This is a genomic window from Pararhizobium sp., from assembly GCF_965279435.1.
GTDB lineage: Bacteria > Pseudomonadota > Alphaproteobacteria > Rhizobiales > Rhizobiaceae > Pararhizobium.
In genome coordinates this window covers 1,262,703-1,378,045 of the sequence record NZ_CBDIHY010000003.1, presented here as the reverse complement: position 1 = coordinate 1,378,045, position 115,343 = coordinate 1,262,703, and the positions used below count along the sequence as shown (strand labels likewise).

Sequence of the window (115,343 nt, the reverse complement as noted above, 5' to 3'; positions counted from 1 at the left end):
TCGGCCAGCTGGCCCATGATTTCCAGATGGCCTGCGGCACGCGCAAACTCATTCTGACCCGCGCCATGCGCAAGGGCGCCACACCGACCGTCGCCTCCCGCTGGCTGCAGCGGCTTCTCGCGGTCGGTGGCAAGCCGTTTGCGGCAACGCTGCGCTACAATGGACGGGATTATCAGCAATGGGCTGGCATGCTGGATCAGGGCGTCACCCAGCCACTGGCCAAAAGGCCGGAACCGAAACCTTCGGCGGAACACCAGCCACGCAGCTATTCCTTCAGCGAAGTGAGCCGGCTACGGCGTGATCCCTACGCCGTCTATGCGCGGCGTATCCTGCGCCTGCAGCCGATCGATCCCTTCAATCGTGATCCAGGTGCCGCCGAACGCGGCACGCTGTATCACAAGATCGTGGAACGTTTTGTGCGCGCCAAGCTGGATGCGGCATCGCCGGAAGCACAAGTGGAAATGAGCCGGATTCTCAATGAGGCCTTCGATGAACAGGCCCTGCCCGCCCATATCGATATCGTCTGGCGGCCGCGTTTTGCCGCTGTCGGCAAGGCCTTTATCGACTGGGAAATCAGCCGACAGGGCGATATCCGTAAAAGCTTCACCGAGCTCTACGCCTCGATGGAGCTTGGCGTGTCAGACATCAAGCTGACCGGCATTGCCGACCGGATCGACATTTTGGGCGATGGCAGCGCCGTAATTGTCGATTACAAGACCGGATCGAACCCCTCGATCAACGAGGCCCGCGCTTTACTTGACCCACAGCTCGCACTAGAGGCGGCAGCGCTCAAGGCCGGCGCATTCCAGAAGGCCGGGGCGAAACACCCGCAATCGCTGCTGTATGTCCGCCTCAAACCCGGCGAACGGTTTGCCGTCCAGGAGGTCAACAATGAGCATGCCAAGGCGCGCGCCAATGTCGAGACCAAGTCGGCCGAGCAATTGGCCGAGGATTCGCTGAAGGAACTGACCGGACTTCTCGCGGCCCTGATGAGCGGCAAATACGGCTTTGCCTCCCGGTTGATCGTGCAGAAGGAGCGCGATTACGGCGGAGAATACGACCATCTGGCCCGGGTTGCCGAATGGGCGACAGCGGAAGGTGAGGATGACAGCAATGACGGATGACGATTTCGGCCCGCGCGAGCCGACGCCGCAGGCCTGGCTGGACTGGACATCGGCCAAGCAGGCACTCGCCTCCGACCCCGCCCGCTCCGCCTGGGTTTCCGCCAATGCCGGTTCCGGCAAGACGCATGTCCTAACCCAGCGCGTTATCCGGCTCCTGCTGTCCGGTTGCCGGCCCTCGGCAATCCTCTGCCTGACCTATACCAAGGCGGCGGCATCGGAAATGTCCAACCGCGTGTTCGAGCGGCTGGCAGAATGGGTGACGCTGGATGATGCCGCCCTGGATGACCGGATCACCGCGATCGAGGGTGAACGGCCGGATCTGCTGAAACGCCAGGAAGCCCGCCGCCTGTTTGCGCGTGCACTGGAAACGCCCGGCGGGTTGAAGATCCAGACCATCCACGCCTTCTGCGAAGCGCTGCTGCACCAGTTTCCTCTGGAAGCGAATGTTGCCGGGCATTTCTCGGTGCTGGACGACCGCGCCTCTGCCACGCTTCTGGCTGATGCCCGGCGGGCATTGCTGACCGCCACTGCAAGCGAGGATGACCCAGAGCTGACCGAAGCCTTTGCAACGGTGCTCGATCTTGCCGACGATACCGGGCTTGAGAAACTGCTCTCGGCGATAGTTGCGCAACGCACGCCGATCCAGGTGTTTCTTGATGAAGCCGGCAGCAAAGGCGGTATCGATCCAGCCCTTCGCCTGGCTTTGGGGCTCAACTCCGACGAAACGACGCAAACGGCATTAGCCGGATTCTGGCCTCTGAAGGGGCTGAACGGCGCGGCGCTCGAACGTTATGTCGGCATGGCACTTTCCGCCGGTGGCGCCAAGGTTACGGAGTTTGCCGATGGCCTGCGCGCCGTCGCCAAGCTCGCCGATCCGCTGCAACGCTACAATGCGCTGAATGGATTGTTCTTCACCCAGGCTGGCAAGCCGAAAGCCGATTCCGCCTTCCTATCCAAGGGCATGCGCGACAAGGCGCCGGATCTGGAAGACCTTGTCAACGCGGCCCGCGACCACATTATCGCCGCCACCGACCGGCTCAACCTGATTTCGATGTTTGAGGCCACCAAGGCAGCACTGGTGCTCGCCGACCGGCTGAACAACGACTACGAAGACATCAAGAAGAGCCGAAGCCAGCTGGATTTCGATGACCTGATCAACCGCACTGCGACCCTTTTGTCGCGTGGCGATGTCAGCCGCTGGATCCACTACAAGCTTGACCAGGGCATCGACCATATCCTTGTTGACGAGGCGCAGGATACCAGCCCGGTGCAATGGACGATCATCCAGTCGCTCGCCGAGGATTTCTTTTCCGGCGAAACCGCACGCGGCGGCAACCGGACGATGTTTGCCGTCGGCGACGAAAAGCAGTCGATCTATTCCTTCCAGGGCGCCCGGCCCGAGCGGTTTTCCAACGAGAGCATCGAGACCGAACGGCGGGTTCGTGATGGCGGCAAGGCCTTCAGCCCGATCCGGCTGCAGCTGTCTTTCCGCTCGACTGAAGACGTGCTCTCGGCCGTCGATACCGTATTTGAAAATCCGGTTCATGCCCGTGGCCTCAGCGCCCGCAATGATGCGGTCGTGCACGCGTCCAACCGCATCGGCCACCCCGGTCTCGTGGAAGTCTGGGATGCGATCGCGCCGGCTGACAGCATTCAGGAGGACGACTGGACGGCCGCCTTCGACGCGACGCCCGAAGATGCGCCGGCCAATATCCTGGCGCAGTGTATTGCCGCTATCCTTGCCGACTGGATTGGCCGCGAAACCGTGATCGAAAAAGGCGTCAAACGGCCGATGCAGCCGGGCGATGTCATCGTTCTCGTGCGCAAGCGCGACGCCTTCGTCAACGCTCTGACCCGTGCCTTGAAGACCAGACAGAACATTCCCGTTGCCGGCGCCGACCGGCTGGTGCTGACCAACCACATTGCCGTGCAGGACCTGATGGCGCTCGGCCGTTTCGTGCTTCTGCCACAGGACGACCTGTCGCTGGCGGCGGTGTTGAAGAGCCCGCTGTTCAACCTTGGCGAAGACGATATCGCAGTGCTGGCGGTGGGAAGGCCGCCATCCGTCAGCGTCTGGAACAATCTTCTCGATTTCGGCGCTGACAAGACGAGCCGTTATCATCCCGCCCTGCAGAAGCTGCAGCGCTACAGATCGCTATCGCGCACCCTGCCGGTGCATGATTTCTACGCGCAGATCCTTGGCCAGGACGGCGGACGGGCGGCCTATCTCGGACGGCTCGGCACCGAGGTCAGCGATATTCTCGACGAATTCCTGACCTTTGCGCTCGATCATGAAAAGAACGGCCTTCCCGGCCTGCAGGCCTTCATTTCCGGCTTGGAGATGGAAGCACCAACGGTCAAGCGCGAGCAGGACAAGGAGCGCAACGAGGTCCGCATCATGACGGTTCACGCGGCGAAGGGCCTGGAAGCGCCGGTGGTTTTCCTGGTCGACGGCGGCGGCAAGGCCTTTAACTCACAGCATGTCTCCGGTCTCAGGATGATCAAGCAGGACGATCGCCCGGGTGCAATGCCGCTGCCCGTCTGGCGCCCGCCTGGCGCTGCATCCACCATCCTGGTCGATGCAGATACCGACCGGTTGAAAACGGCTGCCGAGGAAGAATACCGCCGGCTGCTTTATGTCGGCATGACGCGCGCGGCTGACCGGCTGATCGTTTGCGGCTATCGGGGCAAGCGCGGCAATCTTGAGAGCTGGCATGCCATGGTCACCACCAGCCTCTCTACCGATGAGCGTGGCCGCAGCGCACCAATGACATTTGCCGCCGGAGATCAGGAATGGACCGGCTATCGTTGGCAGGTTTCCGCGTCCGGCCGCGATCTGCAGACGCAGGAACGGAGCGAGGAGACGGCGGAAGTACAACGCATGGGTCTGCCGCCGGCACTGTTGCAGCCTTTGCCGCCGCAAAAACATCTGCCCCGGCCTCTCAGCCCTTCCGGCGCGGGTGCCGTGATCGATGAAGAGGAGAGTGGTGCCATCATGGGCTCTGCCCTGTTCTCGCAGAAGCCCGGCGCCGATACGTCGCTGCTGCGCGGTGCGATCCTGCACCGGTTCCTGCAGGTGCTGCCATCGGTCGTACCCGAAGAACGACGGGCGGCGGCTGAGCGGTATCTGCTTCGCTCCGTTCCGCGCTGGTCTGCCGCACAACGTCAGGCATTGACTGAATCTGTGCTGAGGGTGATCGAGCATCCAGATCTGGCCGCATTATTTTCAGACGGCAGCCGGGCGGAAGTATCCGTCATGGGCACGCTCAAGCTTGGCGCCAGGGACTTTGCGGTGTCGGGCCGGATCGACAGGCTAGCCATATCGGGAAACACCGTCATCATTGCCGATTTCAAGACCAATCGCGAAATCCCTGCCTCCGCAGAAGCAGTCCCCTTTGTCTACCGGGCGCAACTGGCCATCTACCGCGCCCTGCTGCAGCCGCTTTACCCGGATCACGTTATCCTATGCGCTTTGATCTATACCGGGGGTCCCACCGTTCTTACCCTGCCGCAGGCGATGCTGGACAGCAGTCTTGTGGAGCTCGCGACAAAGTGAGATAGGAATGGGATTGAAAAGCTGACGCTCAACCATCACATGATGGGTAACCGTTCGAAGAACGCCGATTTCGAAACCAAGGAGCAGCCTATGGCTACCGTAAAAGTCGATACTTCCAATTTTCAGGACGAAGTCCTGAACTCCGTCGAGCCTGTCATCGTCGATTTCTGGGCCGAATGGTGCGGCCCGTGCAAGATGATCGCTCCGAGCCTGGAAGAAATTTCCGTTGAAATGGCCGGTAAGGTCAAGGTTGCCAAGGTCAACATCGACGAGAACCCGGAAATCGCCGCCCAATATGGCGTGCGCTCGATCCCGACCCTTGCCATGTTCAAGTCCGGCGAAGTTGCCGACATCAAGGTCGGTGCTGCACCGAAGACGGCCCTGACCTCCTGGATTGCCAACGCTGCTGCGTAAGTGACGTTCAGACTGAATCAAAAAGCCCGGGAAACCGGGCTTTTTTCGTTTCTACAAGATCACTCAATGCCGGGTGCAGGTTCCAGCAATGGAACATGTGGGGCGGCGGTTTTCGGCATCAGGCCGATCAGACGCGGGTCGTCGTGAACCTCGACCATCAGCTTGTAAGGCTTGAAGCCGGAACGCTGATAGAAGCCGACGGCCGCCGGGTGATCGAATGTACAGGTGTGCAGCCAGAACCGCTCGATCGGCTGCGCCCAGGCCTTGGCGATCGCTTGGTTCATCAGCAAGCGGCCGGTTCCCTTGCCGATCGCATCCTTGACGATGCCGAAATAAACCACTTCGCATTCACCGGGAATGCGGAAATCGAGCTCAAGCAAGCCGATATCGCGGTCACCGTCGCGCAACGCATAGGTTTCCATCGATGGATTGGAGAGTATGCCGCGCACTTCGTCATCGCCGACGCCCAGCATCGATCCCCACAGCCAGTCCTCGCCGACATCGCGAAACAGACGCCGGTAGATATCGAGGTTTTGCGGGCTAAGACGAACGAGCGCAAACGGCAGGCCCGGCAATCCGGTCGTTTCCGCCGGCCGCTGCCGCATTTCCAGGAACGTCACCACGTTGGCAACCTTGCCGGCCGGAACAGGGGAATAGCCATCTGGCAGTTCGGGATGATTATCGGACATTGATTTTCTCTGCTCCGGAGTTCGGATGGGCGCGCTGCGGTGCTTTATTTCGGCGGCGTGCCGTTGTCGGAAAGAACATCGCCGACAAGATACAGCGAGCCGCCGATCAGGATACGTGGCGCCACCGGATCATCGTCGAACATTGCCATGATAGCGCCAAGCGCTTCGGCGACCGTCGCCATCGCGCCGGCCTCGAAGCCTGCCGAAGCAGCATCGGCGGCCAGCGCCACCGCATCTATCCCGGCGTCAGAGCCCCGGATCGGCACGGTAAACACCTGTTCGGCCAGCCCCTTGAAGGCCTGGAAATACCCGACCGGATCCTTGGTATTGATCATGCCGATGATCATGAACAGCGGTCGCGGGTCGCGCTCTTCCAGATTGGCCATAGTTTCGGCAATGACCTGACCGGCGCCCGGATTGTGTCCGCCATCGACCCAGATTTCCGAGCCCTCGGGCGCCAGACGCGCCAGATTACCTTCTGTCAACCGCTGGAGACGACCCGGCCACTCGACGGTGACCAACCCTTTGTCAATGACGGCATCGGATATATCGAAACCGGCGGCTTTTACCGCGCGGATGGCAGCAGCGGCGTTGGCGTATTGATGGCGGCCGGGCAGGCGCGGCACCGGCAGGTCGGCAAGGCCGAATTCATCCTGATAGACCAGACGGCCAAATTCCTCGTGCGCCATAAAGTCCTGTCCATAGACCGAAAGCGGGCATTTCAGCCGCTCGGCAATGGAGATCAGCACATCGCGCGCCGTATCTTCTTCCTGATGGCCGATCACCACCGGGCAACCGCGCTTCATGATCCCGGCCTTCTCCGCAGCAATCAGTTCGACGCGATCACCGAGATAGGCCTGGTGGTCGAGCGAGATCGGCATGATCACCGAAACGGCGGGGGTCTTGATAACATTGGTCGCATCGAACCGGCCACCGAGACCAACTTCGATGATGACGACGTCGGCCGGATGCTCGGCAAACAGCACGAAGGTGACGGCCGTTAGTATCTCAAAAACAGTGATCTTCTGCCCGGCATTGGCCGCGCCAACGCGGCGAACAGCGTCGGCCAGAACGGCATCGCTGACCAGCGCGCCGCGCTCGCCTTTTTTGCCGATGCGATAACGCTCGTGCCAATTGACCAGATGGGGAGATGTGTGGACGTGGACGGCGAGACCGGCAGCCTCAAGGATGGCGCGGGAAAAGGCCGTTACCGAGCCCTTGCCATTGGTGCCGGCGACATGGATCACCGGCGGCAGCTTGTCCTGCGGGTTGCCGAGCACATCGAGAAGCCGGGTGATCCGGTCCAGCGACAAATCGAAGCCCTTCGGGTGAAGCGCCAGCAGCTTGTCGATTTCCTGCCCAGCCTCGGACACCTGCACCGTGGTCATCACCGCTCCCTCCAACTGCCGCTGGAGCGCCGGGCGCTCATGCAAGCGCGCTCAAGACGCGCCAATCCCAAATGATCTCATCGCTTACGGGCGACCGGGGCAATCCCGAGCGCCTTCTTATTTGACGCTCAGGCGCTGGCAGCCATCGGAACCGCAGCGATAGCAGTGCTGCCATTCAGCTTGGCTGCATCAACCGGCTTCTTCATCAGGATCTTCAGCACGCGAGCCAGCGTATCTGGAATATCGTGACGCTTGATGACCATGTCGATCATACCGTGTTCCATCAGGTATTCCGACGTCTGGAACCCTTCCGGCAGCTTTTCGCGAATGGTCTGCTCGATAACGCGCTTGCCGGCAAAGCAGATTTCGGCACCCGGCTCGGCCAGATGCAGATCACCCAGCATGGCATAGGACGCTGTCACGCCACCCGTGGTCGGGTTGGTCAGCACGACGATATAGGGAAGTCCTGCTTCCTTTAGCATCTGCACGGCAACAGTGGTGCGCGGCAGCTGCATCAGCGACAGGATGCCTTCCTGCATGCGGGCGCCGCCCGACGCCGGGAAAATCACCAGCGGGCATTTTTCTGCAATTGCCTTTTCGAACGCCTTGACGATCGCTTCACCGGCAGCCATGCCGAGCGAGCCGCCCATGAAGTTAAATTCATGCACGACTCCGACCAGCTTGACGCCACGGCAACGGCCGACACCGGCGACGATGGTGTCTTCAAGATCGGTCTTGATGCGGCTGTCACGCAGGCGATCAACATATTTCTTCGAATCGCGGAACTTCAGCGGGTCCTGCGCCACCTTCGGCTGCGGCAGGGCCTCGTAGACGCCGTCATCAAACAGATCCTTCAACCGCGCCTTGGCCGGCATCTTCATATGGAAGCCGGATGCGGGGATGACCCATTTATTTTCCTCAAGATCGCGGTGAAACACCATCTCGCCGGTTTCCGGGCATTTGATCCAGAGATTTTCCGGAACTTCCCGGCGACCGAGCATCGAGTTGATCTTCGGTCGAACGTAATTTGTGATCCAGTTCAAATCCAAACTCCTGAATAGTCAAAACCGGTCGTGGCCCAGAATATGGGCATTTATTCGGCCGCGACAAGTTTCGCGGAACGAACGCCGGCTGCGAGGCCGCGAACCAGCGTTTCCACGCCCGGCACCGTTGCCCCAGTTGATTTTCCGTCCTCGGTCAAGCTGGACGCCACCTGGTTGATGATGGCGGTGCCAACGACTACACCATCCGCCGATGCGCCGATGGCGCGGGCGTGCTCAGCCGTCTTGACGCCAAAGCCGACGCAGACCGGAAGTTTCGTATGGCCCTTGATCCGCTGTACGGCACCGCCAATTACAGTCGGATCCGGCAGAGCCGAGCCGGTGATACCGTTCATCGAGACATAATAGACGAAACCGGAGGTATTTTCGAGAACCTTCGGCAACCGCTTGTCATCGGTGGTTGGCGTCGCCAGGCGAATGAAGTTGATATCCTTCTTCAACGCCGGAATGCACAGTTCGTCATCCATTTCCGGCGGCAGGTCGACGACGATAAGGCCGTCGATACCGGCTGCCAGTGCATCATCGAGGAAACGCTCGACGCCATGGATATAGATCGGGTTGTAGTACCCCATCAAAACGATCGGTGTGTTCTGATCGTCTTCGCGGAAAAGGCGCGCAATCTCCAGGGTTTTGACCAAAGTCTGCCCGCCCTTCAGAGCGCGCTGACCGGCCAGCTGGATTGCCGGACCATCGGCCATCGGGTCGGAAAAGGGCATGCCGAGTTCGATGATATCGGAACCGGCCGAGGGCAGAGCCTTCATGATTGCCAGTGACGTGTCGAAATCCGGATCACCAGCCATGAAATAGGTGACAAGCGCCGGCCGGCCTTCGGCCGCCAGATCGGCAAATCGTTTGTCCATGCGTGCGGTCATGCTGTTACAGCCCCATTCCAAGCAGTTTGCCGACAGTGAAGATATCCTTGTCGCCACGGCCGGAGAGGTTCATCAGGATGATCTCGTCCTTGCCCATCTTCGGCGCCCGCTTGATCACCTCGGCGATCGCGTGGCTTGGCTCCAACGCCGGAATGATACCCTCGAGACGAGTCAGCACCTGGAAGGCTTCCAGCGCCTCATGGTCCATGATCGGCACATAGTCGACACGGCCGATATCGGCGAGCCAGGAATGTTCGGGGCCGATACCCGGATAATCGAGGCCGGCCGAAATCGAATGACCTTCCTTGATCTGTCCATCACTGTCCTGCAGCAGATAGGTGCGATTGCCATGCAGCACGCCCGGCGAGCCCGCCGTGATCGACGCACAATGCTCGTCGCCTTCCAAGCCCTTGCCGCCCGCTTCAACGCCGACGATCTTGACGGATTCGTCGTCAAGGAAGGGATGGAAGATGCCGATCGCATTCGAGCCGCCGCCGACGGCAGCAATGACCAGATCCGGCAGGCGGCCTTCGGCCTCCAGCATTTGCTGCTTGGCTTCGATGCCGATCACCGACTGGAAGTCGCGGACCATTTCCGGATAGGGATGCGGACCGGCAGCGGTGCCGATCAGGTAATAGGTGTCGTCAACATTGGTGACCCAGTCGCGCAGGGCCTCGTTCATCGCGTCCTTCAGCGTGCCGGAGCCGGCCGTTACCGGCTTGACCTCGGCACCGAGCAGCTTCATGCGGAAGACGTTCGGCGCCTGCCGCTCGACGTCGGTCGCGCCCATATAGACGACGCAGGGAAGACCGAAGCGGGCGGCAACGGTGGCAGAGGCCACGCCGTGCTGCCCGGCACCGGTTTCAGCAATGATGCGGGTCTTGCCCATACGCTTGGCCAGAAGAATCTGGCCAATACAGTTGTTGATCTTGTGCGAACCGGTATGGTTCAGCTCTTCGCGCTTGAAATAGATCTTGGCGCCGCCAAGATGCTCCGTCAGGCGTTCGGCAAAATAGAGCGGGCTCGGGCGGCCGATATAATGCGCGCCGAGATATTTCAGCTCAGCCTGGAATTCCGGATCGGTCTTCGCCTTGTCCCACTCAGCCTGCAGGTCGAGGATCAACGGCATCAGAGTTTCGGCAACGAAACGGCCGCCAAAAATGCCGAAACGGCCATCTTCATCGGGTCCGGTCTTGAACGAATTCAGGTGTGGCGTCTCGTTCACTTGCTTCTCCCTGCCGATGCTTCGGCCATATCCGCTTCCGCGCGGGCGATGGCATCGAAAAATTCTTCCATGCGGCCCAGATCCTTGATGCCCGGTGCGCTTTCCACACCGGAGGACGTATCGATGGCCTTGGCGCCTGTCAGAGCCAAGGCTTCATCGATGTTCTCCGCATTCAAACCACCGGAAAGCATGTAATCGACACTTTCGTCAAGCGCGTGCAAAAGCTTCCAGTCGAAAGACACGCCGTTGCCGCCCGGCAAATCCGAGCCTTTCGGCGGCTTGGCGTCGAACAGGAAGCGGTCGGCTATGCCTATATAGGGTTCGATGCGCCTGAGATCATCAGCCTCACGAATGGAAAGCGCCTTGATGACCGGCAATCCGTAGACCGCCTTGACGTTGAGGACACGCTCGGGGCTCTCATTGCCGTGAAGCTGGAGAATGTCGGGCGACAGCGCCGAGACGATCTCATCGAGATCATCATTATCGGCATCGACCGTGACGGCAACGATCTTCGCCTTGCCGCGAATGCGCTCGGCCAGCCGGCCGGCATCGTCAGGCTCTATATTGCGTGGGCTCTTCGGAAAGAAGATGAAACCCGTATAGCCCGCACCGAGCGCCACGGCCCGATCCACGGCCTCTTCAGTCTTCAACCCACAAATTTTGACTTCCGTTTTCATGCACAGCGAACTGACATGAAATGCCGTCGGAGTCGAGCTTAAAACCGACAATTGCGGGCTTTCGAGAACACCCAGGTGACACTGTTCTGCTAAATGATATCATATATCGATATATAGGATGTGCCCATGAGAACTTTGATCGACATTACTGAGCTTCAAGTTCAGGCGCTTGAAGAAATCGCAAGCAAGGAAAAGCTGTCACGGGCCGCTGTGATCCGAGCCGCGATTGACGATTACGTCCAGCGCCGGCGCCAAGTTGAAATCGACGATGCTTTCGGGCTCTGGGGCAAACGCGGAATGGATGGGCTATCATACCAGGAGAAAGTCCGCAGCGAATGGTAAAGGCGCTGTTCGATACCAACATCCTGATCGATTATCTCAACGGTATTCCACAGGCGCGCGATGAACTTGCTCTTTATGAAGAGAGTGCCATCAGCATCATTTCGTGGATGGAAGTCATGGCAGGTGCCAGCGAAGAGGCTCAAACGGGAACGCGCGCTTTTCTCAGTGGCTTTACCTTGATCGGGCTGACCGCGCCGATTTGCCGATCTGGCTGTGACGTTACGCCGGGAGCGGCACATTAAGCTGCCAGACGCGATCATCGAAGCCTCGGCACAGACTAGCGATATGTTGCTCATTACGCGCAATACCAAGGATTTCGCGGCCGGTTCCCCGTTCGTGCGCGTACCCTATATGCTGTAGACCGTTGCATGGCCCGTACGGCTCCCTATATCCCAAGCAGATATACGGAGAACACCATGCGTCTTCTGCTTGCCATCATCCTGCCCTGGCTTCAGTTTTTCACCATCGGCCGGCGATTGCTGGCATTGTCTGCCTGATCCTGCAGATTACGCTGATCGGTTGGATTCCCGCCGCGATCTGGTCGGTCTATGCGCTCAGCCAGTACAAGACAGACGAGAAGATCAGAGACGCGCTGGGCAACCAATACCGGCGCTAAGCGTCAACACTCTCAATCGAAGTCGATTGCGTGCAGCATGGTGCCATTGCGCTTCAGCCAGCGCTTGGCATCGTCCATCGCCGGGCAGAGTTCCTCGCACAGATCCCAGAAATCCGGGCCATGGTTCATCTCGCGCAGATGCGAAACCTCGTGGGCGGCGAGATAATCGATCACTTTTGGCGGCGCCATGACGATGCGCCAGGAAAAGCTCAAGGCGCCATCGGCGGCACAGGAGCCCCAACGGCTACGCGTATCCTTGAAACTCAAAGACTTCACCTTGCGGCCGACCATGCGTGCGTAGATCGACACCAGCCGTTCCAAGTCCTTGCGCGCTTCCTTCTTCAGAAAGTCCGCAATCCGGCGGCGCAGATGTTCCTCCGCACCGCTGACAAGCAGCACCGGTTCGTCGTCGATGATCACGGCCTCGGTCAGGCCGCGCAGCTTGCCGGTGCGCTCGATCCGGTGAGCGACGCCGCGCAGAAGAATAGTGCCGCCCTCGTCCAGCACGCTCTCGCCGGAAAACCGGGCAAGCTTGGTCATCAGCCATCCCTGATGACGATCGAGAAAGGCATTGATCTCGCGCTCGGGCAATCCGGCCGGAATGGTCATCTTCAGCGCACGGCCGCCCGGCTCGATGCGCAGCGTCATCCGCGTCGCGCGGGCATTCTGCCGAATGGTCAGCGGCATGACCTTGCCTGCAACATCAATCGTCCGCGTCACCGGTGGCGGCGGAGATTTGGGCTGACGCGGCTTTCGAAGCAGGGAGAACATGAGTGTCTTGATAACCGATTCGTTTGAAGGACGCATGATCCCGAACGCGCGGAACCCTGTTGAAAAGAAAAACCGGCATCTGGTGGGATGCCGGTTTTGTTTGTTTTACGGATCGGTGGATCAGTTGGCCGGAAAGCCCGGGACCGAGCCGGAACCGCCGGAATTACGATCGCGCATGAAACGGTCGAAATCTTCCTGGTCCTTGGCGCGGCGAAGTTCGCGGGCATATTCGTCGAACTGTTCGCGCATTTCATCGAGCTTGCGGCGTTCCTCGTCGAGGCGGGAGAGCTCAGCATCGCGCCAGTCGTCGAAGGCAACATTGCCGGTGCCGGAGTTCGGACGGCCATAACGCTGGCTCTTCCGCTTGAAAGACGAGCAAAAGCTGTCAACACTGTTGTTGGCATCCTTCTTGAAGCTTTTCAGCCTTTCGCCGAAAATAATATAGGCAAGCATGGCAAGTCCAAGCGGCCAGAAAATCACGAAACCGAGCACCATCATGGCAATGGTCGCTGGCGTCCAATCAGGACGGATCAATGCAGATTGGTTCATGTTCAGAAGTCCTCGCTAAAAGTGGGCCTCTCCTTCGGGCCCGCTTATTACGAGATGGGAAGAGGCCTGCCCCACTGCAAGACAAATGTCCGCAGATTCCGGCAAGCCTCTGATATCGATCGATGAAATCGATATGTTATCGCAATCAGGCGGTCTTGCCACCCTTGATCACCCGGCGCACCGGCTTGGCGCTGCGGGCATGCTCGCGGTGAAACGCTGCGATGCGCGGCGCGATTTCGCGGCGGAAACGCGACCCGTTGAAAACACCGTAATGGCCGACATCCGGCTGCATATAATGCAGGCGCATATTGTCGGGGATGTTGGTACAGATCGTCTGCGCGGCTTGCGTCTGGCCGACGCCGGAAATGTCGTCGTTCTCGCCTTCCACCGTCAACAGTGCCACCTTTCGGATCGCCGTCGTGTCCACCTTCTGGCCGCGATGCATCATTTCGCCCTTTGGAAGGGCATGCTTCATGAAGACGACATCGACGGTCTGCAGGTAGAATTCGGCGGTCAGATCCATCACCGCCATGTATTCATCATAGAAATCGCGGTGTTTTTCGGCGGCGTCGCCGTCGTTTTTGACCAGATGCTCGAAGAAATCCTTGGTCGCCGTCAAGTGGCGGTCGAGGTTCATAGACATGAAGCCGGACAGCTGCAGGAAGCCCGGGTAGACCGGACGCAAGAACCCGGCCTGCGGAAACGGCACCGGCATCACGACATTATCGCGAAACCAGCTGAGCGGCTTTTCCTTGGCAAGCTGGTTGACTGCGGTTGGATTGATGCGCGTATCGATCGGCCCACCCATTAGCGTCATAGAGGACGGCGACAGCGGATCGTCATTGGCTTCCATCAGCGCCACGGCCGCAAGCACCGGCACCGCCGGCTGACAGACAGCGATGACATGCGTATCGGGACCAAGGAAATGCAGGATCTGGATGACGTAGTCGATATAGTCATCAAGATCGAAAGTGCCTTCGGTCAACGGCACGGTGCGGGCGTCGATCCAGTCGGTGATGTAGATATCAGATTGCGGCAACAGCGCTTCGACGGTGCCGCGCAGCAGCGTGGCGTAATGGCCGGACATCGGCGCGACGATCAGAACCTTCGGATCGGAAGCCCTGCCCTTTGGCACGGCACGCTCGAAGTGGATGAGATTGCAGAAAGGTTCGCGCCAGACGATCCGTTCGCGCACCGCAACCGGCACGCCATCAATGATGGTTTCGGGCAGGCCGAATTCCGGCTTGGCGTAACGGCGCGTCGTGCGTTCAAAGACTTCGAGGCCGGCAGCGGCAGCCCTGCCCATATAGGTATGTGAAATCGGGTTGAGCGGATTGGCATAAGCCAGCCGCATGGCATCTGCCGCGGCGCGCCACGGCGCCATCATTGCGTGATTGAGTTCGTAGAGCTGGTAGAACATCGGCAGCGTTCTCCTTGTTACCGTAAACGACAACGCCGCTCCCACCGGACGCAACCTTGCATTCTTCTTGTTCGTGTCCGCAGGCATGGCGACACTAGCACTTTTCTTGTGCGACGCAATAAATATGCCGCAACGCCTCTGTAACAAGGCCTTCGCAAGCGTGTCACAGAGGGCTTGATAGTCAGTTAAGGCGCCGGCAGGCTGCTCGCAGAGAGATCGATGCAAGAATGAGGCTGAGCCGCGCGGCTACCGGGAGACCTTGACCACGGCCTTGATCAACCCGGCCTTTTCATGTGCCCAGCGCGGCAGGTCGGTGACGACCGCGTCCAGTGTCGTGCGATGCGTGATCAGCGATGCCACCGGGACATGGCCGGCGCGGATGGATGCAGCCACATGCTCGAAATCCTGCCGCGTCGCATTGCGGCTGCCGACCAGCATCATTTCCCGCTTGTGGAATTCGGGATCGGAAAAGCGGATATCGTCCTTCACGACGCTGACGAAAACCAGGCAACCGCCATGGGCGACGAACGAGAAGGATTTCTCCATCGACCCGCCAAATCCGGTGGCATCGAACACCACATCGAAACCGTCACCGCCCGTGGCCGATAGCACAGCCTCCAGAGCGCCGTCCCCCGCCCAGATACCGTCCGCGAAACCAAGCCGTTCGGCCGCCATCTGCAAACGCTCGGCGCTGGCATCGAGCAGCGTCACCTGATGCCCGGCAATGCGGGAGAAAAGTGCTGTTCCGAGACCGATGGGCCCGGCGCCGATGACCAGAGCCCTCGACCCGGCAGGCGCCAGCGAGCGGCGCACCGCATGGGCGCCGATGGCCAGGAACTCGACTGTTGCCGCTGCCTCCAGCGACAGATCGCCAGCCGGATAGAGATTGGTTTCGGGGACGAGGATCTCCTCGCAAAGCGCTCCGTCGGTGTGCACGCCCAGAACCTTGATGGCCGTGCAGCAGTTCGGTTTGTCCTTGCGGCAAGCGATGCAGGTTCCGCATGAGAGATAGGGATTGACGATGACCGGCGTGCCCGGTGCTAAGGATACTCCTTCGCCGGATTCGATCACCGTTGCCGAGATTTCGTGTCCCATGACCCGGGGATATTCGAGATAAGGGTGTTTACCCTCGAAAATATGATAATCGGTGCCGCAGATGCCGACATGGCTGATCGCCAACCGTGCCCAGCCTTTTTGCGGGGCCCCCGGCGCTGGTCTGTCGATAATTTCCAGGCGCCCGGGCTCCGGGCAGATAGCCGCTTTCATGGCAGGCAGTTCCTTGCAGTCTCAATTCGCAGATGGGTGGATAGCAACGGCATCCGGCCAGAATCAAACCGGCCGGATTCCTTGATGATCAGCGCGAACCGCGACGGCGCAGCTGGTCGAAATAGACGATGACTATGATCAGCACGCCGGTGATAATGCGCTGCACGAACGCATTGACGTTGAGCAGATTGGCGCCGTTGTTAATGGTCGCGAGGATGAAGGCGCCAAGCAGCGGTCCGTGCACCGAGCCAACCGCGCCAAACAGGCTGGTGCCGCCGATGACCGAGGAGGCGATCGCCTGCAATTCCCAGCCTTCCGCCTGGGTGGCGTTGCCGATGCCGATGCGCGAGGCGAGCAGCAGGCCGACGAAGGCGGCGCAGGTCGAAGACAGGATATAGGCAAGATAGATCGTCCGGTTGACATTGACGCCGGAGAGACGTGCGGCTTCGCTGTTGGAACCGACCGCAAAGAGGTAGCGGCCCCAGCGGCTCAGATGCAGAAAGATATACGCCGGTATCGCCACTACGATGACCATCCAGAACAAGCTGGGAATACCCAGGAAGTCGGCGCGCGAAAAATTGGTGAAGGACTCGTCGCTGATCGAGATGGTCGAACCATTGGTGACCAGAAGGCCGATGCCGCGCAGTGATGTCAGCGTCGCCAGGGTGATGATGAAGGCCGGAAGCCCCATGCGAACGATGCCGAAGGCATGAAAAGCGCCGATCGCCACGCCGACCAATAGGGTGATGCCCATGGCCGGCCAGAGCGGCACGCCATGCTGCAAAAGCCAGGCGACGGTGACGCTGGAGAAACCAACCACGGCACCGACGGATAGATCGATGCCGGCGGTGATGATGACGAATGTCTGGCCCACCGCAAGGATCGCCGTCATCGACCCCTGACGCAGCAGATTGCTGATATTGTTGGAGGTCCAGAAACTCGTCGTCGAGATGCCGAGGAGCAGCCAGAGGAACAGCAACAGCCCAAGCAAGGTCAGGCCGAACAGGATGTTCATGCCTTTCTTCGGCACCGGTGCGGTTTCCGTTGTGGTCTCTACGCTCATGATTTTCCTCCGCGCATTTTCTTACTCAGTCTTTTCATGATGCTAGACGCCGATCGCCTGGGTCAGCACTTCTTCATGAGACGCACTACGATAGGTGTGGCTGGCGACAAGTTTTCCCTGCCGGAACACATGCAGCCGGTCCGAAAGCTCGTAGACCTCCGGCAGATAGGAGGAGATCAGGATAATGCCCGCCCCCTGCTCCAGAAGCCTTGCAAACAGCCGGTAGATTTCCGCCTTGGTGCCGACATCGACGCCAACGGTCGGCTCGTCAAAAATGAACAGCTTGGCGCCGTGGCTCAGCCATTTGCCGATGACGATCTTCTGCTGATTGCCGCCGGACATGGCCGACGCCAGCACACGCCGCGTCGGTGTCTTGATCTTCAGATCGTTGATCTGCCGATCGGCATTCTCAATCTCACGCCCGCGGTTGATGGTCAGGCCGCGCGACAGCCGGTCAAACACCGGAAGGTTGATATTGAGCCCGATCGGCAGGTTGAGGCAGAGCCCCTGGTCGCGGCGGCTTTCGGGCGCAAGCGCAATGCCGAGGTCCATCGCATCGCGTTCGTTGCGGATCTTGACCTTGCTTCCCTGCCAAAAAACTTCGCCGGCGCTCAACGGCTGGCGGCCATAGAGCCCGAGCGCAAATTCGCTGCGCCCGGCACCGATCAGGCCGTAGAGCCCGACGATTTCGCCTGCCCGCACCGACAGAGAGACATCCGAGAAACCCGGCCCGGAGAGGCCGCGCGTTTCGACGATCGTCGCGCCGATCGGCAGTGTTTCCTTGTGATAGATCTGCTCGATGGTGCGGTTGATCATCATCGAGATCAACTCGGCATCATTGGTGTCGGCGATCTTGCGCGTGCCGATATGGGTACCGTCGCGCAGCACCGAAACCCGGTCGGCGAGTTCGAAAACCTCTTCCATGCGGTGGCTGATATAGACGATCGTCACGCCTTCGGCCTGTAGCCGGCGAATGAGCCGGAAGAGCTGCGCCGATTCCTGGCGCGTCAGGTAGGCGGTCGGCTCATCGAAAATCAGGAACTGGGTACCGCGCATCGCCGCGCGTGCCGTCGCCACCAGCTGCTGCTGGCCGATCGTCAGGTCGCTGAGAAGGGCCGCCGCCGGCAGGTTGAAGCCGAGATCATTGAGCACGGCCTGGGCGGCATCGGTCATGGCGCGCTTGCGCATCAGGCCGTTCTTGTTGATCTCGTCGCCCAAAAACATATTGGCAGCGACAGATAGGTGGCGGCAAAGCACGACTTCCTGATGCACTGCATTGATACCGCGCGAAATCGCCTCGTTCGGTGTGGCAAGCTGCACCGCATCACCACACCAGAAGACCTCGCCGGATGTCCGGCGGATGACGCCAGTCAAAAGCTTGATCAGCGTCGATTTGCCAGCGCCGTTTTCGCCGACGATCGCGTGGACCTCTCCCGACAGAAAGGTGATGTTTGCAGGCTTCAGCGCCTCGACGGCACCGTATTTCTTCTGCAGGCCGCGCAGTTCCAGGATCGGCTCGCCCTTGGGAACAGGGTGCTTGGCAATCGTCGCCGCGCCCTCGTGCCGGTGGCTGACATCGTGAAGTCCGGTCATGGCGGCTTTCCTCCTCAATCCGAAACCTGTGTCAGCACAGCAAAGCCCCCCTGACACAGTTCTGGATCGCGTTATGCGACAGACGGCAGACCGCTATCGGCACGGCCTGCCGTGTTGTTTCGATCAGTTGACCTTCGGGTTCAGAAGGGCGTCGATCTTCGGATCGGCAATGTTGGCCTTGGTCACCAGATTTGCACCGGTATCGACATTGGCCTCGACCTTTTCCTTCTTCGAAGCAGCCAGAGCGGTTTTGATGCCGTCATAGCCCATGCGATACGGGTCCTGCACCACGAGACCGGCGAGAACGCCTTCCTTGAGGAAGCCGACCGTCTTTTCGTCGCTGTCGAAGCCGATGACCTTGATCTTGTCGCCGAGCTTGTTTTCAGCGATCGCCTGGCCAACGCCCTGCGCCATGATCAGGTTGGACGCGAAGACGCCAACGAGGTTCGGGTTTGCAGTGATCAGGTCGGTCATCATGTTGAGGCCGGTGGTTGCCTGGCCGTCGGCATACTTGTCAGCCACGACCTTCAGGCCCGGATATTTGGCCGTGATCTGCTCGACGAAGCCGTTGTGGCGCTGATCCAGCGAACCGACACCTGGAAGGCTGGTGATGATGGCGATGTCGCCCTCTTCCTTGCCGGTTGCTTCCTTGATGGCGGCAGCAAGACCATCAGCAGCGATGCGGCCGCCCTGAGTGTTGTCGGTTGTAAGGAAGGAGGTGAAGGCCTTGGAATCGGCACCTGAGTCGATGCCGATGATCGGCACAGTCTTGGCAGCTTCATCGATCGGCTTGCCGAGCGCCTTGAATTCCGTCGGCGAGATGACGACAGCAACCGGAGCACCGGCAACAGCATTTTCCAGAATGGTGATCTGGCCGTTGATGTCTGATTCCGACTGGGCGCCGAGTTCCGGCACGTTAACGCCGAGATCCTTGCCGGCAGCACGAGCACCAGCCAGAACGATTTGCCAGTAGAACGATGTGGTATCCTTGACGATGATCGGGATTGTGACGTCCTGCGCAAACGACGCCATCGGCATCATCGTTGCGAAAACAGCGGCACCGGCCAGGCTGGTAAAGGCGCGGCGGGACATGATATTCTTCATAAGGGTCATGGTGTTGTTCTCCTCCAACAACGTCTTGTTCAGTTCTCCTCAGACCGGGCTGCAAGACGCAAACAGTTCGATCTTTTATCCATAAAAAACATTTTGCTTTGGCAAGCTATCTCAGCATTTTCGAAATTGCAAGCGTTCGAAATTTCCCTTGAACATTGTCTTCCTCCCAACGCCAAGCCTTTGTTTTTCATCACGAAGATGAACCGGCCCACCGCCATGGGCCGGGTTTCGCTGCCCGCGTCAGACGCGGTAGAGTTCCTGCGGATGCACGACACCCTTCTTCAGGATGATATTGCCGTACAGCCGGAATTCCGTCGTCGCGACGATATAGGCAGCCTTGCGCGAGCGCTCGTAGAAGGCAAAGCGCTCGATCGGCACGACCTTGAAATCACCGGCGAGCTTTTTCACCAGGCTCTGGAACTTGACGCAGACATCCGGCACCGCCTGCGGATCGCCAACAACCTCCATGCGCCACGCAGATTCATCCACGAACGTATCGAGCGGCATATGCGCGAGGATCGCCTCGAGAATGCTCAGCGCATCGACCCCGTCGGCCCGCACCACCTTCGGCCCCATGGTGCTGGCCGGAAAGTTGGCATCAGCAATCACGATCTCGTCCCCATGCCCCATGGTGCGGATCGCATGCAGCAATTCCGGACCGAGCAATGGATGTATTCCCTTCAGCATTCCGTTTTTCCTTTGTCTCTTGAAAGCCGGCTAAACCCGTACGGCGTCTGCGCCGAGTTCGGGGGCTACCAACGTATGCGCTTCGTAAGCCTTAAAATCGTCCGGCTGCAGACGCCGCTCGGTCAATTCCATATTGCGGGTCAGGCTCGACGGTTTGGCTGTTCCGAGAAGAACAGAGGCAACCGCCGGGCTCTGCAGGGGGAACTGGATGGCGGGTGCCGCCAGCGGCAGTCCCTGGGATTCCGCAATCGTCTCCATCGCCCTCACCTTTTCGAGCACGTCCGGGGTCGCCGGCATATAATCGAAATGCGATCCCTCCACTGGACCCGTTGCCAGAATACCCGAATTGAAAACGCCGCCAACCACCAGCGAGGTTTTCTTTTTCTCGCAGAGCGGCAGCAGTTCGGCGGTGGCCGTACGATCGAGAAGCGTATAGCGCCCGGCCAGAAGGATGCAGTCGATATCTGCCTTAGCCATCACATCGAGGCAAACAGGCACTTCATTGACACCCAGGCCATAGGCAGCAATGGCGCCGCTTGATTTCAACTCTTCCAACGCCTTTAAGCCGCCATCCATCAACTGGCGAAGATAGACCGCGTTTCGCTCGGCCCCATGCGTATAGACGCCGATATCGTGAACGAAGAGAATATCGATACGATTGAGCCCGAGGCGGGCATAGCTGAAATCGACCGACCGCATGATGCCGTCATAGGAATAGTCGTAATCCGTATCGAAAGGCAGCGGATCGACGAAGCCATAGCTCGGAACCTTGTCGTCGGAGACCGGCCGCTGTAGCCGGCCAACCTTTGTCGACAGAACATAACTGCCCTTGGGCTTGTCGCGCAGGAAATCGCCGACGCGCCGTTCGGCAAGGCCGAAGCCGTACCAGGGTGCCGTATCGATGAACCGCAAGCCGGCGGTCCAGGCCGCCTCCAGCGTTTCCATTGCCGTCTCTCGCGGGCAGGCCCGGTACATGCCGCCGAGCGGCGCCGTGCCAAAGCTGTATTCGGTAACGGAAAGGTCCGTTTGACCGATTTTACGTGTCTGCATCAATTCTCTCCTCCGCTCCGATGGCCGCCCGTCAGAGCGTCGCGCCCAGGTGCCAGGGTACGAATTCATTGTCGCCGTAACCGAACAGCTCGCTCTTGGTTTTCTTACCCGATGCCGTATCGATGATCAGGTCGAAGATTTCCCGGCCCATGCCGGCAATCGTCGCATCGCCGGTGGCGATGGTGCCGCAATCGATATCCATGTCTTCTTCCATGGCGCGATAAAGAGCCGTGTTGCTCGTCAGCTTGATCGACGGACAGGGACGTGAGCCGAAACAGCTGCCGCGGCCAGTCGTGAACGTGATGACATTGGCGCCACCCGCCACCTGTCCCGTCGCCGAGACCGGATCGTAACCGGGTGTATCCATGAAGACGAGGCCGTGTTCCGTCACGCGCTCGGCATAATGATAGACCGCCGTCAGCGGTGACCGGCCGCCCTTGGCAACGGCGCCGAGCGATTTTTCCAGGATCGTCGTCAGGCCGCCACGCTTGTTGCCCGGCGAAGGATTGTTGTCGAGCGAGGCGCCATGCATGGCAACATAGTCTTCCCACCAGGAAATCAGCCCATCCAGCTTTTCCGCAACACCATCATTGACGGCGCGGCTGCGCAGCAGGTGCTCGGCACCGTAGATTTCAGAGGTTTCCGACAGGATGGCCGTACCGCCCGCCCCGGCCAGAATATCGACCGCAGCACCCAAAGCCGGATTCGCAGTAATGCCCGAAAGCCCATCGGAACCGCCGCATTGCAGCCCGACAATAATTTCGCTGACCGGGATCGGTATGCGCTTGGCCGTTCCGACTTCCGCTGCAATCTCCTCAAGCACACCGAGCGCACGGGCTACGGCGCGGCGCGAGCCACCGGCATCCTGAATATTGAAATGCCGCTTACCGGCACCGGCACCTGATTGCCCGTAGAGCGTCAGCTGGTTGACCTCGCAGCCGAGCCCGACCATCAGCACGCCGCCGAAATTCACATGGCGCGTATAGCCGGCAAGCGTTCGGTGCAGGTTCTTCATGCCGTCGCCGGTCGAGCTCATGCCGCAGCCCTGATCGTGAACGATCGGCACAAAACCGTCGATGCCGTCATAGCGCGGCAGTATGACCTTGTTGGCCTCCTCGGCGATCGCCCGGCAGACGGTGGTGGAACAGTTGACGCTGGCAATGATGCCGATGAAATTGCGGGTCGCAGCGCGCCCGTCGGCGCGGCGATAGCCGAGAAAGGTGCGGGCTTTGTCGGCGACGCTGGCCGCTTCCGGCGCTACCGGCGCACCAATCGACAACCGGTCCTGATCGAAGGCCAGATTGTGCGAATGAACGTGGTCGCCTGCAGCAATCTCGACGGTCGCTCGGCCGATCGCCTGGCCGTATTTCACCACCGGTTCGCCGATATGGACGGGATGGATCGCCACCTTGTGGCCGGGATCGATCTTTCCGTTTGCGCGAACGCCACCCGTCAATTCACCGCCTGCTTCGATGGCCAGCGATGCGACGGCGACATTGTCTTCCGGCGACAAAACGATGAAGGAAGGTGCGGTCACCCTTGGTATCTCCCTGGCAATTCTTATTCGAATGAGCCTCTCATTCATTTTGTCTTTTATCCACAATAGACAGTTTGCCGTCAATGGGTATTATGGGCTGCGGCTCGCGAGCAATAACCAACCACCGCACCAAAAACAAAATCAGGGACGAAACACGATGAACCCGCAGAGCAAAGTCGAAGACAGGATCAAACCGGTCGGATAGAGCACGTTAAAAAACCCAGCCCGCGCTTTGGGCTTACAGAACTCATATCCGGTCGACACAGTTATGGCGAAACAGAATACCGTCTTCAAGGACGCCTTCAACCGCTGCCTCAAGCTCCTGGCGGAAACCTCAAGCCTGCCGTCCGAGCCGGAGCTTGGCACGACGCTCGGCGTCAGCCGCACCACCATCCGCGCTATTCTGACGCGCATGGAAGAGCTGCAGTTGCTGGCCTGGGACAAGCGAGCAAAGGTGGTTTTGCGCCAGCCGAAGCCGGAGGATTATTACCCGGCGGAAGAAACCGATTCGCTGTCGGACATTATCGAGCGCAGTTTCATGCGCCGGATTCTGGCCGGCGGTGCCGAGCCCGGCATGCAGATCAACGAGCTGGAACTGGCCCGCGATATCGGCACCGGCACGACCAGCGTCCGCGAATTCCTGATCCGCTTCAGCCGCTTCGGCCTGATCGAGAAGCGGCCGAACAGCCACTGGATTCTCAAGGGTTTTACCCGCGAGTTTGCACTTGAACTCACCGAAGTCCGCGAAATGTTCGAGCTACGCTCTGCCGCGAGCTTTGCAGCCCTTACCCCCGAACACCCAGCCTGGGCCGAACTCGACAAGATAGAAGCGTTGCACCACGACATCCTTGGCGACATCGACAATCGCTATAAGGAATTCTCGGAGCTCGACGAACGCTTCCATCTTCTGGTGCACACCTCGTCCAGCAACCGGTTCATCGTCGATTTCTACGACATCATCACCATCGTCTTTCACTATCACTACCAGTGGAACAAGACGAATGCGCGCGAGCGCAACGCCCGGGCTCTGGAAGAACATCTCGACTATATCGCCGCCCTTCGCTCCCGCGACCCTATACGCGTCGAAACCGCCTGCCGGCGCCATTTGCGGTCGGCGCGCGAAACCTTGCTTCAGTCCATTCAATAGCCGGATTCAAAGACATCATGATCACACCCATCGTGCAGTTCGGAACCAGCCGTTTTCTCCAGGCCCATGCCGATCTTTTCGTCAGCGAGGCACTGGAAAAGGGCGAAGCCATCGGCAAGATTACAATCGTCCAGACCACAGGCTCGGCGGAACGTGCCGGCCGCCTGAAAGCGCTGGCGGCACCGGGAGGTTTCCTCGCCATCATCCGCGGGCTTGTCGAGGGTGCCGAGATCAACCGGACCCAGCAGGTTACCAGCGTTGCCCGCGCCCTGTCGGCGACGGCTGACTGGAACGAGGTCAAGCGCATCGTTACGACGGAAGCGGAGGTACTGATCTCCAATACCGGCGATACCGGCTATGCGATTGGGCCAGACGATCTTGCAACGGACATCCCGGCATCGTTTCCCGGCAAACTGCTGATCCTGCTGCACGAACGTTTCAACGCAGGTGGCAAGGCGCTTACGGTTCTGCCCTGCGAACTGGTCGCCCGCAACGGCGATACCCTGAGAACGGTGATCCTCGATCTTCAATCCGAACGGTTCGCCGACGCGGATTTCGCCCGTTGGCTGGCAACAACGGTGATCTGGGGCAATACACTTGTAGACCGGATCGTCTCCGAGCCGCTGCAGCCCGCCGGCGCCGTGGCAGAGCCTTATGCCCTCTGGGCTATCGAGGCGCAGCCCGGGCTAAAACTTCCCTGCACCCATCCGTCCATTCTGCTGGTCGATGATCTCGCCCCTTACGAGAAACTGAAGCTGCATATCCTCAATCTCGGCCATACCGTGCTGGCTGATCTCTGGCTGAAAGCCGGCCGTCCGCAGGATGAGACCGTGAAAGCCATCCTGACGGATCCGGACATTCTGGCAATGCTGGTGAACATCTACGAAACCGAGGTCATTCCCGGCTTTGCCGCTAAGAACCTCGGCAGCGAAGCTACCAGTTATGTGGCTCTGACGCTCGACCGGTTCCGCAATCCATTTCTGGAGCACCGCATCCGCGACATCGCCAATCATCACGCCGAGAAAATCACCCGGAGGCTCGCCGATTTTAGGACGTGGAGCCCCAATGTGGCGATGCCGAAGCTTGCGGCGATCATCGAAAGCCGTTGATCAATAGCCGGCAACCGGCTTGGCATCGCTCTTTCCACCGGACAGGAAATCTTCCCGCAGCCGGGTCGTGGCGCTGACCAGTAGCGTCACATCGGTGCCGATCGCCATGAAGTCCGCGCCCATTTCGCGGTACATGTGGGCCTGATCGAGGCTCAAAGTCATGATGCCACGCCCTTTTCCAGCCTTGCGGATGCGATCAAAGGCATCCTTGATTGCCGCCGTTACCTCAGGATGCCCCGGCTGGCCAAGATATCCCATGTCAGCTGCCAGATCGGACGGGCCAATGAACAGGCCGTCGATCCCCTCGAGCGCGGCAATATCGTCCAGCGCGGCAAGGCCGGCGCGGCTCTCGATCTGTACGATCAGGCAGACTTCGTCATTGGCCGTTTCGAGATAATCGCCGATCCGGCTGAACTGCGATGCCCGGCCAAGGGCGGCGCCAACGCCGCGCACGCCATGCGGCGGATAGCGGACAGCACGCACCAAAGCCTGCGCCTGCTCGACACTTTCCACCATCGGGATCAGCAGCGTCTGGGCGCCGGTATCGAGGATCTGCTTGATCAACCAGGTTTCGCCGATGGGAAGCCGGACCATCGGATGGCTGCCGGAGCGGGCAACGGCCTGGATCTGTGCCGACAGAAGCGGAATATCGTTCGGCCCGTGTTCACCATCGATCAAAAGCCAGTCATAGCCGCTGCCCGAAACGATTTCCGCCGCATAGGGACTGGCCAGCGCAACCCATAGACCCAGTTGAAAACGACCCTCGCGGGTTGCGGCTTTGAACGTGTTCTTCGGGGCGGGCATGGCTGTCTCCTGCTGTCTTTATGGCTTGTACCGTCAAACGAAAAAACCGGCCAGAACTATCCGGCCGGTTCTTCTCAAAACCTGATTGGCAGATCAGGAAATGCCGCCGAGGCAGACATATTTGATCTCGGTGAATTCCTCGATGCCGTATTTCGAGCCTTCACGGCCAAGACCGGACAGCTTGACGCCGCCGAATGGCGCTTCCGCCGTCGAAATCAGGCCGGTATTGACGCCGACCATGCCGTATTCCAGCGCTTCGGCAACGCGGAAGACGCGGGACAGATCCTTGGCGTAGAAATAGGATGCGAGACCAAATTCGGTGTCATTGGCCTGCTCGATGACATCAGCCTCGGACTTGAAGCGGAACAAGGGCGCCAGAGGACCAAACGTTTCTTCGCGGGCAACGGCCATGTCCCTGGTAACATTGGCAAGGATCGTTGCTTCGAAGAATGTGCCGCCCAGCGCATGCGGCTTACCGCCCGCCAGGATGCGTGCGCCCTTTTTCAAAGCGTCGGCAATGTGCTCCTCGACTTTGTTGAGGGCTGCCTTGTCGATCAACGGTCCGAGAATCACACCTTCATCGAAACCATTGCCGGTCTTCAGTTTACCGACAGCTGTTGCCAGCTTTTCAGCAAAGGCATCGTAGACACCATCCTGGACATAGATGCGATTGGCGCAAACGCAAGTCTGGCCGTTGTTGCGATATTTGGCGATCAGTGCACCTTCGACGGCAGCGTCGAGGTCGGCATCATCAAAAACGATGAACGGCGCGTTGCCGCCAAGTTCGAGGCCGAGTTTCTTGATGGTCGGCGCGCTCTGCTTGTAGAGTTCGGTACCGATTTCGGTCGAACCGGTAAAGGTCAGCTTGCGCACGGTGGGATTAGAGGTCATTTCGGCACCGATGGCCGCAGCCGAACCGGTGATGACGCTGAACAGACCCTTCGGCAGGCCGGCGCGTTCAGCCAGAACCGCGATGGCGATCGCAGAGAACGGTGTCTGCGAAGCCGGTTTCAGAACCAGGGCGCAGCCAGCCGCAAAGGCCGGTCCGGCCTTGCGGGTAATCATCGCATTGGGGAAATTCCACGGCGTAATTGCTGCGACGACACCAATCGGCTGCTTCATCACCATGATGCGCTTATCCGGCTGATGACCCGGGATCATGTCGCCATAGATGCGGCGGCCTTCCTCGGCGAACCATTCGATGAAGCTGGCGCCATAGACGATTTCGCCGGTCGCTTCGGCCAGCGGCTTGCCCTGCTCAAGTGTCAGAATGCGGCCGAGATCGTCCTTGTTCTCGATCATCAGGTCGTACCATTTGCGCAGCACGGCGCAGCGGTCCTTGGCAGTTCTTGCGGCCCAGCCCTTCTGCGCGATCCGTGCTGCCTCAATGGCTGCTTTGGTTTCAGCTGCACCGAGCTTCGGAACGCGGCCGATGATGTCGCCGGTGGCCGGATTGTTCACCTCGATGGCATTTTTCGGATCGGCCTCGATCCAGTTTTCGCCGACGAGTGCGGCCTGGCGGAACAGCGAAGGGTCTTTCAAGGTCACAGTCATCAGCAGCAAATCCTTTGCTTCGGAAAATCTACAGAACTTATACAACTTTTTTCTGGCGTTCGACAATAACCCTGCAGAGCGTTTCTGCATCCTGTTTCGTCACGCCACCCGGCTGTGAACCAAACCGCCCTTGCCGTTGTCGTCAAATTGGAAACGGTCCATCTCCAAACTGGAGTCTATTCCTCGTCTATCCAATCGCTATATGCGGACTCCGTCCGCTCACAGAATTCCGCCCCCCTCCGACCTCCCAAGACAGGAACAAGCCATGACAACCACCAGCAACTACCGCCAGGCAGACTATCCGATCGAGCCGAGCTTCCTCAATCGCTGGTCGCCGCGCGCCTTTACCGGCGAGACCATTTCCGAAACCGAACTGCTGACCATTCTGGAAGCCGGCCGCTGGGCACCCTCGGCTTTCAACTCGCAGCCTTGGCGCTTCGTCTACGCGCTGCGCGACACTCCGGAATGGGACAAGCTTTTCCCGATCCTGGTCGAATTCAATCAGGGTTGGGTCAAGTCCGCCTCGGCTCTGGTCATCCTGATATCGAAGACACATTTCGTCGCCCCCGGAGCGACGGAAGCCAAGCTGTCACACAGCCATAGCTTCGATACGGGTGCAGCCTGGGGCGCGATCGCTCATCAGGCGCAGTTGCTCGGCTTCCAGGCACACGGCATGACCGGCCTGCATTTCGACAAGGCTACCGAAATCCTCGGCCTTCCGGAAGGCTACCGCGTCGAAGCAGCCGCTGCCATCGGCCGCTTGGGCGACAAGGCCCAATTGCCTGAATACCTGCAGGCGCGCGAAACACCGAGCCCCCGGCGTCCGCTTTCGGAAGTTGCCTTCAACGGCACCTTCATCGCCGACTAAACAAAAAAAGAAAACCACGCCTTCCGTCTGGAAGGCGTGGTTTTTTAACGGATACGAAATGCGCTGCCTCTAACGGGCAGCGGCCAATCAGATGTCGAGATTGGCGACGTTCAACGCGTTTTCCTGGATGAAATCGCGGCGTGGCTCAACTTCATCGCCCATCAGGCGCGAAAACAGACCATCGGCATCTGTGGCATCCGGGACGCGGACCTGAAGCAGCGAGCGGACGTTCGGATCGAGCGTCGTTTCCCAGAGCTGTTCGGCGTTCATTTCACCAAGACCCTTGTAGCGCTGCATCGACAGACCCTTACGGCCGCTGGCAAAGATGGCATCGAGAAGTGCACGCGGCCCGCTGATTTCGATTGCGCCGTCCTTGCGCTTCAACAGCGGCGGAACGGCATAGATTTCCTTGAGGCGCGGGGTCATCAGGTCGATATGGCGGGCGTCTTGCGAGCCGATCAGCGCCATGTCGAGCGATGCCACTTCCTTGACACCGCGCACCATGCGCTCGAACTTCAAGCCGCCATCACTGGCGACTGCCACGACCCAGCCGCGCTCGGTTTCTTCAGCGATCAGGTCCAGCCGCTTGGCCACGTCAGCAGCGGTCGCTTCCGACTGTGCCTGGTTGTTGTTCAGTTCCGGATTGAGAGCGCCGGCAATCGCCGCCTGCTCGACGACGGAGCGGCTGTAACGCGAATGCAGGGATTCGACCAGCGTACGCAACCTCAGCGCATCGACGATGACCTCGCGCAAATCCTGCCCGACCCGGACTTCACCGGAACCAAGCTCAAGGGCCGCGTCTTCCAGACCCGTGGAGATCAGATATTCCTCCAGCGCCTTTTCATCCTTCAGATACTGCGCCGACTTGCCGCGTGCCACTTTGTAGAGCGGCGGCTGGGCAATATAGAGGTGTCCGCGTTCGATCAGCTCCGGCATCTGCCGGAAGAAGAAGGTCAAAAGCAGCGTGCGAATATGGGCGCCATCGACGTCAGCATCGGTCATGATGATGATCTTGTGGTAGCGCAGCTTGTCCGGATTGAACTCGTCCTTGCCGATCGATGTGCCGAGCGCCGTGATCAGCGTGCCGATTTCCTGGCTGGACAGCATCTTGTCGAAACGGGCGCGCTCGACATTGAGGATCTTGCCGCGCAGCGGCAGGATCGCCTGATTTTCACGCGAACGGCCCTGCTTGGCGGAACCGCCGGCGGAATCCCCTTCCACCAGGAAGAGTTCCGACTTGGCCGGATCGCGCTCGGAGCAGTCGGCCAGCTTGCCGGGCAGCGAGGAGATATCCAGTGCGCCCTTGCGGCGGGTCAGTTCGCGGGCCTTTTTGGCCGCTTCGCGGGCAGCGGCGGCTTCGATCACCTTGCCGACGAGGATCTTTGCGTCGCCGGGATGCTCTTCAAGCCAGGTGCTGAGCGCTTCGTTGACGAGGCTTTCGACAACCGGGCGAACTTCGGACGAGACAAGCTTGTCCTTGGTCTGCGACGAGAATTTCGGATCGGGAACCTTGACGGAGAGAACGGCGGTCAGACCTTCGCGGCAATCTTCGCCGGTCAGCGTCACCTTTTCCTTCTTCATGATGCCGGAGCTATCGCCATAGGAAATGATCTGGCGCGTCAGGCCGCCACGGAAGCCGGCCATATGGGTGCCGCCGTCGCGCTGCGGGATGTTGTTGGTGAAGCAGAGAACATTTTCGTGATAGCTGTCATTCCACCACATCGCCACTTCGACGGTGATACCGTCCTTTTCGCCGCGAATGGCAACAGGCCTGGAGACAAGCGGCTTCTTTGCCCGGTCGAGATAAGCGACGAAGGCCTCGAGGCCGCCGTCATACATCATCTCGGTCTCGCGGATATCGGAATGCCGCTTGTCGGTCAGAAGAATGCGAACACCCGAATTCAGGAAGGCGAGTTCGCGCAGGCGATGCTCCAGCGTTCCGTAATCGAACTCGATCATCGTGAAGGTGTCGGTGCTCGGCAAGAAGGTGACTTCCGTACCGGTCTCGCCGTTGCTGTCGCCGATCACCTTCAAGGGTTCATCGGCAACGCCGTGGGTAAAATTGATTTCGTGGATCTTGCCCTGGCGCTTGATCTTCAGCTGCAGCTTGACCGAAAGCGCGTTGACCACCGAGACGCCGACGCCGTGCAGACCGCCGGAAACCTTGTAGGAATTCTGGTCGAATTTACCGCCAGCATGCAGCTGGGTCATGATCACTTCGGCCGCCGAAATGCCCTCACCCGTATGGATATCGGTCGGGATGCCGCGTCCGTTGTCGGTCACCGTCACCGAACCATCTGCGTTCAGCGTCACCGTAACGATATCGGCATGGCCAGCCAGCGCCTCATCGATTGCATTGTCCACGACTTCGTAGACCATGTGATGCAGACCCGAACCGTCGTCGGTATCGCCGATATACATGCCCGGCCGCTTGCGGACGGCATCGAGACCCTTCAGAACCTTGATGGAATCAGCACCATATTCGGCGCTTGCGCCGGCTTCGGTTTCAGGCAAATCGGTCATTCGGCTATAAGTCTTTCCAGGTTTCGATGCCATGTCTTCGGAGATCAGATTCCGTGCGAATCACCCCTCGATGGCGCTCCCCGAATATAGGGATTTTGTCCATAGTTCCAAATCCCGTGCAGCCTGAAAGCGGCAGAAATCAGGGGATCATCAGAGTTCCTTATCAGGAAAGCGGGCTTTTTCCAAAACATCTTCAAGGATGCGGATGGTTTCACCGGATAAGCCGCGAATACGGCCTGCGAGCCGGTTGGCAAACGCCGTATGTGCCGCTGGCAAGCCGGATGTATCGAGCACCACTTTCGGGTCGGAGATCGCTGCAATCCCGAACAATTCGTCGGCATCGTCCCAGATCACATTGAAATAACCAGCCACCCTTTGCAGGAATTCAAAGCTCGGCGCACCGCGTTTTCCATGTTCGAGAGCGGAGAGATAGGCGGGCGACACACCGATCGCCGCAGCCATCTGCTTCTGCGAGACACCCTTTTGCCGCCGCAGCCGGTGCACCGCTTCCCCAAACGGGGTCATGGGGTGCCCCTTGGCCGCGACAGGCGGACGTAAAGCGCGCCGTCGCCGCCATGGTTACGCGCGGCAGGCTCGTAGGACGAGATCAGCATGCGGAATTCCGGCAGTGAAAACCACATCGGCACCGCCCGCTTGAGAGCGCCGTCGCTGCCCAGCGACGTTCCCTTGCCCGTAATGACCAGCACATGCCGCAGGCCGCGATCATAGGCCCGCATCAGGAAATGCAACAGCAGGCCGTGCGCCTCGCTCTGGATCATCCCATGCAGGTCGATCCGCGCTTCGATCGCCAGATGGCCTTTGGCGAGCTTGCGCTTCACCGGCTTTTCAAGTGGATGATGCACACGCGCCGTTTTCTTCGGGGCTTCCGGCGGAGCAGAACCAAACGCTTCGGCGAGCGATTTGCCTTCCTTGATCACCGGCATCGGCAATTTTTCCGGCAGGGGCTCGGGTTTGGGCTCCTCGAATTCCGCGAGCTCATCCATGCGCCCCGGTAAAGGACGGGTGGTGCGGGCAACCTTGCCCCAGAGGATGCGGTCTTCGCTGGTAAGCTTCTTTGCCTTAGCCATGACCGTATCTTGCCGCCGCGGCCTTCGGGATAAAAATGAAAAAATCGGCCTCGTTGCGCACCGCGCCGGCCAACTGTCCGGCTTCATCACCGGAGCCGGTGAAGATATCACCGCGTGCCGGGCCGACGATTGCCGAGCCCGTATCGAGCGCCAGCATCAGCCGCTGGAAAGGACGGCCACCCTCGATCGACGTCAGGCTGTCGCTCGAGATGAAAAAGGGAACGCCGAACGTATGGATGAGCCGATCGACGGCCAGCGAGCGGCCGGGTTCCAGCGCTACCTTGGCGGCCGCAACCGGTCCAAGCCCGGAATCATCGACCTCGGCCTCACGGAAAAAAATGAAGGAACGATTGTGCCAGAGCACCTCGTCCGCTTCATCCGGATGATCATCCAGCCATTGCTTGATCGTCTGCATCGAGACATCAGCCGCTTCGATCTTGCCGCGTTCGATCAGGAGCTTGCCGGTAGCGGAAAAATAATGGCCGGTCTTGGCCGCATAGGTCACCCGCTGCATCGAGCCGTCGGGATAGACCAGCCGCGCAGCGCCCTGGACATGAGCGAAGAACACATCGGTCTTCGATTTCGCGTAGGCGATCTCCAGCCCGCGCCCGGCAAGATATCCCTGCTCGATGGCTTTGCGGTCCGGGTATTCGGAAATCACGCCATCCGTCTGCTGCCCAAAGGCAAAATATGGATCCATGCCGTCGGGGCGGTTGTTGTCGCCGATATCGACGAGATCATCCGGGCGGCGATAGAAAGGGAAGCGAAAGGTCTCGTCCCGTGTCCCACTGACTAGAACTTCGGGCTCGAAGAAGGCCGTGACAAAGCCGGCCTTGCCATCATGACGGACAATCTTGAACGGAATGAAACGGTCCTCGAAGAAAGCGCGGGCTTCGTCCGCATTCTGCGGACGGGCCTCTCTGGCCGCTTCATAGGCCGGCATCAGATCGGCGGTGGAAATGCCGAGTGATGCGGTCTTGTGCGGCTTTACCGCCTTGACTTGCTGACGACAGCGCTCAAGCGCCGGCAAAAGCGGGGATGGATTATCGGCCTGCCAACCGGGAAGGTCGGAAAAATCGACCCGTTGCAAATCGAAATCCATCGCCGCCAGTCCCGATCAGTTTTCCGATTCCGTCGCGATCAACTTCCAGTTCGGATCGCGGGAACGGGTATCACGCGAGAAGGTCCAGAGGTCGTTGACCTCGGAAACAGCTTCAGCATCGCCATCGACGGTCGCGCCATCCTTGTCGTAGGTCGCCGAAATCAGCTGGCTGATGATGCGCAGCGTGATGTTGGCTTCGCTGTCCTTGATCTCGGCATGCACCATGTCGGCCTTCTCGATGCCGACGAAGGTGGACTTGACGACTTCACCCTTGCTTTCGCGTTCGGAAATCGCTGCGTCGAAGCCGTCATAGACGTCTCGGGACAAAAGGCCTTTGAGCGTCTTGCGGTCGCCGTCGGCGAAAGCCATGACGATCATCTCATAGGCCATCTTGGCACCATTGACGAATTCCTTCGGATCGAAGGATGGATCGTTATCGGCCATGCGGCGCAATGCGTCGTTCAGCGGCGTGCCTGCCTTGGTAAAGGCATCGATCGCCGCATAACGGGAAATCTCTTCACCGGCGCCATCGCGGCGTGGCAATTGCACCACTTTCCCGGAGGCCTCAGGCCCATCGGCGGTTTCGCGCGGCGAATAAGGATCGACCGGCGGACGTTCGTTGCCGGTCCGCTTGCCCAGAACGCTGCGCAGTTGGAGGAAGATGATCACCGCAGCGACCAAGAAAAACAATGTGATGAAGTCGAAAGAGCCCATTTCCACCCAGAACCGCTGTTAATATGCAGTGCGATCATCCCATATAGTCTGCATGGCACGATCATTCAAATGGCTATATCACTTCTTTGCAGTTGCCGGTGCGGTTCGGCTCGATCACTTTCACCTGAGTAGATAACAAATGCGCTCCCTGATCATCCCGATCCTTTTCCTGTTGATGCCGATCGCCGAGATCGCGACCTTCATCGTCGTTGGCCGCGAAGTCGGCGTTGGCATGACACTTCTTCTCGTTGTGGCCAGCGCCATCGCCGGCGCGGTCTTGTTGCGCATTCAGGGATTTGGCGTTCTCAGAAAGATCCAGCAGGCTTCGCAAACCGGCACCGACCCCGGCCGGCAACTGGTGCACGGCGTGATGATCGTCATCGCCGCCTTCCTGTTGATCATTCCGGGCTTCATCAGCGACATCGTCGGATTGCTGTTATTTATACCAGCAGTGCGGGATCTCGGCTGGTCCTTCGTCAAGAACCGCCTGACGATTGTCACGACCGGCATGACCGCCGGTGGGCGTGGCTTTTCTCGCCGTCCGGCGCCAAACCCTGACGCAGCTCGCAGCACGGATCCCCGCGTGATCGATCTCGACGACGACGAATTTACGCGCAGCGACGGCCGGGGGCGGCCCGATCCGAACGAGCGCGACCGGCTCAGGTGAACAGCGGCACCGGGTTGTAAGCCCGGGTGCGAAATGCTAGATGCCTCACCAAATTTCATGTCCGAAGGAAATGGCCTTATGACCGATACCGCATCCCCGACAAACGGCGCTGCCGAGAGCCCGTCCCTGAACATCCTGGCTCAGTACATCAAGGACCTCTCGTTTGAGAACCCGGGTGCTCCGCGTTCGCTTCAGGCGCGCGACAAGGCTCCGGCGATCAACATCAATGTCAACGTCAATGCCAATCCTTTATCGGATGCAGAATTCGACGTCATCCTCACTCTGAATGCAGAGGCCAAGGACGGCGACAAGATGCTGTTCAATGTCGAGCTGTCCTATGGCGGCGTCTTCCGCGTCACCGGTTTCCCGCAGGAGCACATGCTGCCGCTGCTCTTCATCGAGTGCCCGCGCCTGCTGTTCCCGTTCGCCCGCCAGATCGTTTCCGACGCGACGCGCAACGGTGGCTTCCCGCCGCTGATGATCGACCCGATTGATTTTGCCCAGATGTTCACCCAGCGCATGGCTGAGGAAAAGGTTCGCTCGCAGGTCTCGACGACCACGAACTGATCCGGCTCCAGCCGAATGCGATTGTATCAATGCCCGGTCATCGACCGGGCATTTTTCATTTGGCGGCTTCGTATTTGGCCCAGATGGCTTTTGTGCCCATCTGGGCGACAAGCGCCGCGTGGGCTTCTCCTTCATCCACAGTCAGGCGAGAGCCGAGCGGGCGCGGCCTTTGGCCAGCGACCACGATGGCATCATCCTCATCCGACGCCTGGCCGCGATTATCGCTGGAGTGCAGGCCGAACGTCGTCTGGCGCCCGCCGATCAGCTCGATATAGACTTCCGCCAGAAGTTCGGAGTCGAGCAGAGCGCCGTGCTTCGTGCGGTGCGAGTTGTCCACCCCATAGCGGCGGCACAGCGCATCAAGCGAGTTCGGCCCCATCGGGTGTTTGCGGCGCGCCAGCGCCAGCGTGTCGGTGACCACATCATTGGTGATCGCCGGCAGGCCAAGCCGGGCAAATTCAGCGTTCATGAACCCCATGTCGAAGGTCGCGTTATGCGCCACCCAGCGCGCGTCGGCGAAAAATGCCAGCAGTTCCTCAACAATGCCGGCAAAGTTCGGCTTGTCCTTCAGCGATTCGTCCGAGATGCCATGGATCGCCAGCGCATCGGGATGCACCTTGCGGTCGCCCGGATTGATATAGACATGGAAGGTGCGGCCGGTCGGGAAATGATTGTCGAGCTCGATACCGCCGATTTCGATAACCCGGTCGAGTTTGTTGTCGAGGCCCGTGGTTTCCGTATCGAAAATGATTTCGCGCATCATGGCCTCTTCTGGCTTGTCAGCCGCTGGACGATCGCCGCCACCTGGTCGCGGGCCGAATCAAGTCCATGGCCCGTATCGATGATGTAATCCGCTTTCGCACGTTTTTCCCGGTCGGGAACCTGACGTGACAGGATGAGCGCGAATTTTTCCTCCGTCATCCCCGGTCTTTTCAACACCCGCTCTCTTTGGATCTCCGGATCGCAAGTAACAACGGCAACTGCATCGACACGGTTTTCGCCTTTTGTCTCGAACAGAAGCGGGATGTCGAGCACCACCAGTGGCGCACCAGCGGCACGGTGATGATCGAGAAACACGCGCTCCTTGTCACGTACCAGCGGATGGACGATCGCTTCCAGAACCTTGAAAATGGAGGGATCATTGGCGAGCTGCCGGGACAGTTCCACACGGTCAACGCTGCCCGCCACCACCGTTCCGGGAAATGCCGCTTCGATCGGCGCCACGGCTTCGTCCTGATAAAGCGCATGCACAACGGCATCCGCATCATTCACCGGCACACCCATCTCGGCAAACATCGCAGCTGTCGTCGACTTGCCCATGCCGATCGATCCGGTGAGCCCGAGAATGATCATGCGTGGCTCGCCATGTCGTCGATGATGATCTGGCGCAGAGCTGCGTCGACCGTTGGCTTCTTGCCAAACCATTTTTCAAAGCCCGGTACGGCCTGGTGCAGGAGCATGCCGAGCCCATCGACCGTGGCGAAACCCTGCACCTCGGCTTGCGCGAGGATTGGCGTTTTCAACGGCACGTAAACAATGTCCGTCACGATGCTGCCCGAAGCCAAGACGGTGAAGTCGATCTGCGGTACTTCCGACCCATCCATTCCGAGCGACGTCGTGTTGACGAACAGACCTGAACCAGTCATCACCTCGCCCAAGGCCTCCATCGGCTGTGCATGAACCGCCGGACCGAACCGGTCGGCCAGTTCCTGGGCGCGGGCGGTCGTGCGGTTGACGACATGGATCGTCTTGACGCCGCGATCACGCACGGCTTGGATCACCGCCCGGCTGGCGCCGCCGGCGCCAAGGATGACTGCCGTTTGACAGTGGTCCCAGCCAGGTGCGCGTTCATCGAGGTTGGCGCTGAAGCCATGCCCATCGGTATTGGTCGCATGAACGAGGCCATCTTCGATCCACAACGTGTTGGAAGCGCCAAGTTCGGTACTCAACGCATCCGGCCGGTCGGAAAGGGCGAAAGCCCACTCTTTATGAGGGATTGTGACATTACCACCCACGAAGCCAGATTCGCCCTCCCTTAAGGAGGTGATGAAATCTGGGAACTCTTCCGGCGACACAGCATGCGCCTGGTAACTTCCCTCAAGCCCAAGCCGTTTCAACCAATATCCATGGATCAGCGGCGAGCGCGAATGCTTGATCGGATAGCCCGTGACGAAGGCGTGGTTAACAAATGTTTCACGTGAATCACGCATGGATCACCCGTAAATCCCTGAGTTTTGCGAGCAGCGGCAGCATGGGCAGCCCGAGAATGGTGAAATAGTCACCCTCGATCTTATCGAAAAGCTGGATGCCCTCGCCTTCCAGCTGATAGGCGCCGACGCTGGAGAGTGCCTTTTTTCCAACGCGGGCGAGATGCGCATCGATGAATTCAGGACGCAGAACCCGCACCGACATCCGGGCTGAAGAGACATGCGTCCAGAGAATGTCATGTCCGCGCGTCAGCACAATGCCACTGTTTAACTGGTGAACCTGACCAGACAGCGACAACAGATGGTCGCGCGCCTCGTTGATATCACGGGGCTTGTGATAGACCCGTGCACCCAGCGACATGGTCTGGTCCGATCCGATAATAATGTCGTCGGGAAAAGCCTGCCCGACATTCCGGGCCTTGGCTTCGGCCAGGATCAAAGCGACCTCTTCCGGTGACGATCCCTGCCGCTCGACCTCACGTTCAATAGCCCGCTCGTCAATATCGGCCGCCTTTGCCTGAAAAGCGATGCCGGCATTTTCCAGCAGCATGCGCCGGAACGGGCTCGCCGAAGCGAGGACAAGAGAACCTGCCATTGTCATTTATCCTGATTGACCGGATTCGCCTTAACGCAGCCGGGGCCGCAGGGCAACGATCGCGGCGGCGGTTTCCTCGATCGAGCGGCGCGTCACATCGATCATCGGCCAGTTGTTGCGCGCGCAAATCGACCGCGCATATTTCAGTTCCTCTGTGATGGAGGCTCGATCGACATAGTCCTCGGCATGATAGCTATGGGTCGCCGTACCCAGGATGCGGTTCTGGCGAACCTGCGAAATCCGGTCCGCCGTTGCGATCAAACCGACCACCAGCGGCTTGGTCGCTTCCATCAACCGATCGGGGAGAGGTACACCCGGCACGATCGGAATGTTGGCGGTCTTGATGCCGCGATTTGCAAGATAGATGCTGGTCGGGGTTTTCGATGTCCGGCTGATACCAATGAGGACGACATCGGCATCATTGAAATCCGCCGGCAACTGGCCGTCGTCGTGATCCATGGTGAAATTCAGCGCGTCGATACGGGCGAAATAATCCGCGTCCATCACATGTTGCGCGCCCGAGCGCCGGCGTGATGTGGCGCCGAGATAGGACTGGAAGAGATCGATGATCGGTTCCAGAACTGCGACGCAGGGCAGCCCCATCTCCTTGCAGGTCACATCGATAATGTCGGCTAGTTCGCGATCGACGATCGTATAAAGCACGATCCCCGGCGCACCATCGACCGCTTCCATCACCTGCATCAGCTGCTTGCGATTACGGATCAGCGGATAGACATGTTCGAGCGCATGCGCCGACTGAAACTGTGACGCTGCCGCCCTGCCCGCAGCGATCAGCGTTTCGCCGGTCGAATCGGAGATCAGATGCAGGTGGAAATAGTTTTTCTGGTTCTCCACGCTATTCTCCGAGGGCTGTTGATAAACCGGGACAGCGACAGCTAAGAACCGGCGGGTTTCAAAGGCAAGGGGAAAACCTGCGAGTTATTCACAATCTGGATTCCGGGGAGCTGGATTCCGGCAACATGTGGAGAAGACTCATCACGTTGCGAAGCGTCGACTTTATCCACAAGCTGTCCACAAGGCTGCACCCATTCGAGTACCGAGCGAAGTTGATGACTCTTCATCGTTTTTTGAAATCATCCCCGCTCCTATCTGTCGCATAGCAAAATCGGCCAAGAGATTCTATTGAACGGACCAGCATGTGGAAAAGAGTCGGATGGCGTTTAATCCTCGATAGTCACAGACTCTAAGAAATAGAATCCTTAGATATAGATATCTTTTATAGTGGGAGAACGTGTCCGGTGACTGCGCAAAGCCGTAAGGTGCTACAGGTGTTGAAGGGTGAAACGCTGTCACCTCCCCCAATCTGGCTGATGCGGCAGGCAGGTCGATATCTTCCCGAATACCGGCAGACTCGTGCCAAAGCAGGCAGCTTTCTCGATCTCTGTTATTCGCCCGATATGGCTGTGGAAGTGACCCTGCAGCCAATCCGGCGATATGCCTTTGATGCGGCCATCCTGTTCTGCGACATCCTGGTTATTCCTGATGCCCTGAAGCGTAATGTTCGCTTTGAAGAAGGGCATGGACCAAGGATGGATCCGATCGACGTTTCGGAAATCGACAAGCTCGACGTCCAGCCTGTCTCTGCTCATTTGCAGCCGGTCATGGAAACTGTTCGCCGTTTGCGCCGTGAGCTGCCGGACGAAACGACACTGCTCGGCTTCTGCGGCGCACCCTGGACCGTCGCCACCTACATGATTGCCGGGCACGGAACGCCTGACCAGGCGCCGGCACGGCTTTTTGCCTATCAGCACCCGGAAGCATTCGATCGGCTACTGGCGGTGCTTGCTGAGCTCTCTGCGGACTATCTGGTCGAGCAGATCGATGCCGGCGCCGACGCGGTGCAGATTTTTGATTCCTGGGCGGGTGTTTTGGGCGAAGAGGAATTTCGCCGCTACGCCGTCAAACCGGTGCGCCGGATCATCGATAGCGTTCGTTCCCGCCGGCCGGACGCAAAAATCATCGCCTTTGCCAAGGGTGCCGGAATTCTGCTGAAGGATTACCGGCAGGCAACCGGAGCAGACGCGATCGGCCTTGACTGGTCGGTGCCTTTGTCGTTTGCCGCAGACCTCCAGAAGGAAGGCCCGGTTCAGGGCAATCTCGATCCGATGCGGGTCGTGGCAGGCGGACAGTCGCTCGATGACGGGATCGACGCAATCCTGCAGAAGCTCGGAAATGGCCCGCTGATTTTCAATCTGGGTCACGGGATTACGCCACAGGCCAATCCAGACCACGTCACACAACTGGTCGCCCGTGTTCGCGGGACGGGCCAATGATTGAGCGCCAGACGGATATCCAGCCCGGGAAAAAAGCGCGCACCCGTGCCTTCATCGCGATCGGTTTGTTCGTCGCGCTGCTTGCCGGGCTGTTCGTCTGGCAGCCCGATAATCTTTATCTCTGGATCAAGGCCCTGCACATCATTGCGGTGATGTCCTGGATGGCAGCCCTGCTCTACATGCCGCGATTGTTCATTTACCACACCGATGCAGCGCCCGGGTCCGAGCAGTCGGAAACCTTCAAGATGATGGAGCAGCGGCTTTTGAAGGTGATCATGAACCCGGCAATGATGATCACCTGGGTGCTCGGGCTGTATCTCGCCTGGAGCGTCTACGGTTTTCAAGGCGGGTGGCTGCACGCCAAGCTTCTGCTGGTCGTTCTTCTGACGGGCGTCCACATCATGTTCAGCCGTGCAGTCCGGGCTTTTGCGCGGGACGAAAACACCCGTAGCGCCCGCTATTGGCGGCTGATGAATGAGGCCCCGACACTGCTGATGATCCTCATTGTCATCGTGGCGGTGGTGAAACCTTTTTGAGCCCTTGAGCGTTGAAGAAGGAAACTTCCGGTAATTTTCGTTGCCCCCTTGCGGTGCAGCGAGTGAGTCGCTATTTTCCCGCCATCTCCTCTTCGTGGCATGTGTAAACGTTACGAGCCTGCCCCTTCCGCTGCAGCTCCCCTTACATCAAGCACGCCGACTTTCCTTTCCGAATTCCAAGTGTGGTCCCCTTCATGGCTGAAATGAAGCTACAAGAACTTAAAAATAAAACTGCTACCGATCTCTTGGCATTTGCCGAATCGGTCGAGGTCGAAAACGCCAGTGTCATGCGCAAGCAGGAACTGATGTTTGCGATCCTGAAAATGCTGGCAAGCCAGGACGTCGAAATTATCGGCGAAGGCGTCGTTGAAGTGCTGCAGGACGGCTTCGGCTTCCTGCGCTCAGCGAACGCCAACTACCTGCCAGGCCCGGATGATATTTACATCTCGCCCTCTCAAATCCGCCGTTTCTCGCTGAAGACCGGCGATACGGTCGAAGGCCCGATCCGCGGTCCGAAGGAAGGCGAACGGTACTTCGCGCTTCTCAAGGTCAACACGATCAATTTCGAGGATCCCGAAAAGATCCGTCACAAGGTTCATTTCGACAATCTGACACCGCTCTATCCGAACGAGCGCTTCAAGATGGAACTCGAGGTTCCCACCTCGAAGGACCTTTCGGCCCGCGTCATCGATCTGATTGCGCCGCTCGGCAAGGGACAGCGCGGTTTGATCGTCGCTCCGCCGCGCACCGGTAAGACTGTTCTCCTGCAGAACATCGCCCATTCGATAACCGCCAATCATCCGGAATGCTATCTGATCGTTCTTCTGATCGACGAGCGGCCGGAAGAAGTCACAGACATGCAGCGCTCGGTGAAGGGCGAAGTTGTTTCCTCGACTTTCGACGAGCCGGCAACGCGCCACGTCCAGGTCGCTGAAATGGTCATCGAGAAGGCCAAGCGCCTGGTCGAACATGGCCGTGACGTCGTCATCCTGCTCGATTCGATCACCCGCCTCGGCCGCGCCTACAACACCGTTGTTCCGTCATCAGGCAAGGTCTTGACCGGTGGTGTGGACGCCAACGCTCTGCAGCGCCCGAAGCGTTTCTTCGGTGCTGCGCGTAACATCGAGGAAGGCGGCTCGCTGACGATCATCGCAACCGCACTGATCGATACCGGCAGCCGCATGGACGAAGTCATCTTCGAAGAGTTCAAGGGTACCGGCAACTCGGAAATCGTGCTTGACCGCAAGGTCGCCGACAAGCGCATCTTCCCGTCGATGGATATCCTCAAGTCGGGTACCCGCAAGGAAGACCTCTTGGTACCGCGCCAGGATCTGCAGAAGATCTTTGTTCTGCGCCGTATCCTTGCCCCGATGGGAACGACAGATGCGATCGAGTTCCTGATCGACAAACTGAAGCAGACCAAGACGAACGGCGATTTCTTCGATTCGATGAACACCTGATCGCTGATCTCAATTTTTCACGAAGCCCAGGTTTATCCTGGGCTTTTGTGTTTCTACGAGAAATTACATAGCCGGATTCCTTCGCCGGATACTAAGTTGATAGGCGATATCGCTTTATCGGGACGGACATGGGCAACCAAGGACTTTTACGTGAACCAGCCACAACAGGCCATGTCTGAAACGATCTACGCCCTATCTTCCGGCGCTTTGCCGGCGGGCGTTGCGGTCATTCGCATGAGCGGTCCTCGAACCCCGGATGTTCTGACCGCCTTGTGCGGCACCCTGCCCTTACCGCGTCAGGCTGTTTTGCGATCGATTCGCAATCGAAATGGTGATGTCCTTGACCAGGGACTTATCCTCTATTTCGCAGCTCCAGCGTCATTCACGGGCGAAGACTGCGCCGAGTTGCAGGTTCACGGCGGCCGCGCCGTCGTGAATGCAATTCTTGCTGAACTGGAAGTGCTGCCGGGACTAAGACACGCTGAAGCCGGTGAATTTTCCCGCCGCGCATTTCAGAATGGCAAACTCGATCTCGTCGAAATCGAAGGCCTTGCCGATCTGATTGCCGCCGAAACCGAAATGCAGCGCCGGCTGGCACAGGAGCATTCCAGCGGTAATCTCTCCGCGGTTTATGATGATTGGGCTCGCCGGCTCACTCATGCGAGAGCGATGATCGAAGCGGAGCTCGATTTCGCTGATGAAGACGATGTGCCCGGTTCCGTCGCCGATAAGATCTGGTCAGATATGCGCCTGCTCAAGTCGGAGATTGACACGCACCTTGAAGGCTCTGGTATTGCGGAGATCATTCGGGACGGATTGAAGGTTGTCATTGCTGGCGAACCCAACGCCGGTAAGTCCAGCCTGCTGAACCACTTGGCGCGCCGTGAGGTTGCCATTGTCACCGATATTGCGGGAACGACGCGTGATGTCCTGTCGGTCGACTTATCCTTAGCCGGATTCCGCGTTCAGATTTTTGATACCGCAGGCCTGCGAGAGACCGAAGACAAGGTTGAGCAGGAAGGTATTCGCCGTGCCTATCTAACGATTGATCAGGCTGATGTTGTCTTTCTGTTGGCAGATACGCCTCACGGTTTTGTTCCTTTGGACGAAACCCAGCTGAGCAAACAGGTCATTCGAATTGGCACAAAGATTGATCGATCCCCCCATTTATGGGATAAGGCCAGTGCCGATGTGTTGATATCGACGGAGACAGGTGTAGGAATTGATCGCCTCCTGGATATGCTGGCAGATCATCTGCCTGATCTGTCCGGCCGGAATGCCCTGTCTCTGCCGACCCGGAAGCGGCACTTGAGTTGCCTCAAACAAACTCTTTCGGCGATCGGGATGAGTTTAGAGCAATCAGATCGTGGACTTGATATTCAGGCGGAGTACCTGAGACAGGCCGGCTATGCCCTCGGACGGATTACCGGGCGCGTTGACGTTGAAGACTTGCTCGGGGTGATTTTTTCAGAATTCTGCATCGGCAAGTAAGATACAATCGCTTATGCAACGCTGGCGAGTCTCGATGGATGTTTCACGTGAAACGATTCGCTGGCGTAACACCGTGATGGAGACGGTTTAAGATGTTCGATTATGATGTCATTATCATTGGCGGTGGCCATGCAGGATGTGAAGCAGCCAGTGCGGCTGCGCGCATTGGTGCCAAAACCGCCGTCGTGACGCACAAGCGCGATACGATCGGTGTGATGTCTTGCAATCCAGCCATTGGTGGCCTTGGCAAGGGCCATCTCGTTCGCGAGATCGATGCGATGGATGGTCTGATGGGCCGCGTCGCTGATGTTGCAGGAATCCAGTTCCGGCTTCTCAATCGCAAAAAAGGTCCCGCAGTTCGTGGTCCCCGCACCCAGGCGGATCGCAAACTGTATCGCAACGCTATGCAGGCCGAGATCGCAGTGATCGACAACCTGGATGTTATCGAAGGCGATGTGTTCGACTTACAGTTAAGCGACGGCCGCGTCCGTGGGATTGTTCTCGCCGATGGGCGTCAGATCTCTTGTGGTGCTGCGGTGCTGACCACTGGCACTTTTCTACGCGGCCTCATTCATATTGGTGATCGCAAAATTCCGGCCGGCCGTGTTGGCGAGAATCCGTCTCTCGGATTGTCTGGCACGCTAGAGCGTTCCGGCCTACGTCTGGGGCGACTGAAGACCGGTACTCCCGCCCGTCTCGATGGTAAGACGATTGATTGGCAGTCCGTCGGACGCCAGGGCGCCGACGAAGATCCCGTTCCATTCTCCTTCATGACGGAAAGCATCCAGAACCGTCAGATCGAGTGTGGCGTTACGCGCACCACTGAGGCGACACACAAGATCATCTCTGACAACCTGATGAAGTCGGCGATGTATTCCGGGCAGATCGAAGGCGTTGGTCCGAGATATTGCCCGTCTATCGAAGACAAAATTGTCAAGTTTGGCGAACGCGACGGTCATCAGATATTCCTGGAGCCGGAAGGGCTTGATGACGATACCGTCTATCCCAACGGCATCTCCACATCGCTGCCGGAAGATGTGCAAAAGGCCTTTATCCAAACCATTCCAGGACTGGAAAACGTCTCCATCATCCAGCCGGGCTATGCCATAGAGTATGATCACGTCGATCCGCGAGAGCTTTCTCTATCCCTGGAGGTCAGAAAGATTCCCGGGCTGTTCCTCGCTGGCCAAATCAATGGCACGACCGGTTATGAGGAAGCAGGTGCACAGGGCTTGGTCGCGGGTTTGAATGCCGCCCTTCTCTGCGCCGGCAACGCGCCGCATGTCTTCAGCCGTACCAACTCCTATATCGGGGTTATGATTGATGACCTGACGTCACGCGGAGTGGCCGAGCCTTACAGGATGTTCACGTCGCGCGCGGAATACCGGTTGTCACTGCGGGCTGATAATGCCGATGTCCGGCTCACGCCGGAAGCGATGTCGCTCGGCTGCGTCTCGGCGGAGCGAACCATGAAATTTACCCGATGGGTCGAGAACATCGAAAGCTACAGGTTGTTGTTGAAGTCTTTGACTGTAACGCCGAACGAAGGGCGCAGCCACGGGCTGAAGTTGAACCTGGATGGTCAGCGTCGTTCTGCATTCGAGCTCCTGTCCTATGCCGATCATTCGATACAGTCGTTGAGTGCAGTTTGGCCGGCGCTATCAGCTATCAACAGCAAACTTGCGGAAGCACTCGAAATTGACGCGACCTATTCGGTCTATATGGACCGGCAGGCATCGGACATTGCCAGCGTGCGTAGCGAAGAAAACCGTATTATTCCGGATGACTTTGACTTCCAGATCTTGTCGGGTCTATCAAACGAGTTGAAGCAGAAGCTTAAAGCAGCTAGACCACGCAATCTGGCGCAAGCCATGAAGGTGGACGGCATAACCCCGTCTGCCATTTCACTGATCCTGGCGCATATGCGTAAGGGTAACCGCACCCAAACAGAGCATCTCAAGCAGGCGATTCAATGATTGCGAGTCCTTCCCGTGAGCTAAACGGATTGCGTGTTTCACGTGAAACGTCGGAGAGGCTCGAACATTTTGCCAGCCTGTTTCATAAATGGGCCAAGTCAATCAACCTCGTCGCGCCATCGACGCTATCCGATTTGTGGCAGCGGCATATCGCTGACAGCGCGCAAATCTTTCAGCTGTTTCCGGGGCCGAAACGGTGGGTCGACCTTGGCAGCGGCGGTGGTTTCCCCGGCATCATCACGGCGATCTTTCTGGCGGAGCTCGGAGATGGGTGGGTCCATCTTGTCGAAAGCAACAATAAGAAGGCCGCATTCCTGCGTGTGGCGCTGAGTGAAACAGGCGCACGCGGTTCGGTGCACCCGATTCGAATTGAAGATGCAGTGGGTGTCATACCGCAATGCGAGGTAATTTCCGCCCGAGCGCTCGCGGATCTAAGCCAACTTCTGGATTACTGTGCTCCCTGGATGACTGCTGACAACAAACCGCATGCCTTCTTCCATAAAGGCCGGGATTATCAGCAGGAAGTCGACAAAGCCGTTAGTCGCTTTCAATTTGATCTGGTAAAACATGCAAGCGTCGTCGAGCCGGACTCTGTGGTTCTCGAAATCGCAAATCTTTCGCGGAAAATTCAATAACGGCGGAATGCGGCATGACAGGCGAGAAGAACAGAATTATCACCATTGCCAATCAGAAGGGCGGAGTGGGGAAAACCACGACGGCCATCAACCTTGCAACCGCTTTGGCAGCCATCGGCGAAAAAGTGCTGATCGTCGATCTGGATCCGCAGGGCAATGCCAGCACCGGTCTCGGTATTCAACGGCGTGACAGGAAACTGTCTTCGTACGAGTTGATGATCGGTTCGCACAATATTGCTGACATTGTTCAGAACACCGTCGTTCCCAATCTTTCCATCGTACCATCGACCATGGATCTGCTTGGCGTCGAGATGGAGATTTCGACTGCCAGCGACCGGGTGTTCCGCTTGCGCAAAGCACTCTCCTCCCCCGAGGCGTTGGCCTATTCCTACGTGCTTGTCGATTGCCCGCCATCCTTTAATCTGCTGACCATGAATGCTATGGCGGCGGCCCATTCGGTTCTGGTTCCTCTTCAATGCGAATTTTTCGCGTTGGAAGGGTTGAGCCAACTGCTGGAGACTGTCGATCAGGTACGCCGTTCGGTTAATCCGACCCTAGACATTCAGGGAATCGTGCTGACCATGTTTGATTCCCGTAACAATCTGGCGCAACAGGTGGTCAACGATGTTCGGACGCATCTTGGTGAAAAAGTCTATCATACGTTGATCCCCCGCAATGTGCGGGTTTCCGAGGCCCCCTCCTATGGTAAGCCGGCGATCCTCTATGATCTCAAATGCGCTGGTAGCCAGGCCTACCTTCAGCTGGCATCCGAAGTGATCCAGCGCGAACGGCTGCGGAAGGCGGCCTGAGCGGCAATCGATTCGACATCGTAACGATAAGTGTGAGTGCTGACGATGAATGACGACAATTCGAGAAGAAGACTTGGCCGTGGCCTCGCCGCCTTGATCGGTGAGATGGACCAGCCGTTGCAGGCAAGCAGTCCTGTGGCCCCGGTCAATGCCGACAGACGCATTCCGATCGAGTTTGTCGCCCGCAATCCGCGCAATCCGCGGCGCACCTTTGATGAAGCCGAGCTGCAGGACCTAGCAAGCTCGATTCGCCAGCATGGCATCGTCCAGCCCGTCGTCGTTCGCACCATTGCAGAAGAGCGTTATGAAATCATCGCCGGTGAGCGCCGTTGGCGCGCGGCCCAGTTGGCCGGCTTTACCGATATTCCTGTCATCGTTCGCGACGTGGACGACCGCACGGCACTAGAAATCGCCATCGTTGAAAACGTTCAGCGATCCGACCTCAATCCGCTTGAAGAGGCGCTGGGCTACGATCAGTTGATCGCGGAACATGGCTATACCCAGAACGATCTCGGCGAAATTATCGGCAAGAGCCGGAGCCATGTCGCCAACAGCCTGCGGCTGTTGAAGCTGCCCGAACCCGTCCGCGATATGCTGTCGTCTGGTACCTTGTCCGCAGGTCACGCCCGTGCGTTGATCCCGACATCCGATCCGGTGACACTGGCCCGATCCATTATCGCCAAGGGCCTTTCCGTACGCGATACCGAGCGGTTAGCACAGAACGACATCCGGGCTCAGAACGATCCGACCTATGGCAAACCGTCGGCCAAGGATGAAAAGGACGCCGACACGCTGGCGCTTGAGCGCACGCTGTCGGACAGCCTTGGACTGGATGTTACGGTCAATCACAAGGCATCGGGTGGGCAGCTACGGATCTCCTACAAGACACTCGACCAGCTGGAAGAAATTTGCCGCTTGCTCGAACGGCGCTAAGACCGATTCGTCCGCGAAACAATTTCGCAAATGATAATGATATCAGTTAGATAGATCTATCTGCGTGCCGACTGCAGGGTGATCGCCAGCAACGTCTGCATGGCGATGCTGTCTTCCAGGCTCTGCCGGCTGCGGCTCTGCAGAATAGCTGTCTGCAGACGGGCCAATTCCCGCCGGATTGCCGGTAGCGTCCAGGTCTTCAACGCAGCCTCGATCAATGGCTTGCGGCGAAAATGCAGATGGCGGCCCAGTGCCGCCACCACCTGGGTGGGTTGTTGCCGTTTGTCGTCCATCTCAGCCCACATCAGATCCAGCAGCTGAAACTGCTTCAGGCAGGCTTGAAGCACCAAAAAGATTGCCGTCTTCGATGCCACGATCTTGCCAATGGCATGCTGAAGGCTGTCGGCGTCGCCCTTGAGAACGGCGTCTATTGCGTCATCAACGGAAACGGCGCTGGCGTCGCCGACGATGTCCATAACATGATCTTCTTCGATTAAGGCCATGCCCCGGCAATAGAGCGCCAGCTTGCGGATCTCGTTGCGCGAGGCGATGCGGTCGCCTCCAAGGGCTTCATTGAGCCGCTCGCGCGCCGCCGGGGAGATGCGCAGGCCTTCCAGCCCGAGTTCCTGATCGATGAGCGCGTTGACGGCCCGAGCGTCGTCGCTGTAGCAGGCGATCGATATCACAGAACGGCTGGTTTCACCGATCTTGCGCAGCCCCGTGCCCTTTTTGAGATCGCCGGCCTCGATGATGACAAAGCTCGCCTCCGGGGGCTCTTTCGACAGCACGGTAAAGCTATCGACCAGTGTTTTTTCGGTGCCCGACGCGCGTATCCAGACGAGTTTTTCGCCGCCAAACAGACCGATCGTATTGACCTCGTCCAGCAGGCGTCCGGGGCTCTGCTGCAGGTCCGAGCCGTCAAGCCGGATCAGTGAAAACGGATCATCGAGCGCCACGCCGCTTTTGCCGGCAATCTGGCCGGCACGCTCGGAGACAAGCCCGCGATCGGGGCCGTAGATTAGATAGACGCGGTTATCCCGCAGCGGGCGCTGCAGGAATTGCTCGAATTCGTGCGATTTGATCTCAGTCATACCGCCACCTTAAACCACTGACAGCTCAGCGGCCGAGCGCTGCTGCGAGATCGGCGCGGATGATCTCGGCCAGTTCCTTGGCAGCCCGCTTTTCGCCATCGCGTCTGGCCCGAACCTTTGCAAATTCCTGCTCTGGAAAGTCGATGAGCGAGACAGCGGTGCGGTTACCGGAACGAACCGTTTCGCCTGTATCGACACGCGTCAGGTTATAATCGGCCGAGACGACGACGCGTCCAGCACCGGCGGTATCGGTATTGTCGTCCCTGGTATTCTGATCGTAGAGAACGCCCTGGATCTCGCTTGAGACGTTGAGAGCCAGCTTGTATTGCGCGTTCTTCGGCTCGCCAGCACCGCCGGATGTCAGGAAGATCAGTGCATTGCGCACTTCCTGCTCGACACGGTCATCGGCTTCGGAAATCTCGATCGATGCGAGCGCCTTTGCAGGCTTCCCCTGCGGGCCGTCCGAATACAGCGGCTTGACCTGGCAACCGGCGAGAACCGCGAGTGTGCCGAAAGCCAGAAGCTGCGCGAATCTTTGAGCTTTTTCAGACAACGACATTCACGATCCTCTGGGGCACGACGATGATCTTTTTCGGGCTTTGTCCGTTCAATGCAGTTTTGACCGGCTCGAGCGCCAGAACGGCGGCCTCGATTGCAGTCTGATCTGCATCGCGCGCAATTGTCAAATCAGCGCGTTTCTTACCGTTGATTTGAACAGGCATTGTCACTTCGTTTTCGGCAACCAGTGCCTCGCTGTAGACGGGCCAAGCCGTCTGGGCAACCAGGCCGGTTCCGCCGATCTCCTGCCAGCATTGTTCTGCCAGATGCGGCATCATCGGCGCCACCAGGCTGATCAGGATCGATACGGCGTCCTTGGCGGCTGCCGTTATCTCCTGATCTGCCGTTCCGGCTGCAACTTGCGTCAACGGGTTGGCAAGCGCATTGACGAGCTCATAGAGCCGCGCCACGGCCTTGTTGAACGCCAGCTTGTCGTAGTCGGCCTGAACGGCTTTCAGCGTCTTGTGGGTCAACTGCGAGATCGCCAGAGCAGGTCCAGTGGACGCCGGCCGGGCTTCGACAGCCTTCAGCGCATCGGATGCCTCGGAAATCAACCGCCACAGGCGCTGTACGAACCGATGAGCGCCTTCGACGCCGGCTTCCGACCAGATCACGTCACGATCGGGCGGCGAGTCGGAGAGAACGAAGAAGCGCGCGGTATCAGCGCCATAGGAGGCAATGATATCATCTGGATCGACGACGTTCTTCTTCGACTTCGACATTTTTTCGATCGAGCCGATGGTGATGGGCTCGCCGGTTTCGATCAGGCTTGCCTGCCGCTTGCCGTCGGTCTCGACGATGATGATTTCAGCCGGCGTCACCCATTCGCGCTGGGCACCCTGCCCGCGGCTATAGGTCTCGTGCACGACCATGCCCTGCGTGAACAGGCCCTTGAAGGGCTCGTCGAGGCCGGCATGGCCGGTGGCTTTCATGGCCCGGGTAAAGAAACGCGAATAGAGTAGATGCAGGATCGCGTGTTCGATACCACCGATATACTGGTCGACAGGCAGCCAATGATCGACTGCGGCCGGATTGGTCGGCGTCTTCTCCCAAGGTGCGGTAAATCGGGCGAAATACCAGGAGGAATCGACGAACGTATCCATCGTGTCGGTCTCGCGGCGCGCGTCCTTGCCGCATTGCGGGCAGGACACATGACGCCAGGTCGGATGCCGGTCAAGCGGATTGCCCGGCTTGTCGAACGTGACGTCATCGGGCAGCTTGACCGGCAGATCGGCCTTGGGTACGGGAGTGACGCCGCAATCATCGCAATGGATGACCGGGATCGGGCAGCCCCAATAGCGCTGGCGGGAAATCCCCCAGTCGCGCAGGCGGAAATTGACCTTACGCTCAGCTTGCGGCGCATTGCCGAGTGAGGCTTGCTCGAGAGTCGACGCTACTTTTTCAAAGGCGTCTTCGATGGTCAGGCCGTCGAGATAGCGTGAATTGATCATCACGCCGTCGCCAACATAGGCTTCATTGCCAATAGTGAAGCTCGCAGCATCGCCGTCTTTCGGCATTACCACGGCAACGACCGGCAGGTCGTACTTGCGGGCGAAATCGAGGTCGCGCTGGTCACCCGACGGGCAACCGAAGATCGCACCGGTACCATAATCCATCAGCACGAAATTGGCGACGTAAACAGGCAGCTCCCAGCTTGGATCAAGCGGATGCTTGACGCGGATGCCGGTGTCGATGCCCTTCTTCTCAGCCGTTTCCAGTGCAGCCAAAGAAGTACCGGCGCGGCGGGTTTCTTCGCAGAAAGTCTCGATCTCAGCGTTACCCGCAGCAGCCTGGCGTGCCAGCGGGTGATCGGCGGCAATCGCCAGGAACGAGGCGCCAAACAGTGTATCCGGGCGCGTCGTATAGACGGCAACCTCGGTCGCATCCGTTGCGCCCGTGCCCGGTACGATTTCCCAGCGGATCGTCAGGCCTTCGGAGCGGCCGATCCAGTTCTTCTGCATCAGGCGGACCTTTTCCGGCCACTGATCCAGCTTATCGAGCGAATCCAGCAGGTCCTGGTTGAAATCAGTGATGCGGAAGAACCACTGCGTCAGTTCGCGCTGTTCGACTAGGGCGCCGGAGCGCCAGCCGCGTCCATCGATAACCTGTTCATTGGCCAGAACCGTGTTGTCGACGGGATCCCAATTAACCTTCGATTGCTTACGGTAGACGAGGCCCTTTTCCAGGAAATCCACGAATAGGTGCTGCTGGTGCTGGTAATATTCGACATCGCAGGTGGCGAATTCGCGCGACCAGTCCAGCGACAGGCCCATCACCTTCAGCTGCGCCTTCATCGAGGCAATGTTTTGGTAGGTCCAGGTGGCCGGGTGTACGCCGCGCTCCATGGCGGCATTTTCTGCCGGCATGCCGAAGGCATCCCACCCCATCGGGTGCAGCACATTATAGCCGCGTGCCCGCTTGTAGCGCGCCACGACATCGCCCATGGCGTAGTTGCGGACATGGCCCATATGGATTCGGCCCGACGGATAGGGGAACATCTCGAGCACGTAGTATTTTTCGCGCGGGTCGTCATTGTCTGTAAGGAAGACGTTCTTTTGATCCCATTCCTGCTGCCAGCGGGGTTCGGAATCGCGCGGATTGTAACGTTCGGTAGCCATATGATCGATGTTCCGGAAATTGGGCGAGGGGAAATCAGTCCCCTGGATATTTGGCGTGACCTTCACCATGAAACAAGCGTAGCGTCAAGTTTTCGAAGGCTTTGTGGCAAAACTTTGAGGCATTTGACCGGCACCCGGCGATTACGGCTTGGCAGTCCTGTTCAGTTTGATTATTCCGCCACATAAGGACCGGAATGTGATGGAGCGATGGCGATGAGCGTGGAAAAACGGTTGAACGATGTCCTGAGCCGGATTCGCGATGCAGAGGGAGCTGCCAATCGTCCCTCCGGCGCGGCATCACTCGTCGCAGTCTCCAAGACCTTCGATGCTGCTGAGATCCGTCCCGTGATCGCAACGGGGCAGCGGATTTTCGGCGAAAACCGCGTTCAGGAAGCGCAGGGCAAGTGGCCGGAGCTGAAGGCGGAAACCGCCGGTATAGAGCTTCATCTGATTGGCCCGCTGCAATCCAACAAGGCAGCGGATGCCGTATTCTTGTTCGATGTTATCGAGACCATCGACCGTGAAAAGATCGCCCGCGCTGTCGCAGCTGAAATCACCCGGCAGGGCAAGCCCGTTCGCCTCTATGTCCAGGTCAATACGGGGCTTGAGCCGCAGAAGGCGGGGATCGCACCGGATGATACGGTGGCTTTTGTGACGCTGTGCCGCGACACAATCGGCATTCCGGTGGAAGGACTGATGTGCATCCCGCCGGCTGATGAAAACCCCGGCCCGCATTTCGCGTTGCTTGCCAAGCTTGCCGAACGTTGCGGCCTGCAAAAGCTCTCCATGGGCATGTCCGGCGATTTTGATATTGCCGTGCAGTTTGGCGCCACCAGCGTGCGTGTCGGTTCTGCAATCTTCGGAACGCGCTGAACTACCGACCGGCTTAAAATGATCTAGCGCTTTCGTCTGGCTTCTCTGCACTCTGGCAATCTCCTATGGTCTTCTCCGGAGGCCGGTTCGTCCGGTATTGGGAGTGGAGGAGACGGCAATGGCGAGCAGCTATTCCGACGTTTACGGCGCGTGGAAGCAAGATCCTGACGCTTTCTGGGCGAATGCTGCCCAAGAGATTGACTGGTTCCGGCCATTCGATCAGGTTTTCGACGCCAGCCAGGGTGTCTATGGGCGCTGGTTTCCCGGCGGCGAAACCAATACCTGCTTCAATTGCCTGGATCGTCAGGTTGCTGCAGGCCTCGGCGATCAGGACGCCTTGATTTACGACAGCCCGGTGACCGGCACGATCCAGCATTGGACCTATCGCGCCATCCTTGATGAAGTCATGGCGCTGGCGTCGGTCTACCGTGATCTGGGCATAGTCAAGGGCGACCGGATCATCATCTATATGCCGATGATCCCGCAGGCGGTGTTTGCCATGCTGGCGGCTGCGCGCATCGGCGCTGTGCATTCCGTCGTTTTCGGTGGTTTCGCGGCGAGCGAACTGGCGACCCGCATCACCGACAGCGAGGCAAAGCTGGTCGTCTCGGCCAGTTGCGGCATCGAAGGTGGACGAACGATCGCCTATAAACCGCTGCTCGATTCAGCCATCGAGATCAGCGCACACAAACCGGCTCACTGCCTTGTTTTCCAGCGGGACGCACTGAAGGCCGAGATGCAGGATGGCCGGGATATCGATTTTTCTGCCGCCACGATTTCCGCAAAGATGCGTAGTCTCGATGTTCCCTGCACTCCAGTCCTGGCCACCGATCCGCTCTATATCCTCTACACATCGGGAACCACCGGCCAGCCAAAGGGTGTCGTGCGCGATAATGGCGGCCATATGGTCGCGCTTCAATGGTCGATGCAGCATTTCTTCGGCATCAAGCCGGGCGAGGTCTTCTGGGCGGCGTCGGATATCGGCTGGGTGGTTGGCCACTGCTATATCGTCTATGGGCCTCTGCTGAATGGCAGTACGGCGATCCTCTATGAAGGAAAACCTGTGGGTACGCCCGATGCAGGGGCGTACTGGCGCGTGATCGAGCAGCATGGTGTGACCACGCTGTTTACTGCCCCCACCGCCTTTCGTGCCATCCGCAAGGAGGACCCCAAAGGTGAGTTGATCGGCCGCTATGATTTGTCGGGATTCAAGGCGCTTTTTCTGGCGGGCGAACGCGCCGACCCGGATACGGTCGCCTGGGCGGAAGAGAAACTTGGCGTTCCCGTCATCGATAACTGGTGGCAAACGGAAACGGGTTGGCCGGTGGCTGGAAATCCGATCGGGCTTGGCCTGCTGCCGGTGAAATACGGCTCCACAGCGGTGCCCTTGCCGGGATATGATGTACAGGTGCTGGACGATGCCGGCCATCCCGTCGCATCTGGAACGCTGGGCAATGTTGTCATCAAACTGCCGATGCCGCCGGGTTGCCTGCCGACCTTCTGGAACGCTGATCAGCGGTTTCGCGACACATGCCTTACCGAGTTCCCCGGCTATTATCGTACAGCGGATGCCGGCTATATCGATGACGACGGCTACATCTTCATCATGTCGCGCACCGACGATATCATCAATGTCGCCGGCCATCGCCTGTCCACCGGAGCGATGGAGGAAATCTGTGCCAGCCACGCCGACGTAGCCGAATGCGCGGTTATCGGCATCGCCGATCCCATCAAGGGCCAGGTGCCGGCCGGCTTCCTGGTCATCAATGCCAATGTTTCCCGTGAAACAGCCGATATCGAGCGGGAAGTGATCGGTCTGGTTCGACAACGTATCGGCCCAGTGGCTGCGTTCAAGATGGCAATCTGCGTCAAACGGTTGCCCAAGACGCGCTCGGGCAAGATCTTGCGCGGCACGATGCAGAAGATTGCCGATCGTGAAGAGTGGAAGATGCCGGCGACCATCGATGATCCGGCCGTGCTCGACGAAATTGCTGCGGTGCTGCAGGCGCGTGGCATCAGTCTTTAGCACACAACGAGTAACTCTTAGCCGCAGTCTTAGACGGCAGTTTGGTGTACCGATCGCCCGAGGGCGATCGGTACACCGCTACCGTCTTTATTTTCTGGGAACGCCCTTCGACCAGGTCGGCCAATCGGTGATGACGGCATTCGCGAATGTCGAGCCGACACGGTAGGCATTGGCAGTGGAGGGAAGAAAGCCGCCAGATTCTGCCGACAGGGATTCGACGGCCGTTTGGCCCGGTGCCTCGCGGTCGAAATTGGAGGCGGTGCGCAGCAGGGCAATCCGGTTGAAATCGACGAGCCCGGCATCGGCACCACGGCGCAGCGCGGTCAGTGACGCATTGTCCTCCATCTGGGTGGTGCAATAGTTCGCCTTGCCGTCGGTCACCAGGGATGCCCACTCCTGCATGCCCTCGGCAATCTTCGAGCCATGCCAGTAGGTGTCGATGGAGACCGTGTCGCAGATCGCGACGATCGGGGCGCTGCTGCCGGGACCTGCCGGGTAGGTGGCGCGGTAGGCTTTTGCCTTATCGCCGTCGGCGAGTTCGACCGTTTTCGTCAAGGCGAACGCCTTTTGGAGCAGCGCTTCGTCGAGCTTGTAGACTTCGGTTCCCGAACCCCATTTGGGTTTTTCGCCCGGATGCTTGGCACCCAGCGCGACCATGCCGTTTGGCCAGTCGGCGGGAATCTGGCGCGGGTCGATGTCATGCCGCAGGCCGCCGTCGATGGCATAGCGTGCCCAAAGCGCAGAGCCGAGTGTTGCGTCATTCGGATCGACGCCGGCAATGCCGACGATCAGGACGTAGGTCTGCTTGAAGTCGAAAAGGCCACTGTAGAGCACAGCCGATACGGAGCTTGCGGCATTGGCGAAGCCCATGGCGGTGGTCATGACGCAAAGGCCCTCAGCGTCGCAGGCGACGTCCGGATATTCCTTGGAAAGCCCCGGAACCTTTATCTTCGTTTCGAGCTTGCGCGCTTCGATCCACGGTTTGGCTTCTTCGCCGAACATGGTGACGACGAGAATTTTTGGCGCAACCACATCTGCGGCGGAGGCGACTGTGCCCGTGGAAAAAACAGCCGAGGCTGCAGCCGCGATCGGGGCGAGCATGGAAAGGAGACGAGGCATGCGGGATTCCTGGAATTGGCGTGAAGGGAAACGACTGCCCCAAGGACGGAGCAGACCGATGGTTCGAGCAAAGCAAGATTCGTGCTCGTTATCCTTCCCGATCGGTGATTCGATCGCAAGCCCGCATATATGGCCGGGCTGAACCAGTCCGGGATGGTTGCCAAATCTGTTTGAGCCTTCCCAAGGCAGATTGCCGCTTTAACCGGCAAGCGCCTGTCGTTACCGCTCAATGAGCATGCCTACCCAAAACAAAAAAACCCGGATCAGATGATCCGGGTTTGGTCGTCGGAAACGATGCGTTCCAATCAGAAGGCGTCTTCGTCTTCGTCCTTGCGGTCGGACTTGAGGGCCTTGAGCTTGGAGAAGACGGCGTCGGCGTCGATTTCTTTTTCCTCTTCGCGATCGTAGGAGAACGGCAGCTTTTCCGTTTCCTTCGAGGCTTCCAGCGTCGCGCCGAGTTCGGCTGCGGTTGGCAACGGACGGCCCTTGTTGGCGCGTTCGACTTCAAGGTCGAGGTCGATCTGCGTGCACAGGCCCAGCGTCACCGGGTCCATCGCCGTCAGGTTGGTCGAATTCCAGTGGGTGCGCTCACGGATCTGCTCGATCGTCGACTTGGTGGTGCCGACGAGACGCGAGATCTGGGCATCCTTCAGTTCAGCATGATTGCGCACCAGCCACAAAATAGCGTTCGGGCGGTCCTGGCGCTTGGAAACCGGGGTGTAGCGTGGGCCCTTGCGCTTGTTGTCGGGAACGCGAACCTTCGGTTCGGAAATCTTCAGCTTGTGGTTCAGGTTGCCTTCGGCGCGGGCGATTTCGTCGCGCGACAACTGGCCGGTGGCGATCGGGTCGAGGCCCTTGATGCCCTGCGCGGATTCGCCGTCGGCGATCGCCTTGACTTCCAGCGGGTGCAGTTTGCAGAACGTGGCGATCTGTTCGAACGACAGGGCAGTGTTGTCAACAAGCCATACGGCCGTCGCTTTGGGCATAAGCAGTTGTTGAGCCATGGGTATAGTCCTTCTGTCCGTCCGCGCCGGTGTCGCGGGCCGTGGGGTGTAACCACTTAATTTCCGGGAAATTAGCGCCTCTATACCCTCGTCCTCGCAGAAATGCAATTCTTCTTGAATAAATGACCTTTTGTCTAATGGACGCCGTGTCTTGACCTGATATGTATGGCGCCCGAAGCGGGCGAGCACGAGGAGATGTGCCGCCTGAAACTGCCTGCGCAGGGAGGAAATCATCATGTCTGCCAAAACCTATCCGATCCTGGAATCCGCCCGGAAACGTGCCCTCATCGACGATGCGACGTATCAGGCGTGGTACAAGCAAAGTGTTGCGGATCCGCAAGCCTTTTGGGGCGAACACGGCAAGCGTATTGATTGGTTCAAGCCCTATACCAAGGTCAAGAACACCTCTTTCGAGGGCGATGTGTCGATCAAGTGGTTCGAGGATGGCATTACCAACGTCTCCTACAATTGCATCGACCGTCACTTGGAAAAGCGCGGCGACCAGGTGGCGATCATCTGGGAAGGCGACAATCCATATGACGACAAGAAGATCACCTATCGCGAACTGCATGAGCACGTCTGCCGCCTCGCCAATGTGCTGACGGCAAACGGCGTCCAGAAGGGCGATCGCGTCACCATCTATATGCCGATGATCCCGGAAGCCGCCTATGCGATGCTCGCCTGCACCCGTATCGGCGCGGTGCATTCCATCGTCTTCGGCGGCTTTTCACCTGACGCGCTGGCCGGCCGTATCGTCGACTGCGAATCGACCATCGTCATCACCGCCGATGAAGGCCTGCGCGGCGGCAAGCCGATCCCGCTGAAGGCCAATACCGACCAGGCTATCGAGATTGCCAAGCGCGGCGGCGTCGAGGTCAAGTCGGTGATTGTCGTGCGCCGCACGGCTGGCAAGATCGCCTGGTTCTCCGAGCGCGACATCTGGTATCATCAGGCTGTGGCCGCCGTCGAAGCCGATTGTCCGCCGGCGCAGATGAATGCGGAAGACCCGCTGTTCATCCTCTATACGTCGGGATCGACCGGAAAACCCAAGGGCGTGCTGCACACCACCGGCGGCTATCTCGTCTATGCCTCGATGACGCATCAATATGTCTTCGATTATCACGAGGGCGATATCTACTGGTGCACCGCCGATGTCGGCTGGGTCACGGGCCACTCCTATATTGTCTATGGTCCACTCGCCAATGGCGCGACGACGCTGATGTTCGAAGGTGTGCCGACCTATCCGGACGCCGGCCGTCTCTGGGACGTGGTCGACAAGCACCAGGTCAATATCTTCTATACCGCTCCAACGGCCATCCGGGCCCTGATGGGCCAGGGCGATGCCTTCGTCACCCGCTCCAACCGCACATCGCTGCGCACGCTCGGTTCCGTCGGCGAGCCGATCAATCCGGAAGCCTGGGAATGGTACTATCATGTGGTCGGCGACGGCCGTTGCCCGGTGGTTGATACCTGGTGGCAGACGGAGACCGGCGGTATCCTCATTACGCCCCTGCCCGGCGCCACGGCCCTCAAGCCGGGCTCTGCCACCCGTCCGTTCTTCGGCGTGCAGCCGCAGCTGGTCGATGGCGAAGGCAAGGTGATCGACGGGGCGGCCGACGGCAATCTCTGCATCACCGACAGCTGGCCCGGCCAGATGCGTACCGTCTATGGTGATCACGAACGCTTCATCCAGACCTATTTTGCCACCTACAAGGGCAAGTATTTCACCGGTGACGGCTGCCGTCGCGATGAGGATGGCTATTACTGGATCACCGGCCGGGTCGATGACGTCTTGAACGTCTCAGGCCACCGCATGGGCACCGCCGAAGTCGAATCGGCGCTGGTCAGTCATGATTCGGTGTCGGAAGCCGCCGTCGTCGGCTATCCGCACGATATCAAGGGACAGGGCATTTATTGCTACGTGACCCTGATGGTCGGTCAGGCCGGTTCGGACGATCTGCGCAAGGCGCTGGTGACCCATGTCCGCAAGGAAATCGGTGCGATTGCTTCGCCGGACAAGATCCAGTTCGCCCCTGGCTTGCCGAAAACCCGCTCCGGCAAGATCATGCGCCGCATCCTGCGCAAGATCGCCGAGGACGATTTCGGTTCGCTCGGCGATACCTCAACGCTCGCGGATCCGGCCGTTGTCGATGACCTGATCGCCAACCGGCAGAACAAGAAGTAGTGCAGTTCCCGAGCCATTCGATATCGGATGGCTCGGATACACCTACCAGGAAGAACAGTCCTTCGACTTACGCCCGCCGTCATAAGGCGAGACGTACCCCGCCGACAGCATTTCCTGAGCCGGATTCCGCCCATCGGAGAAGCTGATATCGGCCACGACCCGGCCAAAATATTTGTCGCCGGAAATATGCGTCAACTGGATTTCATCCTGGTCGTTGGTCAAGTTGGCAAGCGCTTCCCGTGCCTGCTGACCGGCATCGCGGGTGGACGCGCAAGCCGATTTCAGCTCCGGCGCATCGATGCCGCGCAGCCGCACATAGACCTCCATGGTCTGTTGCGGCCAGGGTTTTGCAGCCACGAGGATCGTGTCGCCATCGATGACGCGGATAACATTTGCCGTCACTGGCCCAGTGATTTCGATTCGTTTGCCGGATTCGGCCGCATGCGAAAAAGCGGTCAACGAGAGTGCTGTAAGGGCGGCGATGGACAATGGGATCGGTCCAGATATCATGAATAGGAAAATATACCGTTCATGGCGCAATTTCAACAGGAATTATTTCCTTAAAAATCGATCGCCCGGCCGTTGATTTCCCAGTCACCAAACCGCGAAGGTTCCGCGCCGCCACGCCCGCCCAATTCTTCGGGAAGCTCAACGGGCTTCTGCACCTTGCGGCGTTCCTCTGCTTCGGCCAGCGCCCGTTTTGCCGCCGCAGAAAGAGGTTTGCGCGGCTCGACTGTCAAGTTGTCGTTATCGTTTTGCATGCGAATTTCCGCGAAAAAGTTGAAGAATGCGCCTAATGTCCCCATCATATAGGAAATCTTTGTTCAAGCGAAACCCATGATTCACGTGAAACATTGGCAAACTTTGGAGACGTGACTGATGAACCTTATGCGCACCGCGATGCTTCTGGCCTTCATGACGGCATTGTTCATGGCGGTCGGCTTTCTCATCGGCGGCAAGGGCGGCATGATGATTGCCCTGGTCATTGCCGCAGGTATGAATGTCTTTTCCTATTGGAATTCCGACAGCATGGTGTTGCGCATGTATCGCGCACAGCAAGTCGATGAGCGCACGGCGCCGGAATATTACGGCATCGTTTGCGATATGGCTGCCAATGCCGGGTTGCCGATGCCCAAGGTCTATGTCATCGATAATCCGCAGCCAAACGCCTTTGCCACGGGCCGCAATCCGGAAAATGCGGCGGTGGCTGCGTCCACCGGGCTTTTGAATGCGCTGTCCTATGACGAAGTCGCCGGCGTCATGGCGCATGAACTCGCGCATGTGCAAAACCGCGATACGCTGACGATGACGCTCACTGCAACGCTTGCCGGTGCCATCTCCATGCTCGGAAATTTTGCGTTCTTCTTTGGCGGCAATCGTGAAAACAACAATCCGCTTGGCTTTATCGGGACGCTGGTGGCAATGATCGTCGCGCCCTTGGCGGCTGGTATCGTGCAGATGGCGATCAGCCGGACACGCGAATATTCGGCCGACCGGCGCGGTGCGGAAATCTGCGGCAAGCCGCTGGCGCTGGCGTCGGCGCTGGCCAAGATCTCCAATTTCGCCCATCAGGTGCCGAATGCTGCGGCCGAGCGCAACCCTGCGACGGCGCACATGTTCATCATCAATCCGTTGTCGGGCGAGCGTATGGACAACCTGTTTTCCACCCATCCGGCAACGGAAAATCGTATCGCGGCATTGCAACAGATGGCACAAGAGATGCAACCGGTCTCGACGCCGCCGGTCAGGGCTGATAATCCCCTCCGCAAATCGCGCTCTGTGCCGCCGACGGGCTGGGGTCGCGGTGGTTCCGAACCACCGAAAGGTCCCTGGTCTTGACGTCCGACGACAATAAAAATGATTCGCCTTCGAAACGAAACAGCCGCCCCGCCCGTTCGCGTGGTCAATCCGCCGAAAACCCGGCCTTTGAACGCAGCGACAAGCCCGGAATCCGGGCCCGGCAGGCGGCCGCCAAGATGCTCGCCGCTGTCGTTGATCGCAAGACCTCGCTGGATGGCATGCTGGATGCGGGCAACGGCAATCCGGTTTACCGCGAACTGAACGAGGCCGACCGCGCTCTGGTTCGAGCGATCCTGAATTCGGCGCTGCGGCAATTGCCGCGTATTGAAGCGATGATCGGCTCATTGTTGCAAAATCCGCTGCCGGAAGGCGCTCGCGCCCTTGATCATGTGTTGACGGTGGCCGCCGCCCAGATTCTCTATCTCGATATTCCCGATCATTCCGCCGTCGACCTTGCCGTCGAGCAGGCGCAGATCGATCCGCGCAACAAGCGTTTTGCCAGCCTCGTCAATGCCGTGCTGCGCCGTATGTCCCGTGAAAAGCAGGATTTGCTGGACAATGTCGGCGAAAAAATTCCGGCAATTCCTGTCTGGTTTCACAAACGGCTGGTCACCTATTACGGTGCCGACGAAGCAGCCCGCATCGCCGCCGCGCTTTTGACCCCCGCCGCTATCGACCTGACAGTCAAATCCGACCCTGAAGGCTGGGCGGAAAGGCTGAATGGCCGTCTTCTGCCGACCGGCTCCATCCGACTTGCCGGGTTTTCCGGCGCGGTGCCTTCGCTTGCCGGCTTTGACGATGGTGAATGGTGGGTACAGGATGCTGCTGCCGCCCTCCCCGCCAAGCTTTTCGGTTCTCTCACTGGCAAACGCGTCATCGATCTATGCGCCGCACCCGGCGGCAAGACGGCGCAGCTCATTCTCGCCGGTGCTGAGGTGACGGCACTTGATCAATCGGCAAGCCGCCTCAAGCGCCTTCAGGGCAATCTTGCCCGGCTGGGGCTGGAAGCGGTCACGCAGGAAATCAACATGGCCGATTTCCGCACCGAAGAGCTGTTCGATGCCGCCCTGTTGGATGCGCCGTGTTCATCGACCGGCACAATTCGCCGCCATCCCGATGTCCTGTGGACCAAGGGACCGGAAGATATAGAGAAGCTGGCCGTGCTGCAGGAAAAGCTGCTGCGCCATGCGCTGACGCTGGTAAAGCCCGGCGGTCTCGTGGTCTTTTCCAATTGCTCGCTCGATACGCGCGAAGGCGAAGTCGTCACCGAGCGCGTTCTGGCCGATGGTCATTGTGAACGCGTGTCGATCGAACCGGCGGACTGGCCCGGCCTGGAAGATGCAGTCACGCCGCTGGGCGAATTTCGCACCACACCGGCGATGATCGATCCGCAGGATGGTTTTGCCGGTGGTCTCGACGGTTTTTACGCCGTGGTCTTGCGCCGCAAGATTTAGCGACTGGTCTGTCAACAGGCACATGCGGCGCGTCAATTGACGCGTCGGGCGTGTTTGCCTAACAATGTTGGAACGATCTATAAAAGTTTAATGACTTTTCGGACACGATCGTGGTCCTGTTTTAGTATTTGGTGCGGACAGCAGTCATTCCGGTTTCGATGCCGCATGAGGCAGTCCGGCAGTAGGGAGACGCGCAAGCGTCGAAGATGCAGATTTCAGACCGGCAAAGGCTTCTCTATCTGTATCTGCGCGAAGGCTGGCGCCGGTTCTCGCGCCGTCTTGCCTTGGGCCGCAACACCGCGTTCCGCTTTACCGGAAAGACCCCAGATCGTCTGATTGTCGCTCCAACGGATTTGCGCGCCATTGATCCGTTCGTTGCGCAAGAAATCCTGCAGGGCCGTTTCCCGTTGGCCGGCCGCGTGCTTGAGGCGGAGGGCGAATCGCCTTTCGAGATGGATCTTCCGTCGCATGAATTCGCCGTAAGATTGCATTCCTTCGGCTGGGTCCGGCATATGCGTACGGTCAAGGAGGAAGATGCATTCGCGCATCTGCGCCATATCGTCAATGACTGGATTGTCACGCATGGGCGCTATATCGGCGGTATTGCCTGGGAAGCGGACGTCATTTCTCAACGCCTGATTGCATGGCTCTCACATTCGCCGATCATTTTGCGCAATGCAGAGCATGTCTTCTATCGGCGCTTTCTCAAAAGCCTTGCCTTCCAGGTGCGTTATCTGCGCCATATCACCGACACGACCTGCGACGGTGAAGCACGGTTGCGGGCGCGGATTGCGCTGGCCATGGCCTCCGTCGCGATGCCGGCTTCCGAAGCGACGATCCGCAAGGCCGCCCGCAATCTTGATCAGGAACTCGACCGGCAAATTCTTCCCGATGGTGGGCACAGTTCGCGAAACCCGCGCACCGGCCTGGAATTGTTGATCGATCTGCTGCCGTTGCGCCAGACATATGTCAATCTCGGCCATGAGGTTCCGGCCAAGCTGATCCCGTGCATCGACCGGATGTATCCAGCCCTGCGGTTCTTCCGACATGAGGGTGGGGAGCTGGCTCTGTTCAATGGCGCCACGTCGACGCTTGCCAATGAATTGATGGCCGTGCTGCGCTACGACGAGACTGCGGGTGCACCGTTCAAGGCCCTGCCGCATCTTCAGTACGAACGGCTGGCGCACAACAATGTCGTTGTCATCATGGATACCGGAAAACCGCTGTCGCCGGAATTATCGCGCACAGCCCATGCCGGTTGCCTATCGTTCGAGATGTCGTCCGGCCGTCACCGGTTCGTCATCAATTCCGGATCGCCAAAGTTTGCCGGCGAGCGATTCCGCCAGCTGGCGCGTTCGACTGCGGCCCATTCGACCGTGACGATCAATGATCGCTCGTCGTCGCGCTTGTCGCAATCCGGTTTTCTCGGCCCTATCGTCACCGGTGGTGTTTCCAAGGTCAATGTCCGCCGCGAGGAACGTGCCGGACAGCCGGATGCCGTCATCGCCAACCATGATGGTTATGCCCAGGCTTTCGGCCTGCTGCACGAGCGCGATATCAGCGTTAACGGTCAGGCAAATGCGGTGCGGGGCCGCGACAGGCTGTTTCAGCCGGATGGCGCGGAACCCGCGCAAACCAATAGTGCCGTGGCTGTGGCGCGGTTTCATATTCACCCGTCGATCGGTATCCGGCAGCACAGCGTCCATGAAGTCTATTTGAGCGCTCCAGACGGCGAAGTCTGGCTGTTTACCTGCCGCGATGCCGAGGTTGTGGTCGAGGAAGACATTTTCTTTGCCGATTCCTCCGGCGTACGAAAATCGTCGCAGTTGGCGGTGACCTTCACGGCGGCTTCCCAGCCGGAAATCCAGTGGATTTTTTCGCGCGAAGCATGACAATCGCGCCATTCGGTCACCCGCCGCCGTGACTGCGGTTTCTTCACGCGGAAAGCTGTGGTAACGGCAGGCGGACATTGGCCGGAAGACCCTCCCGATATCCGGCGTCTACCAAGGAGCTTGATGATGGCTGTCGCCTCCAAGAAGATTCCCGCCCCGGATCACGTCACCGTCCGTACCGCCTTGCTCTCCGTCTCCGACAAGACTGGCATCGTCGAGCTGGCGCGCGCCCTGCATGAAAAGGGCGTCCACCTGGTCTCGACCGGCGGCACCCACAAGGCGCTTGCCGATGCCGGTTTGCCGGTGACTGACGTGTCCGAAATTACCGGTTTCCCGGAAGTGATGGATGGCCGGGTAAAGACCCTGCATCCGGGCGTGCATGGCGGCCTTCTGGCGATCCGCGATGATGAGGATCATGTTCAGGCGATGGTGACGCATGGCATTACCGGCATCGATCTGGCCGTCATCAATCTCTACCCATTCGAGGATGTTCGCGCCAAGGGCGGTGATTACCCGACGACGGTCGAGAATATCGATATCGGCGGCCCCGCAATGATCCGCGCCTCGGCCAAGAACCACGCCTATGTCACTGTCATCACCGACGCATCAGACTATACCGCACTTCTGGCCGAGCTTGGCAGCGGTGCCGCTACATCCTTCGCCTTCCGTCAGAAAATGGCCGCCAAGGCCTATGCCCGCACGGCTGCCTACGATACCGCGATCTCCGGCTGGTTTGCAGAAGTCCTCGACACGCCGATGCCGCTTCACCGCACAATTGGCGGTGTCCTGAAGGAAGAGATGCGCTACGGCGAAAACCCGCATCAGAAAGCCGGATTCTACATCACCGGCGAGAACCGCCCGGGCGTTGCGACTGCGATCCTGCTGCAGGGAAAACAGCTCTCCTACAACAATATCAACGACACCGATGCCGCCTTCGAGCTGGTCGCCGAGTTCCCGGCCGCGACATTACCCGCCGTCGCCATCATCAAGCATGCCAATCCCTGCGGCGTCGCCACCGGCGCCACCTTGCTCGAAGCCTATGAGCGTGCGCTTGCCTGCGATTCCACCTCGGCTTTCGGCGGCATTATCGCGCTCAACCAGGAATTGGACGGCGCGACGGCCGAAGAAATCGTCAAGCTCTTCACCGAAGTCATCATCGCCCCTTCGGTCAGCGACGTGGCCAAGGTGGTCATCGCCGCCAAGCCGAACCTGCGCCTCTTGATCACCGGCGCCCTGCCCGATCCGCGCATACCGGGTCTGACGGCAAAAACGGTTGCCGGCGGTCTTTTGGTGCAGACGCGCGACAATGGCATGGTCGAAGATCTCGCGCTGAAGGTCGTTACCAAGCGCGCACCGACAGCGCAGGAACTGGAAGATATGAAGTTCGCCTTCAAGGTGGCAAAACATGTGAAGTCCAACGCCGTCGTGTACGCCAAGGACGGCCAAACCGTCGGTATCGGTGCCGGTCAGATGAGCCGCGTCGATTCAGCCCGCATCGCAGCGCTGAAAGCCGAAGAAGCTGCCAAGGCGCTGGGTCTTGCCGCGCCGCTCACTCGTGGGTCGGCCGTCGCCTCGGAAGCTTTCCTGCCGTTCGCTGATGGCCTTCTGTCGATGATCGCCGCCGGCGCCACCGCCGTCATCCAGCCGGGCGGCTCGATGCGCGACCCGGAAGTCATCGCCGCCGCTGACGCGGCCGGCGTTGCCATGGTCTTCACCGGCATGCGCCATTTCCGGCATTGATGCCAAGTCTGCCACGATCAGTCAGAAACCCGCCTCTCCGGCGGGTTTTTTATGCGGGCCTATTCGCCGGATAAGGCGTGCGGATCAGGATCAGCAGACCGACAGCCAAAAAGACCACCAGTGCCATCATGCCGATGCGCGCGGAGCCGGTCATCAGGGTAATGGTGGCAACAGCGGCTGGGGCCATGAAGGTCGTGGCTCGGCCGGAGAGGGCATAGATGCCGAAATAGCGGCCCGCCTCGTCAGCACTCACACTGCGGGCCATATAGGAGCGGGAGGAGGCCTGGACCGGGCCGAACGCGATGCCGACCAGAAGGCCGAAGACGATGTAGGCTTTTTCTGCTGCGGTGCCGAAAAGCCCGCCGGAATCGGTCGTCGGTAGCGGAAGCAAGCCGAATAACGTGTAGCCGGGTCCGGTCGAAACGATGCCGAGTGTCGCGATGGTCAGGCAGATCAGGCTGGCGGTAACGATCACCTTTGAGCCGAGTTTTGCATCCAGCCGGCTGGCATAGAGGCAGCCGCCGATGGCCACGACATTGAGAATGATGCCGTAGACGCCAAGCTCGACGGTCTGCCAGGCAAACATGCTGGCCGCGAACGTGCCGCCCAGTGCCAGAAGACCGTTGACGCCATCCTGAAAGATCATCCGGGCGATCAGAAAACGCAGAATGCCGGAACGTTGGCGCAGTTCGCCGATCGTGTGGCGTAGCTCCGCCATGCCGGTACGCACCGCAATCGCCGCCGGCATAGCCGCCTTGTGGGCGTCGGGGGTGAACAGAAACATCGGCAGGATGAACACCAGATACCAGATGGCCGAGATCGGTCCGGTCACGCGTGCGTCGGCGCCGGTCGCGGGATCAAGCCCGAATAGCGGGTCTATTCCGATAAGTGTTTTGCCGGATTCCGGATTTCCGGCCAGAAGCGTCACGACGGCGATCAGGACGATCATGCCGCCGAGATAACCAAGCCCCCACGCTATGTTGGATATCCGGCCGATTTCTTTTTTACCGACCAGCCGAGGCATCATCGAATCGTTGAAAACGATCGAGAATTCCGCAGCGATTGAAGCGAGGATGATGAAGATGAACGGGTAGACCAGCGACGATCCTGGCACGGCAAACCACAGCATCGCCAAAGAGACGATCTTGATGACGGCGAAGAAGGTGATCCAGGGTTTTCGCGCGCCGGTCTGGTCGGCAATCGATCCGAGTACCGGCGACAAGATCGCGATGACGATGCCAGAGATGGTCAGAGTATAGCCCCACATCGCCTGACCATGCGCCGGATCATCGGTGAGCCGGGACACGAAATAAGGACCGAAGATGAAAGTGATGATCACGGTGAAGAAGGGCTGTGCCGCCCAGTCGAACAGCATCCAGCCGCCAAGGCCGGCGCGCGATACCTTTGGCTCGTCGCCAGCCTCCGCCGAGATGCTGCTCACCTGATTCTCCACCGTCTGCCCGCCCCGTCTGGCGCGGACAGTGTCACCTCATCCTGTTCTGTGCAAGATCGCTCAACAAGCCTGCTGCAACGGTGATCTTGGCGAGTGTCGTCTCGCCCTTCTCCGTCAGCAGGGTCAGTTGGTCGGTAACGCGCGAAATCCGGCTATGGTCGCTGTCGCGCCAGGCTGCGACCGGATTGCGCTCGTCCTTCTTGTCGGTGAGTGCCGCGATGGTGATGTCCTTGCGCGCGGTGGCGATGTCGTTGATGCTGCGCGAAAGGGCCATGGCTTCGTATTGCTCAGTTGCCGACACACGCTCGGCAGCCGCCAGTAGCTTGGCGATCCGCAGGCTCTGTGTCACGCCGAAATAGCTCTGCGCCGTGCGCGCCAGCGTCACGCCGGTATCCGCAGCGATCTGGATGATCTCCGGCACGAAGGTCAACACCGCGAGAGCGGCGATTTCCTCGGCAAGTGCTGATGGCACACCGCGCTCGATGAAATAGTCAGCTCTTTGCCTCACATCTGCCGCTGCGTCTTCCGGGATAGAGCTTTGCAACGCGGATTTCAGCTTCCGCAGCGCTTCTCGCAGCTGCTCGATCGCCTCACCGAGCGGCGCCTGCATCGCCTTGGTCCTGAGTGTCCGTTCAGTGACGATGGCAAAAATGCGCGCCGCCTCCTGGTAGAGTTCGTTCTGCACCGCGCCGCTAATGACGTTATCGAGTGTGTCGATCTCGCCATAGATACGGTTCAGGTCGTAGCCATCGCGGGTCAACACCGCAGCCTTGACCACGTCTGCCGGCATGAAGCCCGTCTGGTCGATCAATGTGCTGACAAAAGCCGGCCCGCCACGATTGATGACATCGTTGGCAAGAACCGTCGCAATGATCTCGCGGCGCAGTCGATGCTCGTTGATGTCGCCCGCATGCGCCTTGTGCATCTTGGCTGGGAAGTAGTCCCGCAGCGTCGTCAGCAGATAGTCGTCATCCGGCAGCTTGCTGGCAACGATCTCGTCGAACAGCACGATCTTGGCATAGGACAGAAGTACGCCGATCTCGGCACGTGTCAGCGCCTTGCCACTCTGGTAGCGTTCGCTCAGCGCCAGATCGTTCGGCAGTACCTCCACCTTGCGGTTGAGGTGGCCGTCCGCCTCCAAGCGGGTCATGAGCCGGGCAAGAGCCGTCCGGTTGCCGGCGCCCAGCATTTCCGTCAGTGAGATCGACAGGGACTGTTCGTAGTTGTTGCGCAGCACCAGCGCTGCCACTTCGTCGGTCATCGAGGCCAAAAGGGTGTTGCGTTTGGCGCGCGTCAGCCGCTCGTCACGCATGGCGGAGGCAAGCGCGATCTTGATGTTGACCTCGAAGTCGGACGAATTTACGCCGGCCGAATTGTCGATGGCGTCGGAGTTGCAGCGTCCGCCCTTGAGGCCAAAGCCGATGCGGCCGCGCTGGGTAACGCCGAGATTGGCGCCTTCGCCGATCACCTTGGCGCCAACGTCGTCGGCGGTGATGCGGATCGGGTCGTTGGCGCGGTCGCCGACATCAGCGTCGGTTTCGGTCGGGCCGCGCACATAGGTACCGATACCGCCAAACCAGAGCAGGTCGACCGGGCTCTTGAGGATCGCCGTCATGATCTCTGATGGTGTCGCCTGGCTCTTCTCCAGGCCGATCGCCGCCATCGCCTGCGGCGTCAGCGTCACGGATTTTTCCGTGCGCGGAATGATCATGGCGCCGGCCGAAAGCGTCGAGCGATCGTAGTCCTGCCAGCTGGAGCGCGGCAGGTTGAACATGCGCTTGCGTTCGGCAAAGGATTTTTCGATATCCGGATCAGGATCGATGATGATGTCGCGATGGTCGAAGGCGGCGATCAGCCGGATTTTCTCCGACAGCAGCATGCCGTTGCCAAAGACGTCGCCCGACATATCGCCGACACCGACGACGCTGAACGGTGTCGTCTGGATATCAATATCCATCTCGCGGAAATGCCGCTTGACGGTTTCCCAGGCGCCGCGCGCCGTGATGCCCATCTTTTTGTGATCGTAGCCGGCGGAGCCGCCGGAGGCGAAGGCGTCGTCGAGCCAGAAGCCGGCTTCCTGCGCCAGGCCGTTGGCCGTATCGGAGAAGGTCGCAGTGCCCTTGTCGGCAGCAACGACGAAATAGGGATCGTCACCATCCAGCCGCAGCGTATCGGCCGGCGGCACGATGTCCTGGCCGACAATGTTATCGGTGATCGACAGCATGGTGCGGATATAGGTCTTGTAGGCCTCGGTCCCGGCCTTTAAGATATCGTCGCGGGTACCGCCCACGGGAAGCTGCTTCGGATAGAAGCCGCCCTTGGCGCCGACAGGCACGATCACGGCATTCTTGACCTGCTGCGCCTTGACGAGGCCGAGCACTTCGGTGCGGTAATCCTGCGACCGGTCCGACCAGCGCAAACCACCACGGGCGACCTTGCCGAAGCGCAGATGGACGCCTTCGACCTGGGTGCCATAGACGAAGATTTCGCGGAAAGGCCGCGGCTCCGGCAGGCCATCGAGGATCTTCGGATCGAGCTTGAACGCCAGCATCACCTTTGGATTGCCATTGGTATTGCGCTGGAAGTAGTTGGTCCGCAGCGTCGCCTCGACGGCGTTGACGTAACGCCGCATGATCTGGTCTTCGTCAAGGCTTGGAACCGCGTTCAGGGCCTCTTCGATCGCAGCCCTCAAGGCTGTGGTGCGCTTCGTCTTCGGCTTCTCTTCTAGCGTGGGATCCATACGGGTGATGAACAGCTTGAAAATATTTGCAGCGATGGCCGGATACTTGTTCAGCGTGTCGGCGAGATAGCCTTGTGAATAGGTGATGCCGGTCTGGCGCAGGTAGCGCGCATAGGCGCGCAGCACCGTCACTTCGCGGGCGCTGAGGCCGGCAAGCAGGATCAACCGGTTGAAGCTGTCATCCTCGATCACGCCGTTCCAGGCGGAAAGATAGGCTTCCTCCAGCATCGGGCCGGTCTTGTCGAGATTGAGCAGATGCCCATCGCGATGGATCAGTTCCATATCGTGCAGAACGACAAGCCGCTCGCCGCCCTTGGCGCAGGAAACGGTAATATCATGGGTCTGTTCGCTGATAACCCGGAAGCCGAGGTTTTCCAGCAGCGGCACACGGTGCGACAGCGAGACGGGCTCGCCGGCATGGAAAATCTTCAGTTCCAGCGATTCCGGGCCCTTGCCGCGCTTCTGGTAGAAGGCGATGCGGATCGGGTCACCCGGCGAGCAGGCTGCGATATCGGCGAGATCGGCATGGGCTTCAGCCGGCGTGAAGGCCGCCTGATAGGCCTCATTGACGGAAATCGACACGCCGTCATGGCGGGCGAGCAGGTTGAACCGGTCGATCCAGCGGGTGACGATATCGCGAACTGCGTCTTCAAGCTTGGCCTGCGCCACACGCGGGGTCTTGCCACCGGAGCGGCCGATGATGAAATGCACGCGGGCAAGACCGCCCTCGGGGAAAGCCGGATAATAGGCAGACACGCGTCCGTCATAGACGGTCTTCAGATAGAGCCCGATCTTCTCGCGCACATCGGAATCGTACTGTTCGCGCGGCACGTAGACGATAACGGATACGAAACGATCGAAATGGTCAATGCGCGGCAGAACCCGGATTCGTGGCCGGTCGGCCAGTTCATTGATCTGCTCGCAGAAGCTGGCCAGAAGGCTAACGTCGATCTGGAACAGATCATCACGCGGATAGGATTCCAGCGTGTTGGTCAGCATCTTGCCGGAATGGCTCTGCGGATCGAAGCCGAAATGATCGACGATCTTTCCGACCTTGAAGCGGAGCAGCGGAATTTCCGCTGCGGGGCGCGTATAGGCGCTGGAGGTGAACAGGCCGACGATGCGCAGTTCGCCGGTGACGTTGCCGGCCTCGTCGAAGCGCTTGACGCCGATGTAATCCATATAGGCGCGGCGGTGCACCACCGATTTGACATTGGCTTTGGTGACGATGAGGAAATCCGGGCCATTGAGGAAGGCGAGGATTTCCGGCGTCGTCAGCACGGCATCCTTGCCCTGGCGCAGCACGCGCACATCAGGATTGGACAGAATGCCCAGCCCACGGCCCTCGCCGCGCTCGACCACGGCATTCTCGCCCTTGCCGGAATAGGTGTACTCGCGCATGCCGAGGAAGGTGAAATTGTTGCCGCGCAGCCAGCGAAGGAAGGCCAGCGCCTCGTCTCGATCGCCCTTCTTGCTGTTCGGCGCGTGGTTTTCCAGTTCGCCCATCGCCTGATCAAGCAGGGACGACATCGCGGTCCAGTCGCCGACCGCCTGGTGAACCTGCGAGAGGACGTTGGCAATCCGCTCCTTCAGGTCTTCGGCTTCGGCTTCGGTGACGCGGCTAATATGAATCTGGATATGGCTGATCCGGGTGGCGGGATCGCTCTTTTCTTCCGGGTCAAAGATCTTAGCCGGCTTTCCGGCCTCGAGAACCAGAATGGGATGCACGGCAAGATGAATGTCACGGTGGGTGCTGGTCACCTCCCCCATGATCGAATCATAGAGAAAGGGCATGTTGCGATCGGTCACGGACAGGATCGAGACGTCGGTCGCATCCGGCGCAATACCATCGACAGTTTCGACGGATATGACCGGACGATCGCTTTCCTTGCGGTTGATGGCCGTCAGCGCATGGGCAGCCGTCAGCGCCAGCATGTCCGGTGTGTAGGCGTCGAGATCGTCGTGGCTTGCCCGGCGAAACAGGATCTCCGGAGCGAGCATTTTCACCCCCAGAGCCTTGCCAGCTTCGCTCACCGCTTCGAAATGACGGTCTTTTTTCGGATTATATTTGGCGCCCACGACAGTACTCCCTGCAATCACCATTTGGCCGAACCTAACAGAAGATTTGTTCATGGCGATTGTTTTTGTGGCTATTTTTCGGTCAGATTGATCCAATTCGGAATGGTTTTATGAAATTTTCGGCAAGTTTTGGCCGATTTTCAAATTCAATCGGTTGTATTTGCATATTCCGGTGTTCTCATGAATGAGCCCGAAATATGCCCTTCTGATCTTTTGGCAGCCGCAGTTGACAGCGGCATGACTGTCGGGCGATCTGGGAACGTCGAAACAGCGGAAAATCAGAAATGTCCGACCCAGCCCCCGGCGCCGTCATCGTCATTTCCAGCCACGTGATTCGCGGATCCGTCGGCAATCGCGCCGCCGTGTTTGCGCTTGAGACGCTGGGTTATCCGGTCTGGGCTTTGCCGACGGTTATTCTGCCCTGGCATCCCGGCCATGGTCCCTCGACGCGGGTGACAATCGGTGCCGAGGATTTCGACCGGTTGATTGACGATCTGATCCGTGCGCCGTGGACCGGCGAAGTGCGGGCTGTGCTCTCCGGCTATCTCGGTGCCGCCCATCAGGCGGAAGGCGTGGCGCGGCTGGTCGAGGCTTTGCGGGTGAAGAATCCGGACCTGTTCTACGCCTGCGACCCGGTGATGGGCGATGTCGGCGGATTGTATGTGCCGGAGGCAACGGCAATCGCGATGCGCGACAGGCTGCTGCCGCTGGCATCGCTTGCCACACCGAACCGGTTCGAGCTGGCCTGGCTCTGCGGTGCCGCGCTCGACACGAACACCGCCATTCTGGAGGCAGCGCTATCGCTCGGGCCGCCGCGCATGCTGGTGACGTCTGCCATCCCGATGATGCAAGGGAGCACCGGCAATCTTTATCTGTCCGGCAATCATGCGCTGCTTGCCGAGCATCGGTTGATCGACAACCCGCCCAACGGCACCGGCGATCTTCTGGCGGCTTTGTTTGTTGCCCGGCTTTTGGAAGGCCTCAACGAGGAGCGCGCCTTGCAACTGGCAACCGCCAGCGTCTTCGAGATCATTGCGCGTACCGGCAAGCGCGGTGCCGATGAACTGACGCTTGAGCGGGATGCCTCCAGTCTCGCGACGCCGATGGCGATGGTTCAGATGCGCCGGTTGATGCATCCCGGTCAGAAACGGCGCTCTTGATACTTTTGGGCCGATCTCCCCCTTGCCAGCCCATGCCTTGAGCGAATAAACCGTTTTCACCCACGCAAACGATACGGAGAATTCACGGATGTTACCGGCAGCGCGGGCTGCCGTCATTTTGCCTGTGTGCGGCGCACAAAGATGGTATGTGCTGCAGAGCCGACATGCGAATGTACATCTCAATTGTCTAAATAATTGGAGTGATCGAGCATCATGCAGCGTTTCCCGGACTATTTGCTGAACGGCTACAACAACTTCATGAGCGGCCGCTTCAACGAGCAGCAGCAACGCTACAAGGCGTTGGCCGAGACAGGCCAGCAGCCGAAAACCATGGTCATTGCCTGTTGTGATAGCCGTTCGGCGCCCGAAACAATCTTCGACAGTGGCCCGGGTGAATTGTTTGTGGTGCGCAACGTCGCCAACATGATGCCCCCTTACGAGCCGGACGGTCAATATCACTCGACATCGGCGGCGCTCGAGTTCGCCGTGCAGGTGTTGAAGGTCAGCGATATCGTCGTGATGGGCCATGGCCGCTGCGGCGGCATCAAGGCAGCGCTCGATATCGATGCCGAACCGCTGTCCCCTGGCGATTTCATCGGCCGCTGGATGAACCTTCTGAAGCCGGCTGCCGAACAGATCCACAACAACGAATTGATGACCGCCGCCGAACGCCAGCGGGCGCTGGAGCGGGTGTCCATCCGCAACTCGATCGCCAACCTGCGGACCTTCCCGTGCGTCAAGATCCTCGAGCAGCGCGGCAAACTGCAGCTGCACGGTTCCTGGTTCGACATTTCGACCGGTGAACTCTGGATCATGGACAACAAGACCGGCGATTTTGCCCGCCCGGGCATGTAATTTGGGCATTAGCGGAATTTATGGGAGAGGTTCCTGCTCTCCTCCGTCATCCCCGGGATAAACCTGAGGACGACGGAGACCATAGGTTCTCGCATCTGTCCCCGAAAACTCTCCATTCTCCCGAAACAAAAAAATCCGCAGCCTGGCTTCCCGGGCTGCGGATTTTTTCATTCGAGAAGCTGCGTTGCCGATCAGCCGCCGTCGATTTCGGCGCCGATGATGGCGATTGCCTGTTGGTAGACGCTGGCGGCGTTCCAGCCCTGGATCGCGCCGAAATTTGCCTGACCCTGCTGATAGCCGGCGCCGGCTGTCCAGCCGTGGCCGCGCAGGAAGTTGGCGGTCGAGAAAAGTGCGTCCGCCTTCGAGCGAACCATGTCGATATGGCCGCTGCCGTCGCCATCGACGCCGAATTTCAGCACGTTGGCCGGCAGGAACTGCGTCTGGCCGATTTCGCCATGGGCTGCACCGCGTGCGTCAGGGCTGAGGTCGCCGCGCTGCACGAGCGTCAGTGCTGCATAAAGCTGGTCGGTGAAAAAGTCGGAACGGCGGCAGTCGAACGACAATGTCGAGACGGCCGAAAGCGTGTGTTCCTTGCCCATGAAACCGCCGAAGCCGGTTTCCATGCCCCAGATCGCGATGATTGGGCCGGCTGGAACGCCATAGCGCTTTTCGATGGCACTGAAGAGAGCCGCGTTCTGCGCCTTCATCTTCTTGCCGCGCGAAATGATCGTCTGGCCGCCACGCTTCTGCATGAACTGGCTCAGCGACAGCTTGAAACTCTTCTGGCCACGGTCGGCGCGGATCGTTGCCTTGTTGTAGGTGACGTTGGCAAAAGCCTTGTTCAGCACCGCAGGGCTGATGCCCCGGCCCGCAGCTTCGCTCTTGAAGTCCTGAACCCAGGTGTCAAAGCCTGCCGATGTGTTGCCGCATTGCGCGGCCGATGCCTGCGCGGGCAATATTGCAGCTGCAATGATTGCCGTGAAACCTGCCAGTACGCACTTCGCCTTGTGCATGAAAAACCCCGTATTGCCTGAATCTAATGTGTGTCCGCAAAATGCCAGTCTTTGCGGCCTCTGTCACGATTGCCAGTATCAGGAGGGAGCGTTTCACGTGAATCCTCCCTTCGACTATGAAAAATCGTCACAAATGCCTTTTACAAAGAAGCCTTGCATCCCGTTTTACGGATCATGCAAGGCCTTCTACCAAATCGAGATGATAGAAACCCTTCGGGTGGTATCATCAAGATTTGGTATAATTGGTTAAAACTTTATATTTTCTGCTCAGGCAGCCTGTTTCTTTGCCTTGATCAGGCCGCGATTGACGAGAAGCTCGGCAATCTGGATGGCATTGAGGGCGGCGCCCTTGCGCAGGTTGTCGGAAACCACCCAGATATTCAGGCCGTTCTCGACAGTGGCGTCCTCGCGGATGCGAGAAATATAGGTCGCATCTTCGCCAGCCGATTCGTAAGGCGTGATGTAGCCGCCGTTCTCATGCTTGTCGATGACGATGCAGCCCGGGGCTTCGCGCAGGATATCGCGGGCCTGGTCGGCAGTGATCTCGTTTTCGAATTCGATGTTGATCGCTTCGGAATGACCGATGAACACCGGAACGCGCACGGCCGTGCAGGTCAGCTTGATCTTCGGATCAAGAATCTTCTTGGTTTCGGCCATCACCTTCCATTCTTCCTTCGTGTAGCCGTCTTCCATGAACACATCGATGTGCGGGATGACGTTGAAGGCAATGCGCTTGGTGAACTTCTTGCTCTCCATCGGATCGGCGACGAAGACGGCGCGGGTCTGGTTGAACAACTCGTCCATGCCATCCTTGCCGGCGCCGGAGACCGACTGGTAGGTGGAGACAACGACACGCTTGATCTTGGCAAAGTCATGCAGCGGCTTCAGCGCCACGACGAGCTGGGCGGTCGAGCAATTCGGGTTGGCAATGATGTTGCGCTTGGTGAACTGGGTAATGGCGTCGGGGTTCACTTCCGGAACCACCAGCGGCACATCCTGATCGTAGCGCCAGGCCGACGAGTTGTCGATGACGACGCAGCCCTGCGCGCCGATCTTCGGCGACCACTTCAGCGATACGGCACCACCGGCCGACATCAGGCAAATGTCAGTATCGGAAAAATCATAGTTTTCGAGGTTCTTGACCTTCAGCGTCTTGTCGCCGAAGGAAACTTCGGTGCCCTGGCTGCGGGCCGAGGCCAGCGCCACGACTTCATCAGCCGGAAAGCCCCGTTCCTCGAGGATGTTCAGCATCTCGCGGCCGACATTTCCGGTCGCACCGGCAATAGCAATCTTGAAACCCATTGTCTTTGCTCTCTTTCTGTCTCTCCGCGGGGCTTTGGGGGGAAACCCGCCGGCCAAAGGCGCGGGTTTCAGGTCCCCGGCCGTGCCGGGGAGAGAGCGGTGGCCAGAGACGTCAGACGGTTTTCGTCGTCGTTTTGGCCGTTGTTTTGGAAGATATCGAGAAAGAACGAACCCGCCCGGCAGCGAATGCCGGGGCGATCAGCGCAGCGATGGCGTAACCAAAACGGTGCATAGTGGTTCCTTTTCCGCTGCTGCTCTTACGCGGTTTTGATGGAGAGTCAATAGAAAGCTGAGAACGCTGGTCAGGAAGGCTGAGGTGCCCCTGCCGTCAAAACGTTACGGAAGCGTCATGCCGCTGTCATCCGCGCTGACTATTGCGAGCCGTCAGTTCGAAACGAAACCACAAGGGGGTTTTCCATGCGTATGCTTCTGTCGGCGCTTGCCGCCACGACAATCCTCGCTGGGGCCGCACAGGCCACCACCGTTTATCCGCTCGATCGCGCAACGATCCTCGCCGGCTCACCCTTCGATTTCAAGGTCGAGTTCAAGTCCGTCGTCAAGCCGGAAGATGTCAAGATCACCGTCAACGGCCAGGATTACAAGACCGTGCTTGGCAAGGAAGCCGAATTCGTCGCCGAAGAAAAAGGCAAGGAAGACAAGATCCTCGGCTCGGCCCTGATCGCCCGCGATCTCGTCCTGCCCACCGAAGGCGCCTACAAGATTGAAGTGACCGCCGGCTCGGAATCGAAATCGGTGACCTGGGATGTCTACAATACCGGCGAAACCCAGAAGGCCAAGAACATCATCTTCCTGCTCGGTGACGGCCTTTCCGTTGCCCACCGCACCGGCGCCCGCATCATGTCGAAGGGCATGACCGAAGGCAAAGCCAATGGCCGCCTCAACATGGACGACCTCGACCACATGGCCTTTGTCGGCACCTCTTCGACCGAAGCGATCGCCACCGACAGCGCCAATACCATGTCGGCTTACATGACCGGCCACAAGACCGCCGTCAACGCGCTTGGCGTCTATGGCGACCGTACGCCCGACAGCCTCGACGACCCGAAGGTCGAAACCATCGCCGAAGCCATCCGCCGCCAGACGAAGAAGTCGATCGGCATCGTCTCGACGGCTGAAATCGAAGACGCGACGCCGGCTGCCGTCGTTGCCCATACCCGCAAGCGCGCCGACAAGGAACAGATCGTCGGCATGATGTTCGACGTTAAACCGGACGTCATTCTCGGCGGCGGCTCGGCCTATTTCCTCGGCAAGGACATCCCCGGCTCCAAGCGCAAGGACGACAAGGACTATATCAAGCTGTTCCAGGAAGCCGGCTATACGCTTGCTACCGATAAGTCGGAACTGCAGACCGCAACCGGCACCAATACCGGCAAGATCCTAGGCCTCTTCCACACCGGCAACATGGATACGACGCTGGACCGCGAGTTCCTGAAAAAGGGCACAGTCGAGAAGTTCCCGACTCAGCCGGGCCTGGTCGACATGACCAAGGCTGCTCTCGGCGAATTGTCGAAGAACGAGGAAGGCTTCTTCCTGATGGTTGAAGGCGCCAATATCGACAAGATGTCCCATCCGCTCGATTGGGACCGTGCACTCGTTGAAACCATCGAATTCGACAAGGCAGTCGGCGTTGCCCGCGAGTTTGCCGCAAGCCATCCGGACACGCTGATCGTCGTCACCGGCGACCATGCCCACGGCGTTTCGATAATCGGTACCGTCGATGATGAAAAGCCCGGTACCGAAATGCGCGAAAAAGTCGGCACCTACGCTGAAGCCGGATTCCCGAACTATACCGACGAAAACAAGGACGGTTATCCAGACAAGGTTGACGTCACCCGCCGCCTGTTCCTCAGTGCCAACAATGGCCCGGATCACTACGAGACCTTCCGTCCGAAGCTTGATGGTCCCTTCGTTCCGGCAATCCAGAATGAGAAGAAGGAATACATCGCCAACGAAGCGTACAAGGATGTGCCCGGCGCTGTCTTCGTGCAGGGCAATATCCCGAAGAGCGGCGATAGCGGCGTGCATGCCGTTGATGACGTCGTCCTGCAGGCGGCCGGCCCGGGTGCTGAAGGCTTCAAGGGTTATATGGAAGAAAGCGATATCTATCGCATTCTCGCCGATACCCTGGCGCTCGGCGTCAAACAGACCAACTGATCCATAATCGCGTCCGGCGGGCTGCGTGCAGCCCGCCGGAAAGCTCTAAAATGGATATTTGGGCGGTACGGACACTCAATTTCCGTCATTCCTGTGCTTGTCACAGGAATCCAGCCAGCCCAAGTCCTTGGGCTGAAAGAGTCTTTTGACCCGACAGAGGTCGGGTCTCTGGATCCCCGCCACAAGGGCGAGGATGACGGGTGGTGGGGTTGCCCAATGCCAAAAATCCCCCGCAGAGGGATTGGCAGTTCTCACGACGCCATTACCCAACGATAACAAACGAACTTCGTTAGCCGGTTTTCCGTTTTTCCCGGCCTGACGTCATAAGTTAAGGTGGACGCCCGATGACCGGTCCCTTTGCAAGAACCACGCGCCGCGATGCGCTACGCCTCTTGGCCGGTTTGCCTTTGCTCGCGGCTGCGCGCCCCGCCGCTGCCATTCCATCCCTGTCCTTCGATGAGCTCTACAGCAAGTTCGGCGTTCTCGGGCTGGAGTTCTCCGAAAAGGTAAAGTCGCTTGCCGGCCAGGAGATAACCATCAACGGCTTCATGGCGCCGCCGCTGAAGGCCGAGGCCGCCTTCTTCGTGCTCACCGAAATTCCGATGTCGATCTGCCCGTTCTGCTCCACGGATTCGGATTGGCCGGACAATATCGTCGTCGTCTATCTCGGCGAAAAGCAGACATTCGTGCAGCCGTCCCAGACGATCGCGGCACGCGGCGTTCTTGAGTTCGGGTCATGGACCGATCCGGAAACCGGCTTCGTCAGCCTCTTGCGGTTGCGCAATGCCGAATATGCTTCGGTCTAGCCCGGTGCTGTCGCTCGATCTCAGCCATGTCTCGGTTTCCTATCCGGGCCTTCCCACGCCCGTTCTCGATATCCCTTCGCTGTCCATCGCTGCGGGTAGCCGTGTTGCGGTCACCGGTGCGTCTGGCTCTGGCAAAAGCACGCTGGTCAATATCCTGACCGGGCTTGAGCACTGCGCGCGTGGTGGCTCTGTCCAATGGGGTAGCACCGATATCGCCGTGATGCCGGAACGCAGCCGCGATCGCTGGCGCGGCGCGCATATCGGCCTCATCATGCAGGATTTCCATCTGTTCCCGGGCTTGAGCGCGATCGATAACATCCTCCTGCCCGCCCGCCTGTCGCGCGCGATGAAGCCGGGTGATCCGGATCGGGCGCTGATGCTGCTCTATGCCGCTGGCCTTTGCCGCGCCGAGCAGAAAGTCGAGACCATGTCACGTGGCGAGATGCAGCGTGTTGCGATTGCGCGGGCGTTGCTTCGAAAGCCCGGCGTGCTGATCGCTGATGAGCCGACCGCAAGTCTCGACAGCGACAGCGGCGATGCGGTCGCCCGTCTGCTGATCGATCTGTCCGTCAGCAATGAAAGCACACTGATCGTCGTGTCGCACGATCCGCGGCTGACCGGCAGGCTCGATCGCCGCATCACGTTGTCGGCTGGCCGCATCGCGTCGGATCGAGAGCACCGGGAGAAGGCGGCATGACCCGTTTCATCCTTGCAGATCTGCGCCGTCTCTGGGCGGGCTCGCTGGTCGTCGTTCTTCTGATCGCCTTTGCCACTGCACTGGGCGTCGCCGTCACATTGCAGGAACGGGCGCTGAGACTTGGCAGCGCCCGTGCCGCCGACCGGTTTGATCTTGTCATTGGCGCTCCAGGCAGCGAAACGCAATTGTTGCTCTCCTCCGTCTTCCTGCAACCGTCTCCCTTGCCGCTGATGTCTGGGGATGTGCTGGGCAAGCTTGTGGCCGATCCGCGTGTGTCCTGGGCCGCCCCCGTCGGTTTCGGCGATTCCTTCTCCGGCTATCCGATCGTCGGCACTTCCACTGCGCTCACTGCCAATCTGTCAGCGATGTCGGAGGGCCGCGTGTTTGCAACGGCGGGCGAAGCCGTGATTGGTGCCGCCGTGACACTGCCGCTCGGTTACGAAGTGAAACCGACGCATGGGCTTGCTGCGCTCGGCGGCGAAACCCATACTGAACTTGCCTACCGCATCACCGGCCGTCTTGCGCCGACGGGCACCTCCTGGGACCGGGCGATCCTGGTGCCGATCCAGTCGGTCTGGAGCTTGCATGGAATGGAGGCGCGCAATCATGAGGCGGAAGAAGCGCATGCGGAAAAACCGACCGGAGATCCGGCAGCGGCGGTGCCTCACGACGAGGCCACTCATCACGATGACGATCACAGCCATGGCGAACACGCGGCCATTGATCCCGATGCCCCGCTCGATGAACATTGGACGGCGGCAACGCCCGGCCTTCCGGCCATCCTCGTCAGGCCGAAGACCATCGCCGACGCCTACAAGCTGCGGCAGGATTATCGCGGCAATGGTACGCTTGCGGTTTTCCCGGGTGAGGTGCTGACCAATCTCTACGCGACGCTCGGCGATGCCAAGCGTGTTCTGTCGGCGGTCGCCGTTGGTGCGCAGATCCTGGTGGCCGCCGCTGTCCTGATGGTCACCGTCATGCATATCGGCCAGCGCCGGCGGCAGATCGGCGCTCTGAGGGCATTTGGCGCGCCGCAATCGGCGGTGCTGATGATTGTCTGGCTGGAGCTGTTCATTCTCATTGCGCTTGGCATTCTCTCAGGCTTTGCCATCGGCTACGGTGCTGCAATGCTGCTGTCGGCGATGTTTTCGGGTGAAAGCGGCATTGCCTTGCCGGTCGGTTTCATCCGCGCCGATCTGAAGAGCATAGCCGCCATCGTGCTGTTCTCCGCGATCCTTGCACTGGCGCCGGCGCTTCTCGCATACCGCCAGTCTCCGGCCGCCGCCCTTCGGGCCTGATCGGTCGCATTCGACTAAAGTCATAATCCCAAAGCCGCTCTGCCACCCCAAGGGGTTTTCTGCCATTTTGGTCTTATGGCGCATTCCGCTTTTGAATCAGGGAGGATTCGGGGGCAACTGAGGGTGCGCGCAAAGCCGTTTTTGAGTGGAGGACAAACGAAATGGCAGATGTCGCAGTGGCGCCCGGTGCAAAGGCTGCACCGATGACGGGCGAGCAGAAGAAGGTGATTTTCGCCTCTTCGCTCGGCACGATCTTCGAGTGGTATGATTTCTATCTCTACGGTTCGCTGGCCGTCTATATCGGCGCGACCTTCTTTTCCCAATATCCGGAAACCACCCGTAACATCTTCGCCCTTCTGGCGTTTGCGGCAGGCTTCCTCGTGCGTCCGTTCGGCGCGCTGGTGTTTGGCCGTCTCGGCGATCTCGTCGGCCGCAAATACACCTTCCTCGTCACCATCGTCATCATGGGCCTGTCGACGTTCCTCGTCGGTATCCTGCCCGGTGCCGCTTCGATCGGCATCGCCGCTCCGATCCTTCTGATCGTGCTGCGCATGCTGCAGGGCCTGGCGCTCGGCGGCGAATATGGCGGTGCTGCCACCTATGTGGCCGAACACGCGCCACAGGGCCGGCGCGGTTACTTCACCTCGTGGATCCAGACGACGGCAACGCTCGGTCTGTTCCTGTCGCTGGTGGTCATCGTTGCCGTGCAGATGATGCTGGGCAAGGAAGCCTTCGCTGCCTGGGGCTGGCGCATTCCGTTCCTGCTCTCGTTCATCCTGCTCGGTGTTTCCGTCTGGATCCGTCTGAAGATGAATGAATCGCCGGCCTTCAAGAAGATGAAGGAAGAAGGCAAGGGCTCCAAGGCACCGCTGACGGAAGCTTTCGGCCAGTGGAGAAATGCCAAGATCGCGCTTCTGGCTTTGTTCGGCGCCGTCGTCGGCCAGGCCGTCGTCTGGTACACGGGCCAGTTCTACGCGCTGTTCTTCCTGCAGAACATCCTGAAGGTGGACGGCCAGTCGGCCAACATCATGGTCGCCATCTCGCTGTTGATCGGCACCGGCTTCTTCGTGCTGTTCGGCGCGCTGTCGGACAAGATCGGCCGCAAGCCGATCATCATGGCCGGCCTGGTGCTTGCCATGCTCACCTACTTCCCGCTGTTCAAGGCCTTGACATGGGCCGGTAACCCGGCGCTCGCTGAAGCGCAGGAAACCATCCGGGCGACGGTCACTGCCGCTCCGGGCGACTGCAAATTCCAGTTCAACCCGACCGGCACGGCGAAGTTCACAACATCCTGCGATATCGCCACATCGTTCCTGACGCGCAACTCGGTTCCCTATGACGTCGTCCCCGGCCCTGCCGGAACGCCGGCAACCGTCAAGATCGGCGAAGCAACCATCACCGGCTATGACGCGATTGCTGCTGGCGACAAGGCCAAGGCATCGGGTGCGACCTTCGAAAAGCAGATCAACATTTCCCTCCACGATGCCGGCTATCCGCTCGTTCGTGGTGCCGCAAAGGTTCCGGAAAGCAAGCTTGACGGCTTCGTTGCCGCCAATCCGGAATTGACGCTCGATGCCGCAGCCGTTCGCGGCGGCGACAAGGCAAGCATGACTGGTGAACAGCTGGTTGCGGCCAAGCTCTTGACGGCGGAAGAAGCTGCAGGCGTGACCGAGATGCCGGTCTACACCATCGACAAGGGCGGTTCCTTCACCATGGTCGCCGATCCGGCCCGCGTCAGCTGGCTGATGGTCATCGCCGTGCTCACCGTGCTCGTCATCTATGTGACGATGGTCTACGGCCCGATTGCAGCGCTGCTGGTCGAACTGTTCCCGACCCGCATCCGCTACACCGGCATGTCCCTGCCCTACCATATCGGTAACGGCTGGTTTGGTGGCCTCTTGCCCGCAACGGCCTTCGCGATGAGCGCCGCCCAGGGCGATATCTACTACGGCCTCTGGTACCCGATCGTATTCGCCGGCATCACGCTGGTGATCGGCATGCTCTTCCTGCCTGAGACCAAGGATCGCGATATCCACACCATGGATTGATCCTGGCTGGATATCGATACGGAAAAGCCCGGTGCAGCCCCCTGCGCCGGGCTTTTTCATTGATTCCGGGTCGTCACCTCGAAGGCTGGAAACTGTTCTTCGGCCGTGGCCAGCCCTTCTCGTCCAGCCGGAACAACCAGTTCTGCCGGGCAAAGAAGAACGCAGTCATCAGCGCCGTCCACAATCCCAAAAGCAGCCCGGCCGCCACATCGCTTGGATAATGGGCACCGACCACGACCCGGCTGATGCCGATTGCCAGCGCGCCCAGCGCAAACGGAATGCGCAGCCGTGGCGCGAGTATGGCAAAAGCGCCGAAGAATGAGCCGACGGCTGCGGCATGGCCGGAGGGGAAGCTCTGGAACACCCAATCCTGACCCGAGAAGAATGACAGGCTGTGGGCGCCATACTCAGCGAAGAGTTCGGGCCGCGCCCGGCCGACCACCAGCTTTGCCAGATGCACGGCGATGCTGGCGCTGCCGATCGTCACGAGAAAATACAGCGCCAGCCGCCAACCGGTCTTGGTCTTCGACGACAACCCGTCGCTGCGCGATACCCGGTGGAGGATATAGGCGATGATAACGATCGAGCCGGAGCCGTAGATCATCCAGGCGAATGTGCCGAAATCGGTGATCCGCTTGTTGAAGGTAACGACCCGGTGCGGCAGTGCCTGCGCCGTCTGCGAGATGAGACTATCAAAGGGCAGCAAAGCCGCAACCAACAGGGCAGCCGCCAGCAGCAACCAGAGAGATGAGGAAAGTGGTCGGTTCATGGATTTCGACTTCCGGGATGGAGAGTTGTGGTCACCGATGGCCACTTCCACCCTCCCGTCATCCTCGCCCTTGTGGCGGGGATCCAGTCGCAGCGCGTCTGCGCTGCGAAAAGACTCCTTTCACGCGACGGACGTCGCGTGGCTGGATTCCTGTGACAAGCACAGGAATGACGGAGGGTGAAAGGCCGGCTCATGGCTACAAAGTGTGAGCTGATGACATTGAATCAACCCCACCAAATAAAAATGGCACCCGGCGCGCTTGGCCGGATGCCTCGAATAAGCCCTTCCCCTTATGGGAAGGGATGTTTTGAAGACGTCACTTCCGGCCTTCGGACCGAAGCAGCCGGTCTTACGCCGAAAGCGCCTTGAATTCGGCGAGGATCGCATCGCCCATCTCGACGGTGCCGACCTGACGCGCGCCGTCGGCCATGATGTCGCCGGTACGGATACCCTTGTCGAGCACGTTGGCGATGGCCTTTTCCAGGTTGTCGGCTTCCGTCACGAGGTTGAAGGAGTAGCGCAGGCACATGGCAAACGAGGCAATCATCGCGATCGGGTTGGCAATGCCCTTGCCGGCAATGTCCGGGGCCGAGCCGTGCACGGGCTCATAAAGCGCTTTGCGCTTGCCGGTGGTGGCGTCCGGTGCGCCAAGCGACGCCGACGGCAGCATGCCCAGTGATCCGGTCAGCATGGCGGCAACGTCCGACAGCATGTCGCCGAACAGGTTGTCGGTGACGATGACGTCGAACTGTTTTGGCGCACGAACGAGCTGCATGCCGCCGGCATCGGCCAGCATGTGATCAAGCGCGACGTCGGAATACTTTGCCTTGTGCGTCGCCGTCACCACCTGGTTCCAAAGAACGCCGGATTTCATGACGTTGCGCTTTTCCATCGAGCAGACACGGTTGCCGCGGGTGCGAGCCAGCTCAAAAGCAACGCCGGCAATGCGCTCGATCTCGTAGGTGTCGTAGACCTGCGTGTCGATGCCGCGCTTTTGGCCGTTGCCGAGATCGATGATCTCCTTCGGTTCGCCGAAATAGACGCCGCCGGTCAGTTCGCGCACGATCAGGATATCGAGACCTTCGACCAATTCGGGCTTCAGCGAAGAAGCGTCGGACAGGGCCGGATAGCAGATCGCCGGGCGCAGGTTGGCAAACAGCTGCATGTCCTTGCGCAGGCGCAGGAGGCCCGCTTCCGGACGCACTTCATAAGGCACGTCATCCCATTTCGGACCGCCGACGGCACCGAACAGAACGGCGTCCGCCGCCATCGCCTTTTCCATGTCGGCGTCGGAAATCGCCGCGCCATGGGCGTCATAGGCCGAACCGCCGACCAGACCTTCGTCGGTGGTGAAGCCACCGGCCATGGCGGCGTTCATATAGGCGATGATTTTGCGGACTTCCGCCATGGCTTCCGGGCCGATGCCGTCGCCGGGCAGAAGGAAAAGATTGCGCACTGTCATGGGGCATTCCTTATATCGAAGGGTGGGCGTGTCAGATGTTGGCGCGTTCTTAACGCAACTTCCGTTCAAGGAAAATGCAGTTTTGGAAAGAATTGTGCGCGCACCGTCAGTTCCCGCCGGAACGGGTCGCCCCGTCCGGACGTGAGTAGGTTCCATCGGCCGGATATCTCTTCCGGTCCAGCCGATGGAACGACCAATGCGAAACCTCATCCGTTCGGTGACCGCGATTCTGCGGGCCACATTGGAGATGCTTCTCTTTGCGGGCAGATCGAAACCGCGACGCTAGCTTCACTGTTCCATCAGGAACAGCGCCGATATCCAGCGCGTGGGATAGTCGGGTCGCTGGATGAGCGAGGTTCATCCGCATGATCTCAAGGAGAGGCCCCGCATGCGCACATTCGTTCTGACCGCCGCCGTTGCCATCATTGCCGCCGCTTCTTTCGCCGGCTCCTCGCAGGCAGGCTATTACCGCGACGATTGCAAACCCTATTGCTACGTCAAGAAGGTCAGAACCTACGATTATGACGGCAACCTGATCGTCAAGAAGATCCGCGTCTGCGAATAAGCGCCCGCTGTTTCTGATTTCCTCCCCGAGAGCCCGGCTGTCCCTGCAGCCGGGTTTTTGGTTTTCTGATGGGCCTTGAAATTGTTGCTTTGCTACACGGCCACTCCCACACTCCGTCATGCTCGCCCTTGGGGCGGGCATCCAGTGACCCGACGTCCGTCGGGTCAAAAAGACTTTTCAGCCCAAAGGCTTGGGCTGGCTGGACTCCTGTGACAGCATAGGGGTGACGGTGGTTTTGGCTGCCACTGAGTTTCCCTGTGACTTATCGATAACAAGAAATGGATTTATCGACAGTCGGGTTTTGGAGGCGTTACCCCTTGAAAAAAGCCAGCATATCGGGATTGAGAATCTCCGGATGCGTCGAGAGCATGCCGTGCGGCAGTCCGTCATAGCTCTTCAGTGTCCCGTTTTTGAGAAGTTTTGCCGACAGCGGTGCCGAGTCGTCATAGGGAACGATCTGGTCGTCGGTTCCGTGCAGGACAAGCACCGGAACCTCGATCTTCTTGAGGTCCTCGGTAAAATCGGTTTCGGAAAAAGCCTTGATGCACTCGTAATGGGCATTGGCGGCACCCATCATTCCCTGCCGCCACCAATTGTCGATCAGCCCTTGAGAAGTTTTGGCGCCCGGACGATTGAAGCCGTAGAACGGGCCGGTCGGCACATCGATGAAGAATTGGGCGCGGTTTGCCAGAAGCGCGTTGCGCAGGCCATCGAAGACATCGATCGGTAGCCCGCCTGGATTCTTGTCGGATTTCACCATGACAGGCGGCACGGCACCAGCGATGACGGCCTTGCCAACCCGGCCCGGCTTGGCACGCGCCACATAATGGACGACCTCGCCGCCGCCGGTGGAATGGCCGACATGGAAAGCATTCTTGAGGTCCAGCGCGTCAGCAAGTGCTGTAACGTCAGCAGCATAGGTATCCATCTCATGGCCACCCGATGTCTGGGTCGAGCGCCCATGGCCGCGGCGGTCATGGGCGATAACGCGAAATCCTTGCGCCAGAAAATAGAGCATCTGGTTGTCCCAATCGTCTGCGCTCAATGGCCAGCCGTGGTGGAAGACGATTGGCTGCGCGTCGCGCGCACCCCAATCCTTGTAGAAGATATCCGTTCCATCGTTTGTGGTGATGCTGCTCATTCGTGCGGTTCCTTCTGAGAGGACGGGGTGAAAGGCAAGACAGCAGAATGCCCGTCGTTCATGTCGGCCGCAACACCATTAAATGAGCAAATGAGCAGGCGATTTGCAGATCAGCTCCAGTCCTTCTCGCCCCGGCGCCATTTGTGCAGATCGTACCAGGCGACGAGAAGAAAGGCTCCGGCCAGGCCAAGATGTTCAAAGAAGAAGTTCATCGCCATGAAACGCTCCTGCCCCATCGGCATTTCCCAGAAGCGCAGGGCAATGAATGTGGCAACCACTGTAAACAGGGCCAGAGACAGAGCGCCGATCCACCGCAGGAAACCGCTGATGACCATGACCGAAGCGCTCAGCTGGAAAAGGATGACCACGGCGGCAATCGGCCGTGCGGGTAAAAGCGCGTATCGCTCCATCTCGGCAACGGCGGCGCTGAAATTCATGAGCTTGGTCACGCCGCTCAGGACGAAGATTGAACACAGTGCCAGCAACCCCAGCCAGCGGACCGGATGGCTGGTAAAAACCGGCGTGCAGACACCGGCGAGTTTGGCTTCCATTCTCAACAGCATGGCTTTTCCCCTCCTGGCGTGGATATTCAAACGGGATGCTACATGTCGCCGCGTTGAAATTGAACAGTTTTATCGAAATTGTCTTCCGCCAGAATCCCCGCCCTGAAAAACCGTGTGATGATCATGGTGTTCTGTCACGGATGCACCGCAAGACGTTTGCGGCGAGGCAGGGCTGGCGCTCCACGCAAAGCCTCGTGGTCTCCCGCAAGGAGGCTGCGAACGTCAGGCGGACCGGAAGGAGAGCCCCCGGAAAATGGATTCCCCCTGTCCTTCTGGGGCGGGTGTGCCTGTGTGGCACGCATGCCGGGATGAGACGCGTGACGTAGCGGAACCGGAAACCTAGTCGCGATCATCGTCCCGGGTCAGAGAATCCGCAGTCGGGGTCTGTAGGGAGGAGAGCTCCCGAGAGAACGCCAAACGGGGCGCTGGAAAGCGTCACATAAACTTACTCATTAGAGGCGGTTTCCAGTGCCCCGTCCGATTGAGTGCATGTGTTCAAGACCACGGCGAACACCGCGCGGGGATGCTTTCCGCTGTCTGCCCCTGAAGGAGCGATTATGCCCTATGTCAAACCCGAAATATCACCGGCAACCGAAGTGATGGCCCGTGTCGCTTCAACGTTCTGGCTCAATCATCTTGTTTGCGGGGTGCGCCGCTGCCGCCGCGATTGCCGTTGCCTCGGAAGAACGAACAGGTTTGGAGCTCCTTTCTGCGTTGCCTCGATGAAAAGCAGCGAAATCACGGGGATGCTTGATTTTTGCGGTGATACCTTCGAGCTCGCGACACCCGAACGGGTGGCGGCAAGGCTTGCCGGAGCCAAGACGGACGACGAACGCGAGATGATCCTATTCCGACGTCAGATCTTTCTCTATTTTCACCGGGAATTGGCAAAGGCAGGGTTGGAAGAACCCTTGGGGCCACCCTTTGTCGAGGGCTGATCGTATCAGCCCTTGAAAGCGGTCACTTCGATCTCGATCAGCATTTCAGGGCGGATCAGGTCGCAGACCACCATCGTCGCTGCCGGACGGATATCGCCGAAGGCTTCGCCGAGGATCGGGAAGACGAGATCGGCAAAGGCGGCATCGGTGACGTAATAGTGATTGCGCACCGCATCCTTGAGCGAGAAACCGGCGCCGGTCAGCGCCGCCTCGATCGTCTTCAGGCAGTTGCGGGTCTGCTCCTCCACCGTCTCCGGCATGGTCATCGTCTGGTAGTCGTAACCGGTGGTGCCGGAAACGAAGCACCAGTCACCCTGCACGACAGCCCGCGAATACCCCGCCGTCTTTTCAAACGGCGAGCCGGAAGAGATCAGTTTGCGCGGGCTGGCCATCTTGGATCAGGCCCAGGGATGTGAGGCGGCATTGGCCTTTTCGAACGTGTCGATCGCCGTTACCTTTTCCAGCGTCAGGCCGATATCGTCGAGGCCGTTCAGCATGCAGTGGCGGCGGAAGGCGTCGAGTTCGAAGGTGATCTTGCCGCCGTCCGGGCCGGTGATTTCCTGGTTTTCCAGATCGACCGTCAGGATGGCGTTGGAGCCGCGCGAGGCGTCATCCATCAGCTTTTCCAGGTCTTCGGGAGAGACCACGACCGGCAGGATGCCGTTCTTGAAACAGTTGTTGTAGAAGATGTCGGCAAACGAGGTCGAAATGACGCAGCGGATGCCGAAGTCGAGCAGCGCCCATGGGGCATGTTCGCGCGACGAGCCGCAGCCGAAATTGTCACCGGCAACCAGGATCTTGGCATTCTGGTAGGCGGGCTTGTTGAGGACGAAATCCTCGTTGACGGTGCCGTCTTCATGATAGCGCGCTTCGGCGAAAAGCCCGACGCCGAGACCGGTGCGCTTGATCGTCTTCAGGTAATCCTTCGGAATGATCATGTCCGTGTCGATATTGACGACGGGGAGCGGCGCGGCAACGCCGGTGAGCTTGACGAACTTGTCCATGGCAATGGCCTTCGATTTCAACGGGGCGGAAAAATTTCCGCCCCGCGTTTAGAGCAATTTCACGCCAAAATGAAGGAGAATCTTGTTCCCCGCCGCCGGAAAGCCCGCAAAGCGGCTTTAAAGATCGATGATCGTGCCGCGGCCGTCGTTCCAGATGCGCGGTTCGCGCTGCTGGCGAGTGGAATTGCGGTTCCCAGAATTGCGGTTCACGGTAGCGCGCACTGGCTTGGGAGCGAGCCGCGCCGCAATCGTTGTCCCGATCATCACCACCGAGGCGATGCCGATCAGGGCAAGACCGAGCGAGGCGGTAAACACGAAGGCCATCAGCGTGAACGCGATGCCTGCGATTGTCAGGAGGAGAGAGCGTATGCTTTGCATTGTCGTCACCTTTCGTTGCCCAGAATGTGGGTTCGCCCGCGCCGCGTTGCAAGACCTACTTCCGTATTACAGGTCTGCCTTGCGAAAATGGCGAAAGCCGGGCACAAAAGCCGCATGAATTCGCCCAACGATCGCCACCCTGCCCGTCTGCGCCGCTCGGTTCTGTGCGTGCCCGCCGATAACGCCCGCGCCCTTGCCAAGATCGCCACCCTTGCCTGCGACGCGGTGATTTACGATCTCGAGGACGCGGTATCGGTCGACAACAAGGTTGCCGCCCGCCAGACTCTGGCCGATCATCTTAAGCGGCAGCGCCGCAGCGATATCGAAGTGATCGTCCGCATCAATGATCTGAAAACGCCGTTCGGTGAAAAGGATCTGGCTTTCGCCCTGACACTGTCGCCCGATGCCATCCTTTTGCCCAAGGTCGAAAGTCCGCAGGATATCCAGGCGGTCGTGGATTTCCTGTCGGAAAACGATGCGCCGGATAGCGTTCGTCTCTGGGCGATGATCGAGACCCCGCGCGGCGTGCTCAATGCAGCGGCGATTGCAGAAACCGGCCGGACCTCCGGCGGCAGGCTTGATTGTTTCGTGCCGGGGCTGAATGACCTGCGCAAGGAAACCGGCGTGCCCGCTTTGCCCGGCCGCACCTACCTGATTGCCTGGCTGATGCAGATCCTGCTCGCTGCCCGCAGCTGCGGCCTCGATATCATCGATGCCGTCTTCAACGATTTCCGGGATGATGCGGGTTTCGCGGCGGAATGCGCTCAGGGCCGCGACATGGGCTTTGATGGCAAGATGCTGATCCACCCGGCCCAGATCGCCCCGGCCAATGGCGCCTTCGGTGTCGCCGAGACCGTCCTTGCCGAAGCAAGGTCGATCATCGATGCCTTTGCGCTTTCCGAAAATGTGGATAAAGCCGTCATCAATCTCAACGGCCTGATGGTCGAGCGTCTTCATCTCGATCAAGCCCTGCGGCTCGCTGCCAAGGCCGATGCCATCAACGAAAAAGGAAAAAAACCTTGAAACTTTACCGCCTTCTGACCGCCATCGACGACGCCACCTTCTGCCACAAGGTCACCGCCGCCCTCAACAAGGGCTGGGACCTCTATGGTTCGCCGACCTATGCCTGGAACCAGGAAACCCGGGCCATGATGTGCGGCCAGGCCGTCGTCAAGGATGTCGAGGGCAAGGAATACACCCCCGACACCAAGCTGTCCGAACACTGATCCTGATTGACTGAAAGCTGCTGGGGCGGTTCAACCGTCTCAGCCGCCCACATGCTCGACGCTTTCCTCGATCCGCTCCATGTCGTCGTCCGACAGGCCGAAATGATGGCCGATCTCGTGGATCAAAACATGGGTGATGATGTCGCCCAGCATCTCCTCGTTCTCGGCCCAATAATCGAGGATCGGCCGGCGGTAGAGAATGATCCGGTTCGGCATTTCGCCGGTTTCCATGGTGAAACGCTCGCCGATGCCGCGCCCCTCGAACAGCCCGAGCAGATCGAACGGCGTTTCCAGCGCCATGTCCTCGAAAACGTCCTCATCTGGAAAATCATCGATCTCGATGGTCAGATCGGTGGCCAGCGCCCGGAATTCCTCCGGCAGGTGGCTGTAGGCCTCCAGCGCAAGGGATTCGAATGTGCTGATTGTCGGCGCGTGGCGTTCCCGCCAATCGTCGCTCTGGTCTATACGGGCCATGGGCACTCCTTACTTGCCCCCTGATATAGCCATTTCCCCAGCGTTTTTCGAGGGTTGAATTTGGTTGAACCCTGTCAAGGAATAAATTCTTAGAGAATCCCGTTGACTCTTCTTTGAAGCTCTGGAATCTATAAGAACATAACGGGAACAATTTGAATTGGAGTGACGTCATGGTGCAGACGCCCATGACGCGCGAGCGTCTTTTTGCGCTCCGCGAAACCATTGCGCAGCTGGAAAACGAAAACGTGCCCGGGCTTTTGAAAGCCGCCAGGAAGGGTGCTCCAGCGGGCTTTGAGCCGAGGGCCGGCAACGAGGATAAAGGCGTTTCAACGCATGTTCTTCCCCTTGGCATCGCCGCGCTCGACGATATCCTTCAGGGAGGCCTACCGCTTGGTGGGCTCACTGAAATCCGCGCCGCAGAAACCCGCGACGCTGGGGCTGCCATGGGGTTTGTCCTGGCGCTCGCCGTCCTTTGCCAGTCTGTCCATCGCGCAGAAGCTGCCTCGCCCATTCTTTGGATCGGTCAGGGAATGACGGGCGCGGAGGCGGGAGTTCCTTATGGCCGGGGGCTGCAGGCCTATGGGCTGGACATCGGGTGCTGCATCTTCAGCAGCCCTCGCACCATCGCCGATTCGCTCTGGATTGCTGAAGCGGCGCTCTCTGTACCGATCTTCAGGGCCATCATTCTGGAGGTCCGGGGAAATCCGGCCCAGTTCGGCCTGAACGAAAGCCGCCGCCTGCATATGCGCGCCCGGACCGGTCACGTGCCAATTTTCCTTTTGCGCCAAGCAGGTGAGGAAGAGGCGAGCAGTGCCCTCTTTCGATTCCTTGTCGCCCCCGCCCCCACCGCGGGTCGACCGCTTCCGGACGGATCGATGCTGGCCGGCAGCATCGGCAATCCGGTCTTCCGGGTCACCGTTGAGAAAAGCAGGGCCTTTGCACCTCTTGAGCTTTTGATGGAATGGAGTTCCCATGCCCGCAGTTTCCGACATTTCGTCCCAGAGACAGCCGCGTCTCCTGCAAAATTCCAGCCAGCGCATTCTGTCGCTGAACTTCCCGCACCTGCCGGCAGACCGGGTGGCGCGGATGAAATGGGGCGTATCATGGCTTTCCAGAAAGCGTCCTGACCATCCGCCGCTGGTCTTTGTCGATCGCATCCAGAATGCCATGCGTATTGCAGCTCTTGATATCTGCGGTGAAAAGGCCGGGTTGAAACGCGGGCAAGGCCTGGCGGAGGCGCGTGCCATGCGCCCCGGCATCGAGGTCATCGCGGCCGATCCTACTGCCGACAAGGCTCTTTTGACATCGCTTGCCGACTGGTGCGACGGCTATACGCCGCTTGTGGCGATGGATAGGACGAACGGGCTTTATCTGGATATCACCGGCTGCGTCCATCTGCATGGCAGCGAGCAATCGCTTCTGGCCGACATCCTCTCCCGTCTTGTTCGCCTGGGTATCGAGACACGCGGGGCAATCTCCTCGTCGGCCGGCCTCTCATGGGCGATGGCGCGCTACCGGCCGGGGCAAATCGCCGGGCCTCAGGATGGCGAAGAGGTTCTGTCTTCCCTGCCCCTTGCGGCACTCAGGCTTCCCCTGGACACGATCGAGACCTTGGCACGCGTCGGCCTGAAAACCATTGGCGATCTCATTCCTCTGCCGCGGGCGCCTTTGGCCCGCCGCTTCGGCCCGTCCGTGCTTCTGCGCCTCGATCAGGCGCTGGGTTTCGAGGACGAACCGCTTTCGCCACGTCTTCCTGTGGCAAGCCTGTCGGTGGAGCGGCGCCTTGCTTCTCCCATTCAGGATGAAGCCGATATTCTCGGGCTGACATTGCAGCTTGCCAAAAGCCTGCGGCAGAGTTTGGAGGAGCGCGAAGAGGGTGGCCGCCTGTTCGAACTCGTGCTCTTCCGGGTGGATGGTAAGGTTTTTCGCATTCGCGCCGCCACGTCGGCTGCGTTGAAAGACCCCGAGCGGATCTCGGCGCTTTACCGCGAGCGGCTTCAGGCCATCCATGATGATCTCGATGCCGGCTACGGTTTCGAGATCCTGCGCCTTTGCGTGCTGAAGACCGAACGCTACACGGCCATTCAGGAGGATTTTTCCGGACGATCGGACCAGACCCGCCCCCTTTCGGCTTTTGCAGATCGGGTTATGGCGCGCTTCGGGCCGGAGAGCTTGTCCGTGCTGGTGCTGCAGGAAAGCCATGTGCCAGAAAGGGCGACGGGTTTTTCACCGGTTGCCGATATTGCCGGGCTTACTGTGCAGCAGAGGCTTGATATGCCCAAAGCCGCCGCCCTGTCCTCCGTTCGTCCCTTGCGGCTTTTCCGTCATCCGGAACGGGTGGATGCGATCGCCACCGAATTGCCGGAAGGCGCGCCTGCAAGTTTCAAATGGCGCAAGATCACCTATCAGGTGGCCCGGGCCGAAGGTCCCGAGCGGATCGCCGGCGAATGGTGGATCGACGGAGAAGATGCCCTAACGCGGGATTATTTCCGCATCGAGGATGCGGATGGCCGGCGTTTCTGGCTGTTCCGCGATGGCCTCTACGGCCAGACCGTCGCGTCACCTCAGTGGTTTGTGCATGGGGTTTTCGCATGAGCGCCGCACCGGTCTTCCATGAACTCGGCGCCAGAACCAATTTTTCCTTTCTGGAAGGGTCTGCTCCGGCCGAGATCATGGTGGTCACGGCCCAAAAGATCGGTTTGGCAGGCCTTGGGATCGCGGATCGCAACACGGTGGCTGGCGTGGTCCGCGCCCATGCCAAGGCAAAGCTCGAAAACTACGCGTTTCAACCCGGCGCGCGGCTGGTCTTTGCCGACGGCACACCGGACATTATCGCCTACCCGCGCAATCGCCGGGGGTGGGCACATCTATGCCGCATGCTCAGCGCGGGGAACCTGCGGTCGAAGAAGGGGACCTGTACGCTGTTCCTGTCCGATCTACTGGAATGGCAGGAAGAGCTTCAATTGATCGTCCTGGAAGGGGCTTGCCGGCCCGATGCTCCGTTCCTGACGCAGCTTTTGCTTAAACTGCAGGATTATGCGGGCCGTCGGCTTTATCTCGGCATGACACCCCATTATGATGGTTTCGATCAGCATGATTTCGCCTGTCTGGCCGCAATCGCGGGGAAGACGGGAGTTCGGCTGCTTGCTACCAATGATGCGCTGTATCATGCCGCCGGTCATCGGCCACTGGCAGATATCGTCACTGCTATCCGGGAACATGTCACAATCGCAGAGGCAGGCTTGCGCCTTCAAGCCAATGCTGAGCGGCATTTGAAAAACCCGGTGGAGATGACCAGAATTTTCCGGGATTATCCAGACGCTATCGCCAACTCCGCCAAATTCTTTCGCCGGCTATCCTTCAATCTTGAGGAATTGAAGCATAATTATCCGACGGAGAGCGGAGACGGAGAAACTCCAGCAGAAAGATTGCATCGGTTTGTGCGTGAAGGCGCGATGCTTCGCTATCCGGACGGTGTTCCTAAAAAAGTCGAACGCCAGTTGGCCTACGAACTCGAACTTATTCATTTCAAAGAATACGAGCCCTATTTCCTGACCGTCCACAAGCTGGTGAACTTTGCCCGCAGCAAGGGAATTCTCTGCCAGGGCCGGGGATCGGCCGCCAATTCGTCCGTTTGTTTTTGCCTGGGTGTCACCGAAGTCGATCCGCAGAAATTCACCCTGCTGTTCGACCGCTTCCTGTCGCGCGATCGTGACGAACCGCCGGATATCGACATCGATTTCGAGCATGCCCGCCGCCAGGAGGTGATCGACTATATTTATGAGGAATACGGCAAGGAGCATGCCGGTCTCGCGTCGGCCGTCATCAGCTACCGCGCCCGCTCGGCCGGGCGTGAGGTGGCCAAGGTCTTCGGCCTTTCCGAGGATGTGCAATCGGCGCTTTCCAACTCGATCTGGGGCTGGTGGACCACGTCCTTTTCTCAGGAGCAGGCAAAGGCCGCCGGTCTTGACATGGCGGATCCAACCACATTGCGGGTGTTGAATTATGCCGGCCTGCTGATGGAATATCCGCGCCATCTGTCTCAGCATGTCGGCGGCTTCGTCATCACCAAGGACCGTCTCGACGAGGTCGTGCCGATCATGAACACGGCCATGGCCGATCGTTACATGGTCGAATGGGACAAGGACGATCTGGACAACCTAAAGATCCTGAAGATCGACGTCCTGGCGCTCGGCATGCTCACCTGTTTGGCCAAAGCCTTCAAGCTGTTGGAAAATCACTACAACGAGCCAAAAAGGCTGTCGCAGATCTACGAAGACATTCAGCCGGCCGTCTATGACATGATCTGCCGCGCTGATACGATCGGTGTTTTCCAGATTGAGAGCCGGGCGCAGATGAGCATGCTGCCCCGCCTGCGGCCACGGGAGTTTTATGACCTTGTCATCGAAGTCGCCATCGTCCGGCCGGGTCCGATCCAGGGCGACATGGTCCATCCCTATCTGAAGCGGCGGCAAAACCCGGATGCCGTGGAATATCCAAGCGAGGAATTGCGGGAGGTTTTGAAACGAACCCTTGGTGTGCCGCTGTTTCAGGAGCAAGCCATGCAGATTGCCATAACCGCTGCCAAATTCACCCCGGCCGAAGCTGACAAGCTTCGCCGGGCCATGGCGACATTCCGTCGAACCGGCCAAGTCGCCCATTTTGAGGAACGCATGGTGAAAGGCATGGTCGATAATGGCTATCCGCGTGACTTTGCCGAGCGCTGTTTCAATCAGATCAAGGGTTTCGGGGAATATGGCTTTCCGGAAAGCCATGCGGCTTCCTTTGCCTTGCTGGTCTATGCCTCGTCCTGGTTCAAGACCTATTATCCCGACATCTTCTGCGCCGCGATGCTCAATTCCCAGCCCATGGGTTTTTATCCGCCAGCCCAACTGGTGCGGGATGCGCGCGAGCATGGGGTTAAGGTTCTGCCGGTTGATGTCAATATATCCGATTGGGATGCCGCGCTTGAGGGCGATGCGATGTTCGATCCCGGAGACATCGAGCCGCGGCACAGGGACATGTGCGAAATCATCAGGACACGCAAAGCCATCCGGCTTGGTTTTTGTCTCGTCAAAGGCCTGCGTCAGGTGGATATGATCGAAAAACTCGTCGCCCATCGCGGCGGGGGTTATTCCTCGGTGCGTGATCTCTGGCTGAGGTCCGGCTTGACGCGCGCGGTAATTGAACGCCTTGCGGATGCGGACGCTTTCCGATCGATCGGGCTTGATCGGCGTGCGGCGCTCTGGGCGGTCAAGTCGCTTGATGAAAAGTCAGCGGCGGAGCGCCTGCCGCTGTTTGAACAAGCGGGGCATAACGACCTTCAATATGAGCCGCAGGTCGCTCTGCCACAGATGCTGGAGGGCGAGCATGTGATCAATGACTACCGCTATCTCAGCCTATCGCTGAAAGCGCATCCCGTTTCCTTTCTGCGGGAGGATTTTTCAAGGCAGGGTATCGTCACCAGCCGCAGCCTGGATGCCGTGCGAAACGGCCGGATGGTCACGATCGCCGGGCTGGTTCTGGTGCGCCAGAGGCCGGGAACAGCAAAGGGTGTGATCTTCATGACGCTCGAGGACGAAACCGGTGTTGCCAATGCCATCGTTTGGAAGAACGTGTTTAAGACTTACCGTTCGGTTGTCATGGGTGCACGCCTGGTCAAGATCCGGGGGCGACTGCAAAGTGCCAGCGGCGTCATCCACGTCGTTGCAGATCACCTGGAGGATATGACCCCGGCGCTTGGAATTCTTCAAAAAGAGGCCCGTGGATTCGGCGCAAATGCCCGCTCCGATGAAGTGCTGAGACCAACCGACGATCATCGGCAAAAGCACCGGTTTCAAAAAGGTGGCCCTCCCCACGAAGAAGTAGGAAATCGGCAGGACTTGGTTGAAACGGCAAGTGTCATGCCGAAGGGAAGGAACTTCCATTGAGCGTTGGCAGTTCACATCGCGCGTCGCAAAACCGGCATCTGTAACAAAAGTTGTACAGGATTTTTGCCGCTCAAGAAAACTTGAATTTTTCCGAAAACCTGGACCAGGCCAAAACTTGCAATACTAAACCAATGAAAACACGATATTTTTTATCAAGTTTAGAATTGATCTAATATAAAACTGCTAATTCACGGCCGCGGGCGCGCCTAATTTTTTGTTGACACTAAATATCCGCTTTTGCTTTATGAATTGAATTCAGTGCCTTGTGTATCACGGACAGACGAAATGCTGGTTTGTAGCTGCAATTTTATCACCGATAAGGACATTCAGGACGTCATCATCGAGATGCTCGATGAGGACTGTTGGCAGCTTATCGTCCCTGCAAAAGTCTATCATGCGATGGAAAAGCGCGGCCGTTGCTGCGGCTGTTTTCCCAATGTCGTCGACATCATCATTCGCACCACCGAGCAATATCATGCCGGCCGCCCCTCGACTGGCGACCAGATATTTGATTTCATGAGCCGCCTCAAACAATTCCATGAAGAAAACAGGAGAGCGGATCTTGAAAGGCGACAAAAAAGTCATCGAGCAGCTTAACGAAGCGCTGTATCTCGAGCTCGGGGCTGTCAACCAGTATTGGGTCCATTATCGTCTTCTCGACGACTGGGGCTACACCCTTCTTGCCAAGAAGGAGCGGGCCGAATCCATCGAAGAGATGCAGCACGCTGACAAGCTGGTTTCCCGCATCATCTTCCTCGAAGGTCATCCCAACCTTCAGACGGTCGCACCGCTTCGCATTGGCCAATCGGTCAAGGAAGTGCTGGAGGCCGATCTCGCCGGTGAATACGATGCTCGCGCGGCCTACAAGAAATCCCGGGAGATCTGTCATGACGCGGGTGATTATGTATCGATGAAGCTATTCGAAGAGCTGCTGATCGATGAGGAAGGCCATATCGACTTCCTCGAAACGCAGCTCGACCTCTTCAACAAGATCGGAGCCGAGAAATACGGCCAGCTCAACGCAGCCCCGGCCAACGAAGCCGAGTAAAACTTCCTCACTCGCAAAAATGCCCGTCGCAGTTTCTGCGGCGGGCATTTTTAACACCAACGAGAACCACACGCGATATCCATGTACCGGATATCATTGCACTTTACAGGCGCTTCCGGCTCATCTGAAATCCCTCCGTTGATGCGGGCTATTGTTCCGCACACCCCCTTCGGATGACGTAAACGTCGCCACGCTTCCTGACAGCGTCTTGCACGTACTCTCCCTTCCTTCCGCTCCCCGTTCATGCAGTTTCGTCTGTTTCCCTGGGAACATAACGGCATTGCGCCTGTGCCTATACCTGCAGTGACCGGGCGTTGCATCAAGCAACAGTGGCTTCCATTAAAGCAACGTCTGGACGTGTTGTTTTACGGGATGGAGGCGTCAGACAGAATATCATTAGACAATCTGAATATTAGATTTATTTAAAGTATCTATCGGCGGATATTCATCCACTACGGCTGAATAATAGCCAGCACTCCCGTGTCCGGTGGACTGCTAAATAGATACGCATTCAAACCTCAATCGGAGACGAAAATGGCGACTATTACAGGGACTGTGGGCAATGACATATTGCTCGGCAACGATATCGACGGCGATTTCATCATGGCCCTCGCCGGGACCGACAAGATCAACGGCGGAATGGGTAGCGATTACATCTTTGCCGGGGAGGGCAACGATACGGCAGATGGGTCGTTTCAACGGGATAACCTGCAGGGCGAGGCCGGCGACGACACGCTGAACGGCAATAGCGGCGACGACACTATCGATGGTGGCATCGGTAAAGACAAGCTCAATGGCGGCAGCGGCCGAGACACCATTATCGCCGGAACACTGGAAACGGCAGCAGGCGATGTTGCCAATGGCGGTTCCGGTACCGACCGTTTGATGGTCGATTATTCCTCATCGGCCGCAAAGCTCAACATCGTGATCAAGGACTGGATCACCCCACAGACGCTGACAGGCGGTATCCAGGCAAGCAATGTTGAATCGTTCGTAATCACCGGTAGTACATTCGCTGACACGATCACCGGCGGAAATTATTCCGACATGTTTGACGGTGGTGCAGGTAACGACACCCTGTCCGGTGGGCGAGGCAGTGATATCCTGCAAGGCGGCGACGGCAACGATGTCTTGTATGGCGGGCGTGGTTTTGATTTTCTGTCTGGCGATGCCGGAAATGATATTCTCTATGGTGATCAGGGCTTTGATTACCTCTCCGGTGGTGACGGAAATGACCGGCTCTATGGCGGCGACAGTTTTGATACGCTGAGCGGCGGCGCCGGCGCTGACACAATCTACGGCGGTACCGGTAATGACTCCATCTCGGGCGATTCGGGGAATGACACGCTGAAGGGGGAGCTCGGTGATGACTCGATCGACGGAGGCTTGGGAGACGATATCATCGACGGTGGTACCGGCAACGATACGATCGGTTACTATTACGGTGAAGGTAAGGATACCATCACTGATGCCGGTGGCAGCGATCGCCTGATCCTGAGCAATTTCACCGGAAATTTCACTGCCAAAGCGGCGACCGAAGTCAACACGCTGGCAGGTGGCACGACCTTCACGGGCATGGATCACTATACGATCTATGCGACCGGCACCGGCGCCAACAAAATTACAACCGGTAGCGGAAATGACGTCGTTCTCTCGGGAGACGGCAATGACTGGATCAACGGCGCTGACGGCAATGACATTCTGGATGGAGGTCTTGGCAAGGATACAGTCTATGGCGGTGCCGGCAATGATAAAGTCGATCTCGGCGATGGCGGCGCAGACACCGCAGATGGCGGGATAGGGACAGACGAGGTCGCCGTCGATCGCCGGTCATTGACCGCAAGCCAGACCTTCTCCGTCACTGGCACCACAGCAACATTGACGGACGGCACCAGCTTGAAGAATTTCGAGCACTACTCCGTGTCGTTCGGAAAGGGCAACGATATCGTTAAATCAGTCGGCGCGGCGCAGAGCGTCACCTTCTACGGTTACGACGGCAACGACACGCTGATCGGCACCAACGGCTCGGATGAACTCGATGGCGGCAATGGCAACGATACACTGACGTCGGGGGCTGGGTCGGACCGGATCAATGACAATGGTGGTACCAACGTCATCAAGTCCGGCGAAGGTTCCGACACCATCCGCGTCGGTGATGCTTATAGCGGTGGCGCCGTCGGTCATAACACTGTTGACATGGGAACCGGTGATGACAGCTTTTATCGCACTGCATCGACCGGCAAACTCTTGCTGGACGGCGGGACGGGCACGGACTTCGCTTCTATCGATTTCAGCAAATACACGGCGGGAATCACCTTCAAGCTGGCGGCCAGCGTCACTGCGACCAATGCTCCGGTAACGGTCAAGAATGTCGAACGGGTGGCGCTTGTCGGTGGCAGCGGCAACGACGTCTTCACCGGCGGCGGCCTAAGCGACGATCTGGGCGGCGGCAACGGCAACGATGTGCTGACCGGCGGTGGCGGTAATGACATCATTAATGGTGGTCTCGGCAATGATACGCTCAGGGGTGGTATCGGCAACGACACGATCTATGGTGACGGTAAAACGCTGACCGGCGGCAGGGACGTGATCTATGCCGAGGATGGTAACGACCTGGTCCATATGGGGATCGGCGACCGTGCAAATGGTGGTACAGGCACAGACCGGACCGTTCTAAATGTCTCGGAGCAGACCAAGGACATTGCTTTCACCTTCTCTACAGGCACGGTCAATGTCGATGCAACAACGTCGTTTGCCGCCTTTGAGGCACTCGACTATATCGGCAGCAAGGGCAAGGACACGGTTACTGGCGGTATTCTCGCCGATAGCCTCGATGGTCGCGCCGGCAATGATATCCTCAGGGGTGGAGCCGGAAATGATACCCTGGAAGATGGCGCTGGAAGCGACCAGCTCTTTGGCGACGCGGGAAATGATTTGCTCATCCGTTCGGACGCGACGAGCGCAGGTGCGGGGGGCAAGGATGTCTTCGATGGCGGCTCAGGTACCGATACTTTGTCGTTCCGGGAGGGCGCAACATCTGTCGTGCTTGATTTGATGACCCAGGCCAACAACAAGGGCCTCGCGCTCGGCTTGACGGTCAAGAATGTCGAGATTATTGAAGGCAGCTATGCCGACGATGACATCCGTGGTGATGCCTCCGCCAATATCTTCTACGGAGAGCAGTCTGACGACGTGCTTGATGGGCGTGGTGGTAACGACACGCTTGTTGGTGGTGCTGGAGACGACTGGCTGACGGGAGGCACGGGTAACGACAAGTTCGTCTTCGACAGCGCCGGACGTGACGGAGAAGGTGACGTCGTCACCGACTTTACCCGCGGCCAGGACAAGCTGGTGATCGACAAGAGTGACTACGGCATCGCAGTGGGAGACACGGCAGTGACACTCGTCGTCGGCGCTGATCCGGTAGCAACCAGTACAAAGGGCAGCTTCCTGTTCGAAAGTGACAACGGCCGCCTGTGGTTCGATGCCGACGGCAAGGGCACGGAGGCCGACCTGGAGCTTGTCGCTATCCTGCAGAACGTTAAGACGCTCTCGACGAGCGATTTCGCCTTCATCTGAAGTTGAGATGAGAGCCTAGGAAAGCGCCCGCCCTGGATTTCCGGGGCGGGCGTTGACGTTTATTTGGAGCAAGATCGCAACCGACTTTCGGACTTCGGGATGATCATTGCCCGTGGCGTCAGGCATGGGCTTTTGCCTGTTTCAGCCCTGACAGGTCGCTCGTGCTGTTCGCTTCAATTTGTGGGGGCAATGATGCGCTTGTCCGCCGACCATAGTCGCGTGGCGAACAGCCCATGACCCTTTTGAAGGCTGTGCTGAAGGCTGCTTCCGATTCGTATCCGAGCGATGGAGCTATCACCGAAATGGGATCCCTGGAGTTTTCCAACCTGTCGCCCGCCAGCGCCATGCGCCAATGCGCCAGATATTCCATCGGCGACGTGCCGACGGTCTCCTTGAATTTTAGGGCAAAGGCCGATCGTGACATGCCGGCTTGTTCGGCCAGTTGCTGCAGCGTCCAGCGATGCGCCGGATTGTCGTGCATCAGGTTCATCGCGGTGTTCATCTGCTTGTCTGCTAGGGCGAAGAGCCAGCCGACGCTGCTTTTCGACGCCTCTGCCAGATGCAGGCGGAGGGCTTGTACCAGCATCATATGGGCGAGGTGCTGGATGATGAGAAAGCCGCCCGGTTGCTGCGTGCGCAATTCCTGCATCATCCGTTCCACCGACCAGCGCAGTGTCGCCCTGCCCTCCTCGTCGCGAATGTGAATGATCGGCGGCAGCATTCGGAGCAGGATAGCGGCATGGTTGCTGGCGAGCGCAAAACGGCTGCTGACCAGCGAAAAATCGCTGCCACCATTGTAGGAGACGATCCCGCCCTTGCGAACGGCGGCAAAAACGGTGGATGCATCAACCGGCATCAAGCCCATGTCGCTTGCGATGCGGAATGGCCGTCCGCTTGGCAGGAGAAAGCCGTCTCCCGTTTTCAGCTGCACTGAACCCGCAACGCCCTCCACCGACAGCCAGTACTGGCCGGATATCACCGCACCACATTTGATGCCGTCCTGCTGGTCTGGAAACTGTATCGACCATTCGCCCGCCGCTTCAAAGCCGGCCGACATGTAGTTGCGCGGTTTCAGCAGCGACAGCACATTGGAGAGCGGATCCATCATCTATTCCGGGACGATCGCAAAGATATTGCAGACGCTACAGCATGGATCGTATTTTATCAATGATCTAGCATTGTCGTCAGCGCGGCTGGGACACGGCCGTTGCCGCGAGAGAAGCCAGGGAGAATTGCCATGCACGTCTTTGTCACCGGTGCCACCGGCTTTGTCGGTTCGGCAGTCGTTGCGGAACTCATCCGTAGCGGCCATCAGGTCACAGGGCTTGCCCGTTCCGATGCGGCTGCGGCTTTTCTTGCAGCCGCTGGCGCTGCGGTGCATCGCGGCCATCTTGAAGATCTGGACAGCCTGCGTCGCGGAGTGGACGCTGCAGATGCGGTCATCCATACGGGCTTCATCCATGATTTCTCGAAATTCAAGGAGAGCTGCGAGATCGACCGGCGCGCGATTGAAGCACTGGGATCCGCGCTGGCTGGCAGCAATCGCCCTTTGATCGTCACCTCGGGGACGGGTCTGCTAACTCCGGGCGCGCTGGCAACTGAGGACACAGTGCCCGGCTCAGTAGTTCCGCGCGTTTCCGAACAGACAGCCCTGTCCTTGGTGTCGTCAGGCGTGCGCGTGTGCGTGGTGCGCCTTCCTCCATCCGTTCACGGCGATGGCGATCACGGTTTCGTCCCTCTCCTGATCGGTATCGCGCGTGAAAAAGGTGTTTCGGCCTATATTGGCGAAGGGGAAAACCACTGGCCTGCGGTGCACCGTCTGGATGCAGCCCAACTCTACCGGCTTGTGCTGGAGAAAGGGACTGCAGGCGCCCGTTATCATGGGGTGGCCGAAGACGGCATCCCGTTCCGGGATATTGCCGAGATCATTGGCCACCGGCTTGGCCTCCCGGTCTTTGGAAAATCACCCGAGGCGGCGGCTACACACTTCGGCTGGTTCTCGCATTTCGCTGGTATCGACAACAAAGCATCGAGTGCCAAAACGCAGGAACTACTTGGGTGGCATCCCAAACAGCCAGGGCTCATTTCCGATCTTGACCGGGACGGCTATTTTCAAACCTGAACCGGAGAAATAATGATCCTTACGGCGAGGATGGCGTGTTTGAGAGATGCCCGAACGCCGCCACGACATCCTCGTAGACTCCGCGTTTGAACGTCACGATCAGGTCCGGCAAAGTCTGCATCGGCTTCCAGGCCCATTCGTCGAATTCGGGTTCGTGGCCGCCCGGTGGAGGGTTGATGGCGATTTCGGATTCGGCGCCTTCAAAGCGGAAGGCGAACCAGCGTTGGGTCTGGCCGCGATATTTGCCCTTGAGGCCGATGCCGATCAGGTGTGCAGGCAGATCATAGTTGATCCACTCCGGGGCCTCGGCAAGCAGCGAGACGGTGGTCATGCCAGTTTCTTCATGGAGTTCGCGATAGGCTGCTTTCAGCGGATCCTCACCCTTGTCGATGCCGCCTTGCGGCATCTGCCAGAGCTGCCCGGATCCGTCATATTCGGAATTGCCGACCGGAATACGCCGCCCGGCCCAGACCAGCCCTTCCCGGTTAAGCACCATGATGCCGACGCAGGGGCGATAAGGCAGATCGTCGGCCTTTACCGGTTTTGATTTGTCCTTGCTCATACTCACGCCCCTTGCCTGTCTGCCTTCCACGCTGGATCAAAGAGTCCGCGTGGCTCAATCGAATACGCTATTGCTGTTGCGGATCTTTGACGAGCGCCGAAACGCCGACAAATTCGATCCCGCGTGTACCCGCCTCGTCCATCCACTGGGAAATGGCTGCGACGCTTTCATCGAAGGCCGAAGCGACGCCGATGGCACCGCCATTGCGTCTGGCAATGCGCTCCAGTTCGTCGAGTTTCTTCAGGATCGCCGTGCGGTCGATCTGGTCATCGACGACCATGTCGGCGAATCCATGGGGTACGCCGATTGTCCCGGCCAGCGTTCCCGTCAGCGTCTGTGCCGAAGTCGCATCGTCGAGGAAGAGCAGCCCGCGCTTGCCGATATCGCGCATCACTGGCTCCAGCGCGTCAGCGTCCGAGAGAAAACGGCCACCGAGGAAATTCATGATGCCGGTATAGTTGGTGATCTGGGCGAGCGAATAATGCAATTCGGACAAATTCTTCTTCGCATCCAGCCCGACGCGCAGCGTGTGCGGGCCGGGATTGTTATCCGGATAATCGAAAGGTTCGAATGGAACCTGCAAAAGGATTTCGTGACCGGTGCGGCGTGCCTCCTGCATCCAGCGTTGCAGGCTGTTGCCCGTCGCGGCAAAGGCCATGGTGACATCGGGGGAAAGCTGACGCAGCGCATTCTGCGTGCCCGTCTGACTAAGCCCGAGGCCGCCAACAACGATGGCAATACGGACGCCGCGTGCACCGGACCATGGGCGTGCGTACTGATCCATCGGCCGCAGACCCTCAGGACCGGTGATCGGCAGTCGTCCCTCCGGGCTGTCTTCCAATAGGTCGTCATTCGGGAAAGTCGCCAGCCGAGGGTCCTGCCCCTTGGTACGGCCGACTTCGATGAAGGCGGGACCGTCGCCGTCGCGCTGTTTGGGCGAGAACTTGGTGACGATGGAACCGTTGTCGGTCAGCGTTTCCTCGACATGGGCACCGGAAAGGGCACCGCTTGTCTTCTGCTGCTTGAGCTGGGTGGTGTTGGGTTCTGCCGCCGGCTTTTCGCCTGGCTGGGTAGCATCCGCCACGCTCTGGGGTTCCGGCGGCAGGATCAGGCCGGTCGGTTTCAGAACGGCCCAGGCTGAAATGCTGATCAGCGCCAGGGCGCAAATTCCAAGCGAAAGGCGGCCGAATGTCAGGCGGGATTTCTCAGCTTTTGAGGGGCGCGTCTTGCGGTTTTGACCAAGAGGAGCGTTGAGATCTGTTCCCAAGAGGGCCTCTATCGATCTGAGTTGCGATGGCGGAAGCCTCAGGAAAAGGCATTCCCTTAAGAATCGAAACCGCCGCCCGGCTATGGCCAGGCGGCGAAGAGTATCAGGTGATCCGCATTTTCAGCGGATGTTACGGCTTCAGTTCGGCTTTTTCCGGATTGGCCGGGAAGGCGGGGTCCGTCTTCTTGCCGCGCAGAAGGTCAAGCGCGTAGTTCAGCTGCAGGTCGTCCTTGGTTTCCGGCGGGACATAAGCGACCGAGCCGGAGCCCTCGTCATTTTCGCTTTGGCCCTTGATATGACCACGCAGGCTGGACTCGCTCGTCGTTTCGACCTTGCCGAGCAGTTCCGGCGGCAGCGGCTGTTCGACCTTGATGTCTGGCGAGATGCCGGTGCCCTGGATCGACTTGCCCGATGGCGTGTAATAGAGCGCGGTGGTCAGACGCAACGCGCCGGCTTCGCCGAGCGGGATGATCGTCTGAACCGAACCCTTGCCGAACGAACGCGTGCCGAGAACGGTGGCGCGCTTCAGATCCTGCAGGGCGCCGGCAACGATTTCCGATGCCGAAGCCGAACCGCCGTTGACGAGCACGATGACCGGTTTGCCGTCGGTCAGATCGCCTGGTGTCGCGTTGAAACGGCGCGTCTCGTCAGGATTGCGGCCACGCGTGGAGACCACTTCGCCACGTTCCAGGAAGGCGTCGGAGACGTTGATTGCTTGGTCGAGCAGACCACCCGGGTTGAGGCGCAGGTCGAGTACATAGCCCTTGAGCTTGTCAGCCGGAACCTGAGCCTTGATCTTTTCGATCGCGTTCTTCAGGTCGTCATAGGTCTTTTCCGTGAAGGAAATGACCCGGACATAACCGACATCGTCTTCCGTACGGAACTTGACGGCGCGAACGGCGATGATGTCGCGAACGATCGTGATGTCGATCGGCTTTTCGGCACCCTTGCGCAGGATGGTCAGCTTGATCGACTTGCCGACCGCGCCGCGCATCTTGTCGACCGCTTCCTCAAGCTTGAGGCCGCGCACGTCAACGTCATCGATCTTCGAAATGAAGTCACCGGCGAGAACGCCAGCCTTGGCAGCGGGTGTATCGTCGATCGGGCTCGTCACCTTGACGAGATCGTCTTCCATGGTGACTTCGATGCCGAGACCACCGAACTCACCCTTGGTTTGGGTGCGCATGTCTTCGGCATCCGTCGAATTCATGTAGCTCGAATGCGGATCCAGCGACGAGAGCATGCCGTTGATGGCATTCTCGATCAGCTTGTCGTCCTGCGGCGGCGTTACGTACTGCGCACGCACACGCTCGAAAACATCGCCGAAAATCGACAGTTCGCGATAGGTCGACGGGTTAGCCGCGACGGCCGGGACGATGGAGGAATATACAACGCCCGTAGCCGCTGCACCCATGAGTGCCCCGACCAGAACAAGTGACGTTCTACGAATCATTGCGTGCCTTTCCGGTGTCTGCTGCGGTCCACCATGGTCGGGAATCAACCGGTTTTCCGTCTTTCCTGAATTCAATGTAAAGCGTCGGGCGTTCTGTTTCCAGCGCCAATGCAGTGGCACTCGCCACTCTTTTGTTACCCATCGTACCGAGCGGTTCACCGGCGACGACGAATTGGCCCTGCTGTACCGTCACGCCTTCCAAACCTGAGAGAACAACGTGATAGCCGTCGCCGGGATTGAGGATGATCATCTGGCCGTAGCTGCGAAACGTACCGGCAAAAACGATCCAGCCATCCGATGGCGCCGTCACCAAAGCCCCTGCATTGGTCTCGAGCATGATGCCCTGAAGCGAATGCCCCGTGCCGTCGGCATCGCCGAATTTGCGCAGGATCGATCCGGCAACCGGAAGCGCGAGCTTTTTCTGCAAGTCCGAAAACGCATATGCAGGCGCAATACGGTTTTTGTCGGGCGTCGTGCTGTTTGCCAGCTCACGGGCCTCGTTGCGCTGAGCCTCCGACATCAGCCGGCGGTTTTCCTCTTCGGCCTTGGCGGCGGCGGCTGCATCGCGTGCAGAGGTGATCTCGCTCTCGATCGAGCCGATCAGCCCCTCAAGACTGGTTGCCTGCGTTGCAAGCTGTTCGGCCTTGCGGCGTTCGGAGGCGAGTTCGGTGGCGCTGCGCTGTTTGAGTTTCTGTTTTTCAACGATCAGCATGTTCATGCGTCGCTCTTCCTCGAGCCTTGCCGTCATGTCGTCGCCAAGCGCCTGTTTCTGAGTAACGATTTCCTTGCGAACACCGGCGAGCGCCTTGAGGTCAGCTGCAAGATTTTCCGTCTCGTGACGGATACCAGGAACGACAGCGCCGAGCAGAATGGCGCTGCGCACGGAGGCGAGCGCATCTTCCGGCGTGACGAGCAGCGCCGGCGGTGGATTGCGGCCCATCCGCTGCAGCGCTGCCAAAACCTCGGCCAGCACACTGCGCCGGGCGCGCAGGGAGGCATGAACGGCGTCCTCCTTGGTTCGCAGGGTGGTCAGTTTGTCTTCACCGTCGATGATCTGCTGTTCCAGCGCCTTGCGTTTGCCAGCCGAATCGACAAGCGCCGTCCGCAGCGATTCACTGGTTTTCTCAAGTTCGGCGATCCCCGCCTGCAATTGCGCGGCACGATCGTTGGACACGGTGATGGTTTTTGACAGGGCTTCCAGTTCGCTGCGGGTGCTATCGCGTTTGACGGCAAGTTCCGCAGCGGGATCGGCTTGCGTCGGAGCCTGCCCAGAGGCTGCCTGCGGGCTCTGATCCGGTATTTCTGGAGTTTGAGCGGGCGCGACGGTGGCGAAGAGGAGAGTGGCTGCCAGAAGGCCCATGCGGAAGCAGAGCCATCCGGCGTCTCCCGGCTGCTCTTCCCGTGCCTGCTTTGCCGCATCTGTCGTCATTCCGCCATTCGCTGTCAGCCGTCTCTGTAAGCAAAAAACCCTACGCTGATTTGGCTATTTCAGCCAACAGCCATTCGTGGCAATTGCGGCATACGGATGGCGGCACACCGCATTCGTCAAACCCGGTGATAGGGATGGCCTGAAAGGATGGTGACGGCGCGGTAAAGCTGCTCCGCGATCAGGATACGCACCAGCTGATGCGGCCATGTCATCTTGCCGAGGCAAATGACAGCATCAGCCTTAGCGTGAAGGGCGGGATCGAGCCCATCGGCGCCACCAATTGCAATCGTCAGGTCCCGCTTGCCGCTATCGCGGAACGAACCAATGAGGGATGCAAAACCTTCGGAATCGAGCGCCTTGCCGCGTTCGTCGAGCAGGATGAGAAGGCTGGCGTCCGATAGTGATTTTTCAAGTTGGGCAGCCTCTTCGCGCTTACGCGTATCGGCGCTCGATCCCCGGCTTTCGGGGACTTCGGCAATGCGCGAAAGCTCCAGGCCGATTGCAGGACCGGCCTTGGCGAAGCGGTCGAGATAACGGGCCGCAAGATCCTTTTCCGGGCCAGCCTTGAGGCGCCCGACGGCAAAGAGGCCAACCCGCATATCATTTCCCTAATTTCACTATGCCAGTCAGAGCATCGCCGTTTTATCTGCGGCGAGAGGCACATCCCTATCGGCCCAGCGGAACGCTGGTGCTGGACTTCATTTTGCAAACGGCCGCAATCGGACAACCTATCCTGCACGACCATTGCAGGATCCAAATGTGTCACTTCCCGCTCAACGCCCAATCGGGCGCCGTGCGCTTAGTGCAATGTACTGTCTTCCATCTCCGGCGTGGCCCACATCTTTTCGATGTTGTAGAACTCGCGGATTTCCGGGCGGAATACGTGGACGATGATGTCGCCGCCGTCGATCAGTACCCAGTCGCCGGTCTCCAGACCTTCAACGCGGGCATTACCCTGGCCACCGTCCTTAAGATCGGTCATCAGGTGATCGGCGATCGCCATGACATGCCTGCTCGACCGCCCTGAGACCACAACCATGTAGTCTCCCAGCGCCGATTTTCCGGCAATGTTGATGGTGACAATATCTTCTGCCTTTGAGTCCTCGAGACTGTCGAGAACCAGCTGAAGAGCACGGGCAGCGACTTCGTCGCTGCGTTCCGGGCTTTGCGGGAAAATGCGGGTGACATTTCCCTTCGCGTGTACTGTTGTCAGAGGTTTTCCTTTCCAGGTGAACAGAACAGGCATGATGCGATTCGAATGTCGGTCGAGCCGCACTCTAAATGTAGGCACCAATACCCTAAGGTTTCAAGACACGAGAAATAAATGACGGTTAATCATTGCTGATATGCACTCAAGATTTCGCCCGCAGCGCGGTGGAGCTCAGCGGTGAGCGAGGCCCGTGAATGAAGGTCCAAGCGGGGGCCTTGCGCCAAGCGAGGCTTGCCGCATGTGCTTCGTCAACGCGCGCATAATCAAAGGTTTTTGCCATCTTCGAGGACAGATAGGACAAGGTATCGCCGGGACGGTCGATGACGGCGATTGGGAAGGTGCAGGCGATTTTCTGCCAGTCCTGCCAGAGATGAAAATTCTTCAGATTATCGGCGCCCATGATCCAGACGAAATGAATGCCGCGATTCCGCTCGCGGATTTTTTCCAGCGTGCGCGCCGTATAGCTCTGGCCGAGCGATTGCTCGAAGGCTGTTACCTTGATGCGTGGGTCATGGGTGATTTTCTCGCTGAGCGCAATGCGTTCGGCAAGCGGCGCCAGATGGTTGCGGCTCTTCAGCGGATTACCGGGTGTCACCATCCACCAGAGCTGCTCCAGCCCAAGCCGGCGCAACGCGATATCGGCAACAAGCACATGACCATCATGCGGCGGATTGAACGAGCCGCCGAACAACCCGACGGTCATGCCGTTCTCGACATGGGGCATTTTCAGATAGAACGGATCGACGTCGCCCGTCTGCACCTTACGGCCGGACCTGACCGGTGCCGCGCACCCTGTATTTGAAAGAGGTCAGCTGCTCGACACCGACCGGCCCGCGCGCGTGCATCTTGCCGGTGGCAATCCCGATCTCGCCGCCCATGCCGAACTCGCCGCCATCGGCAAACTGGGTCGAGGCATTGTGCAGCAGGATGGCCGAATCGACCTCTGCGAAGAAGCGTTCGACGACGGCCGGATCTTCGGCAATGACGGCTTCCGTGTGGGCCGATGACCAGGACGAGATATGATCGACTGCGCCTTCAATGCCATCGACCAGCGTCACTGAAATGATCGCGTCGAGATATTCGGTTGCCCAGTCTTCCTCGGTGGCAGCAATCAGCCTTGGAACCATGGTGCGGATATCTTCGCTGGCGCGGACTTCGCAGCCGGCATCACGAAGGGCAGTGATCAGCGGAAGGACGAATTTGTCCTTTGCCTTGCGGTCGATCAGCAGCGTTTCGGCGGAGCCACAAATGCCGGTGCGGCGCATCTTGGCGTTGACGACGATCCTTTTCGCCATCTCCAGATCAGCGGAAGCATCGACATAGACGTGGCAAAGGCCTTCCAGATGGGCAAAGACCGGCACGCGGGCCTCGTTCTGGACGCGGGCAACAAGGCTCTTGCCGCCACGCGGAACGATGACGTCGATCGAGCCGCCAAGACCGGTCAGCATGGCGCCGACGGCCGAGCGGTCAGAAACCGGCACCATCTGGATCGCATGCACTGGAAGTCCGGCATCCTTCAAGCCTTGCACCATGCAGGCATGGATCGCCTGCGATGAATGCAGGCTGTCCGAACCGCCGCGCAGGATGACGGTATTGCCGGCCTTGAGGCAAAGCGCGCCCGCATCGGCGGTAACGTTTGGACGGCTTTCGTAGATGACGCCGATGACGCCAAGCGGCGTGCGAACGCGTTCGATATGCAGGCCGTTGGGGCGATCCCACTCGGCAATGATATCACCGACGGGATCAGGCAGTTCGGCGATTGCGCGGATGGCATTGGCCATGTCGAGCACGCGGTTTTCCGAAAGGGTCAGCCGGTCGAGAAAGGAGGCGGCGACGCCGGTTTCGCGGGCATTTTCAAGATCGAGCGCATTGGCGGCGAGAATGTCGTCCTTATGGGCAACAATATTGCTGGCCATGCTGATCAAGGCCGCATGCTTGCGCTCGGCGGATGCCGTGGCCAGCGGCCGGCTGGCGGCGCGGGCCTGGCGGCCGATTACCGCCATCAATTCCTGGATTTCTTTCTTTCGCGCATCGTCAAGCATGAGCGTCGCTCCTCACTGCATCCGTCTCCCGCTTCGCGGCCGCGGTCATCACCATATCGTCGCGATGCACCATGGCGGCGCGTCCGGCGTAACCGAGAATGACGGCAATCTCCGCCGATTTCTTGCCGGTGATCTGACGGGCTTCGTCGGCATCATAACCGGCCAGCCCGCGGGCAATTTCGCGGCCTTCCGCACCGATGATGGCAATCGTATCGCCGCGGCTGAACGATCCGGTCACCTGGCGAACGCCGGCCGGAAGCAGGCTCTTGCCGGAGCGAAGTGCTGTTTCAGCCCCGGTGTCGATGGCCAAGCTGCCAGCCGGCAGCAATTGCCCCGCAATCCAGGTTTTGCGCGCGGTCACCGGCGAACCGGACGGCGCAAACCAGGAGGAGCGGGCACCATCATCGATTGCCGACAGCGGATGATCAACCTTACCCGATGCAATGATCATGGCGCAGCCAGCGCCAGTCGCAATCTTGCCGGCATCAATCTTGGTTCGCATGCCGCCGCGCGACAGTTCGGATGCAGCCCCCCCGGCCATTGCCTCAATCTCTGGAGTGATCTCGGCGATCGTTTCAAGGAACTGCGCATCCGGATCCAGATGCGGTGGGGCGGTGTAAAGCCCGTCGATATCGGAAAGAAGCACGAGCAGGTCGGCGCCGGTCATGGTGGCGACGCGGGCGGCCAGACGGTCATTGTCGCCATAGCGGATTTCCGTAGTGGCGACGGTGTCGTTCTCATTGATGATCGGAACGGCGCGCATCTTCAAAAGCTGGCTGATGGTGGCGCGGGCGTTGAGGTAACGGCGCCGCTCTTCTGTATCACCAAGCGTCAAAAGGATCTGGCCGGCAACGATCTCGTCGGCTGACAGGCTTTCGGACCAAGCACGGGCCAGAGCAATCTGGCCAACGGCAGCCGCTGCCTGGCTTTCTTCCAACTTCAGCGCGCCGGGCGCGAGATCGAGCACCGAACGGCCAAGCGCAATGGCGCCCGACGAGACGACGAGAACCTCGACACCCTTGGCCCTGAGTGCGGCGATATCAGCGCACATGGCATTCAGCCACTGCTTCTTCAACCCGGTCTTGCGGTCTACAAGCAGGGCCGAGCCGATCTTGATCACAATCCGGCGGTATTTTTCCAGCGGTTTGCGTTGCGGCGTCATGTCAGTCTTCGTCCACCGGGGTTTGCGCGGCGACGATGATATCGCGCAGCGCGCGCAACGTTTCGGTCATGCCGGTGCCGACCACGGCCGACAGCAGCAGCGGCGTCTGGCCGCTGGCTTTCGCCAGTGCCTTCTGCTTCTTCTTCAGTTCGGTCGGATCGAGCACGTCGATCTGCGACAGCGCAACGATTTCAGGCTTGCCGGTCAGCTCGCCGCCATAGGCTTCGAGCTCGTACTTGACGGTCTTGTAGGCCTTGGCGACATCTTCCTCCTGCGCGGAAACAAGATGCAGCAACACGCGGGTGCGCTCGACATGGCCAAGGAACCGGTCGCCGAGACCGACGCCATCATGGGCGCCTTCGATCAGGCCCGGAATATCGGCCAGGATGAATTCGCGGCCGTCGATGGTCGCAACACCGAGGTTCGGGTGCAGCGTCGTAAACGGGTAGTTGGCGATCTTCGGGCGAGCGCGGGTCACCGTCGCCAGGAATGTCGACTTGCCGGCATTCGGCAGGCCGACCAGACCAGCATCGGCAATCAGCTTAAGCCGAAGCCAGATGGTCTTTTCTTCACCTTCAAGGCCCGGATTGGCCCAGTTCGGTGCCTGATTGGTCGAGGATTTGAAATGGGTGTTGCCGAAACCGCCATTGCCGCCGGCGGCCAGCCGGAAGCGCTGACCCTCGGCGATCATGTCGACGATCATCGTCTCAGAGTCTTCCTCGAAGATCTGCGTGCCGACCGGAACTTTCAGCGTTACATCGCCGCCGCCAGCGCCGGTGCGATTGCGGCCCATGCCGTGGATGCCCGTGCCAGCCTTGAAATGCTGCTGGAAGCGGAAATCGATCAGCGTGTTGAGACCATTGACGGCCTCCACCCAGACGTCGCCGCCACGGCCGCCGTCGCCGCCGTCCGGGCCGCCGAACTCGATGAATTTCTCGCGC

101 protein-coding genes (2 of these 101 cut by a window edge) are annotated in these 115,343 nt (G+C 59.2%); 43 read left to right on the top strand and 58 right to left on the bottom strand.

What is annotated here, in order from left to right; genetic code table 11:
- The 3 genes from addB to trxA all read left to right on the top strand — a co-directional run.
- Positions 1-1,124, top strand: the end of a protein-coding gene (addB, locus tag ACQY8Q_RS12150; protein ID WP_428426812.1) for a double-strand break repair protein AddB. It extends 2,068 nt beyond the left edge of the window; the window shows 1,124 of its 3,192 coding nt (coding positions 2,069-3,192); the start codon falls outside the window, past its left edge; it ends in the stop codon at positions 1,122-1,124.
- Positions 1,114-4,680: a double-strand break repair helicase AddA gene (gene addA, locus ACQY8Q_RS12145; RefSeq protein WP_428426811.1), complete on the top strand. Its 3,567-nt coding sequence runs from the start codon at positions 1,114-1,116 to the stop codon at positions 4,678-4,680. The genes addB and addA overlap by 11 nt, the downstream gene beginning before the upstream one ends.
- 90 nt (positions 4,681-4,770) lie before the next feature.
- A complete protein-coding gene (gene trxA / locus ACQY8Q_RS12140; protein WP_428426810.1) occupies positions 4,771-5,094 on the top strand; it encodes a thioredoxin in 324 nt (107 codons plus the stop codon).
- 59 nt (positions 5,095-5,153) lie between these two features.
- Here the strand turns inward: trxA and ACQY8Q_RS12135 are convergent, their stop codons facing one another.
- From ACQY8Q_RS12135 to ACQY8Q_RS12110, 6 genes are all read right to left on the bottom strand, one after another.
- A complete protein-coding gene (locus ACQY8Q_RS12135; protein WP_428426809.1) occupies positions 5,154-5,783 on the bottom strand; it encodes a GNAT family N-acetyltransferase in 630 nt (209 codons plus the stop codon).
- Between the two features lie 44 nt (positions 5,784-5,827).
- Positions 5,828-7,171, bottom strand: a complete 1,344-nt coding sequence (locus ACQY8Q_RS12130; protein ID WP_428426808.1) for a bifunctional folylpolyglutamate synthase/dihydrofolate synthase — start codon at positions 7,169-7,171, stop codon at positions 5,828-5,830.
- 128 nt (positions 7,172-7,299) lie between these two features.
- Positions 7,300-8,214 carry an acetyl-CoA carboxylase, carboxyltransferase subunit beta gene (gene accD, locus ACQY8Q_RS12125; protein ID WP_113247428.1) on the bottom strand — a complete coding sequence of 305 codons (915 nt, stop codon included), beginning with the start codon at positions 8,212-8,214 and terminating at the stop codon, positions 7,300-7,302.
- Between the two features lie 50 nt (positions 8,215-8,264).
- Complete coding sequence (gene trpA, locus ACQY8Q_RS12120) at positions 8,265-9,104, bottom strand: tryptophan synthase subunit alpha (protein ID WP_428426807.1); 840 nt, start codon at positions 9,102-9,104, stop codon at positions 8,265-8,267.
- 4 nt (positions 9,105-9,108) lie between these two features.
- Positions 9,109-10,329 carry a tryptophan synthase subunit beta gene (trpB, locus tag ACQY8Q_RS12115; RefSeq protein WP_428426806.1) on the bottom strand — a complete coding sequence of 407 codons (1,221 nt, stop codon included), beginning with the start codon at positions 10,327-10,329 and terminating at the stop codon, positions 9,109-9,111.
- Positions 10,326-11,006, bottom strand: coding sequence for a phosphoribosylanthranilate isomerase (locus tag ACQY8Q_RS12110; protein ID WP_428426805.1), 681 nt, complete (start codon positions 11,004-11,006; stop codon positions 10,326-10,328). Before ACQY8Q_RS12110 ends, trpB begins: the two co-directional genes overlap by 4 nt.
- A 126-nt stretch (positions 11,007-11,132) precedes the next feature.
- On the opposite strand from ACQY8Q_RS12110, the gene ACQY8Q_RS12105 reads away from it, so the two are divergent.
- Together ACQY8Q_RS12105 and ACQY8Q_RS12100 are read left to right on the top strand one after the other, a co-directional pair.
- On the top strand, positions 11,133-11,348 hold the full coding sequence (locus ACQY8Q_RS12105; protein WP_428426804.1) for a ribbon-helix-helix protein, CopG family: 216 nt from the start codon (positions 11,133-11,135) through the stop codon (positions 11,346-11,348).
- Positions 11,342-11,590: a PIN domain-containing protein gene (locus ACQY8Q_RS12100; RefSeq protein ID WP_428426803.1), complete on the top strand. Its 249-nt coding sequence runs from the start codon at positions 11,342-11,344 to the stop codon at positions 11,588-11,590. Before ACQY8Q_RS12105 ends, ACQY8Q_RS12100 begins: the two co-directional genes overlap by 7 nt.
- Before the next feature lie 386 nt (positions 11,591-11,976).
- On the opposite strand, the gene ACQY8Q_RS12095 is transcribed toward ACQY8Q_RS12100, so the two are convergent.
- The 10 genes from ACQY8Q_RS12095 to ACQY8Q_RS12050 all read right to left on the bottom strand — a co-directional run bounded on the left by ACQY8Q_RS12095 (position 11,977) and on the right by ACQY8Q_RS12050 (position 23,013).
- Positions 11,977-12,735, bottom strand: a complete 759-nt coding sequence (locus ACQY8Q_RS12095) for a M48 family metallopeptidase (RefSeq protein ID WP_428426802.1) — start codon at positions 12,733-12,735, stop codon at positions 11,977-11,979.
- Between the two features lie 120 nt (positions 12,736-12,855).
- Positions 12,856-13,284, bottom strand: a complete 429-nt coding sequence (locus ACQY8Q_RS12090) for a DUF2852 domain-containing protein (protein ID WP_113247421.1) — start codon at positions 13,282-13,284, stop codon at positions 12,856-12,858.
- A 145-nt stretch (positions 13,285-13,429) separates the two neighbouring features.
- Positions 13,430-14,704, bottom strand: coding sequence for a polyhydroxyalkanoate depolymerase (gene phaZ, locus ACQY8Q_RS12085; protein ID WP_428426801.1), 1,275 nt, complete (start codon positions 14,702-14,704; stop codon positions 13,430-13,432).
- 246 nt (positions 14,705-14,950) lie between these two features.
- The gene (locus ACQY8Q_RS12080) at positions 14,951-15,970 is read right to left on the bottom strand and encodes a zinc-binding alcohol dehydrogenase family protein (protein WP_428426800.1); all 1,020 of its coding nucleotides are present in this window, start codon (positions 15,968-15,970) and stop codon (positions 14,951-14,953) included.
- An 88-nt stretch (positions 15,971-16,058) separates the two neighbouring features.
- The gene (locus tag ACQY8Q_RS12075) at positions 16,059-17,033 is read right to left on the bottom strand and encodes an ABC transporter permease (protein WP_113247418.1); all 975 of its coding nucleotides are present in this window, start codon (positions 17,031-17,033) and stop codon (positions 16,059-16,061) included.
- 42 nt (positions 17,034-17,075) lie between these two features.
- Positions 17,076-18,626: a sugar ABC transporter ATP-binding protein gene (locus ACQY8Q_RS12070; RefSeq protein ID WP_428426799.1), complete on the bottom strand. Its 1,551-nt coding sequence runs from the start codon at positions 18,624-18,626 to the stop codon at positions 17,076-17,078.
- Positions 18,627-18,749: 123 nt separating this feature from the next.
- Complete coding sequence (locus ACQY8Q_RS12065; RefSeq protein WP_428426798.1) at positions 18,750-19,739, bottom strand: ABC transporter substrate-binding protein; 990 nt, start codon at positions 19,737-19,739, stop codon at positions 18,750-18,752.
- A 240-nt stretch (positions 19,740-19,979) separates the two neighbouring features.
- On the bottom strand, positions 19,980-20,426 hold the full coding sequence (locus tag ACQY8Q_RS12060) for an RbsD/FucU family protein (protein WP_426125695.1): 447 nt from the start codon (positions 20,424-20,426) through the stop codon (positions 19,980-19,982).
- A gap of 30 nt (positions 20,427-20,456) precedes the next feature.
- Entirely contained in the window at positions 20,457-21,476 is a 1,020-nt protein-coding gene (locus tag ACQY8Q_RS12055; protein ID WP_428426797.1) for an aldo/keto reductase, read from the bottom strand.
- Positions 21,477-21,507: 31 nt separating this feature from the next.
- On the bottom strand, positions 21,508-23,013 hold the full coding sequence (locus ACQY8Q_RS12050; RefSeq protein ID WP_428426796.1) for a UxaA family hydrolase: 1,506 nt from the start codon (positions 23,011-23,013) through the stop codon (positions 21,508-21,510).
- Between the two features lie 268 nt (positions 23,014-23,281).
- Here ACQY8Q_RS12050 and ACQY8Q_RS12045 point away from each other — a divergent pair, with 268 nt between their 5' ends.
- Positions 23,282-24,160: an FCD domain-containing protein gene (locus ACQY8Q_RS12045; protein ID WP_428426795.1), complete on the top strand. Its 879-nt coding sequence runs from the start codon at positions 23,282-23,284 to the stop codon at positions 24,158-24,160.
- Between the two features lie 17 nt (positions 24,161-24,177).
- A complete protein-coding gene (locus ACQY8Q_RS12040) occupies positions 24,178-25,269 on the top strand; it encodes a mannitol dehydrogenase family protein (RefSeq protein ID WP_428426794.1) in 1,092 nt (363 codons plus the stop codon).
- Here ACQY8Q_RS12040 and ACQY8Q_RS12035 read toward each other — a convergent pair whose 3' ends face one another.
- Positions 25,270-26,073 (bottom strand): aldolase/citrate lyase family protein, encoded by an 804-nt coding sequence (locus ACQY8Q_RS12035; RefSeq protein WP_428426793.1) that lies wholly within the window; start codon positions 26,071-26,073, stop codon positions 25,270-25,272.
- A 93-nt stretch (positions 26,074-26,166) separates the two neighbouring features.
- Positions 26,167-27,621 carry an NADP-dependent succinate-semialdehyde dehydrogenase gene (gene gabD / locus ACQY8Q_RS12030; RefSeq protein ID WP_428429762.1) on the bottom strand — a complete coding sequence of 485 codons (1,455 nt, stop codon included), beginning with the start codon at positions 27,619-27,621 and terminating at the stop codon, positions 26,167-26,169.
- Positions 27,622-27,892: 271 nt separating this feature from the next.
- Here gabD and ACQY8Q_RS12025 point away from each other — a divergent pair, with 271 nt between their 5' ends.
- Entirely contained in the window at positions 27,893-28,495 is a 603-nt protein-coding gene (locus ACQY8Q_RS12025; RefSeq protein WP_428426792.1) for a nitroreductase family protein, read from the top strand.
- Between the two features lie 87 nt (positions 28,496-28,582).
- Here the strand turns inward: ACQY8Q_RS12025 and gyrB are convergent, their stop codons facing one another.
- The 5 genes from gyrB to ACQY8Q_RS12000 all read right to left on the bottom strand — a co-directional run bounded on the left by gyrB (position 28,583) and on the right by ACQY8Q_RS12000 (position 33,922).
- Complete coding sequence (gene gyrB, locus ACQY8Q_RS12020; RefSeq protein ID WP_428426791.1) at positions 28,583-31,051, bottom strand: DNA topoisomerase (ATP-hydrolyzing) subunit B; 2,469 nt, start codon at positions 31,049-31,051, stop codon at positions 28,583-28,585.
- A 117-nt stretch (positions 31,052-31,168) separates the two neighbouring features.
- The gene (locus ACQY8Q_RS12015; RefSeq protein WP_428426790.1) at positions 31,169-31,543 is read right to left on the bottom strand and encodes a helix-turn-helix domain-containing protein; all 375 of its coding nucleotides are present in this window, start codon (positions 31,541-31,543) and stop codon (positions 31,169-31,171) included.
- On the bottom strand, positions 31,540-32,106 hold the full coding sequence (locus ACQY8Q_RS12010) for a Smr/MutS family protein (protein ID WP_428426789.1): 567 nt from the start codon (positions 32,104-32,106) through the stop codon (positions 31,540-31,542). The genes ACQY8Q_RS12015 and ACQY8Q_RS12010 overlap by 4 nt, the downstream gene beginning before the upstream one ends.
- Positions 32,099-33,208 carry a murein transglycosylase A gene (gene mltA, locus ACQY8Q_RS12005; RefSeq protein ID WP_428426787.1) on the bottom strand — a complete coding sequence of 370 codons (1,110 nt, stop codon included), beginning with the start codon at positions 33,206-33,208 and terminating at the stop codon, positions 32,099-32,101. The genes ACQY8Q_RS12010 and mltA overlap by 8 nt, the downstream gene beginning before the upstream one ends.
- A gap of 15 nt (positions 33,209-33,223) precedes the next feature.
- Positions 33,224-33,922, bottom strand: a complete 699-nt coding sequence (locus tag ACQY8Q_RS12000) for a Tim44/TimA family putative adaptor protein (RefSeq protein WP_428426786.1) — start codon at positions 33,920-33,922, stop codon at positions 33,224-33,226.
- A 139-nt stretch (positions 33,923-34,061) separates the two neighbouring features.
- Between ACQY8Q_RS12000 and ACQY8Q_RS11995 the strand changes: the two genes are divergently transcribed.
- Both ACQY8Q_RS11995 and secB read left to right on the top strand, forming a co-directional pair.
- On the top strand, positions 34,062-34,589 hold the full coding sequence (locus tag ACQY8Q_RS11995) for an FxsA family protein (protein WP_428426785.1): 528 nt from the start codon (positions 34,062-34,064) through the stop codon (positions 34,587-34,589).
- A gap of 78 nt (positions 34,590-34,667) precedes the next feature.
- Positions 34,668-35,156 (top strand): protein-export chaperone SecB, encoded by a 489-nt coding sequence (gene secB / locus ACQY8Q_RS11990; RefSeq protein WP_162743985.1) that lies wholly within the window; start codon positions 34,668-34,670, stop codon positions 35,154-35,156.
- Between the two features lie 55 nt (positions 35,157-35,211).
- Here secB and dnaQ read toward each other — a convergent pair whose 3' ends face one another.
- The 5 genes from dnaQ to ACQY8Q_RS11965 are packed head-to-tail and all read right to left on the bottom strand — an operon-like array spanning position 35,212 to position 38,813.
- A complete protein-coding gene (gene dnaQ, locus ACQY8Q_RS11985; RefSeq protein WP_428426784.1) occupies positions 35,212-35,916 on the bottom strand; it encodes a DNA polymerase III subunit epsilon in 705 nt (234 codons plus the stop codon).
- A complete protein-coding gene (gene coaE, locus ACQY8Q_RS11980) occupies positions 35,916-36,509 on the bottom strand; it encodes a dephospho-CoA kinase (RefSeq protein WP_428426783.1) in 594 nt (197 codons plus the stop codon). Before coaE ends, dnaQ begins: the two co-directional genes overlap by 1 nt.
- Positions 36,506-37,366, bottom strand: a complete 861-nt coding sequence (locus ACQY8Q_RS11975) for a shikimate dehydrogenase (protein ID WP_428426782.1) — start codon at positions 37,364-37,366, stop codon at positions 36,506-36,508. The genes coaE and ACQY8Q_RS11975 overlap by 4 nt, the downstream gene beginning before the upstream one ends.
- A complete protein-coding gene (locus ACQY8Q_RS11970; protein WP_428426781.1) occupies positions 37,359-37,958 on the bottom strand; it encodes a Maf-like protein in 600 nt (199 codons plus the stop codon). The genes ACQY8Q_RS11975 and ACQY8Q_RS11970 overlap by 8 nt, the downstream gene beginning before the upstream one ends.
- A 30-nt stretch (positions 37,959-37,988) precedes the next feature.
- Complete coding sequence (locus tag ACQY8Q_RS11965; protein WP_428426780.1) at positions 37,989-38,813, bottom strand: pyruvate, water dikinase regulatory protein; 825 nt, start codon at positions 38,811-38,813, stop codon at positions 37,989-37,991.
- A gap of 404 nt (positions 38,814-39,217) precedes the next feature.
- Between ACQY8Q_RS11965 and hemE the strand changes: the two genes are divergently transcribed.
- The 8 genes from hemE (at position 39,218) to ACQY8Q_RS11925 (ending at position 48,092) form a co-directional block, all read left to right on the top strand.
- A complete protein-coding gene (gene hemE / locus ACQY8Q_RS11960) occupies positions 39,218-40,252 on the top strand; it encodes a uroporphyrinogen decarboxylase (RefSeq protein WP_428426779.1) in 1,035 nt (344 codons plus the stop codon).
- A complete protein-coding gene (gene hemJ, locus ACQY8Q_RS11955; protein WP_428426778.1) occupies positions 40,249-40,788 on the top strand; it encodes a protoporphyrinogen oxidase HemJ in 540 nt (179 codons plus the stop codon). Before hemE ends, hemJ begins: the two co-directional genes overlap by 4 nt.
- A gap of 194 nt (positions 40,789-40,982) precedes the next feature.
- Positions 40,983-42,248, top strand: coding sequence for a transcription termination factor Rho (gene rho / locus ACQY8Q_RS11950; RefSeq protein ID WP_099050890.1), 1,266 nt, complete (start codon positions 40,983-40,985; stop codon positions 42,246-42,248).
- Between the two features lie 171 nt (positions 42,249-42,419).
- Positions 42,420-43,739, top strand: coding sequence for a tRNA uridine-5-carboxymethylaminomethyl(34) synthesis GTPase MnmE (mnmE, locus tag ACQY8Q_RS11945; protein ID WP_428429760.1), 1,320 nt, complete (start codon positions 42,420-42,422; stop codon positions 43,737-43,739).
- A gap of 92 nt (positions 43,740-43,831) precedes the next feature.
- Positions 43,832-45,715: a tRNA uridine-5-carboxymethylaminomethyl(34) synthesis enzyme MnmG gene (mnmG, locus tag ACQY8Q_RS11940; protein WP_428426777.1), complete on the top strand. Its 1,884-nt coding sequence runs from the start codon at positions 43,832-43,834 to the stop codon at positions 45,713-45,715.
- Positions 45,712-46,350: a 16S rRNA (guanine(527)-N(7))-methyltransferase RsmG gene (gene rsmG / locus ACQY8Q_RS11935; RefSeq protein ID WP_428426776.1), complete on the top strand. Its 639-nt coding sequence runs from the start codon at positions 45,712-45,714 to the stop codon at positions 46,348-46,350. Before mnmG ends, rsmG begins: the two co-directional genes overlap by 4 nt.
- A gap of 14 nt (positions 46,351-46,364) precedes the next feature.
- Complete coding sequence (locus ACQY8Q_RS11930) at positions 46,365-47,159, top strand: ParA family protein (RefSeq protein WP_113247393.1); 795 nt, start codon at positions 46,365-46,367, stop codon at positions 47,157-47,159.
- A 45-nt stretch (positions 47,160-47,204) separates the two neighbouring features.
- Complete coding sequence (locus tag ACQY8Q_RS11925; protein ID WP_428426775.1) at positions 47,205-48,092, top strand: ParB/RepB/Spo0J family partition protein; 888 nt, start codon at positions 47,205-47,207, stop codon at positions 48,090-48,092.
- A gap of 56 nt (positions 48,093-48,148) precedes the next feature.
- Here ACQY8Q_RS11925 and holA read toward each other — a convergent pair whose 3' ends face one another.
- From holA to leuS, 3 genes are read right to left on the bottom strand one after another with little or no spacing between them, the layout of a single operon-like run.
- Positions 48,149-49,183: a DNA polymerase III subunit delta gene (gene holA / locus ACQY8Q_RS11920; RefSeq protein WP_428426774.1), complete on the bottom strand. Its 1,035-nt coding sequence runs from the start codon at positions 49,181-49,183 to the stop codon at positions 48,149-48,151.
- Positions 49,184-49,208: 25 nt separating this feature from the next.
- On the bottom strand, positions 49,209-49,742 hold the full coding sequence (gene lptE / locus ACQY8Q_RS11915) for an LPS assembly lipoprotein LptE (RefSeq protein ID WP_428426773.1): 534 nt from the start codon (positions 49,740-49,742) through the stop codon (positions 49,209-49,211).
- Positions 49,729-52,359, bottom strand: a complete 2,631-nt coding sequence (gene leuS, locus ACQY8Q_RS11910) for a leucine--tRNA ligase (RefSeq protein ID WP_428426772.1) — start codon at positions 52,357-52,359, stop codon at positions 49,729-49,731. The genes lptE and leuS overlap by 14 nt, the downstream gene beginning before the upstream one ends.
- 213 nt (positions 52,360-52,572) lie before the next feature.
- On the opposite strand from leuS, the gene ACQY8Q_RS11905 reads away from it, so the two are divergent.
- A complete protein-coding gene (locus tag ACQY8Q_RS11905) occupies positions 52,573-53,232 on the top strand; it encodes a YggS family pyridoxal phosphate-dependent enzyme (RefSeq protein ID WP_428426771.1) in 660 nt (219 codons plus the stop codon).
- 118 nt (positions 53,233-53,350) lie between these two features.
- Positions 53,351-55,258 carry a propionyl-CoA synthetase gene (locus ACQY8Q_RS11900; protein WP_428426770.1) on the top strand — a complete coding sequence of 636 codons (1,908 nt, stop codon included), beginning with the start codon at positions 53,351-53,353 and terminating at the stop codon, positions 55,256-55,258.
- 87 nt (positions 55,259-55,345) lie between these two features.
- On the opposite strand, the gene ACQY8Q_RS11895 is transcribed toward ACQY8Q_RS11900, so the two are convergent.
- The gene (locus ACQY8Q_RS11895; protein WP_428426769.1) at positions 55,346-56,377 is read right to left on the bottom strand and encodes a purine-nucleoside phosphorylase; all 1,032 of its coding nucleotides are present in this window, start codon (positions 56,375-56,377) and stop codon (positions 55,346-55,348) included.
- A gap of 305 nt (positions 56,378-56,682) precedes the next feature.
- The gene (locus ACQY8Q_RS11890) at positions 56,683-57,381 is read right to left on the bottom strand and encodes a DUF1013 domain-containing protein (RefSeq protein ID WP_428426768.1); all 699 of its coding nucleotides are present in this window, start codon (positions 57,379-57,381) and stop codon (positions 56,683-56,685) included.
- 235 nt (positions 57,382-57,616) lie between these two features.
- Between ACQY8Q_RS11890 and acs the strand changes: the two genes are divergently transcribed.
- A complete protein-coding gene (gene acs, locus ACQY8Q_RS11885; RefSeq protein WP_428426767.1) occupies positions 57,617-59,566 on the top strand; it encodes an acetate--CoA ligase in 1,950 nt (649 codons plus the stop codon).
- 42 nt (positions 59,567-59,608) lie between these two features.
- On the opposite strand, the gene ACQY8Q_RS11880 is transcribed toward acs, so the two are convergent.
- Positions 59,609-60,055: a thermonuclease family protein gene (locus ACQY8Q_RS11880; protein WP_428426766.1), complete on the bottom strand. Its 447-nt coding sequence runs from the start codon at positions 60,053-60,055 to the stop codon at positions 59,609-59,611.
- A 71-nt stretch (positions 60,056-60,126) separates the two neighbouring features.
- Positions 60,127-60,327, bottom strand: a complete 201-nt coding sequence (locus tag ACQY8Q_RS11875; protein ID WP_428426765.1) for a DUF1674 domain-containing protein — start codon at positions 60,325-60,327, stop codon at positions 60,127-60,129.
- 118 nt (positions 60,328-60,445) lie between these two features.
- Here ACQY8Q_RS11875 and htpX point away from each other — a divergent pair, with 118 nt between their 5' ends.
- The 4 genes from htpX (at position 60,446) to purH (ending at position 66,452) form a co-directional block, all read left to right on the top strand.
- On the top strand, positions 60,446-61,405 hold the full coding sequence (gene htpX / locus ACQY8Q_RS11870) for a zinc metalloprotease HtpX (protein ID WP_428426764.1): 960 nt from the start codon (positions 60,446-60,448) through the stop codon (positions 61,403-61,405).
- Positions 61,402-62,820, top strand: a complete 1,419-nt coding sequence (locus ACQY8Q_RS11865) for an RsmB/NOP family class I SAM-dependent RNA methyltransferase (RefSeq protein ID WP_428426763.1) — start codon at positions 61,402-61,404, stop codon at positions 62,818-62,820. Before htpX ends, ACQY8Q_RS11865 begins: the two co-directional genes overlap by 4 nt.
- A gap of 206 nt (positions 62,821-63,026) precedes the next feature.
- Positions 63,027-64,712, top strand: a complete 1,686-nt coding sequence (locus tag ACQY8Q_RS11860; RefSeq protein WP_428426762.1) for a heparinase II/III family protein — start codon at positions 63,027-63,029, stop codon at positions 64,710-64,712.
- A gap of 126 nt (positions 64,713-64,838) precedes the next feature.
- Positions 64,839-66,452: a bifunctional phosphoribosylaminoimidazolecarboxamide formyltransferase/IMP cyclohydrolase gene (gene purH / locus ACQY8Q_RS11855; RefSeq protein WP_428426761.1), complete on the top strand. Its 1,614-nt coding sequence runs from the start codon at positions 64,839-64,841 to the stop codon at positions 66,450-66,452.
- A gap of 49 nt (positions 66,453-66,501) precedes the next feature.
- Here purH and ACQY8Q_RS11850 read toward each other — a convergent pair whose 3' ends face one another.
- Both ACQY8Q_RS11850 and ACQY8Q_RS11845 read right to left on the bottom strand, forming a co-directional pair.
- On the bottom strand, positions 66,502-67,893 hold the full coding sequence (locus tag ACQY8Q_RS11850) for an MFS transporter (RefSeq protein WP_428426760.1): 1,392 nt from the start codon (positions 67,891-67,893) through the stop codon (positions 66,502-66,504).
- Between the two features lie 43 nt (positions 67,894-67,936).
- Positions 67,937-72,724: an NAD-glutamate dehydrogenase gene (locus ACQY8Q_RS11845; protein ID WP_428426759.1), complete on the bottom strand. Its 4,788-nt coding sequence runs from the start codon at positions 72,722-72,724 to the stop codon at positions 67,937-67,939.
- Between the two features lie 284 nt (positions 72,725-73,008).
- Between ACQY8Q_RS11845 and pdxY the strand changes: the two genes are divergently transcribed.
- Positions 73,009-73,884 (top strand): pyridoxal kinase PdxY, encoded by an 876-nt coding sequence (pdxY, locus tag ACQY8Q_RS11840; protein WP_428426758.1) that lies wholly within the window; start codon positions 73,009-73,011, stop codon positions 73,882-73,884.
- 213 nt (positions 73,885-74,097) lie between these two features.
- Positions 74,098-74,739 carry a carbonic anhydrase gene (locus tag ACQY8Q_RS11835; RefSeq protein WP_428426757.1) on the top strand — a complete coding sequence of 214 codons (642 nt, stop codon included), beginning with the start codon at positions 74,098-74,100 and terminating at the stop codon, positions 74,737-74,739.
- 191 nt (positions 74,740-74,930) lie between these two features.
- On the opposite strand, the gene ACQY8Q_RS11830 is transcribed toward ACQY8Q_RS11835, so the two are convergent.
- Positions 74,931-75,752, bottom strand: a complete 822-nt coding sequence (locus ACQY8Q_RS11830) for a lytic murein transglycosylase (protein ID WP_428426756.1) — start codon at positions 75,750-75,752, stop codon at positions 74,931-74,933.
- A gap of 267 nt (positions 75,753-76,019) precedes the next feature.
- On the bottom strand, positions 76,020-77,054 hold the full coding sequence (locus tag ACQY8Q_RS11825; RefSeq protein WP_113247375.1) for an aspartate-semialdehyde dehydrogenase: 1,035 nt from the start codon (positions 77,052-77,054) through the stop codon (positions 76,020-76,022).
- A gap of 417 nt (positions 77,055-77,471) precedes the next feature.
- Here ACQY8Q_RS11825 and ACQY8Q_RS11820 point away from each other — a divergent pair, with 417 nt between their 5' ends.
- The 5 genes from ACQY8Q_RS11820 to ACQY8Q_RS11800 all read left to right on the top strand — a co-directional run bounded on the left by ACQY8Q_RS11820 (position 77,472) and on the right by ACQY8Q_RS11800 (position 84,078).
- On the top strand, positions 77,472-79,229 hold the full coding sequence (locus tag ACQY8Q_RS11820; RefSeq protein ID WP_428426755.1) for an alkaline phosphatase: 1,758 nt from the start codon (positions 77,472-77,474) through the stop codon (positions 79,227-79,229).
- A 344-nt stretch (positions 79,230-79,573) separates the two neighbouring features.
- Positions 79,574-80,035 (top strand): hypothetical protein, encoded by a 462-nt coding sequence (locus ACQY8Q_RS11815; protein ID WP_428426754.1) that lies wholly within the window; start codon positions 79,574-79,576, stop codon positions 80,033-80,035.
- A gap of 4 nt (positions 80,036-80,039) precedes the next feature.
- Complete coding sequence (locus ACQY8Q_RS11810) at positions 80,040-80,732, top strand: ABC transporter ATP-binding protein (RefSeq protein WP_428429758.1); 693 nt, start codon at positions 80,040-80,042, stop codon at positions 80,730-80,732.
- On the top strand, positions 80,729-82,030 hold the full coding sequence (locus tag ACQY8Q_RS11805; RefSeq protein WP_428426753.1) for an ABC transporter permease: 1,302 nt from the start codon (positions 80,729-80,731) through the stop codon (positions 82,028-82,030). Before ACQY8Q_RS11810 ends, ACQY8Q_RS11805 begins: the two co-directional genes overlap by 4 nt.
- Positions 82,031-82,191: 161 nt before the next feature.
- Positions 82,192-84,078: an MFS transporter gene (locus tag ACQY8Q_RS11800; protein WP_428426752.1), complete on the top strand. Its 1,887-nt coding sequence runs from the start codon at positions 82,192-82,194 to the stop codon at positions 84,076-84,078.
- A gap of 73 nt (positions 84,079-84,151) precedes the next feature.
- Here ACQY8Q_RS11800 and ACQY8Q_RS11795 read toward each other — a convergent pair whose 3' ends face one another.
- Both ACQY8Q_RS11795 and leuB read right to left on the bottom strand, forming a co-directional pair.
- Positions 84,152-84,847: a phosphatase PAP2 family protein gene (locus ACQY8Q_RS11795; protein ID WP_428426751.1), complete on the bottom strand. Its 696-nt coding sequence runs from the start codon at positions 84,845-84,847 to the stop codon at positions 84,152-84,154.
- Between the two features lie 349 nt (positions 84,848-85,196).
- Positions 85,197-86,309 carry a 3-isopropylmalate dehydrogenase gene (gene leuB, locus ACQY8Q_RS11790; protein ID WP_428426750.1) on the bottom strand — a complete coding sequence of 371 codons (1,113 nt, stop codon included), beginning with the start codon at positions 86,307-86,309 and terminating at the stop codon, positions 85,197-85,199.
- A gap of 388 nt (positions 86,310-86,697) precedes the next feature.
- Between leuB and ACQY8Q_RS11785 the strand changes: the two genes are divergently transcribed.
- A complete protein-coding gene (locus ACQY8Q_RS11785) occupies positions 86,698-86,874 on the top strand; it encodes a hypothetical protein (protein ID WP_428426749.1) in 177 nt (58 codons plus the stop codon).
- Between the two features lie 310 nt (positions 86,875-87,184).
- On the opposite strand, the gene ACQY8Q_RS11780 is transcribed toward ACQY8Q_RS11785, so the two are convergent.
- Positions 87,185-88,015: an alpha/beta fold hydrolase gene (locus ACQY8Q_RS11780; RefSeq protein WP_428426748.1), complete on the bottom strand. Its 831-nt coding sequence runs from the start codon at positions 88,013-88,015 to the stop codon at positions 87,185-87,187.
- A 110-nt stretch (positions 88,016-88,125) separates the two neighbouring features.
- On the bottom strand, positions 88,126-88,578 hold the full coding sequence (locus ACQY8Q_RS11775; protein WP_428426747.1) for a DoxX family protein: 453 nt from the start codon (positions 88,576-88,578) through the stop codon (positions 88,126-88,128).
- A gap of 557 nt (positions 88,579-89,135) precedes the next feature.
- Between ACQY8Q_RS11775 and ACQY8Q_RS11770 the strand changes: the two genes are divergently transcribed.
- Positions 89,136-89,516 (top strand): hypothetical protein, encoded by a 381-nt coding sequence (locus ACQY8Q_RS11770; protein ID WP_428426746.1) that lies wholly within the window; start codon positions 89,136-89,138, stop codon positions 89,514-89,516.
- A 5-nt stretch (positions 89,517-89,521) separates the two neighbouring features.
- On the opposite strand, the gene ACQY8Q_RS11765 is transcribed toward ACQY8Q_RS11770, so the two are convergent.
- From ACQY8Q_RS11765 to ACQY8Q_RS11755, 3 genes are all read right to left on the bottom strand, one after another.
- A complete protein-coding gene (locus ACQY8Q_RS11765; protein WP_428426745.1) occupies positions 89,522-89,908 on the bottom strand; it encodes a RidA family protein in 387 nt (128 codons plus the stop codon).
- A 6-nt stretch (positions 89,909-89,914) separates the two neighbouring features.
- Positions 89,915-90,520 (bottom strand): 3-isopropylmalate dehydratase small subunit, encoded by a 606-nt coding sequence (gene leuD, locus ACQY8Q_RS11760; RefSeq protein WP_428426744.1) that lies wholly within the window; start codon positions 90,518-90,520, stop codon positions 89,915-89,917.
- Between the two features lie 117 nt (positions 90,521-90,637).
- Positions 90,638-90,898 (bottom strand): hypothetical protein, encoded by a 261-nt coding sequence (locus tag ACQY8Q_RS11755; RefSeq protein WP_428426743.1) that lies wholly within the window; start codon positions 90,896-90,898, stop codon positions 90,638-90,640.
- A gap of 114 nt (positions 90,899-91,012) precedes the next feature.
- Here ACQY8Q_RS11755 and ACQY8Q_RS11750 point away from each other — a divergent pair, with 114 nt between their 5' ends.
- Entirely contained in the window at positions 91,013-91,921 is a 909-nt protein-coding gene (locus tag ACQY8Q_RS11750; RefSeq protein WP_428426742.1) for an HpcH/HpaI aldolase/citrate lyase family protein, read from the top strand.
- Complete coding sequence (locus tag ACQY8Q_RS11745) at positions 91,918-92,124, top strand: DUF1737 domain-containing protein (RefSeq protein WP_113247132.1); 207 nt, start codon at positions 91,918-91,920, stop codon at positions 92,122-92,124. The genes ACQY8Q_RS11750 and ACQY8Q_RS11745 overlap by 4 nt, the downstream gene beginning before the upstream one ends.
- Positions 92,125-92,163: 39 nt before the next feature.
- Here ACQY8Q_RS11745 and ACQY8Q_RS11740 read toward each other — a convergent pair whose 3' ends face one another.
- Entirely contained in the window at positions 92,164-92,598 is a 435-nt protein-coding gene (locus ACQY8Q_RS11740) for a metallopeptidase family protein (RefSeq protein ID WP_428426741.1), read from the bottom strand.
- A gap of 170 nt (positions 92,599-92,768) precedes the next feature.
- Between ACQY8Q_RS11740 and ACQY8Q_RS11735 the strand changes: the two genes are divergently transcribed.
- The 6 genes from ACQY8Q_RS11735 (at position 92,769) to ACQY8Q_RS11710 (ending at position 103,155) form a co-directional block, all read left to right on the top strand.
- Positions 92,769-93,725, top strand: coding sequence for an ImuA family protein (locus tag ACQY8Q_RS11735; protein WP_428426740.1), 957 nt, complete (start codon positions 92,769-92,771; stop codon positions 93,723-93,725).
- Between the two features lie 40 nt (positions 93,726-93,765).
- Positions 93,766-95,193 carry a DNA polymerase Y family protein gene (locus ACQY8Q_RS11730; RefSeq protein ID WP_428429756.1) on the top strand — a complete coding sequence of 476 codons (1,428 nt, stop codon included), beginning with the start codon at positions 93,766-93,768 and terminating at the stop codon, positions 95,191-95,193.
- Positions 95,190-98,528 (top strand): error-prone DNA polymerase, encoded by a 3,339-nt coding sequence (locus ACQY8Q_RS11725; RefSeq protein WP_428426739.1) that lies wholly within the window; start codon positions 95,190-95,192, stop codon positions 98,526-98,528. Before ACQY8Q_RS11730 ends, ACQY8Q_RS11725 begins: the two co-directional genes overlap by 4 nt.
- Positions 98,529-98,813: 285 nt before the next feature.
- Positions 98,814-99,125 carry a (2Fe-2S)-binding protein gene (locus ACQY8Q_RS11720; protein ID WP_428426738.1) on the top strand — a complete coding sequence of 104 codons (312 nt, stop codon included), beginning with the start codon at positions 98,814-98,816 and terminating at the stop codon, positions 99,123-99,125.
- Complete coding sequence (bfr, locus tag ACQY8Q_RS11715) at positions 99,091-99,576, top strand: bacterioferritin (RefSeq protein ID WP_428426737.1); 486 nt, start codon at positions 99,091-99,093, stop codon at positions 99,574-99,576. Before ACQY8Q_RS11720 ends, bfr begins: the two co-directional genes overlap by 35 nt.
- Positions 99,577-100,110: 534 nt before the next feature.
- Positions 100,111-103,155, top strand: a complete 3,045-nt coding sequence (locus ACQY8Q_RS11710; protein ID WP_428426736.1) for a calcium-binding protein — start codon at positions 100,111-100,113, stop codon at positions 103,153-103,155.
- A 118-nt stretch (positions 103,156-103,273) separates the two neighbouring features.
- On the opposite strand, the gene ACQY8Q_RS11705 is transcribed toward ACQY8Q_RS11710, so the two are convergent.
- Positions 103,274-104,260, bottom strand: coding sequence for an AraC family transcriptional regulator (locus tag ACQY8Q_RS11705; protein ID WP_428426735.1), 987 nt, complete (start codon positions 104,258-104,260; stop codon positions 103,274-103,276).
- A gap of 132 nt (positions 104,261-104,392) precedes the next feature.
- On the opposite strand from ACQY8Q_RS11705, the gene ACQY8Q_RS11700 reads away from it, so the two are divergent.
- The gene (locus tag ACQY8Q_RS11700) at positions 104,393-105,277 is read left to right on the top strand and encodes an SDR family oxidoreductase (RefSeq protein ID WP_428426734.1); all 885 of its coding nucleotides are present in this window, start codon (positions 104,393-104,395) and stop codon (positions 105,275-105,277) included.
- Positions 105,278-105,296: 19 nt separating this feature from the next.
- On the opposite strand, the gene ACQY8Q_RS11695 is transcribed toward ACQY8Q_RS11700, so the two are convergent.
- From ACQY8Q_RS11695 to obgE, 10 genes are all read right to left on the bottom strand, one after another.
- Entirely contained in the window at positions 105,297-105,839 is a 543-nt protein-coding gene (locus ACQY8Q_RS11695) for an RNA pyrophosphohydrolase (RefSeq protein ID WP_428426733.1), read from the bottom strand.
- 67 nt (positions 105,840-105,906) lie between these two features.
- A complete protein-coding gene (locus ACQY8Q_RS11690) occupies positions 105,907-107,106 on the bottom strand; it encodes a divergent polysaccharide deacetylase family protein (RefSeq protein ID WP_428426732.1) in 1,200 nt (399 codons plus the stop codon).
- A 130-nt stretch (positions 107,107-107,236) separates the two neighbouring features.
- A complete protein-coding gene (locus ACQY8Q_RS11685) occupies positions 107,237-108,559 on the bottom strand; it encodes a S41 family peptidase (RefSeq protein ID WP_113247123.1) in 1,323 nt (440 codons plus the stop codon).
- A complete protein-coding gene (locus ACQY8Q_RS11680; protein WP_428426731.1) occupies positions 108,549-109,988 on the bottom strand; it encodes a murein hydrolase activator EnvC family protein in 1,440 nt (479 codons plus the stop codon). The genes ACQY8Q_RS11685 and ACQY8Q_RS11680 overlap by 11 nt, the downstream gene beginning before the upstream one ends.
- Before the next feature lie 116 nt (positions 109,989-110,104).
- The gene (rlmH, locus tag ACQY8Q_RS11675; protein WP_428426730.1) at positions 110,105-110,587 is read right to left on the bottom strand and encodes a 23S rRNA (pseudouridine(1915)-N(3))-methyltransferase RlmH; all 483 of its coding nucleotides are present in this window, start codon (positions 110,585-110,587) and stop codon (positions 110,105-110,107) included.
- Positions 110,588-110,787: 200 nt separating this feature from the next.
- Entirely contained in the window at positions 110,788-111,234 is a 447-nt protein-coding gene (rsfS, locus tag ACQY8Q_RS11670) for a ribosome silencing factor (protein ID WP_428426729.1), read from the bottom strand.
- Between the two features lie 106 nt (positions 111,235-111,340).
- Complete coding sequence (locus tag ACQY8Q_RS11665; RefSeq protein ID WP_428429755.1) at positions 111,341-111,922, bottom strand: nicotinate-nucleotide adenylyltransferase; 582 nt, start codon at positions 111,920-111,922, stop codon at positions 111,341-111,343.
- Positions 111,923-111,959: 37 nt separating this feature from the next.
- A complete protein-coding gene (locus tag ACQY8Q_RS11660; RefSeq protein WP_428426728.1) occupies positions 111,960-113,240 on the bottom strand; it encodes a glutamate-5-semialdehyde dehydrogenase in 1,281 nt (426 codons plus the stop codon).
- The gene (gene proB, locus ACQY8Q_RS11655; RefSeq protein WP_428426727.1) at positions 113,233-114,402 is read right to left on the bottom strand and encodes a glutamate 5-kinase; all 1,170 of its coding nucleotides are present in this window, start codon (positions 114,400-114,402) and stop codon (positions 113,233-113,235) included. Before proB ends, ACQY8Q_RS11660 begins: the two co-directional genes overlap by 8 nt.
- Before the next feature lies 1 nt (position 114,403).
- Positions 114,404-115,343, bottom strand: the 3' portion of a protein-coding gene (gene obgE, locus ACQY8Q_RS11650) for a GTPase ObgE (protein ID WP_426238497.1). 71 nt of this gene lie beyond the right edge of the window; only the last 940 of its 1,011 coding nucleotides appear in the window; the start codon falls outside the window, past its right edge; its stop codon occupies positions 114,404-114,406.

Bases quoted from the DNA above. Each gene is read 5' to 3' on its own strand.
- addA (WP_428426811.1), top strand. From the start codon at position 1,114: ATGACGGATGACGATTTCGGCCCGCGCGAGCCGACGCCGCAGGCCTGG.
- trxA (WP_428426810.1), top strand. From the start codon at position 4,771: ATGGCTACCGTAAAAGTCGATACTTCCAATTTTCAGGACGAAGTCCTG.
- ACQY8Q_RS12135 (WP_428426809.1), bottom strand. From the start codon at position 5,783: ATGTCCGATAATCATCCCGAACTGCCAGATGGCTATTCCCCTGTTCCG.
- ACQY8Q_RS12130 (WP_428426808.1), bottom strand. From the start codon at position 7,171: ATGACCACGGTGCAGGTGTCCGAGGCTGGGCAGGAAATCGACAAGCTG.
- trpA (WP_428426807.1), bottom strand. From the start codon at position 9,104: ATGACCGCACGCATGGACAAACGATTTGCCGATCTGGCGGCCGAAGGC.
- ACQY8Q_RS12110 (WP_428426805.1), bottom strand. From the start codon at position 11,006: ATGAAAACGGAAGTCAAAATTTGTGGGTTGAAGACTGAAGAGGCCGTG.
- ACQY8Q_RS12105 (WP_428426804.1), top strand. From the start codon at position 11,133: ATGAGAACTTTGATCGACATTACTGAGCTTCAAGTTCAGGCGCTTGAA.
- ACQY8Q_RS12100 (WP_428426803.1), top strand. From the start codon at position 11,342: ATGGTAAAGGCGCTGTTCGATACCAACATCCTGATCGATTATCTCAAC.
- ACQY8Q_RS12095 (WP_428426802.1), bottom strand. From the start codon at position 12,735: ATGTTCTCCCTGCTTCGAAAGCCGCGTCAGCCCAAATCTCCGCCGCCA.
- ACQY8Q_RS12090 (WP_113247421.1), bottom strand. From the start codon at position 13,284: ATGAACCAATCTGCATTGATCCGTCCTGATTGGACGCCAGCGACCATT.
- phaZ (WP_428426801.1), bottom strand. From the start codon at position 14,704: ATGTTCTACCAGCTCTACGAACTCAATCACGCAATGATGGCGCCGTGG.
- ACQY8Q_RS12080 (WP_428426800.1), bottom strand. From the start codon at position 15,970: ATGAAAGCGGCTATCTGCCCGGAGCCCGGGCGCCTGGAAATTATCGAC.
- ACQY8Q_RS12075 (WP_113247418.1), bottom strand. From the start codon at position 17,033: ATGAGCGTAGAGACCACAACGGAAACCGCACCGGTGCCGAAGAAAGGC.
- ACQY8Q_RS12070 (WP_428426799.1), bottom strand. From the start codon at position 18,626: ATGACCGGACTTCACGATGTCAGCCACCGGCACGAGGGCGCGGCGACG.
- ACQY8Q_RS12065 (WP_428426798.1), bottom strand. From the start codon at position 19,739: ATGACCCTTATGAAGAATATCATGTCCCGCCGCGCCTTTACCAGCCTG.
- ACQY8Q_RS12060 (WP_426125695.1), bottom strand. From the start codon at position 20,426: ATGCTGAAGGGAATACATCCATTGCTCGGTCCGGAATTGCTGCATGCG.
- ACQY8Q_RS12055 (WP_428426797.1), bottom strand. From the start codon at position 21,476: ATGCAGACACGTAAAATCGGTCAAACGGACCTTTCCGTTACCGAATAC.
- ACQY8Q_RS12045 (WP_428426795.1), top strand. From the start codon at position 23,282: ATGGCGAAACAGAATACCGTCTTCAAGGACGCCTTCAACCGCTGCCTC.
- ACQY8Q_RS12040 (WP_428426794.1), top strand. From the start codon at position 24,178: ATGATCACACCCATCGTGCAGTTCGGAACCAGCCGTTTTCTCCAGGCC.
- ACQY8Q_RS12035 (WP_428426793.1), bottom strand. From the start codon at position 26,073: ATGCCCGCCCCGAAGAACACGTTCAAAGCCGCAACCCGCGAGGGTCGT.
- ACQY8Q_RS12025 (WP_428426792.1), top strand. From the start codon at position 27,893: ATGACAACCACCAGCAACTACCGCCAGGCAGACTATCCGATCGAGCCG.
- gyrB (WP_428426791.1), bottom strand. From the start codon at position 31,051: ATGGCATCGAAACCTGGAAAGACTTATAGCCGAATGACCGATTTGCCT.
- ACQY8Q_RS12015 (WP_428426790.1), bottom strand. From the start codon at position 31,543: ATGACCCCGTTTGGGGAAGCGGTGCACCGGCTGCGGCGGCAAAAGGGT.
- ACQY8Q_RS12010 (WP_428426789.1), bottom strand. From the start codon at position 32,106: ATGGCTAAGGCAAAGAAGCTTACCAGCGAAGACCGCATCCTCTGGGGC.
- mltA (WP_428426787.1), bottom strand. From the start codon at position 33,208: ATGGATTTCGATTTGCAACGGGTCGATTTTTCCGACCTTCCCGGTTGG.
- ACQY8Q_RS12000 (WP_428426786.1), bottom strand. From the start codon at position 33,922: ATGGGCTCTTTCGACTTCATCACATTGTTTTTCTTGGTCGCTGCGGTG.
- ACQY8Q_RS11995 (WP_428426785.1), top strand. From the start codon at position 34,062: ATGCGCTCCCTGATCATCCCGATCCTTTTCCTGTTGATGCCGATCGCC.
- secB (WP_162743985.1), top strand. From the start codon at position 34,668: ATGACCGATACCGCATCCCCGACAAACGGCGCTGCCGAGAGCCCGTCC.
- dnaQ (WP_428426784.1), bottom strand. From the start codon at position 35,916: ATGCGCGAAATCATTTTCGATACGGAAACCACGGGCCTCGACAACAAA.
- coaE (WP_428426783.1), bottom strand. From the start codon at position 36,509: ATGATCATTCTCGGGCTCACCGGATCGATCGGCATGGGCAAGTCGACG.
- ACQY8Q_RS11975 (WP_428426782.1), bottom strand. From the start codon at position 37,366: ATGCGTGATTCACGTGAAACATTTGTTAACCACGCCTTCGTCACGGGC.
- ACQY8Q_RS11970 (WP_428426781.1), bottom strand. From the start codon at position 37,958: ATGGCAGGTTCTCTTGTCCTCGCTTCGGCGAGCCCGTTCCGGCGCATG.
- hemJ (WP_428426778.1), top strand. From the start codon at position 40,249: ATGATTGAGCGCCAGACGGATATCCAGCCCGGGAAAAAAGCGCGCACC.
- rho (WP_099050890.1), top strand. From the start codon at position 40,983: ATGGCTGAAATGAAGCTACAAGAACTTAAAAATAAAACTGCTACCGAT.
- mnmE (WP_428429760.1), top strand. From the start codon at position 42,420: ATGTCTGAAACGATCTACGCCCTATCTTCCGGCGCTTTGCCGGCGGGC.
- mnmG (WP_428426777.1), top strand. From the start codon at position 43,832: ATGTTCGATTATGATGTCATTATCATTGGCGGTGGCCATGCAGGATGT.
- rsmG (WP_428426776.1), top strand. From the start codon at position 45,712: ATGATTGCGAGTCCTTCCCGTGAGCTAAACGGATTGCGTGTTTCACGT.
- ACQY8Q_RS11930 (WP_113247393.1), top strand. From the start codon at position 46,365: ATGACAGGCGAGAAGAACAGAATTATCACCATTGCCAATCAGAAGGGC.
- ACQY8Q_RS11925 (WP_428426775.1), top strand. From the start codon at position 47,205: ATGAATGACGACAATTCGAGAAGAAGACTTGGCCGTGGCCTCGCCGCC.
- holA (WP_428426774.1), bottom strand. From the start codon at position 49,183: ATGACTGAGATCAAATCGCACGAATTCGAGCAATTCCTGCAGCGCCCG.
- lptE (WP_428426773.1), bottom strand. From the start codon at position 49,742: ATGTCGTTGTCTGAAAAAGCTCAAAGATTCGCGCAGCTTCTGGCTTTC.
- leuS (WP_428426772.1), bottom strand. From the start codon at position 52,359: ATGGCTACCGAACGTTACAATCCGCGCGATTCCGAACCCCGCTGGCAG.
- ACQY8Q_RS11905 (WP_428426771.1), top strand. From the start codon at position 52,573: ATGAGCGTGGAAAAACGGTTGAACGATGTCCTGAGCCGGATTCGCGAT.
- ACQY8Q_RS11900 (WP_428426770.1), top strand. From the start codon at position 53,351: ATGGCGAGCAGCTATTCCGACGTTTACGGCGCGTGGAAGCAAGATCCT.
- ACQY8Q_RS11895 (WP_428426769.1), bottom strand. From the start codon at position 56,377: ATGCCTCGTCTCCTTTCCATGCTCGCCCCGATCGCGGCTGCAGCCTCG.
- ACQY8Q_RS11890 (WP_428426768.1), bottom strand. From the start codon at position 57,381: ATGGCTCAACAACTGCTTATGCCCAAAGCGACGGCCGTATGGCTTGTT.
- acs (WP_428426767.1), top strand. From the start codon at position 57,617: ATGTCTGCCAAAACCTATCCGATCCTGGAATCCGCCCGGAAACGTGCC.
- ACQY8Q_RS11875 (WP_428426765.1), bottom strand. From the start codon at position 60,327: ATGCAAAACGATAACGACAACTTGACAGTCGAGCCGCGCAAACCTCTT.
- htpX (WP_428426764.1), top strand. From the start codon at position 60,446: ATGAACCTTATGCGCACCGCGATGCTTCTGGCCTTCATGACGGCATTG.
- ACQY8Q_RS11860 (WP_428426762.1), top strand. From the start codon at position 63,027: ATGCAGATTTCAGACCGGCAAAGGCTTCTCTATCTGTATCTGCGCGAA.
- purH (WP_428426761.1), top strand. From the start codon at position 64,839: ATGGCTGTCGCCTCCAAGAAGATTCCCGCCCCGGATCACGTCACCGTC.
- pdxY (WP_428426758.1), top strand. From the start codon at position 73,009: ATGTCCGACCCAGCCCCCGGCGCCGTCATCGTCATTTCCAGCCACGTG.
- ACQY8Q_RS11835 (WP_428426757.1), top strand. From the start codon at position 74,098: ATGCAGCGTTTCCCGGACTATTTGCTGAACGGCTACAACAACTTCATG.
- ACQY8Q_RS11830 (WP_428426756.1), bottom strand. From the start codon at position 75,752: ATGCACAAGGCGAAGTGCGTACTGGCAGGTTTCACGGCAATCATTGCA.
- ACQY8Q_RS11825 (WP_113247375.1), bottom strand. From the start codon at position 77,054: ATGGGTTTCAAGATTGCTATTGCCGGTGCGACCGGAAATGTCGGCCGC.
- ACQY8Q_RS11820 (WP_428426755.1), top strand. From the start codon at position 77,472: ATGCGTATGCTTCTGTCGGCGCTTGCCGCCACGACAATCCTCGCTGGG.
- ACQY8Q_RS11815 (WP_428426754.1), top strand. From the start codon at position 79,574: ATGACCGGTCCCTTTGCAAGAACCACGCGCCGCGATGCGCTACGCCTC.
- ACQY8Q_RS11805 (WP_428426753.1), top strand. From the start codon at position 80,729: ATGACCCGTTTCATCCTTGCAGATCTGCGCCGTCTCTGGGCGGGCTCG.
- ACQY8Q_RS11800 (WP_428426752.1), top strand. From the start codon at position 82,192: ATGGCAGATGTCGCAGTGGCGCCCGGTGCAAAGGCTGCACCGATGACG.
- ACQY8Q_RS11795 (WP_428426751.1), bottom strand. From the start codon at position 84,847: ATGAACCGACCACTTTCCTCATCTCTCTGGTTGCTGCTGGCGGCTGCC.
- leuB (WP_428426750.1), bottom strand. From the start codon at position 86,309: ATGACAGTGCGCAATCTTTTCCTTCTGCCCGGCGACGGCATCGGCCCG.
- ACQY8Q_RS11785 (WP_428426749.1), top strand. From the start codon at position 86,698: ATGCGCACATTCGTTCTGACCGCCGCCGTTGCCATCATTGCCGCCGCT.
- ACQY8Q_RS11780 (WP_428426748.1), bottom strand. From the start codon at position 88,015: ATGAGCAGCATCACCACAAACGATGGAACGGATATCTTCTACAAGGAT.
- ACQY8Q_RS11775 (WP_428426747.1), bottom strand. From the start codon at position 88,578: ATGCTGTTGAGAATGGAAGCCAAACTCGCCGGTGTCTGCACGCCGGTT.
- ACQY8Q_RS11770 (WP_428426746.1), top strand. From the start codon at position 89,136: ATGCCCTATGTCAAACCCGAAATATCACCGGCAACCGAAGTGATGGCC.
- ACQY8Q_RS11765 (WP_428426745.1), bottom strand. From the start codon at position 89,908: ATGGCCAGCCCGCGCAAACTGATCTCTTCCGGCTCGCCGTTTGAAAAG.
- leuD (WP_428426744.1), bottom strand. From the start codon at position 90,520: ATGGACAAGTTCGTCAAGCTCACCGGCGTTGCCGCGCCGCTCCCCGTC.
- ACQY8Q_RS11755 (WP_428426743.1), bottom strand. From the start codon at position 90,898: ATGCAAAGCATACGCTCTCTCCTCCTGACAATCGCAGGCATCGCGTTC.
- ACQY8Q_RS11750 (WP_428426742.1), top strand. From the start codon at position 91,013: ATGAATTCGCCCAACGATCGCCACCCTGCCCGTCTGCGCCGCTCGGTT.
- ACQY8Q_RS11740 (WP_428426741.1), bottom strand. From the start codon at position 92,598: ATGGCCCGTATAGACCAGAGCGACGATTGGCGGGAACGCCACGCGCCG.
- ACQY8Q_RS11735 (WP_428426740.1), top strand. From the start codon at position 92,769: ATGGTGCAGACGCCCATGACGCGCGAGCGTCTTTTTGCGCTCCGCGAA.
- ACQY8Q_RS11730 (WP_428429756.1), top strand. From the start codon at position 93,766: ATGCGTATTGCAGCTCTTGATATCTGCGGTGAAAAGGCCGGGTTGAAA.
- ACQY8Q_RS11725 (WP_428426739.1), top strand. From the start codon at position 95,190: ATGAGCGCCGCACCGGTCTTCCATGAACTCGGCGCCAGAACCAATTTT.
- ACQY8Q_RS11720 (WP_428426738.1), top strand. From the start codon at position 98,814: ATGCTGGTTTGTAGCTGCAATTTTATCACCGATAAGGACATTCAGGAC.
- ACQY8Q_RS11710 (WP_428426736.1), top strand. From the start codon at position 100,111: ATGGCGACTATTACAGGGACTGTGGGCAATGACATATTGCTCGGCAAC.
- ACQY8Q_RS11705 (WP_428426735.1), bottom strand. From the start codon at position 104,260: ATGGATCCGCTCTCCAATGTGCTGTCGCTGCTGAAACCGCGCAACTAC.
- ACQY8Q_RS11700 (WP_428426734.1), top strand. From the start codon at position 104,393: ATGCACGTCTTTGTCACCGGTGCCACCGGCTTTGTCGGTTCGGCAGTC.
- ACQY8Q_RS11695 (WP_428426733.1), bottom strand. From the start codon at position 105,839: ATGAGCAAGGACAAATCAAAACCGGTAAAGGCCGACGATCTGCCTTAT.
- ACQY8Q_RS11685 (WP_113247123.1), bottom strand. From the start codon at position 108,559: ATGATTCGTAGAACGTCACTTGTTCTGGTCGGGGCACTCATGGGTGCA.
- ACQY8Q_RS11680 (WP_428426731.1), bottom strand. From the start codon at position 109,988: ATGACGACAGATGCGGCAAAGCAGGCACGGGAAGAGCAGCCGGGAGAC.
- rlmH (WP_428426730.1), bottom strand. From the start codon at position 110,587: ATGCGGGTTGGCCTCTTTGCCGTCGGGCGCCTCAAGGCTGGCCCGGAA.
- rsfS (WP_428426729.1), bottom strand. From the start codon at position 111,234: ATGCCTGTTCTGTTCACCTGGAAAGGAAAACCTCTGACAACAGTACAC.
- ACQY8Q_RS11665 (WP_428429755.1), bottom strand. From the start codon at position 111,922: ATGCCCCATGTCGAGAACGGCATGACCGTCGGGTTGTTCGGCGGCTCG.
- ACQY8Q_RS11660 (WP_428426728.1), bottom strand. From the start codon at position 113,240: ATGCTTGACGATGCGCGAAAGAAAGAAATCCAGGAATTGATGGCGGTA.
- proB (WP_428426727.1), bottom strand. From the start codon at position 114,402: ATGACGCCGCAACGCAAACCGCTGGAAAAATACCGCCGGATTGTGATC.